The organism is Pseudomonas sp. NPDC089547 (assembly GCF_050280665.1).
Lineage (GTDB): Bacteria > Pseudomonadota > Gammaproteobacteria > Pseudomonadales > Pseudomonadaceae > Aquipseudomonas.
Window position 1 is genome coordinate 1 of the sequence record NZ_JBNNVS010000004.1, and the last position, 114,402, is coordinate 114,402.

Consider the following 114,402-nt stretch of genomic DNA (forward strand, 5'->3'; position numbering starts at 1 on the left):
CCGCGCAAGGCTCGATAGAGTCGGGGCCGCTTTGCGGCCCATCGCGACACACGGCCGCTCCTACAAGGGTACGCGATCCCCTGTAGGAGCGGCCTTGTGTCGCGATGGGGTGCGAAGCACCCCCAAGGGCCATATCAGTAGTGCAAAAAAATTGCAGTTCAGGCGCATTTTTTTGAATTAGCCCAATCCTGCCCCACCCGGCAGAATCCCCCCCACGAAACCCTGCGGTTTCCATCTCTCCACGGAAGGAGCCCCTTGTGGTATTGCACGCGCAATACAAGGCCCAGGCCACCTCGGCTGGGCTTTCTTTTTAACCAGAAAAACTACAGATCCCGATTACTTAAATGTCTGCCTCGCGTTCCGAAAGTCGTCTGCAGCGGCTGTTGCCGGCGCCCCTGAATATCCCCCCCAAAGAGTGGCTGCGTGCCGGTATCGGTGCGTTGCTCGGTCTTTTCCTTGCCGGTTGGCTGACCAGCCTGGCCTATGGCCCCGGCATCGCCCTGCATCTGCTGGGCCCGTTGGCCGCATCGGCCGTGCTGGTGTTCGCCGTGCATTCCGGCCCATTGGCCCAACCCTGGCCAGTGCTGGGCAGCTATGCCCTGGCCGGCGCGGTCGGCCTGGCCATGCGCGAAGGCTTTGGCCCCGAGCTGTGGGTGGCCGCCGCCGCCCTGGGCATCTCGCTACTGGTGATGTGCCTGCTGCGTTGCCTGCACCCGCCGGGCGGCGGGGTAGCGGTGAGTGCTGTGCTGGCCGACTCGGGGCTGACCGCGCTGGGCGATCACTTGTTGGAGCCGGTATTGCTCAATGCGTTGATCCTGGTGGCGGTGGCGGTTGTCTACAACCGCCTGACGGGGGTGCGTTACCCGAAAGGCGCGGCCCCGCGCAAAGACCTGCACCACACCCATGACCCGTTGCCCGGCGAGCGAGTGGGCATCCGCAGTGAAGACCTGGACCAGGCACTGGAAGAGCTGGGCGAGTTCGTCGACGTGACCCGTGACGAACTGGAACGCATCATCCTGGCCACCGAGCAGCATGCTTTGCAACGTAGCCTGGGCGGTATTACCGCAGCCTCGGTGATGTCCCGCGATGTGCAGTTTGCCACGCCCGATACCACGCTGGAGCAGGCCTGGAAAATGCTCGCCAGCCACCACCTGAAAACCCTGCCAGTGTTGCGACAGGGCAAGCTGGTGGGCATCGTCAGCCTCAGTGACCTGGTCGGCCCGGCCATGCAGCGTGGCCGGTTCAGCTGGCGCGGGCTGTTCGGCCGCAAGGCAGTGCGCATGGAGCAGGTAATGAGCCAGCGGGTAGTCAGTGTCAGTAGTCAGCACCCGCTGGAGCGCCTGCTGCCGTTGCTGTGCGAACAAGGCCTGCATTGCCTGCCGGTACTCGATGGCGACCAGCTGGTGGGGGTTATCACCCAGACTGACCTGATTGCCGGCCTCAAGCGTCAAATGCTCAACAGGGCCGACGCTTCAGATAAGCGGGTCCCAGCGTTGTGACCAGTCGCTGGCGCCGGCAGCCACCAGCCGGCGCAAGATAGCGAAGGCCTGTTGCAGGGCTTCGCTGTCGCGCTTGCGCGGGTACACCAGGTAAGTCGGGTAGGTAAACTCCGGCGCCTGCGGCACCCGTTCGAACAGGCCGCTGTCCAGATAGGCCTGTACCACCCGTGTGCGGAAGTAGCCACTGCCGCCCTGGTCGAGGATGAACTGCAACGCCAGCGGGCCCAGGTTGAAGCTGAGTGCCGCACGTGCGCAGTCGGGCAGGGCGGCATCGTGCTGGCGGCGGAAGGCCTCACCCCAGTCGATGTAGATGTATGGCTCTGGCTGGGAGACCCGGCGCACGCGGATCAGTTTTTCTTCCATCAACTGTTCCACCTGCAGCCCCGGGCCGTAGGTCGGCTGGTACACCAGCGCAGCGTCCAGCAAGCCCATATCCAGCTTGCGCAGCAGCGACTCGCCGTCGCTCACCTCGCTGCGGATGGCGTGGCTGGGCAGCTCACGGTGCAGGGCTGTGACCCAGTCGAGCAGCATCGGGTTGCCCAGGCTCACTTCACCCCCCACATGCAGCACTTGCTGGCAGCCCTCGGGTAGCGGCAGGTCGCGCCGCGCCGCTTCCCAGGTTTGCACCAGCTGGTTGGCATAACTGACGAATGCCTCGCCGTCGCTGGTCAGGCTGGCACCGTTGCGGCTGCGCACGAACAGCTGGCAGCCCAGTTGCTGCTCCAGGCGCTGTACCCGGGCGGTAATGGCTGTTTGTGACACGAACAGGCGTTCGGCAGCGGCGACCAGGCTGCCGCAACGCACGATTTCCAGAAAGGTTCGGGCCTGTTCGATATCCATGGGTTGCTCGGTGGCTGGAGGGGTGCCCTATTCTAGAGGCTTTGCACCGTTATGGGGCGCTTTTGCGTTGTCTGCAAATTTGCAGGTCGGTTGTGACTTTAGTCCCATGGCGACGCGGGTGTAGCGGTCCATACTCAGGTTTCGCCCTTCAATAACAACAAGTACCGGGTTCCCTTCGATATGAGCTACCAGCACAGCTACGCCCATTCCATTTCCGACCCTGCCGCTTTCTGGGCGGAACAGGCCGCGCACCTGGCCTGGCACCGCAAGCCTGCCCTCACCCTGCAAGACAACGCCGACGGTACCCACCGCTGGTTCGCCGATGGCCGCCTGAACAGCTGCTACCTGGCCCTCGATCACCAGATCGGGCAGGGCCGTGGGGAGCAGTTGGCGCTGATCTACGATTCGCCAGTCACCGGCGTGCAGCAGGCCTACACCTACAACCAGTTGCGCGACGAAGTGGCACGCCTGGCCGGCTTGCTGCGCCAGCTAGGGGTGAAAAAGGGCGATGGCGTGATCATCTACATGCCCATGGTGCCGCAAGCGGCCATGGCCATGCTGGCCTGCGCCCGGATTGGCGCGGTGCATTCGGTGGTGTTCGGCGGCTTTGCCGCCAACGAGCTGGCCCTGCGCATTGATGACGCCCGGCCCACGCTGCTGCTGACAGCATCCTGCGGGCTGGAATTCGACAAGGTAATTGCCTACAAGCCGCTGGTCGACCGCGCCCTACAGCTGGCCCGGCACCAGCCGCGCAATGTGCTGGTGCTGCAACGCCCACAGGTTAAGGCTGAACTGCAGCCAGGTCGCGACCTGGACTGGCAGGCGGCACTGGCCAGCGCCAAGCCGGTGGCCCCGGTCGAGCTTGATGCCGGCGACCCGCTTTACATCATGTACACCTCAGGTACTACCGGCAAACCCAAGGGCATCGTTCGGGAAAACGGCGGCAATGCCGTGGCGCTGTGCTATGCGATGCGCCATATCTACGGCATGCAGGCGGGCGATGTGTGGTGGGGCATTTCCGATGTGGGGTGGGTAGTTGGCCATTCGCTGATCGTTTATGGGCCGCTGATGAGCGGCTGCACCACGGTGTTCTACGAGGGCAAGCCGATCCGCACCCCGGACGCCTCGGCCTACTGGCGGGTGGTGGAGCAATACAAGGTCAACGCGTTGTTCTGTGCGCCCACCGCCATGCGTGCCATCCGCAAGGAAGACCCGGAGGGCGAGCTGATTCGCAAGCACGACCTCGGCTCGTTGCGTCAGCTGTTCCTGGCGGGAGAGAAGCTTGATTCGAGCACCCATGAGTGGCTGGAGCGGGTCAGTGGCAAGCCGGTACACGATCACTGGTGGCAGACCGAGACCGGCTGGCCGGTCACCGCGCCTTGTGTGGGGCTGGAAGGGAGTGCGGCGAAGCCGGGCTCCAGCAACCGTGCGGTACCGGGCTATCACGTGCGTGTGGTGGATGATGAGGGGCACTTGCTGGGCCACAATCAACAGGGCTCGATCGTGATTGCCTTGCCATTGCCGCCCGGGTGCAGCCAGACCTTGTGGGGCGACCACGAGCGTTACTTGCAGGCTTACCTGCGCACCTACCCCGGGTATTACCACACGGGCGACGGCGGCTTCCTGGATGATGAAGGTTTCGTCTACATCATGGGGCGCACGGATGATGTGATCAACGTGTCCGGGCACCGGCTGTCTACCGGTGAAATGGAGGACCTGGTGGCCTGCCACCCGGCAGTGGCCGAGTGTGCGGTGATTGGTGTGCATGATGAGATCAAGGGGCAGGTACCCTTGGCGCTTGTTGTGCTCAAGGACGGCGAGGGCATTGCCGAGGCGCAGCTGCTGGTGGACTTGGTGGGGAGCGTGCGCGAGGCGATTGGCCCGCTGGCCTGTTTCAACCGGGTTCGGCTGGTGAAGCGACTGCCCAAAACCCGCTCGGGGAAAATCTTGCGGGCGGTGTTGCGCAAGATTGCCGATGGGCAGGACTATGTGCCGCCTTCGACCTTGGATGACCCAGCGGTGTTGGGGGAGATCGAGGCAGTGCTGGCGGATTTGCCCCGGGCCGGGTGATGTATTGACTTTACTGGCCTCTTCGCGGGCATGCCCGCTCCCACAGGTACACCACAGGCCCTGAAACCTGCGCCGTACCTGTGGGAGCGGGCGAGCCCGCGAAGAGGCCGGTTCAGGCAGTGCAGTTCTATGAGGCTATCTGATGCAATTGCCCCAACCTGCTGCGGGTTCGCATCAGGTCGGCAAGTGGCCCGTCCAGGCTCTGTTCCAGCGGCCTCTTGCCGATCACCGTCACCTGCCGGTCCTGGTCATACAGCACATCCACCAGGTTGACGAAGCGTTGTTGTGCCGCCAGCGAACACTCCGCCAAGTCATCCAGCCCGTCGATAATCCATTCATCGTAGGCCTGGGCCAGCACCAGGTAGTCGATCACCGCCGTGGCCTTCTCGCACAAATCGTCAAAGCCAAGCACCACGCGCCGGCCATCGACGGCCAGTGCGCGCAGCGGGCGCTTGTTCACTTCCAGCATCAACGGCTGTTCGACAGGTACGTTCAGCGCCCGGCGCTGTTCGGCATTGCCCGGCCATACATAGTGGCCCTGGGTAAACCGCTGATGCTCGCGGTTGGCCGGCAGGCTGCGAAAATCCGTATCGCCGCCCACCTCCAGCACTTCCATCGAGCTGTTGATCAGCCGGATCACCGGCAGGAAGCGCTCGTGGTACAGCGGGTTGGGCAGCAACCCTTCGGGTGCATAGTTGGAGGTCACCAGCAGGAACACCCCGCGTGCGAACAGGGCGCTGAACAGGCGGGTGAGCAGCATGGCATCGCCAATGTCATGCACGTGGAATTCGTCGAAGCACAGCACCCGGCAATCGCCCACCAGCTCGTTGAGCGTCGCGCCTAGCGCATCGTCCAGCGCCCGGTGGCGGTGCATGCCTTGGTGCAGGCGGGCAAAAAAGTCATGAAAGTGCAGGCGTCGCTTGGCCTCGACCGGCACCGCCTGGAAAAAGCCGTCCAGCAGCCAGCTTTTTCCACGGCCCACCGAACCATACAGGTACAGGCTGCGCGGCTGCCCTTGTTCCAGCTGCGCCAGCTGGTCGGCCATGCAGTGGATCACCCGTCGCTGGCCGTCACTCAGCTGGTAGCCCCGGCTGTGGGCTTTGTCCTCGAACCAGTCGAGCAGTTCGCTCTGGCTGGCGGCAGCGCCGCGCAGGCGCTGGCCAAGCTGGCGCAGTGGGGCAGGGATCCAGGCAGACAAAAGCAAAGCTCCTTGGGGGATAGGCGGGGCAGCGTGCAGCTTGCCCGAGGGCGGCCATTTTGACTAATACAGAAAGTGACCGGCAATGATCGCTTCACGCGATAGGTCAGCCACCCGCGCGGGTGAAAATGACTAACTCGCTGTTTTATGGCAATTTTTTTTCATCAGGGGGTTCACAGATCGAAACTTTGTTGTTAAAGTGCCGCGCATTCCAAGACAACAACCCAGTTGTCACTCAGTTGGAATTGTCAGGGCAGCAAATGCTGCATCCGATACAGGGGCGTCGCCAAGCGGTAAGGCAGCAGGTTTTGATCCTGCCATGCGTTGGTTCGAATCCAGCCGCCCCTGCCATTTTTCAGGTTGCAACGTATTCAACCCAGTGCTTATAAGCGCTGGGTTTTGTCGTTTCCGTGGTTTTAGTTGCGCACGCAATTCTCTGTAGGAGCGGCCTTGTGTCGCGATGGGCTGCACAGCAGCCCCGGCAATCTGTGGTGTGTCTGCAATCCTGGGGCTGCTGTGCAGCCCATCGCGACACAAGGCCGCTCCTACACGGGATCGGGCCGTCCCGGGTTATGCGGAAATTCCCAGCATCTCATTCAGCACCCTCGCCAGCTCATCCGCCTGCACCGGCTTCTGGATCACCACGCTGCCCGGTAGTTCAAGCCCCTGCAAGTCCGCATAGCCCGTCAGGAATACCACTGGCAAGTGCGGGTAGCGTTCACGGGCTGCCAGCGCCAATTGCGCGCCATTGAACTCGGGCATGGCGAAGTCGGTGAGCAGCAGGTCGATCTGCTCGTCCAGCAAGGCCAGGCCCTGTTCGCCGCTGTGCGCCTGGCGCACCTGGTAGCCGTACTGGCGCAACACGTCACCCAGCATGTCGCGTACCAGGTGGTCATCATCCACCAGCAGCACGGTGCGGTTGTGGCCGCTGTCGCTGATAGCCTGGCTGCGCAACGGTGCCACCGGTTCGCTGACCGCCTGGTCCTTGACTGCCGGCAGGTACACCGCCACCTGCGTGCCCAGGCCTGGCGTGGTGTCGATACGCACTCCGCCGCCAGACTGCTTGGCGAAGCCGAACACCTGGGCCAGGCCCAGCCCCGAACCTTTGCCGATGTCCTTGGTGGTAAAGAACGGCTCGAACACCTTGGCCAGTACGTCTTCGCTCATGCCGCAGCCGGTATCGCAGATGCTCAGCATCACGTACTCGCCCGGGTCCGGGTCTTCCGGGCGTTGCGGGTGGGCGTTGATGCGGGTGTTGCGGGTGGTCAGGGTCAGCTGGCCACCTTCGGGCATGGCATCGCGGGCATTGATGGCCAGGTTGAGGATGATCATCTCGGTCTGGGTGGGGTCGGTCAGTGCCTGCCACAGGGCCTGGTCCAGGTCCAGGCGCACCGAGACGTTGCCACCCAGGGTGCGACGTAGCAGCTCTTCCAGGCCGGCCAAGGTCTGGTTGAGGTTGAGCGGCACCGGCTCCAGGCGCTGGCGGCGGGAGAACGCCAGCAGCTGCGAGGTAAGCTTGGCGCCGCGCTCGCCGGCTTCGCGAATGTGCGTGAGGCGCGTGCGGGCCTTGTCCAGGTCGGCCTTGGCCAGGTCGCGCTCCAGAAAGCTGGCGCCCGTGAGGATTACCGTGAGCAGGTTGTTGAAGTCGTGGGCCACGCCGGCCGTGAGCTGGCCGACTGCTTCCAGCCGTTGCATCTGTTGCAGTGCAGCCTCGATGCGTTCGCGCTCGTTGATCTGCTCGCGCAGGCGGGTGTTGGCTTCGGCCAGGCCCAGGGCGGATTCGCGCTCACTGGTAATGTCCCGTGCTACCACGTACAGCAGGGTGTCTTCCGGCACCACAATCCACGACAGCCAGCGCTGCTGGCCACCGGCATGCAGGATGCGCCCGACGAAGCGGGCACTGGTGCGGCCATGGGCGAGGGCGGCCAGTTCGGTGAGGAGCAGTTCCTGATCGGTCTCGGGCAGCAGGTGCAGCAGGGACGACTGGCTCAGGCGTTCGCGCGAAAAGCCCAGGCTGGCTTCCCAGGCGGGGTTGAGTGCGACCGGGGTCAGGTCCTTGTTCAGCACGGCCAGCAAGTCCTGCGACAGCTCCCAGGCGCGGTCGCGTTCGCGGGTGCGGCGCTCTACACGTTCACCGAGCATCTCGTTGAGCTGGCGCAGCGCCTGGGTGGCCAGGCGCTGTGTGTGGATGTCCTGCAGCACCCCGGAAAAGCGCACGCACTGGTCGCCGACGAACTGGCACTGGCCGCTGCTGAGCAACCAGCGCGGCTCCAGCCCGTTGGGTTGGGCAATGCGGAATTCGACCCGGTAGTGGCCGCCGCTTTCCGGGCGCATGGCGTGTTCCACCGCCTGGCGCACCAATGGGCGGTCGTCGGGGTAGATGCCAGCGTAGAAAACGTCAAGGTTCATCTCGGTGCTGGTGGGCAGGCCGAACAGGGTCTTGCAGCGGTCGTCCCACAGCAGCAGGCCTTCTTGCGGGCGCAAGTCCCAGGTGCCCATGCCGGCGGCATCGATGGCAATGCGCGCACGCGCTTCAACGTCTGCCAGGGCCTCTTCGGCGCGGCGCCGGCGCTGGCGCTCCTGCACCTCGGTCAGCGCCCGGCGCACGGCCTTGGGCAGCAGCGGGAGGTTCTTCTTCAATACATAGTCGGTGGCGCCCAGGCGGATCATCTCCACCGCGTGCTCTTCGCCGTAAATGCCAGACAGGAAGATGAACGGCGTGTCTGGCGCCAGGCGCTGGGCAATGGCCAGTACCTCGGTGCCGGACGAGCCAGGCAGCACGCAGTCGCACAGGATCAGGTCGTAACGGGCCTCGCGCAGGGCATGCTCGACGCCAACATGGTCGAACACTAGCTGCGAATGCACGAGCAGCCCGCTACGTTCCAGGCGCATCAGGGTCAGCTCGGCGTCCATCGAGCTGTCTTCGACCATCAGTAGTTTCAGCGGCGTTTGCTGCATCGTCGCGGCGGCCTCAGTTGCTACCGCGACGGTTCAGCCGCAGTGAGCCGGGTGGGGGTTCGTTCAGCACTGCCCAGAATACCCCGAGGTCGGAAATGGCGGCGACGAATTCCTTGAACTCCACCGGTTTTACCACGTAGGCGTTGACCCCCAGTTCATAGGCGCGCAGCAGGTCGGGCTCTTCGCGCGAGGAGGTCAGCATCACCGTGGGGATGCTGCGCAGTTCGGCGGTGGCGCGTACGGCCTTGAGCACTTCCAGGCCGTCGACCTTGGGCAGCTTCAGGTCCAGCAGCAAGACGGCGGGGTTGCCGTCGTCGCGTTCGGCGTAGGCATTGCGGCGCAGCAGGTAATCCAGTGCATCGGCACCATCACGTAGCACGATGACTTCGTTGGCCAACTGGCTGCGCTCCAGGGCCAGCAGCGTCAGCTCCAGGTCCCTTGGGTTGTCTTCGACCAGCAGGATGGGTTTGAGCATGGTGATAGCGGTACCTCAGGTGGTCGCGGGGTGGCGCGGAAGGGTGAAGTGGAAACTGGCGCCCTGGTCGATCTGACCCGTGGCCCAGACCCGGCCGTCATGGCGCTCGATGATGCGGCGTACGCTCGCCAGGCCAATCCCGGTGCCCTCGAAGTCCTCCATGCGGTGCAGGCGCTGGAACACGCCGAACAGTTTGTTGGCATAGGCCATGTCGAAGCCCACACCGTTGTCGCGGATGCAGATTTCGGTTTCGCCTGGGTGCTGCGCGGCGCTGATGCCGATGTGTGCCGGGTTGCGGCCACGGGTGTACTTGATGGCATTGGCGATCAGGTTGTGCAAGGCCATGTTGATGAATGCCGGGTCGCCGATCACCTTGGGCAGTGCCGCGATGTCCCAAACGATTGCGCGCCCCTCGTAATCCGGCGCCAGTTCGCTGCGAATGGCATCGACCAGTGCATTGAGGTCGACATCCGACAGGCGCAACGCCGAACGGCCCATCTGCGAGAAGTTGAGCAGGTTGTCGACCAGGCTGCCGGCGAAGTGCGCGGCCTCCCCGATATGCTGCAGGTAGCGCTTGCCGCGCTCGCTCAGCCCCTGGCTTTCGATTTCGCCAAGCAGTTCGGTGTAGCCGGCGATGTGCCGCAGGGGGGCTCGCAGATCGTGGGACACACTGTAGGAAAACGCTTCAAGTTCCTTGTTCGAACGGCGCAACTCGCCCGCCAGTTGCGCCAGCTCTTCGGCCTTGCGCAGGACAATGCCAAGCACTGCGCTGCGCAGTTCCATCACGCCCTCGATCACCAGCGGGTCCCAGGGCTCGCAGTAGTTGCGCAGTTCTTCCTGCCAGCGTTCGAAGCTGTGCCGCGGGTCGAGGTTGCCCTGTGGCCCCACTTGCTTGCTCGGTTGGCCAGCCCAGTTCACCGTGCGTACTTGCTCGGGGCGGAACCATAGCAAATAGTGCGAATGGATCTGCGAGATGGCCACGGCCAGCACGCCGCCGGCATGGGCGGCCAGCTCGGGCAGGTCGGTAATGTCGCGGCGCAGGTTATCACTTTGGAACACGCTGTCCCCGGCGCGCAGGGCAAGCCAGTGCACCAGCGCGGTTACCTGGGCTTCAGGCGGGGTTTTGCCGATCAGGTCGCAGCGTTCGGCCGAGATCACCGCGGCGCCCTGGGCACCGGCAAACGCCAGCAACACGTGGGGCAGGTCGCGCAGGCCGTCGCTGACGCTGTCGTGGTCGGCCATGGACGAGATCATGCGCACAATGTGTTGGCGCAACGCGAGCAGCTTGCGCGTGCTGGCATGCGCCTCGCGAGACTCGATCTGCAACGACAGCACACTGGCCAGCAGCTCGCAGGCCGTGCGGGTGCGCAGGTCCACCGCACGCGGCTGTTGGTGGTGGCAGGACACCAGCCCCCACAGCTCGCCATCGACCACGATCGACAGCGACATCGAGGCCAGCGTGCCCATGTTGCGCATGTATTGCAGGTGTACCGGTGACACGCTGCGCAGCGCAGAGAAACTCATGTCCAGTGCCTTGCCGGTGCGCGGGTTGGTGGCCGGCAGCAGGGGTGAAGGCTGGTAGTTGGCATCCTCTATCACGCGGATGCGGTTGACCCGGTACAGGTCGCGCGCCTGGCGCGGGATGTCTGCCGCAGGGAAGCACAGGCCGAGGTAACTGGGGTAGCCCGGGTCGGCCACCTCGGCCAGCACCTGGCCGTTGCCATCTGCATCGAAACGGTACGCCTTGACCCGGCCAAAGCCGGTGATGCGCTTTAGCTGCAACACCGTCTGTTGCAGCAGGTCTTCAAGGCTGCTGGCCAGTTGCAGGCCACCGACGAAACTGCGCACCAGCGGGTAATAGTCACCTTGCCCGACCAGGTCTGGCGGCAAGCGTGGGGGCTCGAATTCGGCAATCAGCACCTCATCGTGACTGTGTACCAGCAGGTGCAGCGGGGCGCTGTAAGGCGCGCCTTGGCGCAAACGTACGTCGCCGATGTGGAAGGGGAAGATTTCATCTTCGGGCAGCCGCGCCAGCTGCGTGCGCAGGTCAAAGCCCTCGTTGACCAGGTTGGCGAAATTGCACCCGATCAGTTCCCGGGCCGGCAAGCCCAGCCAGTGCTCGACGTTCTCGCTGGCCTGCAGCACGCAAAGCTCGGCGGCGTCCAGCACCAGCAGGAAACCGTGGGGCTGGATACTGCTCGGCAGGTGGATCGGTTCGCGCGCACAGCGTTCCATGGCTTCTGCCAGCGTGTTGTCTGCAGTCATCAATGAAAACGCTCCTGTCATGTCCGTCCATGTATGGCCAATATGCCTGGCGCAGGATGAGACTTTTTCACCCTAACAGAAACCAAGCACATTTACCGGCTCTTGGCCATTGGAGGCACAGGTGCGGCTTGGGGTTCTGCACCGTGACGGCTTTTTTTTACGGGGCGTTATCGCTTTATTGCTAATACAAAAAAATGGCTTGATGCCACCACCGTTGCGCTACCTCGCTGCTACGCTCAAGTCAGGACGTAACGACAAGGATAACAAGGTGACGGAGCGCTTGGTGGCCGTGCTGTTGGGCCTGTTGTTCAGCGGCAGTACCGTGGCAGTGGATTTTCTCGTGGAAGTGCGGGTACTGGTGCAGCGTGGCTGCATGCTGGTCAATCAGACACGCGATGCGGGAGCCCAGGCCCTGGGGCAAATCGACCTGGGTGCGACGGCGCGCCTGGACAGCCCGGATGCACCGCTGAGCGGCGTATTGCTGAACCAGCGCCCGCCGCGCCTGGAGTGCAACCCCGACACCCCTTACCAGGTACGCGTCGACGGCGGCCAGCATGGTGGCGTCGGCGAACTGCGCTACCTGGCCAGCAGTGACCGTACGGCCCGGCCAATTCCCTACCGCTTGTACCGCGACGCGGCCTGGCGCGAGCCGCTGGTGGTGGACGTGGCCCAGTCGGCGCGGGTGCCAGGCAGCGGTTCGGTCGAACTGCCGTTGTTCGCACGCATCGACAAACTGGCCTGGGTACCGAATGCAGGGCTTTACGCCGACCTGCTCAAAGTCACGGTCACCTGGTAGGGACGCCGCCATGCACAAGGACGCCATGCCATGAACCGCACTTCGATCCTGTTGCTCACCCTCGGCCCGCTACTGGTGCCCGGTGGTACTGCGCATGGCAGCACCACCGGCTTCATCCAGGCGCGGCTGGTGATCAGCGCAGCCTGCCAGATCAGCAGCAACGATACGCAACCTGCGGTACTGGGTAACCCGGGCATGCTGGACTTTGGCGAGCGTGGCCCGAACTGGGACCAGCCGCTGCGCAGCCGGGTTGACGAGGCCAGCGGCGAGGGCAGCCTGCAGATCAGCTGCACGCCTGAAGTACGGGCCTTCAACGTGCGGATCAATGGTGGCCTGAATGGCGACGACGGTGTACGCCGCCTGAGCAATGGCCGTGAACTTATCCCCTATCAGCTGGCGGTCGACCCCGGTGGCAACAGCCGCTACGTCATCGGCCAGGCGCGTGCCTTCACCGTCAACAGCGCCCAGCAGATTCCGATTCCCATCTACGGTGTGGTAGTGGCGCAACCCCGCGCACTGCCGGCCGGGCTGTACCGCGACACCCTCAGAGTGACCCTGGACTGGTAGACACGCAAGGAGACTCCGATGCGAACGACCCTTTCATGCTGCATGCTCGCAGGCCTTGGCCTGGCACTGGCTTCCCAGGCTCAGGCCGCCACGGTGACCGGGACCATCAACTCGACGTTGACCCTGATTGCGGCGTGCCAGGTCAACGGCAGCTCAGGCACCTCTGGGCTCAACTTTGGTGCCCTGAACTTCGGTACCCAGGATGCCCTGTTCACGACGGTGAACGGCCAGGTGCTGGGCGGCGGCGGTGGTGCCATGAGCATTCTCTGCTCGGCCGGCACCGTACCGGCGATCCGCGTGCGGGCGGGCGCCCATGACGGGCAGTCGTCCGGAGGAACGCGGGCACTGGCTGATGGTGCGGGTAACTTCGTGCCTTACGATTTCTACACCGATGCCGGGCGCACGCAGCTGCTGGCCATTGATGGCACCATCACTCTGCCGACCAGTACCGGCGTGGCCCAGACCGTCAACCTGTACGGCCAGGCACGGGGCAAGGCGGGCCTGCCTGCCGGGGTATACACCGACACGGTGGCAGTCGAGCTGTCGTTCTGAACCATGCGCCGCTGGTTGACGTGGGGCCTTGCGGGCACCGGTTTGCTGCTGGCTACACCGTTGAATGCGGTGACTACCAGTACCTTCACCGTGACGGCACAAATCGTTGCCGGTTGTCTGGTGGTGGGGGGCGTCACCAGCTACGGGACGCTGGACTATGGTACGCAGTCAGCGCTGTCCACCGGCATCCTCAGCACCTCGCTGGGCGGCAGCACGGTCACGTTCCAGTGCACGCCGGGCGTGGCCATGAGCATGAGCGTGGATGGTGGGCAGAACAGCGCCAGTGGCACACGTAACCTGAAGCGCACGAGCGGCACGCAAGTGCTGGCCTACCAGCTGTACCGGGATGCGGCCTACAGCCAGAGCCTGGGAATAGGCACCAGCGTGGCCGTGAGTTATACCGACCCGACGGCGATCAAGCTGCCGGTGTACGGGCGGGTCCAGCTGACCGGCACGCTGCCGGCAGGGACCTACACCGATGTGGTGCAAGTGACGGTGACCTGGTGAACGCCAGCGTTGCCAACGACAAGTGTCTAAGGAGAGTTGCATGCGGGAAGGCGCGAAGTGGGCGCACGGATTGATCGGATTGTTGTGGCTGGCAAGCTTGCCGGCCGGGGCGGCGACTTCGGTGCTGATCTGGCCAATCGACCCGGTGCTGGAGGCTGACCAGAAGGCCGGTGCCCTGTGGCTGGAAAACCGCGGTAGCGCGCCGGCCAACTTGCAGGTACGGGTATTCGCCTGGCGCCAGGGTGATTACCAGGAGCAGTTCCAGGCGCAGCGCGAAATCATCGGCAGCCCGCCGGTGGCCAATATTGCCCCCGGGCAAAAGCAGCTCATTCGCCTGACCCGCACCGGCACCTCGCCAGCCGGCCAGGAGCAGGCCTACCGCATCATCATCGACGAGATCCCGCCCGCCATCCCCGTGGAGAAGGCCGAGCCTGGCGCTACTGCGGCAATCCGCCTGCAGATGCGTTATTCGGTGCCTTTGTTCGTGTATGGCGAGGGCCTGTGGGGCAAGGCCGACCCCGAGGGCAAGCGCAATGCCGAGGGCGTGGGCAAGCCGCAGCTCAGCTGGCGCCCGGTGACCGTGCAGGGCAAACCCTACGTTGAACTGCGCAACACGGGGCCTGTGCATGCGCGCCTGACCGATGTGGTGGTGCAGCAAGGCAGCCAGAGCAAGCCACTGGCCGAGGGCCTGCTGGGCTATGTGCTGCCAGGTGCCAGCATGCGTTGGCCGGCGCCGGTGGTGCCGGGAAGTACCAGCGTGCTGAAGGGCAGGGTCAACGGCCAAGGCGCAGCAGACGCCATTCGCCAAGGCCAATGAGCCAGCAACTGAATGCAATGCAGGGGCCAGGGAGGACCCGGCAATGGTTGGAAACCGTGTGTGAAGTGGCTGAAGGCGACGACCCGCCATTGGTGCCTGGGGCTGGCTATGATCGGCCCCTGCCTGGTGCTGGCCGACGACCTGCCCCCACCGCCTACAGATCTTTCAGCCATTTCCGATGCCACGCTGTACCTCGACCTGCTGGTGAACCAGATGCCCAGGGCTGAACTGGTACCGGTGCAGCAGCGGGCCGGGCAGTTGTACCTGGACAGCGAGGTACTGCGCGCGGCCGGTATCGCGCTACCGGGCAACCCACAGGGTGAACTGGCACTGGAAAGCATTGCAGGGTTGCACACCGACTACGACACGCAGAACCAGCGCTTGCTGTTGCAGGTGCCGCCGGCCTGGTTGCCTGACCAGCAAGTGGGCGACCGCAACCTGTACCCGGCCAGTGACGCCCGCAGCAGCTTCGGCGCCTTGTTCAACTACGACCTGTACCTGAACGACACGGATGACGGCGGCACCTACCTGGCCGCCTGGAACGAGCTGCGCCTGTTCGACAACTGGGGCACCTTCTCCAGCACTGGACAATGGCGCCAGTCGTTCAATGGTGCTCAGGCGGACGATATGCGCCAAGGCTTCATGCGATACGACACCACCTGGCGCTTCACCGACGAGCAGCGCCTGCTGACCTATGAAGCGGGTGATTTCGTGACCGGCGCCTTGCCCTGGAGCAGTTCGGTGCGCGTCGGCGGCCTGCAGTTGTCGCGTGACTTCGCTGCGCGTCCCGACCTGGTCACTTACCCGTTGCCTGCGTTCGCGGGCGAAGCCGCGGTGCCGACGTCGCTGGACCTGTTCATCAACGGCTACAAGTCCAGCACCACCGAGCTGCAGCCTGGCCCTTATACCTTGACCAACGTTCCGTTCATCAATGGTGCAGGCGAGGCGGTGGTAGTCACTACCGATTCGTTAGGCCGCCAGGTGTCGACGACATTGCCGTTCTACGTTACCAGCAGCCTGCTGCAAAAGGGCCTGTCTGATTATTCGGTGGCAGCAGGTAGCCTGCGACGTGATTACGCCGTACGCGATTTTGCCTACGGCCCAGGTGTTGCTTCGGGCAGCCTGCGCTACGGGGTCAGCGACACCTTCACCCTGGAAACGCACGCCGAAACCTCCGAATCGCTGATGCTGGGTGGCCTGGGCGGCAACATGCGGCTGGGCAACTACGGCGTGCTGAACGCCGCGCTGGCGCAAAGCCGCTTCGACGGTGAGAAGGGGCACCAGGTAGCCCTGGGGTACCAGTACAACAGCCAGCGCATCGGCTTCAGCTACCAGCGCCTGCAACGCCACGGCGACTATGCCGACCTGACCCGTGTCGATTCCCCGGACATGCAACTGAGCAAAAGCAGTGAACAGGTCACCCTCAGCCTCAACCTGAACGAGTACGGCAGCATCGGCGCCGGCTACTTCGACGTGCGCGCCGGTGACGGCACCCGCACCCGGTTGATCAACCTGAGCTACAGCAGGCCGTTGTGGGGTAGCAGCAGCGTGTACCTGTCGGCCAACCGCGAAGTGGGTGACAGCCAGTGGGCTGTGCAGGCTCAGTTGGTTATCCCGTTCGACCTGCATGGCACCTTGGCGCTGGGCATGGAACGCAGCAAGGAGGGCGAGAGCCTGCAACGGGTCAACTACAGCCGTGCGGTGCCTGCGGGCGTCGGCGTTGGCTACAACCTGGGCTATGCCGCAGGCAGTGACCGCGATGCCTACCGCCAGGCCGACGTTACCTGGCGCCTGCAATCGGTGCAGTTGCAGGCCGGGGTGTATGGCAGCAGCGGCGAGATGACCCGGTGGGCCGACGCCAGTGGCTCGCTGGTGTGGATGGATGCCGGCGTGTTCGCCGCCAACCGTATTGACGATGCCTTCGTGGTGGTCAGTACCACAGGTTACGCCGATGTACCGGTGCGCTACGAAAACCAGGAGGTCGGCCGCACCGACTCCAACGGCCACCTGCTGGTGCCTTACAGCAGCGGCTATTACCGCGGCAAGTACGAAATCGACCCCATGGACCTGCCGCCGGACGTCCTTGCTGCACAGGTGGAACAGCGCGTGGCTGTACGCCGGGGCAGCGGCTACTTGCTGGAGTTCCCGCTCAAGCGGGTGATGGCGGCCAGTGTCGAGCTGGTGGACGGCAACCAGCAGGTGCTCAAGCTGGGCAGCCGCGTTACCCACGAGCAAAGTGGCAGCCAGGCCGTGGTGGGCTGGGACGGCCTGGTGTACATGGAGAACCTGTCGCCGCACAACCGCTTGCAGGTGGACATTGAGGGCGGCGGGCATTGCCAGGTGGAGTTCGACCTGCCTGAAGCGCAGGGCACGGTGCCTTTGATTGGCCCATTGGTGTGCCGATGAATGCCTGGCAGCGAGGCTTGTGGGTGGGCATGCTTTGCCTGCCGGCGGGCTCGGTGTGGGCGCTATGTTCTTCGGTGGCAACGTCGCCGGCAGCATTTGGCAGCCTGAATTCGACGCAGGTGCGTAACACCGTCCAGAGTGCGTCAAGCCTGAATTCGGGCTTGCAGTGCACAGGTTCACTGCTGAGCCTGCTCAGTAGCAATGACCATTTCTACGCCACGATCACGCCTGCTTCAGGCGGGTTGGTTGGCCCGACTGGCGATGTCATTGCCTACACACTGTATGCCGACAGCAGCACCAGCTACCCGATCACCCGGGGCGTGGCCTACGACTTTGCCCGCAACGGTATCCTCGACTTGCTTGGCTTGCTCGGCGGCACCACGCCCAAGGCCGTACCGATCTACATGCGGACCATCACGGGCAGTAACGTTGCCGCCGGGGTGTATCGAGAGAACCTGACCGTGGCCTGGAGCTGGAATTACTGCTCGGGGATTGGTGCGTTAGGGATATGCCTGGGGCGTGACATCGGTTCAGGCACCCAGACCTTGAGCGTGAGCCTGACGGTGACCAACGATTGCCAGATCACTACCCCCAACATCAACTTCAACAGCGCGCCGGTGGTGGCGGGCTTTGGCACCGTAAACCAGAGCCTGAGTGTGTCGTGCACCAAGGGCAGTAGCTACACGGTGGGGCTGGATGACGGGCAGAATGTGTCCGGTGGACGGCGGCGGATGAAGTCGTCGGCCAACAACTACCTGGCTTATGACATTTTCAAAAGTGCAGGGGCGGTACGCTGGGGATCATCAGGGGCAGCAAGGCGTGCCAGTACCGATGCGGATGTGAACCCCGGCGCCGGTACCGGCACCGGTAGCCAGGTGTTCAACTACAACGCCAAGGTCTACACCGACCAGGCAACGCCGCCGGCTGCGACCTATTCCGACAGTGTGATTCTGGATGTGCAGTTCTGACAGCCTTCACCGTCGCACCCCTGACAGCGGGTGCAATCCCTGTGGGAGCGGGCGTGCCCGCGAAGAATCCAACGTGGTGCATGGCACCGGCTGCGCCGGTGTTCGCGGCGGTTCGACGCATCGACTCGCCCGCTCCCACAGGGTGTGGCGTCCGTCTGCCTATTAGCGCAAATCGCCGACCATCTTCGCCAATGTTTCCAGCACCGCCCCGGCCAGTGCCTTCGACCGCGCCCCCGACCAACCGGTAACGGCATCGGGCGCATCGTCATGGTCCTTGAACGGCATTTCCAGTGTCAGTGACAGGCAGTCATGGGCCACCCCCACCGCATTGCAGGCCAGCGTGGCGTTGGCCTGCCCGGGCTCATCGCGGGTGTACCCGTGTACGGTCTGGAAGTCCCGGGTCAGGCTGCACAAGGTGCTGCGGAACTGCTCCTCCAGCTTTGCCAGCCGCGGCGTGTAGCCCGGGTTGCCCTCGCAGGCGGCGGTAAACACGTGGGGGATCTCTTCGTCGCCATGCACATCGACGAAAGCATCCACCCCGTACTGCTTCATCTGCGCCTGGGCGAAGAACACCTCTGGAGTCAGCTCGACGCTGGCATCCTGCCAGGCGCGGTTGAGGTCTTTGCCCTTGAAATTGGTACGCAGGTGGCCGAGGAAGGCGCCGTCCGGGTTCATGTTGGGGATCAGGTACAGGTCGGCCTTGGCCAGCAAGCCCTGGATTACCGCATCGTTGGCCTGCAAGCGGTCGATCACGCCTTCCATGAACCATTCGGCCATGTGCTCGCCAGGGTGTTGCTGGGCAATCAACCACAGCTTGCGCTTGCCCTCGGCACCGTCACCGGCACGCAGCAGGGGAATGTCGCGGCCCTGCACGCTGCGGCCGCTGGCCAGCAACGCGACCCCCGGCAACTGCTGCGCGCGTTCGATCAACTGGTTGTGACGTGCGCGCGGGTAGGGCTCGAAGTAGGCGAACCAGATCTGCTCCTGCTCAGCCTTTACTTCGAACGACAGCGCCGTGCCGTCGAACTGGCTGGGCACGCGGAACCAGGTTTGCTGGTCGTAACTGGCCACCGCGTTGTAGCCGCTCCAGGCGTTCTTGTACGAGGAACCCGAGGCGTTGTCGAGGCTGAAGCGATGGACCTGGCCCGGGGTCAGCCCGCTGACCTTGAAGTGGAACCACTGGTAGTGGCCGCTGTGGGTATCCGGGCGGATGGCCAGGTGCACCTGGGCCGGGTTGCTGGCGTCCAGCACCTGGATGTTGCCGGAATCGAATGTGCAGTCGATCTGCAGGGGGGACAGCGTCACGGTCATGGGCCGGGCTCCTTTGCGGGCGTTGTTGTGGGGTTACTGTACACGGCTTGGCCGGGTTGCTGCGCACGTTTGGGCAGCGAGCGCCAGATCTGGCAGCCGATGTGCGCGTTTCAAACTGCTTTGCGGGCCGGGCCGAATGCGCCATCACGCAGTTGTCATCAGGGCATGGCAGCATTCGGGTCCCCCTTCGTAGGTACAGGTGAGCGCCACGGTGCAGTCCGGCATGACCCGCAAGCCCTTCATTCTTCGCTCCACGGACATGCGCAGCGAGGATTTCGGTGCACTGTTCAGCCAGATGTTCGGCAGCCTGTATGCCGACATGCCGCCACTGGGCGAAGGCATCAGCATTGGCGGCGTGTATGGTCGCTTTGAAGGCATGAGTGTGCGGCGCATGCAGTATGGTGGGGACTTCAGCATCGCCTTGCCCACGCCGCAGGACGAGATCACCTTCGTGTTGCCAACTGCCGGCAAGATCATCTTCGACCACCGGGGCGAATCGATTGGCGGTGCGCGGGTGGGGCTGGCGGTCGACAAGCGCGATATCCGCACGGTGCGCTTTGCCGAAAACCATGCCCAGTGCGGCATGTCGATCCGCCGCGAGTTGTTGGCCGAGCGGCTGTCGCTGTTGCTGGGGCGAGGCCTGGCCGAGCCGGTGCGTTTTGCTCCGGTGGTGGATTTGGCGGTGCCGGTGTTCCAGGGCATACGCGCATTGCTGGAGTTGGCCACCGGCACCCAGTTCGACCCGTTGATCAACAGCGGCGTGCTGATGCCGGCGCGCTTGCAGGAAATGCTGGTGGACGCGGTGCTGGAGGCGTGGCCGCACAACTACACTGAAGCCCTGCGCCGGCCCACGCCGGTACTGGCGCCGCGTCATGTGAAACTGGCGATGGCGTACCTGCGGGAGCACCCGAACGGCCCGGTCAGTGGTACTGAGCTGGCAGGGTTGGCGAATGTCAGCTTGCGGGCGTTGCAGGAAGGCTTTCGCCGCTTTGCCGGCACCTCGATTGTCGGGTATCAGCGGCAGGTGCGGCTGGAAAGTGCGCGCCAGGTGTTGGCGCGCGGGGAGGGCGGGTCAGTGGCTGAAGTGGCCTTGCGGCATGGGTTCAGCAACCCGGGGCGTTTCGCCCAGTACTTTCAGCGGGCGTTCGGGGTAAGCCCGGCTGAGTTGCGGCGCGGCAGGTAAGCCTTGCTGCCAGTCAGTCAAGCCAACCGGGGCCGGCTTGCGGCCCCAAAGCCAAGGATCAGAAGGCGTAGCCGACTTTGAGGCTGCCACTTACCCCATGGCTGTCGCCACCGCCCATCGCTGCTATTTCGGCACCGACACTCAGCGCACCCAGGTTGGCCGTCAGGGTCACCCCACCCGTGAGCTGGTCGCGGTTGTCGAACGCAGCACGTTGCTCCACATCCAGCCCCAACAGGTGCCCCTGGCTGTCCACTTGATGTTCACCCAAGGCATGCTCGTAACCCACTTCCACCCCCGGTACCAACTGCCAGTTACCGGCAGGAATCGGCGCGAATGACGCCTTGAGGCTGGCCACGGCACTGCGACGGGTTTCTTTCAAATCGTCGACTTGCAGCGCCAGTTCACTGCCTTTCTCGTTGAAGCCGTTCAGGTCGACATGGCTGACACGCACGCCAAGGCTCGGCTCCAGCACCAGACCATTGGCGGGGAGGCGATAACCCAACGCCAGGCTGGCGCCGGCCAGGGTGCCGTGGCTGTCGCCCTTGGCCGTACCCAGGCCGCCGCCCAGTTCCCGCTTGCTGGAGTAGTCGAGCCAGCCGCCGCTGATGTCGGCATCAGCGAACCACCCTCGGTCCAGGCTGTCGAGGGCAAAGCGTGCACCCAGGTTGAGGAAAGTCAGGTCGGTATCAGCCTCGCCGCCAGCACTGCCTACATTGCCACGGTTGTAGCCAAACCCGGCATGGCCGCTGAGTTGCTCGGTGAAGCGCTGGGTAACGCCCACCAGCAGCCCTTGGCTGTGCTCGTTGCTGCTGGCCGCGTGGGCCGAGCCGTCATTGCCCAGGTAGCCGGCAAGTGCGGTGCTCCACAGGCGTGCCTGGCCAACGTTGAGACCGCTGCCGTCGGCGAACGGCGAAGCCGCACGCTCGATCATGGCGCCTTGGCGCAGCAGGTAGCTTGCGGCATCCGCGTGCAGCTGGCCGCCCACGGTCGAGGTAACGTCGCCCAGGGTGCCAGCATCGATGGCCGATTGCAGGTAATAGTTGTAGGCGCTGTAGCTGCCCGACAGCGAAGTGTCCTGAAGCTCGCGCAGCAGTTGCGCACCGGCAGCAGCGTTGCCCAGCAGGCCCGCCTCGCCGGGCAGGGAGCCATAGCGCACCATCTTGCCGCGCAGTACGTAGATCGTTTCCTGGCTCAGGCCCAGCCCCTGCTTGAGGTAGTTGTCCATGCTGCCGTAGTTCGCGCTGATCTCATCGAGGCCCGCCTGCAGGTAGCTGGCTTCGACCCCCAGTAGCGGTGCATAGATTTCGGCCATGCTCGCCGGCATTGCCGCCAGCGTGGCCGCCACGCGCGCGGCGGTGTAGTCATTGGTGGCGAGGTAGTTGCTCATGATGGTGGCTTCATCCACCCCTGCGATGCTCAGCAGCACCGCTGCCGTCCAGCCGGTGCGGTCTTTGCCTGCAGTGCAATGGAACAGGGCTGCACCGTCGGCGGCCGCCAGTTCGTTGAACAACAGGGCAAACTGACTACGCATGCCGGCGTCGTTGACGAAGGCGCGGTTGGTCTGTTGCATCATTGCTCGCGCCTGTTCGGCGCTGCTGAAGGAAATGTTGGTGATGTTTGAACCGGATGTGGTGCTGCCGATGATGTCGATGTTGGTGTAGCTGGCGCCGTCGGGCAGGGTGTCTGGCGTACTGGCAATTTCGCTTGGGGTGCGCAGGTCGTAGACATCGCTGATGCCCAGGCCATTGAGGATGGCCAGATCGGCGGCGGTAGGGGTGAGGGCGTTGGCGCGGTAGAACACCCCGGCGCGCATCGTGCCATCGTGAGTGGTGGTGTAGGCACTGGTAGTGCCAGCGATGTCGCGGAAATTATCCATGCCGGCCAGGCGTGGGGTATCGAGCGCCTCGGCGGCGTGGGCCGTGGAAATGGCAAGGGTCAGCAGGGACAGGGAGCAGAGCACACGTTGCAACACGGATAGGGCCTCGGTCAGTGGTTTGGGCTGGCTACTCTCCGTTGGCAATGTGAAATCGAATGTTACAAAGTGTGGTGTCGTGCAAAACGGTGCAGGATCTGTCCCGGGCGTGCGCTTTTTGTCTGGCGTCTGCTCGCCGGCAGATTGGGCTATCCGGAGATGCCGGTGGCGGCACTGGCAGGCATAACTACCACCGCAGGCATGCGCGTTCGGTTGAGATGAGGCTTTTCCACCAAGGAGAGCCCAGCATGCCAACCCCCGCACCTATCGACGATTCCATCGATACCTTGATCGCCAGCCGCCTGCCCGGCTGGCTGGCGCCGCCCCCAGCCAACCGGTTGATGGAACTGCATGACTGTTTGCACGCGCAGCAGGCCGTGCAGCAACGCGTGAGTGCCTTGTTCAGCAGCATCGAGCCCCTGGATGAATTTGCTGCCCCCTTGCTACACAACGCGCTTGCGCAGCCGCTTGCGCAATCAGTGGACGTGCGCAGGGCCACCTTGCGCATGCACCTCATCGAGCATTACCCCAGTTCACGCCCGGAAGCATCGAGCGGCGCCCGCAGGCGTACGTTGCAGCACAGCTTGCTGGCAGCAGCGCTGCACAATTTCAGTGACAGTGAATCCAGGTCATTGGGAGTGATAGACCAATCCATGCTGCTGGATGACCAAGGCGAAGCGCTGCCCATGACGGCCAGGGCCTTTGCCGAATGCTGCCGTACAGTCGACATCGGCGGGCAATACCAGGCTTATCTGCAAGCGCGGCTGACTGCGCCGGGGGATGCAGGGGCTGGTGTTGCAACCCTGCTTGAACAAGGCCAGCGTCTTGCGTTGGAAGCGGCCCTGCGCCTGGCAGCACTGCAGGCCGACATCGATGAAACTGCGCTGGTGCAATGCCTGGCGGCGATCACGCCTGCGCCCGCGGCGGCAACGCGGATGCGCCCGGCGGCGCTGCGTGCCCTTGGCCAGCGGGTGCGAGGGGCCGTTGCATTTGAGTTGCACCGTGACGGGCTGGGCGAGGGGCCGCTGGAAGGCGTGTTGTGCTGGTTGCCTGATGACCCGCACTGTGCGGTGAGCTGGCACACATCATGGGACAAGCTGTTTCAGGACCTTGGCAAGCGCTTCCGGTTGCCGGGCTACCCGGAGTATTTCCAGCGCTTCATCAGCGAACGTGACCGTGAGCGCTACACGCCGGCGTTGGCCCACGCCATGGCGCAGGGGGAGCAGCACGCACCCGTTGAACTTGACGGGCGTTACGAGGTTATCAGCGAGCCGTTGTTCCAGCACCTGCGCAAGGCTCAGCTTGCAACGCTGTTCGACGATGCCCGGATACTGGCTGTGCCTACCGCGGTTCAGGATAGCGCCGAGCGGAATCGGCGCCTGCACTTCTATGCAAACCTGGGCCTCGACCTGCTTGGGCTGGCCAGTTTCTATGTGCCGGGCCTGGGCTTGCCGCTGCTGGGCATTGCCGCGCTGCAGGTGGTGGATGACGTGTATGAGGGCTATGAAGACTGGCAACTGGGGGATCGCCAAGGCGCGCTGGAACATGCCTTCAGCGTGGCCGTGAACGTTGTGCAGACGGGGGTGGCTGCTGGTACAGGGGTAGCGTCGGAGCGTTTGCTGCGACGCGCTGCGTTCGTCGATACGCTGATGCCAGTGCAAACCGCAGGCGGCCAGTACAAATTGTTCGACCCGCGCCTGGAGGCGTATGCGTTGGGCAACGACCATACCGCCATCGGCCAGTATGCAGTGGAAGACGGCAAGCCCCGCTTGCGCACGCATCAGGCCGCCTATCAGGTGGCCGGTGACCCACTCGAGGGCGAGCTGCGTATCCAGCACCCACAGCGTCAGGGCGCCTACGCGCCGACGTTGCGGCACATGGGGGGTGGTGCCTGGCGCCATGAACTGGACACCCCGCAAACATGGCAGGGGGGCGAGTTGCTGCGCCGCCTGGGCAGTGGCCTGGCCGAGGTGGATGAGCAGGCGGCTCACGACGCGCTTCAGGTCACCGGTTACGACGAGGACCGCCTGCGGCGCTTGCACCTGGAGGAGGGCCAGGCGCCGGCGCGCCTGCTCGATGCCCTGCAGCGCCGCCAGTTGCACCAGCAGCACCCGAGGTTGCGAGGGGCTGCCTTCGAACAACACTTCGCCGAAAGGCAGTGGGCGCCGTCAGCTGCCGAAACGCTTTTGCAACGTGATTTCCCGGGGCTGACAGCCCGAGCTGCCAAGGCCATTGTGGGGCAGGCCGACGAGCTGCTGGTCGAGCGCATGGTCGACCGGCAACGGGTGCCGCTGGCCTTGGCCGAGCAGGCCCGTTGGATGCTCAGGGACATCCGCCTGGACCGGGCGTGTGCGGGGTTCTACCAGGCTGAGGCCGTGAATGCTGACACCGAGCGCCTGGCATTCGGCTTGCTGGAGCAGTGGTTGAGCTGGCCTGATGCGCTACGGATCGAACTGCGCGAAGCCAATCCAGGGGCATTGCCGCTGGTGCAGATGGGCTCCCCGTCCGCCACCGATGTACGCGTGATCGTCAAGGGGCGCCAGGGGTATCAGGCATTGGATGGAGAGGGGGCGCCGCTACAGGGGGCGAGCACCCATGACAGCCTGATGCAGGGAATGTTGCGGCAACTCAGCGATAGGCAGCGTCAGGCGCTGGGTAGCGGCGGGGATTCAGCGGATCAATTGGCTCAGGCGCTGGCGCAGCGCGCATGCATGCAACGTGATGGCCTGCCTGCTTTGCTCGGCATGGCGCCGGATGGCGGCAGGGTGCGCCCGCCGGTGCGACTGGGGGATGGCCGGCTCGGTTACCCGCTCAGTGGGCGCGGAGAAAGCAGCGCAGGGGCATTGCGCCAGGCAATCAGGCGGTTATTTCCGACGTTCTCGGATGTTCAGGCCGAGGCGTTCATCGCCTCGGCGGGTCACCAAGGCATGACACCGTGGCACTTCTACTTCCACCATCACAACCAGTTGCGCATTCTGGTAGATACCTTGGGCAGCTGGCGACGCGCGTCAGCCAGCCCGGTCCAGGCGCTGCGCCGCGCCTGGGTGGCGCGGACCATTCGCCGAGCCTGGCAGCGGCAGAGTGTCGATACGCATGGCAACTTGCAGCTGTTTATCCATGGCTGGCGGGTAGGGGAATTACCAAACCTGCCCGAGGAGGTGGATTTCAGCCATGTCACGCGCTTGAGCCTGCGCAACATGAGCCTGCTGGACATTGAGCCCGGCTTCTTGCAGCGCTTTGGCCAGGTCCGCAGCCTGGATCTGCGTGGCAACCTGCTGACAGCTGTGCCTGCCAGCATCGAGCATATGGTCGAGCTTGTGGAGCTGAACCTAGCCGATAACCACATTGGCCTGACCAGCGAAGGGAGCCAGCGTATCGCTGCGCTGCACCGCCTGGTGTCTCTGGACCTTCACGACAACCTCCTGGGAAGAACCCCGGATGTAAGTGCGCTGTTCCGTTTGCGCAGCCTGAACCTGCGCAGGGCAGGGCTCCGGGAGTTGCCTGTGGCGCTGCTCGAATCGCCCTCGCTGACGCTGATCGACCTGCGTGAAAACGCGATCAGCGAGCTGCCCGAGGCGGTGTTGCAGCTGCTTGCCCGCGACCCTGAGCGGGTGTTTCTGCATGGCAACCCCCTTTCGCCCCAGGTCATGGGTCAACTACGGGAACTGTTGCAGAGCAGGGCAGCAGATGTGGTGCCTGTTCGTGAACATGACCAATCGCTGGAAGACGAGCGCTTGCGCTGGCTTGAGGGGGTAGCGCCTACTGACCAGGCCCGACGCCTGAGGCAGTGGGACCGCCTTGCTGCGGAAGCCGGGGCACAGGACCTGTTCCGTTTCTTTGCCGATTTTTCGCGGTCCGCAGATTTCTTGCGCCAGCCACAGGAGATGTGCCGCCGGGTGTGGGGCATCATCGAGGCGTGCGAGCTGAATGGTGAAGTCCGCGAGGCCGTGTTTCATCAGGCTGCGGGCCCGCGTAGTTGTGCCGACCAGATGCTGCTGATCCTCAGCGCCCTGGAGGTGCGTACCCTGGTGGCACAGCGTACCGCGGGGCTGGAAGGGCGCTATGCCATGCACGCGATGTTGCGTTTGGGGCGTGAGCTATTCCGCCTGGACCAGGTCGACCGGATCGCCATCCGGCACATTCAGCAGCAGCGCTTACGCGACCCTTACGCACCGATCGATCCTGTGGAGGTGCACCTGGCCTACCGGGTCGGCCTGGCAGGCGCTCTTGACTTGCCGGGGCAGCCTTCGAGCATGAACTATGCCTATACCAGTGGTGTCGGCAGCGCCGACCTTACCTTGGCCGCGCGTGAAGTGCTGGGCGCCGAGAACCTCGATGCACTCAGCCTCTCGCTGGTTGAGCGGGAGTTCTGGCAGCAGTATCTGCAGCGTCTGTATGCCAATCGCTTCGAAGCCATGAATGCGCCATTTCATGAGCGGCTGGAGGTCCTGTTCGATCTGCGCGAGCAGCTGAGCGACCAGGCGTTTCGCGAAGCGGCAGAAACAGTTCAGGCCGACCGCAGGCTCGCCGAGCGGGCATTGCTGCTTCAACTGACCCGGCAGGCCTATGACCAGCACCCGAGCTGATCCTGAGATTCAAGAGGGAGACAGGTTTTAATTTTGCATATTAGCTTAGCTCTAAAATCAATTTCATTTATTTGAATGAAGTCGCTACATTCGCAGTTCCACCACTTGCAAGGAACTGCGGATGTCCATTCGATCTCGCCTGCTGCTGTTCGCCGCTGCCACACTGTTGGCTACCCAGGCCTTCGCCAGCGAACGCCTGACCCTGCGCATCGGTGACCAGAAAGGCAACATGCGTGCCCAGCTTGAAGCGGCCGATGCCTTGCGCGACCTGCCTTACGACATCCACTGGGCCGAGTTCCCCGCCGCCGCACCGCTGGCCGAGGCACTGAATGCCGGGGCGATCGATGCCGGCATCATTGGCGATGCGCCGCTGCTGTTCGTGCTGGCCTCTGGGGCACCGGTCAAAGCCATTGCCGTGGACAAGTCCGACCCGTTTGGCACGGCGCTGCTGGTGCGCCCTGATGCCCCCCTGCAAAACGCCGCCGAGCTGAGGGGCAAACGCATTGCTACCGGGCGGGGTTCAATCGGTCATCACCTGGCGCTGAAGGCACTGGACCAGGCCGGCCTGAGTGAAAAAGATGTGGAGTTCCGCTTCCTTGGCCCGGTCGACGCCAAGATTGCCTTGGCCAATGGCTCGGTGGATGCCTGGTCGACCTGGGAACCTTACACCGCACTGGCCGAGCTGAGCGGCCAGGGCAGGGTGCTGGTCAACGGTCGTGGGCTGTCTTCCGGCAACAGCTTTCTGGCCGCCACCGACAAGGCGCTGGATGACCCGGCCCGGCATGCGGCGCTGCAGGACTACCTGGCACGTCTGGCCGGCGCCCAGGTATGGGCCTACCAGCACCTGGACAGCTACTCGAAAACCCTGGCAACCATCATTGGCTTCCCGCAAGACGCCGCGCGGCTGCAGTTCGAGCGCCGCCAGTTGCGCTGGCAGGCCATCGATGCCAAGACCGTCGCCGAGCAACAGGAAACCGCCGACTTCTACCACGCCCATGGCCTGATGAACCAGCGCCTGGACGTGGCGCCTACCTTCGCTGGTGGTTTTAACGTGCCCACCCATGACTCACTGGCCCAACACTGACCTGGAGACACTCCATGCTGCACCGTAAACGCCTGCGCCACCTGGCCCTGGGCCTGCTGCTTGGCGGCCTGCTGCCGTCGCTTGCCAGTGCCGAACAAACCCTGCGCATCGGTTACCAGAAGTCCTCGACCTTGCTGACCTTGCTCAAGGCCCGTGGAACGCTTGAGCAGCGCTTGCAGGCCGAGGGTATTCGCGTCAGCTGGCATGAGTTCCCCAGTGGCCTGCCACTGCTGGAAGCGCTGAACCTGGGCAATGTCGACCTGTCGGCAGATGTGGCCGACACCGTGCCGGTGTTCACCCAGGCGGCCGGTGCCAAACTCACCTATTTTGCGCGCGAAGCGCCATCGCCGACAGCCCAGGCGATCCTGGTGCCAGCTAGCTCGCCGCTCAAGACCCTGGCCGACCTCAAGGGCAAGCGGGTGGCGGTGACCAAGGCGGCCGGCAGCCATTACCTGTTGATCCAGGCCCTGGCCAAAGCCGGCCTGACCTTCAAGGACATTACCCCGGCGTACCTGATCCCTGCCGATGGCCGGGCGGCGTTCGAGAATGGCAAGGTTGATGCCTGGGTTACCTGGGACCCATACGTGGCCAGTGCCCAGCGCCAGCAGAACGCGCGCATCCTCGCCGATGGCAACGAGCTGGCGAGTTACCAGCGTTACTACCTGGCCGGCAGCGATTACGCCAAGGCCCACCCTGAAGTGCTGCAGCAGGTGTATCAGGCGTTGCGCGAGATCGGTGCGTGGACCAAGGCCAACCCCGAAGCGGCCGCTCGGGTGCTGGGGCCGCTGTGGGGCAACCTGGACAGCGCCACAGTGCAGCAGGCCAATGGCCGGCGCAGCTATGACGTGCAGCCAGTGAAACTGGACAACCTCGGCGAGCAGCAGCGCATTGCCGATGCCTTCTACCGCGAAGGGCTGCTGCCCAAGCCGGTGGATGCGCGTGCAGTGACTGTGTTCGAGCCAAAGGCTGTCAATTGAGGATGTCTGTGCCGGCCTCTTCGCGGCTAAAGCCGCTCCCACAGGTACGGCGCGTGCCTTGAGGTAAGCACTGACCCTGTGGGAGATTGCCCAGCCCATTGGGCTGCGCTGTCGCGCAGAGAACTGATGCCGGGCACATCGCGTACCCTGTGGGAGCGGGCGCGCCCGCGAACACCGGCGCAGCCGGTGCCATGCACCGCGTTGGATTCTTCGCGGGCACGCCCGCTCCCACAGAGTCCCTGCTAAATCAGTAAGTGATGCGCAGTTCTATGAGAGCGGGTTCACCCGCGAAGAGGCCGGCACAAGCAGCACAAGACAGTTGCTCCCACTGTCTGATGCCTCGCCCGTTGGCGCAATCAATCGAGCTTGGCTAGGGTCACTGGGTTGACCTGCGAGGCATCAAGCATGAACAGGACGTTTTTTGCAGTGATCGCGCTGCTGGCCGTGAGCCTGGCTGCGAGCGCAGAGGAGCGCGAGGGGGATTACTGGTATGTGCAGACCAGCGCCTACACCAAGCACTGGACCCACGACCCCGACCACAACAACCACCAGGAGTTGGTCGGTATCGAGCGCATCTACACCGACGGCTTGCTGTGGGGTGCGGCTACCTTCAAGAACTCGTTCTACCAGCGTTCCTACTATGCCTACCTGGGCAAGGTCTGGGAGAACGAGCGCTATCCCGTTTACGTCAAGTTGAGCGCGGGGTTGATCGAGGGCTACAAGGGCGAGTACGACGACAAGATCCCGCTCAACCACCTGGGTGTCGCGCCAGTGATCATCCCGTCGTTTGGTGCGCACTGGGGGCCGCTGGGGGCGGAATTCGTGGTGCTGGGGGCGGCGGCCGGCATGGTCAATGTGGGGCTCAGGTTTTGATGCCGCGCTTGAACGCCCAACGCAGGCATGCCGGCGTTGGGCGGTTTTGGCTCACGATGGGCGCTTAGTCCCAGGCCGGTGCCAGGCCGTCAGGGCTGACTTCCCGGCCGTTGCGTTCCAGCGAGGCAATGCGTGCCATGTCGTCGGTGTCCAGCTTCAGGTCGCGGGCAAGCAGGTTGCTGGCCAGGTTTTCGCGCTTGGTCGATGACGGGATGACCGCGTAGCCCAGTTGCAGCGCCCACGCCAGGGCGACCTGGGCAACGGTGGCCTTGTGCTTGGCTGCGATTTCGGCCAGGACCGGGTCTTGCAACACCTTGCCATAGGCCAAGGTCATGTAGGACGTGACGGTGATTCCTTGCGCGTTGAGAAACGCGGCGAGCTTGCTGTTTTGCAGGTACGGGCTGAGTTCGATCTGGTTGGTGGCGATTGCGCCTTTGCCAACCACGTCGATGGCTTGTTGGGTCAGCTCGATGTTGAAGTTGGAAATGCCGATCTGGCGGGTCAGGCCCAACTGTTTGGCCTCGGCCAAGGCCGCCATGTACTCGGGCAGTTCCACGCCATTGCCCGGGGCTGGCCAGTGGATCAGCAGCAGGTCGACGTAGTCGGTGCGCAGCTTGTTCAGGCTCTCACGCAGGCTGGGCACCAGCTTGTCGGCCGCGTAATTGTCGACCCAGATCTTGGTGGTGATGAACAGTTCGTTGCGTGGCACGCCGCTTTCGGCGATGGCTTGGCCGACTTCGGCTTCGTTCTTGTAGATCTGTGCGGTGTCGATGACCCGATAGCCCAGCGCCAGTGCGGACTTGACCGAGTCGATCACGGCCTGGCCGGTGAGGCGGAAGGTGCCGAGGCCGAAAGACGGAATGCTCATGGGAATACTCCTGAAAAGTGCGGTGACGATCATGTGAAGGCCAGTTTGCCGCGTGCGAAGGCATTGAGTAAGCCGCTGTAGCGTCAAAGTCATTTGACGTACAGGCACGAATCACTTTTCAAACGAAACAGCCCGCCAAAAGGCGGGCTGTCTGGAAGCGCGAAACGATCAGCGGCGGCGGAACAGCGGCAGCGGCTCGTCGGTGGCGGCCTGGTAGGTCACCGAGAAGTCCTTCAGGCTTTGCAGCGCGTCTTCCGGGTCCTTGTCGGCACGGATGGCGAACGCGTCGAAGCCGCAACGGGCCATGAAGAACAGCTGGTCACGCAGTACGTCACCAATGGCGCGCAGCTCGCCCTTGAACTTGTAGCGGTCACGCAGCAGGCGCGCGTTGGAGTAGCTGCGCCCATCGGTGAATGCCGGGAAGTTCAGTGCGATGACCTGGAAGTACTGCACGTCTTCGCCGATTTCTTCGGCTTCTTCGTCGCTGTCCAGCCACACGCCCAGGCCGCCGTCGCGGGCCTTGAGCACGTGGGCATGGTCGCGCCACAGCTGCAGCGGAACGATGTAGTCGTCGCAGTTGGTCAGTTCGTCGAAGGGCGTTTCCTTGGGCAGCAGGTGCCAGGTTTCGTCGACGATCTGGTTGTTCTTAATGATTCGCTGCATAGACGCGTTCCTTGAAGGGGTCGATGCCGATACGCTGGTAGGTGTCGATGAAACGCTCTTCCTCGGTGCGTTGCTCGACGTACACGGCGATCAGCTTCTCGATCACATCGGCCATGGCCTCCTGGGCGAACGATGGGCCGAGGATCTTGCCCAGGCTCGCGCCGCGTGCGGCGTTGCCACCCAGCGACACCTGGTAGAACTCCTCACCCTTCTTGTCCACGCCGAGGATGCCGATGTGGCCCACGTGGTGGTGGCCGCAGGCGTTCATGCAGCCGGAGATGTTCAGGTCGATTTCACCGATGTCGAACAGGTAGTCCAGGTCGTCGAAACGGCGCTGGATGGATTCGGCGATAGGGATCGACTTGGCGTTGGCCAGCGAGCAGTAGTCACCACCCGGGCAGCAGATGATGTCGGTCAGCAGGCCGATGTTCGGGGTGGCAAAGCCGCCTTCGCGCAGCTCCAGCCACAGCGCGTGCAACTGGCGCTGCTCGACGTCGGCGAGGATGATGTTCTGCTCGTGCGAGGTGCGCAGGAAGCCGAAGCTGTAGCGCTCGGCCAGGTCGGCCACGGCGTCCAGCTGCTTGTCGGTCAGGTCGCCTGGAGCAACGCCAGTAGGCTTGAGCGACAGGGTCACGGCCACGTAGCCAGGGCGCTTGTGGGCGCGGGTGTTGCGCGAGCGCCAGCGGGCAAAGCCTGGATACTCGGCGTCGTGGGCGGCGTAGTCGACGTTGTCGAGGGCCAGGTACTCGGGGTCGACGAAGTGGCGCGACACGCGCTGTACTTCATCTTCGGTCAGGGTGGTGTTGCCGCCGCGCAGGTGGACCATTTCGGCCTCGACCTTCTCGGCGAACACTTCTGGCGTGAGTGCCTTGACCAGGATCTTGATCCGCGCCTTGTACTTGTTGTCACGGCGACCGTAACGGTTGTACACGCGCAGGATGGCGTCCAGGTAGCTGATCAGGTCCTGCCATGGCAGGAACTCGTTGATGAACGAGCCCACCACCGGCGTACGGCCCAGGCCACCGCCGACCAGTACACGGAAGCCCAGCTCGCCTGCCGCGTTGCGCACCGGCTCCAGGCCGATGTCGTGCACTTCGATGGCAGCGCGGTCTTCTTGCGAACCGTTGATGGCAATCTTGAACTTGCGCGGCAGGTAGGCGAATTCCGGGTGGAACGTGGTCCACTGGCGGACGATTTCGCACCATGGGCGCGGGTCGATGATCTCGTCTGCGGCCACACCGGCAAACTGGTCGGTCGTGGTATTGCGCAGGCAGTTGCCGCTGGTCTGGATCGCGTGCATCTGCACGGTGGCCAGCTCGGCGAGGATGTCGGGGATGTCTTCCAGCGCGGGCCAGTTGTACTGCACGTTCTGGCGGGTGGAAATGTGGGCATAGCCCTTGTCGTAGTCGCGAGCGATCTTGGCCAGGGTGCGGACCTGGGTGGCGTTCAGCTGGCCGTACGGCACGGCGACACGCAGCATCGGCGCGAAACGTTGGATGTAAAGGCCGTTCTGCAGGCGCAGAGGGCGGAATTCTTCTTCGCTCAGCTCACCGGCCAGGTAGCGGCGGGTCTGATCACGGAACTGCTTGACGCGGTCCTCGATGATCCGCTGATCGTACTCGTCGTATACGTACATAAAAGTCCTGTCTCAGGCATGCAGCTATTCGCGCGCACGGCCGCGCACTCCGGTACGGAGCCGTGGAAAGATAGCAGGTTGGGTTTATGCGCTAAAGTGATGTTTTTGCATATGAAAAGAACCAAATGGACTATGTGAGACTGACTGCCATTTGTGCGCTGGTCGTAGCCAGGCGTTTATAATCCGAGGTTTGCTTCGCAGAGATGTATCCCCATGCTCAAGGCCCTGTGCCAAAGCTTGTGTCTTGCCCTGCCGCTGGCGGCAAACGCGCAGCCGGCGTCGGTGGTGTTCCTGAACCCGGGGCTGTCCACAGAAACGTTCTGGGCCAGCTATACCCGCTTCATGCAGGCCGCCGCAGACGAGTTGGGCATGACCCTGCGGGTGGCGTACAGCGAGCGCCGCGCCGATCTGGCACTGAGCCAGGCCAGGTCGATTCTGAGTGGGCCGCAGCGGCCGGATTACCTTGTGCTGGTCAATGAACAGTACGTGGCACCGGAGATCATGCGCCTGTCGCGGGGTACCGGGGTCAAGCTGTTACTGGTCAACAACGGCCTGACTGCCAGCCAGGCCCGCAGCATCGAGGCCCAGCCCGAAAAGTACGCCGAACCCTTGGGCACCTTGACGACCAACGACGACGAGGCGGGCTTCCAGATGTTGCACCAGATGGTCGCGCAGTTGCCTCGGGACAGCTTCCCGGTGGACTTGGTGGCCTTCGCCGGGCTCAAGACCACACCCGCTTCGCAGCGGCGCGAAGAGGGTATGCGTCGCGCCTTGGCCGACTTCCCCCAGGTACGCCTGCGCCAGGTGGTGTACGGGGGCTGGAACCGCCAGCGAGCCTACGAGCAGGCGCAAGTGTTGCTGGAGCGCTACCCGGATACCCGCCTTGTATGGTCGGCCAATGACGAGATGGCCTTTGGGGCCATGCAGGCGTTCGAGGAAGCAGGGCGCAAGCCGGGCCGCGATGTGTTGTTCGGCGCCGTCAACAGCTCGCCCGAGGCCTTGCGTGCGCGTATTGACGGGCGCCTGAGCGTGCTGATGGGCGGGCATTTCAGCCTGGGCGGTTGGGCCATGGTCATGTTGCACGACGACGCCCAAGGGCTGGCGTTGAACCGCGATGGCTTGCGCGAGCACCGTGTGCCGTTGCTGCAATCCATTGACAAGGCCAAGGCGCAGCGTTGGCTGAAGCTGCTGGGGCGTGCCGACTATGGCGTGGATTTTCTGCAATACAGCGCCGAAGGGCGGCCGGCCAGCTACAAGTACCCGTTTTTGACGTCACCGGTCGACTATTGAAAGACCCTGCTTGAGGGAAGGGCATTGCTCGTCTTAACTGCTGGTTGTGAAGTGCATTCCCATAACCACTACAAGAGGCAATGCAATGGGAAACTCAACCAAGGTCCGCAAAGCTGACAGCAGTGTCGATGCCTGGGCGATCCTCTGCCTGATCGTCCTGGTGGTGGTCACTGCCGTGTATTGGGTCAGCCACCAGTAGACTTGTCTTCAAGACCGTGATGCAGCCAGAGCGCCTGCGGGAGGGAATCCCGCAGGCGTTTGCATGTCTAGCGGGCGGTAAGGTGCAGGGCCAGTTGCACCAGGCCGATCAGCACGGCAATGAACACCAGGGTGAACAGCGTGCCCAGCGCGATGAAATGGCTGGCCTTGCCGTGGGTGAAGTCGCGGGTACGGTTCTTGCCGCTTTGTACGCCGAAGGCGGCGGCAAGGATGCTGTGCAGCATCTGCCAGAAGGTCGGGGGTTTGCCCTGGCTGGAATCGTCCATGGTGGCTCCTGGGGAATCAGAGGCAATCAGGGACAGTGTAGGTGGCCATCGGGGCTGCTGCGCAGCCCATCGCGACACAAGGCCGCTCCTACAAGGGAATGCAGTCCCCTGTAGGAGCGGCCTTGTGTCGCGATGGGCCGCACAGCGGCCCCAACAGTCTTAGCTGTCGTACCCCAGGTTAGGCGCCAGCCAGCGCTCGCTCACGCTCACATCCTGGCCTTTACGAGTGCTGTAACGCTCGATCTGGTCCTTGTCGACCTTGCCCACGGCAAAGTACTGCGCCTGCGGGTGGGCAAAGTACCAGCCGCTGACGGCCGCCGCCGGGAACATCGCAAAGTGCTCGGTCAGGAACACGCCACTCGGCCCGGTTTCGCCGATGGCGGTGCCATCGAGCAGGCGGAACAGGGTTTCCTTCTCGGTGTGGTCGGGGCAGGCCGGGTAGCCCGGGGCCGGGCGAATACCGCTGTACTGCTCCTTGATCAGCGCCTCGTTATCCAACTGCTCGTCGCGGGCATAGCCCCAGTGCTCTTTACGCACCTGCTCGTGCAGCCACTCGGCGCAGGCTTCGGCCAGGCGGTCAGCCAGCGCCTTGACCATGATCGAGCTGTAGTCGTCGCCTTTGTCCTGGTAAGCCTTGGCCACTTCCTCGGCACCGATGCCGGCGGTGGTGATGAACCCGCCTACATAGTCAGTGACGCCGCTGGCCTTTGGTGCGACGAAGTCGGCCAGCGACCAGTTGGGCTTGCCGTCCGGCTTGATGGTTTGCTGGCGCAGGTGGTGCAGGGTGGCCAGGGCCTGGCCGTCCTCGCCGTACACTTCGATGTCGTCATCAGCCACCTGGTTGGCAGGCCAGAAGCCGAACACGGCGCGGGCGCTGATCAGCTTCTCGTTGATCAGCTTGTCGAGCATCTCGCGGGCATCCTTGTACAGCGCCGTGGCGGCTTCGCCGACCACTTCGTCGGTGAGGATACGCGGGAACTTGCCAGCCAGGTCCCAGGAGATGAAGAACGGGGTCCAGTCGATGTATTCGGCCAGGGTGCGCAAGTCGATGTCTTCCAGCACCTTGACGCCAGTGAAGGAAGGCACTGCCGGTTGGTAACCGGCCCAGTCGTACTGCGGCTTGGCAGCGATGGCCTGGCTGTAGCTCAGGCGCTCGGTGCGGGCAGTGCGGTTGGCGGTGCGCTCACGCACGTCCACGTACTCCGCGCGAGTCTTCTCGACGAAGCCTGGCTTGAGTTCCCTGGACAGCAATTGGGTGGCAACGCCTACCGCACGCGAGGCGTCGGTAACGTAGATGACCGCATCGTTGCTGTACTTTGGCTCGATCTTGACCGCAGTGTGCGCCTTGGAGGTGGTGGCCCCGCCGATCATCAGTGGCAGTTCGAAGCCCTGGCGCTGCATTTCGCGGGCAACGTGGACCATCTCGTCCAGCGATGGGGTGATCAGGCCCGACAACCCGATGATGTCGCACTTCTGTTCGCGGGCGGTTTGCAGGATTTTCTCGGCCGGCACCATCACGCCAAGGTCGACGATGTCGTAGCCGTTACAGCCAAGTACCACGCCGACGATGTTCTTGCCGATGTCGTGCACGTCGCCTTTTACCGTGGCCATCAGGATCCTGCCTTTGGCTTCCGGCTTATCGCCTTTTTCGGCTTCGATGAACGGGATCAGGTGCGCCACCGCCTGCTTCATCACGCGGGCCGACTTGACCACCTGGGGCAGGAACATCTTGCCCGCACCAAACAGGTCGCCGACCACGTTCATGCCGTTCATCAGCGGGCCTTCGATCACTTCGATCGGGCGTGCGCACTGCTGGCGGCATTCCTCGGTGTCTTCGACGATGAACGCGGTGATGCCTTTGACCAGCGCATGCTCCAAGCGTTTTTCCACCGGCAGCGAGCGCCATTCTTCGTTTTCCACTTCCTTGGTGGCGCCGCCGCCCTTGTAGTCGTCGGCAATGGCCAGCAGTGCGTCGGTGCCGTGCGGGGTGCGGTTGAGCACCACGTCCTCGACCTTCTCGCGCAGCTCGGCCGGAATTTCGTCGTAGATTTCCAGCTGGCCGGCGTTGACGATACCCATGGTCAGGCCGTTCTGGATCGCGTGGAACAGGAACACCGAGTGGATTGCCTCACGCACCGGGTTGTTGCCACGGAACGAGAACGACACGTTGGACACGCCGCCCGAACTCAGCGCGTGCGGCAGGTGGTCACGGATGTAGGCACAGGCCTCGATGAAATCGACGGCGTAGTTGTTGTGCTCTTCGATACCGGTGGCGACGGCAAAGATGTTCGGGTCGAAGATGATGTCTTCCGGCGGGAAGCCCACTTCGTTGACCAGGATGTCGTAGCTGCGCTGGCAGATTTCCTTCTTGCGTGCGGCGGTGTCGGCCTGGCCGACCTCGTCGAAGGCCATGACCACCACGGCAGCGCCGTAGCGCTTGCACAGGCGGGCGTGGTGCTTGAACTGCTCGACGCCTTCCTTCATGGAAATGGAGTTGACGATGCCCTTGCCCTGGATGCACTTGAGGCCCGCCTCGATCACTTCCCACTTGGATGAGTCGATCATGATCGGCACGCGCGAGATGTCTGGCTCACCGGCAATCAGGTTGAGGAAGCGGACCATGGCGGCCTGGGAGTCGAGCATCCCTTCGTCCATGTTGATGTCGATCACCTGGGCGCCGGCCTCGACCTGCTGCAGGGCGACTTCCAGTGCTTCGGTGTAGTTCTCTTCACGGATCAGCCGGGCGAACTTGGCGGAACCGGTGATGTTGGTGCGCTCGCCGACGTTGACGAACAACGACTGGCGGTCGATGGTGAACGGTTCCAGGCCCGACAGGCGGCAGGCCTTGGGGATTTCAGGGATCTCGCGCGGCTTGTACTTGGCCACCGCTTCGGCAATGGCCTGGATGTGGCCCGGGGTGGTACCGCAGCAACCGCCGATGATGTTCAGGAAGCCGCTGGCGGCGAATTCCTCGACCACTGCGGCCATTTCGGCCGGGGTTTCGTCGTATTCACCGAAGGCGTTTGGCAGGCCGGCGTTCGGGTGGGCGGATACGTGGGTATCGGCCTTGGTCGACAATTCTTCCAGGTACGGGCGCAGGTCCTTGGCACCGAGGGCGCAGTTCAGGCCCACGGAAATCGGCTTGGCGTGGCGCACCGAGTTCCAGAAAGCCTCGGTGGTCTGGCCCGACAGGGTGCGGCCGGAGGCGTCGGTGATGGTGCCGGAAATCATGATCGGCAGTTCGACGTTGTCGTCCTCGAACACCTGCTGCACGGCAAAGATTGCCGCCTTGGCGTTCAGGGTGTCGAAAATGGTTTCGATCAGGATCAGGTCGGCGCCGCCCTCGATCAGGCCGCGGGTGGCCTCGATGTAGTTTTCTACCAACTCATCGAAGGTGACGTTGCGGTAGCCGGGGTCGTTGACGTCCGGGGAAATCGAGCAGGTACGGCTGGTAGGGCCGAGCACCCCGGCAACGAAGCGCGGCTTGTCGGGGGTTTCCAGGGTCTTGGCATCCGCTACCTGGCGGGCAATGCGCGCACCTTCTACGTTCAGCTCGTAGACCAGCGACTCCATGCCGTAGTCGGCCTGGGAAATCTGCGTGGCGTTGAAGGTGTTGGTTTCGAGGATATCGGCGCCGGCATCCAGGTAGGCCTTTTCGATGGCAGCGATCACATCCGGGCGGCTGAGCAGCAACAGGTCGTTGTTGCCTTTTACATCGCTTGGCCAATCGGCGAAACGCGTGCCACGATAGTCGTGTTCCTCCAGGCGGTAGCTTTGGATCATAGTACCCATGCCGCCGTCGAGGATCAGGATGCGCTCTTTGAGTGCGTTCTGGAGTGCTTGGAGACGAGCGCTGCGGTCGGACATAGGAACTACCTGGTCGGGCAAATATCAGAAGGTGCGGAATAATAACAAAGCTGCGCGGTTTTTAGGCGTATCGCCCATTTGCATGAAAACTGCTCATGTTGATGGCGCGGTTACCAGCACCCAAGGACGATCAGGCAAACTCGTGATGGCTTTCAAGAACCAGGACTTTTCGCACATGGTGCATCGTATCCTTGCCGGCGCCTTCGCCCTGCTCATCAGCGGCGCGGTGTTCGGGCAAGCCCCCCAGTCGAGCCCGGCTATTTCCTACACCCGGGATATTCAACCGATCTTCACCGAGAAGTGCGTGGCCTGCCACGCCTGCAATGACGCTGCCTGCCAGCTTAAGCTGGAAAGCCCGGAGGGTGCGGTGCGCGGGGCCAGCAAGGTCCCGGTGTACCAGGGCGAGCGCAGCAAGGCGGTGCCCACTACGCGGCTGTTCTACGACGCCCACAGTGAAGAGCAGTGGCGCAAGAAGGGCTTCTACTCGGTGCTCGACAACCAGGGCAGCCAGGCCGCGCTGATGGCGCGCATGCTGGAACTGGGGCACAAGACGCCGCTCACGCCCAACGCCAAGCTACCCGAGGAGATTGTGCTGGGCCTGAGCCGCAACAACATGTGCCCCTTGCCCCATGAGTTCGACGCCTATGCCGGCGCCCACCCCAAGGAGGGCATGCCGCTGGCGGTGACCGGGCTGACCGACAAGGAGTACGACACCATGCGCCGCTGGCTGGCGGCGGGTGCGCCGGTGGAATACCAACCGGTCAAGCCAAGTGCCACGGAATCCTCGCAGATAGCAGACTGGGAAGAGCTGCTCAACCGCCCGGGTTCCACCGAGGCGCTGGTCGGCCGCTGGCTGTACGAGCACCTGTTCCTGGCGCACATCTACTTCGTGGGGGGTGAGCAGGGGCACTTCTTCCAGTGGGTGCGTTCGCGCACGCCGAGCGGCAAGCCGGTCGACATCATTGCCACGCGCCGCCCCAATGACCCGCCGGGTACCGACTTCTATTACCGGCTGATCCCGGTGCAGGGCGTGATCGTGCACAAGACGCACATCACCTACCCGATGGGGCCGCAGAAGCTCAAGCGGGTCAAGCAGCTGTTCTACGCTGGCGACTGGCACGCCACTTCGTTGCCAGGTTACGGCCCGCGCCACCGGGCCAACCCGTTCGAAACCTTCGAGGCGATCCCGGCGGTTGCGCGCTACCAGTTCATGCTGGATAACGCCGAGTACTTCGTGCGGACCTTCATCCGTGGCCCGGTGTGCCGCGGCCAGATCGCCACCGACGTGATCCGCGACAACTTCTGGGCGCTGTTCCAGGAGCCGGCCTTCGACCGCTACATCACCGATGCCAAGTACCGTGGCGAGGCCACGCCATTGCTGGCGATGCCGGGGCAGATCGATGACGTGGGCAGTGTGCTGAGCCTGTGGCATGCCTACCGTGACAAGCGCAACGAATACGAGAAGCTGCGCCGCGACGCCTACGCCGAGATGCCGGCGCCGGGCTGGTCCACGCTGTGGGCCGGTAACGACAATGCCTTGCTGAGCATTTTCCGCCACTTCGACAGCGCTTCGGTAACCAAGGGCCTGATCGGTGACGTGCCGTTGACCATGTGGCTGTTCGACTACCCGCTGTTCGAGCGCACCTACTACCAACTGGCGGTCAACTTCGATGTGTACGGCAACGTGTCGCACCAGTTGCAGACGCGCCTGTATTTCGACCTGATCCGCAATGGCGCCGAGGTCAATTTCCTGCGCCTGATGCCGGCCGACCAGCGCAAGGCGATCCTGGGCGACTGGTACCAGAACAGTGGCAAGGTGAAGATGTGGATGGATTATGAAGACATCGACACCGACACCCCGAGCGGCATCCAGCTCGACCCGCGCCACGCCAAGCGCGACTTCGGCCTGAAACTGTTGCAGCGCACCGGCAGCCTGAATGCATCGCCCGACCCGATCAACCGCTGCCAGGGCGCATTCTGCTCACGGCCGCAGATGAACGAAGAGTTCCGCAATGCCGAGCAATCACTGAGCCGACTGGTGTCGCGCCCGGCTGCCGGGCTGAAGGTGATCAATCAGCTGCCCGAGGCAACCATGCTGCGCATCGAAGGGCAGGGCGGCCAGCGCCAGGTGTACAGCCTGCTGCGCAACCGCGCGCACAGCAACGTGGCGTTCCTGTTGGGTGAGGCGTACCGCTACCAGCCGGGGCTGGATACCCTGACCCTGTACCCGGGCGTGCTCAGCAGCTACCCCAACTTCATCTTCAACGTCCCGACCCAGGATGTGGCTGAGTTCGTCGAGGACATGGAGTATGCGAAAGACGATGCGGCCAAGTTCGAGCGCATCGTCATGCGCTGGGGCGTGCGCCGTAGTCACCCTGAGTTCTGGCGGTACTTCCATGACCTGAACAGCTTCATCAAGGAGACCCAGCCGGTGGAGGCAGGGGTGCTGGACATGAACCGCTACGAGAACCTCTGATCGGGTGGGCTGACCTTTCCGGGTACCCTGCGGTCGGAAAAGGTGGGTGGTCTTGATCGATTGCAAGGGGCTGCTTTGCAGCCCTTCGCGGGTGAACCCGCTCCCACAAGGTACTGCGCCGGTTTGAAGCATGCACTATCCCTGTGGGAGCGGGTTAACCCGCGAACGAGCGCGAAGCGCTCGCCTCTGCAACTGATGCAGGCCTCAATGCACCGGTAAGCGCAGGGTATTTCATGCTGTATTCGCTTCAGGCACTGCGGGCGTTCGCCGCCTGGGTGGTGGTCTGCCACCACTTCATGCAGATCTTCTTCGACTTCCACGCCACCGGCCCCATCGGCCAACTGCTCACCGACCGTGGCGCAGTAGGCGTGGACATTTTCTTCGTCATCAGCGGGCTGGTCATCTACCTGTCGACCCGCGACAAAGCTGTCGAGCCGCGCCAGTTCCTGCTTAACCGGGCACTGCGCATCGTCCCGGCCTACTGGTTCTATACCGCGCTCATGGCCACGTTGCTGCTGGCCTTCAGCCAATGGATGCCGCATCAGGAATTCGATTGGCACCACCTGCTGCTCTCGCTGCTGTTCATTCCAGCGGAAAACCCCGGTGGCTATGGCCTGTACCCAACGCTGAACGTAGGCTGGACGCTGAATTTCGAGATGTTCTTCTACCTGTTGTTCGGTCTGGCATTTCTCGTCCGCCATCGCCAATTGCAGCTGTTGATGACAGCGGCGCTGCTGTTGGCAAGCGAGGTGCTGGGCCGTTTTGGCTTGCTCAGCCACTTCTACAACAACGGCATCATCTACGAGTTCCTGCTGGGTATCGGCCTGGGTGTGATCTACCGTCGCGGCCTGATTCGGGAGGGCTTGTGGATCCCACTGGCGCTGTTGGCGGTGGCGAGCTATGCGTTGTATCACCTGGATGCTTCCCAACGCCTGCTGCACTGGGGGCTGCCAAGCGCCATGATCGTGCTGGCTTTTGTGTCCATGGAACCCTGGTTCAAAGGCAACCGGGTGCTCAAGGCATTGGGCGACTGTTCGTATTCGGTCTACCTGATTCACGTGCTGGTGCTTTATGCCGGCTGGTTCGCCAGCGAACGGCTGGGCTTGAATCCGTACCTGGTGTTTGCCCTGTGCGTGCCGTCCATTGGACTAATGTCGTGGTTCAGCTACCAGTGGCTGGAGCGCGGCCTGTATCGGCGCATGCAAGCCTGGCTGGCGGCGCCACGGGGGCGGGCACCTGAATATGCGCTTTCCCGAGTCAAATACTAGGACTTTGTTCAATGGGCGGGTTGGCGTACACTTGGCGGCAAGTCTGTGAGGAACCTACATGAGCGCTATAACCATTACCGACGCCGCCCATGACTACCTGGCCGATCTGCTCTCCAAGCAGAATACGCCTGGCATCGGCATTCGTATTTTCATCACCCAGCCGGGCACCCAGTACGCAGAGACGTGCATTGCCTATTGCAAGCCGGGCGAAGAGAAGCCTGACGACACCGCTGTGGGTCTGAAGAGCTTCACCGCTTACCTGGACGCGGTCAGCGTACCGTTCCTGGAAGACGCACTGGTCGACTATGCCACCGACCGCATGGGTGGCCAGCTGACCATCAAGGCGCCGAACGCCAAGGTGCCGATGGTCAACGAAGACAGCCCGATCAACGAGCGCATCAACTACTACCTGCAGACCGAGATCAACCCCGGCCTGGCCAGCCACGGCGGCCAGGTCAGCCTGGTGGACGTGGTCGATGACGGCATCGCCGTGCTGCAGTTTGGTGGCGGTTGCCAAGGCTGCGGCCAGGCCGACGTGACCCTGAAGGAAGGCATCGAGCGCACCCTGCTCGAGCGTATTCCCGAGTTGAAAGGCGTGCGTGACGTGACTGACCACACGCAGAAAGAGAACGCCTACTACTAAGGCTTACGCGGTCGCTGTAGGAGCGGCCTTGTGTCGCGATGGGGCGCGAAGCGGCCCTACGGTTTCAGCTTCGCAACGAACATTGCCGGGGCCGCTTTGCGGCCCTTTCGCGACACAAGGCCGCTCCTACATTGATCGCATCAAGGCGGCTCTCTTAGCAACAAACTGTTACTGTTTCAACCCCTGCGACAACAGGCCGCAGCCCGTATTCAAAGGGCTGCAGGCCTTCCCCGCCTTGGTCGGGTAGAACCCCTTGGGGTGTCATGCCAGAATGCCCCGGTTTTTCAGCCAGCCCGTCCCGAGGGCCGGCACCTTCCCTGTAAAGGATGGTTTCATGAATGATCTATATACCCGGCGCGCAGTTGTCGCCGGGATGGGCGTTCTCGGGCTTGGCCTGCTGGCAGGCTGTAGCCCGGCCCGGGGGCTCGAGTTCAAGTACGGCAAGAACATGAGCAACGAAATCCTCGGTCGCAAGTTCAGCCTCAAAGACCCGCAAGGTAACGTGCGCACCCTGTCGAGCTTCTACGGCAGCATGCCGATGGTGTTCTTCGGCTTTACCCAGTGCCCGGCCGTTTGCCCGACCACCCTGGCGCGTGCGGCCCAGATCCGCAAACTGCTCAAAGGCCGTGACCGTGACCTGTTCCAGGTGGTGTTCATCACCCTGGACCCGGAGCGCGACACGCCCGAAGTGCTCGATGCCTACGTCAAGGCCTTCGACCCCACGTTCACCGCACTCACAGGTACCCCCGAGGAAATCGCGGCGGTGGCCAAGGAGTTCAAGGTGTTCTACGAAAAGGTTCCGGCCGGCGATACCTACACCATCTCTCACTCGTCCACCAGCTACGTCTACGATACACGTGGCACCCTGCGCCTGAGCCTGGGCCATTCCCTGAACGCCAAGGAATGTGCCGAAGACCTGGTCACCCTGATGGAGATCTGCTGAATGTCGATGCAACCGATCAAACGCGGCCTGGCTGCCCTGGTACTGATGGGCCTGGCCCTGCCAGCCCTGGCCCAGACCACCGTGAGCGATGCCTGGGTGCGTGCCAGCGTGCCGCACCAGCAGTCCACCGGTGCTTTCATGACCCTGACCGCCAGCAGCGACAGCAAGCTGGTGAGCGTGGCTTCGCCGGTGGCCAAGAGCGTGCAGGTGCACGAGATGACCATGAACGGCGACGTGATGGGCATGCGTGAGGTCAAGGCCGTCGAGTTGCCGGCCGGCAAAGCCGTGACCCTGGACCCGAATGGCCTGCATGTGATGTTGATGGGCCTGAACAATCAGGTGAAGGAAGGCGAGAAAGTACCGCTGACCCTGACCATCGAGGATGCCAAAGGGGCCAAGGAAACCCTCGACGTGCAGGCTGAAGTACGTGCGCTCAACGCCGAAGCCGGCGGTGGGCATGACCACATGCACATGAAACACTGACAGACCAAGGGGCCGCATGTAGCGGCCCTTTGCTTTGTCAGCTGCGGCTTTCAGCTACGAAAGCGCGGCAGCGGCCTGTCGAGGGTCAGCGAGGTGAGGGTCTTTCGCACCTGGGCCTCATCGGCCTCCAGCGCCTTCAGGCTTGCGCGAATCTTGCCGGCAGCGGGCACATCGCCCTGCCGGTCGATCCAGTCGGCAATCTCCTTGCAGGCACTGCTCAGGCAGGCCTGGCGCTGGTTCATCAGCGACAGAAGGGTGGTGAGCTCTCTTTCGGACATGGCAGGATCCTCCATTTCAGCCTTGTCAGTGTAGCAGAGGGTTGGCGGGGCTCTTGCTGGGTTTGCAGGAGGCGCTGATCAGGTAAAAGCTAGCACCTCAAGTAATAAAAAGTTACTTGATGCCTGATCTGAGAGTGTCGGCATTGTTACAACTTTGGTGTTGAGTTTAGTTGTGGCTAGGTTTTAGATTGAATGGATCTATTCACGCTGACTGAAGGTAATAACGCCCAATGCAAGCGTTACTTCTCAAATCCGGAACGCGCTCGCTTTCGTTGAGCTATTGGTTTTCCAAGTGCGGTGAGTTTGCCTTTGAAGCGGCATTCGCCGTGAGCATCGTTTTACTGACCGATGCGGATTTGCTGATGATTGGCATCGCTTATTTTTTTCGTTACTTGCCGTGTATGGTGTTTTCGCCTGTAGGCGGCTGGCTGGCAGATAATGCCGATAAAAAACGAACACTGTTTGTGGTCGAGTTGGCTAAATGCATCATGGCGCTGGCGTTCTTTGCCCTGTTCAGTTTGTTCACGCCAGCGTTTCCCGTGTTGGTGGGCTTTGCAATGGTCATGACCGCGCTTGAGTGCCTTTATGTGCCTACGTTTCGCGCGTACTTTCCGGACCTTGTAGAAAAGGACCAGTTGGCTTCGGTCAACAGCGGTATTCAGGTGATCGAAGATGTTGCCTCGATTTTGGGACCGCTGGTGTTCTCGGCCTGCGCGCTGCTGTTGTCTCGCGATGCAACCTTCTTGTTCTTTGCAATATGCCTGGGGTTGTCTGTCATTTTCATTTCGACCCTGGGGCCTGCCCGGCGAGCCGCTAGACAGCCATTCGATGGGGGCGCCCTTGTTTGCGAAACGGTGCGCAGTGTAGGTCAGCTCAGGGCCGGCAATGCACCGCTGTTTGCGGTAATTGGCTGTACTACACTATGCGCGATGTTCGCCACGTCCGTGATTCGTTTCATTCTTCCGGCTTCGGTGCTGGAAAACTTCGACTCAGAGGCGGCGGTGGGTTACGTATTCTCGCTGCTGGCAGCAGGTACCGTGATGGGAGGGGTGCTCTATACACGCTTCAATCCGCGCACGACCGCCCGTTTGGTACTGCGTTACTGGGTGCTGTATGGCGCACTGTTTTTTGCAGCAGCAGTGGCGTTGCAGTTCAACAATTGGCTTTTTTTGCTAGTGCTGTTCCTGGTCGGCTTTATTGGCGCGTTTGTAGATATTGCCATCGTGACTAATATTCAGTACTTGTCAAATGAGGATGAGGTTGGCCGAAACTTCTCCCTTTATTACTTCACCGCCGTCCTTGGGGATGCCGTTTCAGGGTTGGTTGCCAGCCTGGTCTTCGTCCTTGCCGGGCCGGCCACCTTGATATGGATGACGCTCATGTTGTTTATCGCGCCGGTGCGCTGGAACTTGAGAGGGCGTGACCTGGATACAGACAACCGTGCATAGCGCGTCGTTGTTGGCGGGCTAAACAGATTGAACGCATGCCTGCCGATACGCCCCCGGGGTCACCCCGTAGGCTTGCTTGAACTGCCGGCTCAAATGGCTCTGGTCGGCAAAACCAAGGTCGAAGGCCACCTCCGAAGCAACCAGGCCGCTCTTCAGCATCTCTCGTGCGCGGGCCAGGCGACGTTGCTTCAGCCAGGCGTGCGGCGGCAGGCCGGTGGCCTGGCGGAACACCCGGGCGAAGTGGAACGGCGACAGGTTGACGGCTGCCGCCAGCGCTTCGAGCGAGGGCGGGTCGGCCAGCTGGCTTTCCAGCAGTTCGCGGGCGCGGGCCACGGCCAGGGGTTCGTGGCCGGGGGCCAAGGGTTCGGCGCATTGCCCGTGCCGTTGCACCAGGGCCAGTACCGCATGGCGCCAGGCAGTTTGCTGCTGTAGCGCGCTGGCGCCGGCTTCGGACAGCTGGTGCAGCTGGCTGAAGGCGAGGGCCAGGGCAGGGTCGTGGATTACGCTGTCCTTGAAGCTGGGCATGCCGTGGCGGCCCAGTTCCAGTTCGTCCAGCACGCCGGTTACCCGCTCGTGCTTGGGGTAGAAGCCGCGATAGCGCCAGCCCGCTTCATGGGCGGTGGCACCAGTATGCAGCTCGTCGGGGTTGATCAGCACCATGCTGCCGACCGGCGCCAGGTGCTCGCTGCCGCGGTGCCAAAAACGTTGTGCGCCGGACTCGATCACGGTGAACACGTAGCCTTCGTGCACATGCGGGGCGAAACGCTGCTGGAAATAACGCGCATGCAGCATCTCGACGTCGCCAAGGGCCGGCGCCTGCCAGAGGTGTGTCTGCTCGCGCAGGGGCGTGGTCATGCCAGCCAGCTGCGCAGGAAGAAGAAGATCAACATGCTCACCAGCATGCTCAGCAATACGCTGCGGGTCAACAGCACCAGGGCGATGGCCACCAGTGAACCCAGCAGGTAAGGGTTGAGCAGGCTCAGGTTCAACTGGTGGTCGGGCATGAAGATGATCGGGCCGCAGATGGCGGTGAGCATGCCGGGCACGGCAAAGCCAAGAAACTGCCGGGCGTTGGAGCTAAGGCGCAGGGGCAGGCGCGGCTCCAGGAATGCATAGCGGTTGAGAAACACGATGGCGCCCATGGCGAAAATCAGGATCCAGGTCATGCTCGGGCTCCGGCAAATTTCTGGCAGATGAACCCGGCGCTCATGCCCAGCAGGCCTGCGGCCACCAGGGCGGTTTCCCAGTGCCAGTGGCTGAACAGCACCGAGCAGAACAGCGACACGGCTACGCAGACAACCGTGGGCAGGTTGCGCACCAGCGGTGCGATCAGGGCGACGAAGGTGGCGACGATGGAAAAGTCCAGGCCGAACTGGTCCAGGTGGGGAATGTTCTGGCCCAGCAGGATGCCGGCCAGGGTGAACAGGTTCCAGGCGACGTAGAACGTCAGGCCCACCCCCAAAGCGTACCAGCGGTTGAACTGCTGCTGGTCGTACTGGCTGGTCAGGGCAAAGAACTCGTCGGTGAGCAGAAAGCCCAGGCCCAGGCGCCAGCGCAGCGGCTGGCTGGACAACACCGGGCGCATCGACAGGCCATAAAGCAGGTGCTGCGAGGTCAGCAAAAGGGTGGTGAGCAGGATCGACGCCAGGTTGGCGCCGCCCTTGAGCATGCCGATCGCGACCAGCTGCGCGGCACCGGCGAAGACGATGGCCGATAGGCCTTGCCCCTGCCAGGCACTGAGGTTGGCCTCGATGGCCATGGAACCGGCCAGCAGGCCCCATGGGGCCACGGCGAGGGACAACGGCATGATGGCGATGGCGCCGTGGAGGAAGGCTTGGCGAGCAATGTGGGGCATGATGGCTGCAATGCGTGTACGAGGCAGAGCAGCATGCCAGACGGGGCAGGGGGATGGCTTGAACGATCTTGCTGACCAGCTTCGATTTCAGCCCTGTAGGAGCAGCCTTGTGCTGCGAAAAGGCCGGTGCAGGCGAAGATAATCTTCAGCCTTACCGGCCTCTTCGCAGCACAAGGCTGCTCCTACGACGATCGTGCGGATTTCAAGGTTTGAGCAAGACATTTGCCCCACTGGGACCGCGTCTGGCCGAGGATTATGGATGACTGCTCAGGCGCTGTTGCGCCGTCACGCAGCCGTTGATCTCCACGGCTTTCTGCAACAGGCTGGGGCGGTGCTGTGGGTCCAGGTCGCCGAGCAGGCGGTAGACCTCGGCCTGGTAGTCGCGCTGGCGCCCCCACAGCATGTCCAGGCCTTGCGGTCGGCTGCGACTGCAGGCCAGGCGGGTTGCGGGTTGCGGGTAATAGGGGGCGTACACGGTGGCCATGCTGGGGATGGCCTCCAGCGCTGCGCGGTACTCGCTGCTGGTGTTATACGGTCGGCACCAGGTGGCGATGGCGGGCGCGGGTGCGGCAAAGCCCTGCTTGAGGCTGGCTTCGAGCAATGGGCAGGCAGCATCTGGAATTTGCGCGGCAGGCAGATACGTCATGTAATACAGCGCCAATCGGTACTGCGCGACCGGGTGGCCCAGTTCTACCGATTTTTTCAGCAGGGCGACCGCTGTTGGCAGGGTGTGGGCCATGGCCTGCCCCTGGCGATTAAGCTCGGGGTCGCTGCCCACAACGGTGCGCAGCATGCCGGCATCGTCGCCCTGGTTATCGGCTTGCTCCAGCAGGGGCAAGGCCTGGCGGTAGAGCAGGTCGGCATGAGGGTCGATACGCACCTCAAGCGCGTGCGCAGCCAGCGGCATCAAGGCGACCAACAGCGTGGGCAGGCGTCGCATGCGGCTCACAGCCAGGCCCCTTGGGCGGCCAGGCAAGAATGGACGGCTTCGATGTGAATGGCGGTCAAGCGTACGCCTCGGGAAAATCGGAACGACTGCCTATTCTAGCCACCCAAGGCGCTTGCCGGAAGACCACCTGGCAACTGTCAGACGAGCTTGATCGGCGTGACCTTGCGCTGGGCGTGTTTTTCCTGGGCCAGGCCAAGCTTGGCTGTTATGACTTTGGCCAAGGCATTGTTACCCAGGTCATTCAGATGCAGCCGGTCGATGAACAGGTCGGCGCCAAATACCGGCGAACTGCTGAGCATGCCGTTCATGTCGTAGCAGGGTACCGGGTCGGCCTGGCTCTTGATGCGGCGGAAAAACGCCGAATGCAACTGGCTGTCGAAGGTGCCCTCCAGCAGCCGGTCGAAGTGCGCCGGTTGCTGCTGCAGCGCAGTCAGCATGGCCTGCTCGCCGGCGGGCAGGGTATCCCGGCACCATGGCAACAACGGTTGCAGGATGAAGGTGAGGGTGGCGTGGCTGTCCGCCAGCAGCCGGTCCCATTGGCGCAAGGTACGGCCTATGGTGTCGGCAGCGCGGGCCAGGCGCTTTTCCGGGGGGGACAGCGGCCAATTGGCCGGGGGCTCGACCGCGGGCGCGGCAAGGGCCTTGCCGATGCGCCGCCACAGCGATTGCCGTCGGGGTGGCGCGGCAGGCTGCATGCCTTCGCTGAAACTGTTGAGAAAATCCTGATAGGCCTTGGCCTGCTGCGGATCGTTGGGGCTGGCAAGCACCTCGCACAGGGCTTCGTGGGCCAGGCTGTTGAGGCCGCTGAGCACTACCACGTGACCGAGTTGGCCAAGGCGGTGCTGGTGGGTCAGGAACATCAGCAGCTCCTGGCTGGCATTGAGCCCGCAACCGGCCAGGCTCAGCCAGACCTCGCCGGTGAGCATCGACAGGTGCGAGGCCACCGTGTGTTCATCGGAACTGGCGCCGATACCCAGGGCCGTGGAGCCGCCGACCAGCAAGTTGATACGTGAGGCGCCGCCGCGTTCAGCCGCCGAAAAGCGTTTGCCGGCGCAATGGCTGTAGCGCAAGCCCAGGGCATCGGTGTTGATGGTGCCGGACCGGTAGCCGGTTTCATGCACGCGCAGGGTGTGGGGGGCACGCCGGCTGCCTAGCAGCAGAAAGCGCTGGTAGTCCTGTTGCAACGGCGAAGGAGACGGGCTCGTGTCAATCGCGGTCATGCTCTCTCCTTCGGTTGCGCTTCACGTTCAGGCCGCCAGTTCCTTGAGGTTGTACAGCAGGCCACCGGCAGCGATCAGTATCAGGGCAACGCCCGAGGCAAGGCTGATGACGCGGTTGCTGCGCTGCGAGGCGATCTTGCCGATGGCAAAGATGTACAGGCTGAGCACGGCGAAATCAATGGCTACCCACAGCAGCGACAGCACCACCATGCTTTTGCCGAACGACTCGGTGATCTGGATGAACTGCGGGAAGAAGGCGATGAAGAAAATGATGTCCTTGGGGTTGGATATGCCCACCATGAAGCCTTGCATCAGCCCGCCGCGGCCAGCCTTGGGGGCGTCGTTCGCGGCTTGCGGGGCAGGCGCCTTGAGGGCGTCCCTGAGCGTGCCCACGGCGATGTAGCCGATGAACAGGCACCCGAGCAGGCTCATGGCGCTGAGCCAGGCCTTGTCGATGGCGGCGCTGGTGAGGATGATCCAGGCTGCAGCGCCGATCAGCACCAGTGACGCCCAGTTGGTACCAACGGCGGTGAACATGGCCTTGCGCGAGCCGGAGGCGGCCGCGGTGTTGACGATCAGCGCCACCACCGGGCCGGGGGTGGCGATGAGCAGCAGGACGGTGAGGGCATAGGTGGCGGTGAGTGCGGTATTCACGGTCAGTTCTCGATCAGTAAGTCGGGTGTCGGCTGGTGTGCGGTATGGGCGTGGAACGGGCAGCGTGACGGGTTGAGCGAGCCTGCCTCCTGCAGTTGGTACTGCTTCCATTCGTAGTTGTCGGTATCGCCGAAAAAGCCAAGGGTGTCGGGTACGACGCCGTCGTTGTAGTGGTGCACGCGCTCGCGGATGCGCTCGCGGATCCGCTTGCCACTCTCGGTGTTGGCGTTGGCCACTTCGTCGAAGTTCTCCCGCGGGTTGATAACGAACGTGATGTGGTGCCCCAGGTTGCGGCTTTTCATCTGCTGGTGGCCGGGGAAGTTCATGTTGATGAACAGCGGCATGCCGGCGTAGCAGAACGACCAGCCATTGTCGTCGGGGTCGGTCGGGATGCCCTGCGGCCATGGATGCGGGTCGCGTGCATGCACGCCACGCAGCACTTTCCAGGCCAGTGCCTGCTGTTCGGCCAAGGTGTAATCGGCGGCGGTTTCGAGGAACACCACCAGCGGGCTGCCGATGCGCTGCTTGGGAGCGATCGGGGCGATGGTGCGCACGTAGTCGGCCAGGCCCTGGGCGATGTCATCGGCCAGTTGCTCGGCGCGGGCGAAAAGTATGTGGCAGGTTTGGCCGTTGACTGCCTTGCGGCCGAACAGGCAGGGGAAGTCGGGGTTGGCAAGGATACTGCGAAAATGTTCTATGGTTGTGTAAGCCCAGTGTTGCATGTTGCGATCATGTTCAGCAGTTAGCTCCAGCGCATCCAGGCGATAGCAATTTCCATATCCCGTAAACATGATTTCCCCAGGCGTTAATTAAGTGAACGTTCCAGTCACATGCAGGCAGGATCTTGGTTATGTTTGATATTTACCTGCATTTTCCGAAACGCTCCCGACGTTGTAAAACGCGTGGAACTATGACCTACTATTAGTCTTACTCATGCTCGGGACGCCGCCATGTCGGAACGGATTCAGGCCTTGCACGCCCTGCGTGCCTTCGAGGTGGCCTCTCGCTATGGCTCTTTTACCCGTGCGGCAGAGGAACTGGCCCTGACCCAAGGGGCCGTCAGCCATCACATCAAGACGCTTGAGGCCATGTTCGGCTGTGACCTGTTCGAACGCCGTGGGCCCAAGCTCAGCCTGACCGAGCACGGCCGGCTACTGGCGCAAGAGCTCAAGGTTGGCTTCAAGATCATCGAAAATGCCTGCGCATTGCTGCGTCAGGACCGCTATGGCCTGCGCCTGAAAGCCCCGTCCACGCTCACGGTGCGCTGGCTGCTGCGGGCGCTGGATGCGTTCAAGAAGGCCGATGACAACTGCAGCGTGCAACTGTCCAGCGTGTGGATGGACATCGACACCGTGGACTTCTATTCCGAGCCCTACGACTGCGCCATCCTGTTGGCCAACGGGCGTTTCCCTGCTGATATCGAGAGCTTCAAGCTGTTCGATGAATGGCTGATCCCGGTGTGCCACCCCGATTACATGCCGCAAGTGCAACCCGAACTGGCCGACCTGACCCAATGCGAGTTCCTGCACCCGTCCCCCGACCGGCGTGACTGGCGGCGCTGGCTGGCACGCATGGACGCGCTGGACATCAGCATCGACCAGGGGCAGGTGTTCGACACCCTCGACCAGGGCATTTCTGCTGCCCAGCAAGGCTTGGGTATTTCAGTGGTCGACCTGGTGCTGGCCAGTGCCGACCTGGCGGCCGGGCGGCTGGTGACGCCGTTCAAGCACGCGGTGGCCACCGGCGACGGCTACTACATGACCTGGCTCAAGGCCAGCCCCAAGGCGCGGCAGATGCACAAGCTGCGCGACTTCCTGCTTGGCCAGGTACCACCGCTGGCCTACAAGGACATCAACTACCTGTACGGTTGAATACCCGTTCGAGCATGAAGTCGATGAACACCCGCAACTTCGGCGGCATCTGCCGCCCGGACGGCCACAGCAGATAGAAGCTGCCGCGCCGCTCCATGAAACTGTCGAGTACGGTGACCAGCGCGCCATTGCCCAGTTCGCGGCGCACGGTGAAGTCGGGCAGGCAGGTGATGCCGCGGTGGTTGACGGCAAAGCAGACGCGCGTCTCGACATGGTTGCATACCATCGAAATGGGGATGTCGTAGGCTTGATCGGGGTGCTCCTGGCGCAGCGGCCAGGTTTCCAGCTTGCCGTTGCTGGGGAAGCGGTAATGGAGGCAGGTGTGTGCCGCCAGGTCGCGCGGGTGCAGGGGCGTGCCGCGTTCGCGCAGGTACTCTGGCGAGGCCACCAGGCGGTGCTGGAAGTGCCCCAGAAACTTGGCGTTGAGCCGCGAATCCACCGGCTGCCCGCCGCGCATCACCACATCAAAGCCTTCGCCGACGATATCCACAATACGGTCGGAAAAGTCCAGGTCCAGCTCCACCTGCGGGTACCGCGCCATGAACTCGGCCAGCGCCGGCATCACCAACCCGGTGACTTGCGGCATGCTCACGCGCAGGCGGCCGCGCGGGGTTTCGCTAGCCTGCGACAGTTCCTGCTCGGTGGCCTCGATTTCCGCCAGGATGCGCCTGCTGCGCTCAAGGAACAGCGTGCCCTCGGCAGTGAGGGTGATGCTGCGTGTGCTGCGGTGGAACAGGCGCACACCCAGGCGGTTTTCCAGCCGTGCCACGCGTTTGCCCACGGCCGAGGCACTGATGCCCAGCGATTGGCCAGCGGCGACGAAGCTGCGGGTCTCGGCTACCCGGTTGAAGACCACGAAGCCGCTGAGACTGTCCATGCTGCATTCCCGATTGCGGACATGAATGTCCGAGGTGACCGGCATTGTAACCGTCTTTTTCCGCAATGGCCGTAACTTGCAGACTGATCGCCTCGTTTCCTACTCAAGGCATTTGCAATGTCCCAGACATCATCCGCACCGTTGCTGAGCGCCAGCAGCGAACGCCTGCCTCTCAGCGGGCTACTGGCGCTGGCCATGACCGGCTTCATCGCCATCCTCAGCGAAACCCTGCCGGCGGGCCTACTCGACCAGATCGCCGACGGCATGCAAATCAGCCAGGCGATGGCGGGGCAATGGGTCACGGCCTATGCGCTGGGCTCTTTGTTGACGGCAATCCCGCTGGTGACCCTGACCCAGGGTTGGTATCGCCGCAAGGCGCTGTTGCTGGCGATCGTCGGCTTCGTGCTGTTCAACGGGCTGACGGCCTTGTCGACCTCCAACGGCCTGACCCTGGTGCTGCGCTTTTTCACCGGCGCGGCAGCCGGGCTGGCTTGGGGCCTGATCGCCGGGCACGCCCGACGCATGGTGCCGGTAGCCCAGCAGGGCCGGGCCATGGCGTTGGCCATGCTTGGCCAGCCGATTGCCTTGTCGCTCGGGCTGCCCATCGCCACCTGGCTGGGTGCAGGGCTGGGCTGGCGTGCAACGTTTGTGGTGGTCACTTTGGTGGCGGTGCTGCTGGTGGTGTGGGTGCTGCGCTCGGTGCCGGACTACCCGGGGCATGCTGCCGGCAAGCGCCCGGCGGCCATGCAGGTGCTGCGCACGCCGGGGGTGTTGGTGGTGTTGCTGGTGATCCTGAGCTGGATTCTTGGCCACAACATTCTCTACACCTACATTGTGCCGTTGCTGGCGGCGGCTGGCATGGCTGCGGACATTGGTCCGGTGTTGATGGTATTTGGCCTGTCGGCGCTGGCCGGCATCGGTCTGGTGGGGGCGCTGGTCGACCGCCATTTGCGCAAGCTGGTGTTGCTGAGCCTGGCCGGTTTTGCCCTGGCCACACTGGCATTGGGGCAGGCATCTTCGTGGTGGATGTATGTGAGCATTGCCTTGTGGGGGTTGACCTACGGTGGTGCACCGACCCTGCTGCAGACGGCTTGTGCCGATGCAGCGGGCGAGGGCGGGGATGTGGCGCAATCGATGCTGGTCACTGTATGGAACAGCGCTATTGCCCTGGGCGGGATCGTGGGGGGCGTGTTGCTCGTGCGGGGCGGGACCGAGGCCTTTGGCGGGGTGGTGTTGGCATTGATCGCGGTGGCCTTGTTGATGGCCTGGGCTGCGCGCAGAAGTGGCTTCGTGGCGGGGGCACGGTAGCGTAGAATTGCGGTTTTCAGCAGAGGTCGACGCAGTGGAGTTGCAGCAGGGGTTTGTGCTGACCCGTCATTGGCATGACACGCCCGAAGGCACCTGCGTGGAGTTCTGGCTGGCAACCGATCAGGGGCCACGGCTACTACGCCTGGCGCCGCAGGTTTCGGTGGCGTTCATCCCGCAGGCGCATGAGGCGCATGCGCGGGTGTTACTGGCCAACGAGCCCGGCGTCGAGCTGCGGCCACTGCGCCTGAAGGACTTCGACCAGCGCCCGGTGCTGGGGTTGTACTGCCGGCAGCACCGGCAATTGATGCAGGTGGAGCAGCGCATGCGCAGTGCCGGCATCGATGTATTCGAAGCCGATATCCGCCCGCCCGAACGCTACCTGATGGAGCGCTTCATCACGGCCCCGGTACAGTTCGCCGGCCAGCCCGATGCTCAGGGCGTGCTCTGCGATGCCCAGCTCAAGCCTTCGCCAGGTTATCGCCCGCCGCTGCGCCTGGTGTCGCTGGACATCGAAACCAGCGAGCGGGGCGAGCTGTACAGCATCGCCCTTGAAGGCTGTGGCCAGCGCCAGGTGTATATGCTTGGCCCGGCCAACGGTTCCGCCGACGGCGTCGATTTCGACCTGCACTACTGCGCCGACCGCGCGGCACTGCTGGCGTGTCTCAACCAGTGGATGGCCGAGCATGATCCCGATGCAATCATCGGCTGGAACCTGATCCAGTTCGACCTGCGCCTGTTGCATGAACACGCCAAAGCGCTGCAGGTGCCGCTGGCGCTGGGGCGTAAGGGTGCCCCGATGACCTTGCGCAGCCATGCCGGCGGTGGCCACGTGTTCGCCGATGCCCCGGGGCGGCTGTTGATTGATGGTATCGAGGCGCTGCGCTCGGCCACCTGGAGTTTCCCGTCGTTCAGCCTGGAGAGTGTTGCCCAGACCTTGCTGGGTGAAGGCAAGGCCATCGACACCCCCTACCAGCGCATGGACGAAATCAACCGGCGCTTTGCCGAGGACAAACCGGCCCTTGCACGTTACAACCTCAAGGACTGCGAGCTGGTCACCCGCATCTTTGCCCACACCCGGCTGCTCGAGTTCCTGCTGGAGCGCTCTTCGGTCACCGGCCTGGCGGTAGACCGCAGCGGTGGGTCGGTCGCCGCCTTTTGCCATTTGTACATGCCGCAGATGCACCGTATGGGCTTTGTTGCCCCCAACCTTGGCAGCCGCCCGGAAGAAGCCAGCCCCGGTGGCTTCGTCATGGACTCGCGCCCTGGCCTGTACGACTCGGTACTGGTGCTGGACTACAAAAGCCTGTACCCGTCGATCATTCGTACCTTTCTGATCGACCCGGTGGGCTTGGTGGAAGGCTTGCGTGTTCCCGATGAGGAGCATTCGGTGGAAGGTTTTCGGGGCGGGCGCTTTTCGCGAAGCCAGCATTGCCTGCCGGCCATCGTCGAGCGTGTGTGGCAGGGCAGGGAAGCCGCCAAACGTGACGGTAATGCGGCGTTGTCGCAGGCGCTGAAGATCATCATGAACGCATTCTATGGTGTGCTGGGCTCCAGTGGTTGTCGCTTTTTCGACCCGCGCCTGGCCTCGTCCATCACCATGCGTGGGCACCAGATCATGCGCCAGACCAGGGCGCTGATCGAGGCCCGCGGTTTTGACGTGATCTATGGCGACACCGACTCCACTTTCGTCTGGCTCAAGGGGGCGCATGCCGAGGAAGACGCGACGCGCATCGGCCGCGAGCTGGTGGCCGAGGTCAATCAATGGTGGCAAAGGCATCTGCGCGAAACCCTGAACCTGCAATGCGCCCTCGAACTGCAGTTCGAGGTGCATTACCGGCGGTTCCTGATGCCCACCATCCGTGGCACCGACGAAGGCAGCAAAAAGCGCTATGCAGGGCTGGTACAACGCGCAGACGGCGCTGAAGAAATGGTCTACAAGGGCCTGGAGTCGGTGCGCACCGACTGGTCACCGCTGGCCCGGCAGTTCCAGCAGGAGCTTTACGGCCGGGTATTTCGTGGTGAGCCTTACCGCGATTATCTGTGCGAGTACGTGCGGCGTACATTGGCGGGCGAGCAGGACGAGTTGCTGGTGTATCGCAAGCGCTTGCGCCGACCGCTGGCCGACTACCAGCGCAATGTACCGCCACATGTGCGCGCCGCACGCCTTGCCGACGCGTACAACAGGCAGCTGGAGCGCCCGTTGCAATACCAGCGCGGGGGCTGGATCAGCTACGTGATCACCACGGCCGGCCCGGAACCGCTGGAAAACCTGCAAGCACCTATCGACTATGACCATTACATCAGCCGTCAGCTGCAACCGGTGGCAGATGCCATCCTGCCTTTCGTGGGTGATGACTTCACACGCCTGATCGACCAGCAATTGATGCTGTTCTGAACGGGTAGTAGATAGCTAGGCGTCGGCATGACGTGACAATGCGCAAACTCGCGCCTTCACGCCATCGCGGAGGCAGAGATGCAGGGTAATTCCACTTCACAACCGACTGCGGTCGATGCCCTTGCCGTCGCGCAAGCATGCCAGGACCACTACATTGCACAGCGCTTGCCAGCCTGGATGGCGAGGCTGAGCGTGGCCGAATACACGCTCCTGAGCCAGGCCCTGCCGCAGTTGCTGGCCTGCCGTGAAAGCCTGGCGGCAGCGCTGGCGCGGCTACGTAACCTGGATGAGTTTACCCGGCCCTTGCTGCAGCAAGCGCTCGGTGCCAGTGACAGCCCCGACGTCGATCGCCTGTACCTTCGTCAGTGGTACTACTACACCTCGCCTACCGTCAGCTATGTGACCGGTCGGCTTCCTGTTGCCGACAGCGATTACTACGACATCCCTCTGCTCGAAGCGGCGTTGGGCAATTTCACCGAAGAGCAGCAGCGTGAGCAGCCGCGCAGGAATTGCCTGGTCGATGAATTTGGCGCCACGCGTCCCGAGCTATCCGCACCGGGTTTTGTCAGTTTGTGCCGGGCGCTGGATCTGGGCCAGAAGTACCAGGCGCATCTTGATTCCGTCCTCCAGCCAACAGTCAGGGCAATAATGGCTCGACGGCAACGCTACAGCATGCTGGTCGACGCCCTTCAGGCCAGGGCGCAGGGCGTGCTGGGCACAGCCCAGCTGCAGTGGGTGGTGGAACTCTGCCTTCAAGACAGGCATGGCAAGCTTGAGGGGGCGCCGGTGAGGGTGCGGCAACTGGAGCTGTTCGGTTGCCGCATGCAACAGATTGTGGTGCTGGATGTGGTTGATAAAGGCGTGTTGTACAACACCAGCAAACGCGTGTTGGTCTATGTGCCGGGTGACCCGCTGGGCGCCTGGAGCGAGAGCAGCGACCTGGAGGGTTACGCCCGCCGGGTGCTTGGTAAACGCCTGCGCAACGATGACTACCGGCGTTTCTTCACCCGCTTCGTGCGCCGTCGCGATAGCCAGCGGTTCTTCTCGGCTGTCAGTGAACGGCTGGATGACGTCGCCGACTGGGCAACCAGGGACCTTGATGAGCAGACTTCTGCCTATAACCTGCCGCTGTTCGAGCGCCTTGCTGATGACTGGGTCGCCCGTATCAAGGACGATGCGGCGACCATCGCCCCACCGGTAGCCCTGCTTGATCGCGAGGTCCAGGCTGAGCATGGCCGCCGCTTGCGTGCTGAAGGCTGGACGCTGCTGGGTATTGCAGGGATGTTTGTGCCAGGCATCGGCGCGGTATTGCTGGGTGTAATGGCCTGGGAGCTGCTTGAGCAAACGTTCCAGGCGGTCGGTGACTGGCAACACAACGAGCGCAATGCAGCGCTGGCGCATCTGCTGAATGTAGGCAAAGGGCTGCTGGCTGTCGGTGCAACCGTGGCGGTAGTCGCTACGGCCCGACGTGCCTGGAGCGCGGTGGACAATCTGGTGCCGGCACAACTGCAAAGTGGTGAGGAAAAACTGTGGAACACAGACCTTGTGCCCTACCGCAGCGTAAGCCCGCCGAACACCACGGCGATGGATGAGCAGGGCGTGCATCGCCTTGGCGAGCGCTGCTGGATCAGCATGGACGGCCACTGGTATGAAGTGACCTGGCGTAGCGCTGATGAACAGTGGCAATTGCTCCCTTATCAGGGCTACGCCCCACTGCTGCGCCACAATGGTGCCGGTGCGTGGCGGCTGTGGAGCGAGCAGCCTGCCGAATGGGCTGACACACGCCAGCTGTTCCGCCGCCTGGGCAGGCCATACAGCGACCTCGATGATGTGCAGGTCGAACAGGCGCTGGCAATCCACGGCCTTGACGAGCAGCACTTGCGGGCATGGCATGTGTATGGTCGGCCGCCGGAAGCCGTGCTGGCGGACACCGTCGACCGCCTGTTGCTCGCCGGTCGGATCCGCACGCTGGTCAGCCAGTTGCATGAAGGGGCAGCCACCGCCGACCCCCAGTTGCTGGCGCGGGTCATGAGCCTCCCCGATGCGGCCGGCGAAGGTGGGCCGGCGCTGGCCGATGTGGCCTGGGCGCGGCGACGAGAGTTGTTGCAAGCGCTGTACGAAGAACAGCATCCGGCCACGGAAACTGCGCGCCCGTTACGCCGGGACTTCGCCAGCTTGCACCGCTTGGCGGCGCAGGAGGTGATGCGCAATGCCAGCGAGGATGACCTGGAGTTGATGCGTGAGACCGGGCGCGTGCCATTGTTCATGGCCGAGGCGGCCAGGTTGCAGGTTGCACGGATTCGAGTGGCGCGGGTGTATGAAGCGCTGCACATCGACACACCACAAAATCTCGACCTGGCGCGGGTGGTGCTGAGCCTGCTGGCGCACGTGCCAGGGGCTGACGGCCGCGGCTGGCGATTGTTCGACGGTGATGCCAGCGAACCGCTGCTGACGATCGAGGGTGCTGGGCCAACGTTTGACTTGCTTCACCAGCAAGGGATGTTCCGCTTGCGTGAGCATGGGCACGCATCTGCCGGTGGTGCGGGCGAGCTGTTCGAGACCCTGGCGGCAGCCTATGACGCCGAATCACAAGCGGTCATCGGCCAGGACCACGCTTTTGTGCCCGCACTGCGTCAGGCGTTGGCAACCGTTGCCAATGGCCAACGGCAGGCCGTGGTGGAAGTGCTGAGTGTGGACCGGCCGCGTGGGTCGTTTCTGGCGCCGCAACGGCTCGATGACGGCCGGGTTGGCTACCCCATGGCTGGTGGCAGGTTATGGGCTGCGCTGGGGCGGCTCAGGCCAAGGGCGCTTCAGGCACGGCTTCGAGACCTGTACCCGGCCTTTAGCGATGAGCAGATCGGCCATTGGCTGGCGTCTGGCGACGCAACGGCCAGATTGCACATGCTGGAGCAGCAATATGCACTGCTCAACACGCACCTTGACAGGTGGGTGCGTGACGCCTTTCCGACACCGGAACTGGTCGCCCGGCGTGAGTTCAGGAAGGGCCTGATCGACTGCTGGCGCTGGCTTGTTCCGGAGCTTCAAGAGAATGTGGCTGTGGAAGAGGGGCGCTTCATGCTGACTCAGACCCGCAGCCGTTTACGGTTACTGCCTGCCCTGCCGGCGCAAGTGAGCTTCCCGCACGTGTCGATACTGGCCTTGCGCTCCATGCGCCTGGAGCAGGTTCCTGACGAATTTCTGCGGGCGTTTCCAAACTTGCGCAACCTTGAAATCACCAGCTGCCGACTCAAGCGTTTGCCTGTGCCTCTGTTGCTTGCCCAAAGGCTGGAAGTGCTTGATCTGTCGAGCAACCAACTGGTTCTTGACGCAAGCCAGGCATTGATCCTGGCCGGTTGCCGCGCCCTGGTGTACCTGAACCTTTCAGAAAACCCATTGCGCAGTGCATTTTCGATTTTTGCCATGACCGAGCTCAATGCCCTGCACCTGTCCCGCACTCAGTTGCCTGAGTTTCCCTACGGAGTGATGGACGCGCCGCACCTGCATACGCTCGACCTGAGCGGTAACAATATTTCGACGCTGCCTGACGATTTTCATCGGTCGCAACTGTGGCGCTCGGGCAGGGTCGACCTTTCCGGTAATTTGCTGGCGGCTGCGCCGCACGCGCTGTCTGCCTGGCATTGGCTTGAAGCGAGTCGCGTGCCATACCGGTTGCGTTTTCTGGATGTGGTGGCGCCCGAGCGTCGCGACGTAATGGCAGCGCTTTGGGTGCATCTGGAGGCCGAGCAACAATCCGCCGACTTCTTCAACACCCTGTCGGTGCTGACGGCATCCGGTGCCTTCAAGTTCTCCTCGACTGCATCTGCGCTGGCTGCCCGGGTGCTCGAAATGTTCGAAGCAATGGATGAAGACAGTGTCCTGAGGCGTGAGCTGTTCGAACATGCAGCGGCGACCGACTGCCAGGACAACGCCACTGCCCGATTCGCTGACCTGGAACTGCGGGTGATGATATGGCGAACGCGCCACGGTCGGTTCGAGCGGCGGCCTGAACAGGCTTTGTTGTGGCTCGGGGGGCGTTTGTGGCGCTTGGCGCTGCTCGACCAGGTTGCCGTTGAACATGCCCGACGGGTGGGGGCGGGTAATGAGTCGGTCGAGTTCGCCCTGGCTTACCGGATCGCCTTGCGTACGTCGCTGGATTTGCCGGCCCAGCCAGGGGAAATGTTGTATGCCGGTATCCCCGGTCTGCAAGCGCAAGACATTCGCTCGGCGCGTGAGTTCGTGCTGGCGGCACAAACCCGGGAAGGCATTGCGCAATACCTCGCGAGGCAGCGGTTCTGGCAGGACTACCTGCGGGAGCAGTTCCCTGCTCGCCTGCAAGTGCCGCAACACATGCATGATGAGTTGGAGCGGCTGATGGCACTGGGTAATCAAGAGGAGCAGATCGCACGGCTGCAGATCAGCAATCAGCAACGGGAGCATGCGGTGCTGCTGCAGTTGACCTTTGAGGCGCTGGATAGAAATACGCCTTAGCGTCAGCGCAACTCGTTGATCGGCCATTGGGCCCTGCTGCTGGTCAGCGGCTTTGCGCTATGCTCAGACTATCCGGCGATATTGGCGCAGATGTCGCCGGCCGGTCATGGAAATCGGAAGTTACTTTTGTGCCGAGCACGCTGCGGGCCGTTGGTTTAGGCTCCCGCGTCGGATCTTTCTCCATGATCTGTAGTCTTTGGTTTATCGAGAGAATAAGGAGATACGCATGCTCGTCCGGTCATTGACCCTCGCCACCTTGCTCGCCCTGGCGGGCCCTTTGTATGCCGCCGACAGTGATGCGCCCCTGGCCAAGGAACTGGGCAAGGCCAGGCCGCTGGTCATCATTGCCCCGAGCACGGCCGACCCGACCTTGCGCGGCTTGAACAAGGCGCTGGAAGACCCGGCCACCCAGGCGGCGTTCAAGGAGCGCAACCTGGTGCTCTACAGCGTCGCCAACATGATGGGCAAGCGCGAGGACAAGAACCTTGAACAGCAGACTACCATGGCCTTGATTCGTGAGCTGAAGCTGGGCGCGAGCAAGGGTACCAAGGTGATTCTGGTGGGCAAGGACGGCGAGCGGCATATGCTCAAGGATGATGAAAGCGGTGAGGCCATCGACCCGCAGGCAATTCTCAAGGCCGTCGATGAGTTGCCCGCCAGCGAAAAAGCCGTGACGGCGCCCGAGCCGGTGGCGGCGGCAGCATCGGAACCCAAGGCCAAGGATGCCAAACCGGCCAAGCCCGCCAAACCCGCTGCACCGCCCAAACCGCTGGAAGACTGATCATCCGTACTGGCCCCGGTCTACCCGGGGCCGTGTATCTCACTGTATCTGGCCCCACTGCAGAACCATTGCCATACAAATCCGTGTGCTGCGCGATACAACCACGACATAGCGCAGCGGCTTAATGGCTCCACTTTCCAACGACAGTGGAGCAACACCATGACTCAAGTACGAAATACCCTTGGCCTGCTTGGCGCCGCCCTGATCGGCAGCATGGCCTTGAGCAGCAGCGCGTTTGCCGTTGAGCCGTTGGCCCAGGGCTACCAGCTGGCTTCGGCCAAGGTGGCAGGCGAGGGCAAGTGTGGTGAGGGCAAGTGCGGCGGTAGCGGCAAGGCCACCCAGAGCGAAGGAAAATGCGGCGAGGGCAAGTGCGGTGCCAGCGCCAAAGCCGGGGCCGAGGGCAAATGTGGCGAAGGCAAGTGTGGCGACGCCTCGTTCGCCAAGACCGACAGCAACCACGACGGCAAAGTCTCGCGGGATGAGTTTTTGGCGGTGGCCAAGGACCGTGCCGGCGATTTCGACAAGATTGACAGCAACCACGATGGCTTCATCTCTGAACAGGAAGCGGCGGATCACCTGAAGGCGATCTACCAGGCCAATGGCAAGGCCATGCCCGAAGGGCTGTTCAGCCACCTGGCCGGTAAATCCTGACCGTTACCCCGTGAAACGACACAACGCCCCTCCTGCTGGTCAGGTGGGGCGTTGTGCCTGTTGGAGACTTGATAATGCTTGCTGCGATATTGAATACAGGGCTTGGCCTGCGCCGCGGTCTGTTGCCCGAATTGCTGGCCATGGACGCCGGTGCAGTGGACTTTCTTGAATGCGCGCCGGAAAACTGGATAGCGGTTGGCGGTGCCTACGGCAAGGGCCTGGCCCAGTTGGCCGAGCGTTTTCCCATCACCTGCCACGGGCTGTCGTTGTCGCTGGGTGGCAGCGCACCGCTGGACCGGCATTTCCTTGACCAGACCCGCCAGTTTCTCGATCGCCACCAGGTGCGCTTGTACAGCGAGCACTTGAGCTATTGCAGCGATGACGGGCACCTGTACGACCTGATGCCCATCCCGTTCACCGACGAGGCCGTGCACCATGTAGCCGCGCGCATACGGCAGGCACAGGCACACCTGGAACGGCGTATTGCCGTGGAGAACATCAGCTACTACGCCGCGCCTTACCAGGCCATGAGCGAGCTTGAGTTCATCCAGGCGGTACTGGACGAAGCGGATTGCGACCTGCTGCTGGACGTCAACAACGTGTTCGTCAATGCCTGCAACCACGGCTATGACGCCAAGGCTTTTCTTGAGGGCTTGCCCACGGCGAGGGTTACCGGCATGCACGTGGCCGGGCATTACGACGAAGCACCCGACCTGAAGGTGGATACCCATGGGGCGCCGGTCAGGGAAGATGTGTGGGCGTTGTACGCCGTCGCCTGTGCGCGCTTTGGCGTGCAGCCGACGGTGCTTGAACGTGACTTCAACTACCCGCCGCTGGCCGAGCTTTTGGCCGAGACGGCGCGTATCCGCAGCGTACAGCTGGCTTCGGGAGGGCAAGTGCATGAATGAGACCCTGCGTGAGCAGCAATACACCTTGGCTCGTCACCTGCGCGACCCACACCGCAATGCCCCGCCGCCCGGCGTGGAAGCGCGGCGCCTGACGGTTTACCGTGAGTTGTTCTATGGCGCCATCGAAGGCTTGCTGGCCGGCAGCTTCCCGGTGATGCGCCAGGCCTTGGGCGAACAGCGTTGGCATGCCCGTGTGCGTGACTTCTATGCCAACTACCGCAGCCACACCCCTTTGTTTACCGAGATAGCCGAAGCGTTTGTCGATTATCTGCAAACTGTCGAACTGGATGCGCCTTGGCAGCTGGAACTGGCGCACTACGAGTGGGTCGAGGCGCAGTTGTACCTGAGCGATGCCGAGGACCCCGCCCATGATCCTGCCGGCGATTTGCTGGAGGGGGTACCGCTGTTGTCCTGTGTGGCACGGGTGCTGGCTTACGCGTGGCCGGTGGAGCGCATCGGGGTGGATTATCAGCCCACAGATGCACCCGCGTCGCCGACCTTGCTGCTGGTATATCGTGATGCCGCGTTGACGGTGCGCTTTGCGCGACTGGCGCCGATGGCTTATCGGTTGCTGGCGCTGGAACAGGGCAGTGGGCGGGCGAGGCTGGAGGTGTTGGGAGGGGATGTACAGCAGGGCCTGGCATTGCTGGAGGAGTTGCGCCGGCAAGGCATCATTGTGGGTACAGTTTGAGGGGGTTTGGGGGGCTCCGCGCCCCGTTCGCGGCACAAGGCCGCTCCTACAAGGGATTGCGTTTCCTTGTAGGAGCGGCCTTGTGTCGCGAAAGGGCTGCAAAGCAGCCCCATTGGCATTACCTGCTGAACCGCACCCTCAGCCATTGATCGAGGCTCAACCGCCCAGCCCCTTTGAGCAGCAGTGGCAACAACGCCACCAGGTAGATCAGCGGCAACTTGAAGTTGCCAAAGCCTTGGTCGGTAATGGCATACCCTTGGGCCAGCTCGGCCAGGCTTGACCAGTGTGCCGGCCAGTGCACTGCGGCAATCGCCACCACGGTCACCACCATCAGGCCCAGTGATGCCAGCCGGGTTCCCAGCCCCAGCAACAGCAACAGTGGCAGCACCAGTTCCGCCCACATCGACAGCTGCCAGTTCAGCTCCGCAGGCAGGTGGTTGAAGGGGAATGGAAAGCTGCCTTGCAGGTCGGCGAACCAGTTGTTGCCGTTCAGCTTCTCAAGGCCGGATTCGAAAAACTCCCAGGCCAGGAACAGCCGCAGTGGCAAGTCGGCGCTCCAGGTGCCGACGTGGTCGAAGGTAGTCAGGGTGCGGGTCAAGGTGGTCATGTCGGTGTTCTCTCTCAGGGCAGGATTTCAGGTAAGTGCACGGGCGCCGCGGCGTTGCTGGCGGGCCAGCTTGGCGGTGAGCTTGACGGTGATGGCGCTGAACATCAGGGCGAACGCCAACGGGTACCAGCCGCCCATGGGGATGCGCTTGTAGAACGACAGGCAGAACACGGCCGCCAACACCCACATGCCGGTGCTGTGCAGGGCTTGCCAGGTGCGGCCACCCAACAACCGCATGGGGGCCTTGAACGAGGTGGCGGTGAGCAGCAGGAGGAACAGATAGCCGATGCTGCCGGGCAGGCTGGAGGTGAGCGTGCGGCCGGCCCAGAACAGTTCGGGGAATTGCTGGGCGTAGCGGTAGATCAGCAGGCCATGCACAGTGTGGGAGAAGGCGAACGCCAGGCCCAGGTAGCGCCGTTGCTGAAGGACATGGCGGGTGGCGGTGCCAGGCAGCAGGGTGACCAGTGATGAAGCCAGGAAGGCCAACAGGAAGAGTGCGAAGGAACTGCGCGCGGTGGCGCGGATGGCGCTGCGCAGGCCGTCAGGGTCAGGCTGGGCGGCCAGGACCACGGCAGTCATGGCCAAGGTCAGGCCGGCGAGGGTGGCGAACAGCTTCCAGCCGCTGGGCAGAGTGAGGGCTTTCATCAAGGGGGCTCCCGGTGTTTGAAGGTGTGACCGGGAGTGTGGGGGGGAGGGGTATCTGCAGTGTGTCGGGGGGGGTGGGGTTGTGTATCGGTTTGTAGTGACTGCTGTTTAGGGGCAACAGCCGTGGCTGTCACTGGAGTTCGATCTGGGCGCACAGGCCGCCGCTTTCGCGGTTGCTCAGGGTCAGCCGGCCGCCCATGGCGTGGATCAGTTGGTGGGCAATGGCTAGCCCCAGCCCGGTACCGCCAGTGCTGCGGTTACGCGAGCCTTCTACCCGGTAGAACGGCTTGAGCACTTCGTCCAGCTCGGCACCGGGGATACCAGGCCCGTTATCGAGCACGCGGATCACGGTCATGCCAGCTTCGCTGCACACCTGCAGTTCAGCGGCGCCGGCAAACTTGAGGGCGTTGTCCACCAAGTTCACCAGCACCCGGCGCAGGGCATGCGGGCGGGTTTCCAGCAGGCTGGCGGTGCTACCATGGCGCTCCACCTGGGCGCCGCTGTCCTGGTAGTCGAACACCAGGCTGTCGAGGAATGCATCCAGGTTGATCCGGCAGGGGGCTTCGGTGCTGGTGTCCATGCTGCGGGCATAGGCTACGCCTTCGCGCACCAGGTGCTCCATTTCACCCAGGTCGCTCCACAGCTTGTCCTTCTCGACCCCGTCGTCCATCACTTCGACCCGCAGTTTCATGCGCGTGATCGGCGTTTGCAGGTCGTGGGAAATGGCCGCCAGCAATTGCATACGTTCCTTGAGGTGGGCAGCGATGCGCGCTTGCAGGGCGTTGAAGGCCACCGCCGCGTAGCGCACCTCGCGCGGGCCGCTTTCATCCAGCTGCACGCCCGGTTTGTCCGGGTCGAGGTTGTCCACTGCCTGCGCCAGGCGGGTGAGGGGGCCAATGGCCAGGCGCACCGCCAGCCAGGTGCACAGCAACAGCACGGCCAGCTGGATCAGCAGCACCACGGGCAGCCAACGGGCCACCGGCACAGGCGACGGGGTTACGTCGATGGTCAGCGGCGCGCCGTCGGCCAGGCTCAGGTGCGCCTGGAAGTGGGCGTTCGGGCCGGGAATGTCCTGGAAGGTCAGGCGGTAATCGCTGCCGATGGCCTTGACGATGGATTCGGCCGCCATGGGCGGGTCACTGCTGGGCATGGCTGCGCCTGCCAGGCCTTGGTCCAGGCGGTAGCGGTAGGTGCGCCGTTCCAGGCGCGGCAGCCAGGCGGCGCGTTCGGCCGCGGGCAGGCGGTCGAGGATGGCTACCGAGGTGGCCACGTCCTGCTCCAGGTTGCTGAGCATCATCGAGCGGCTGCTGATATAGCGCTCGTAGGCCTGCAGGCCGAACGACAGGCCGTACGCCAGCACCAGGCCGGTGAAAAAGATCAGTGCCAGTCGCGAGGCCAGGGTACGTGGCCACTTCATGATGGCGACTCCAGCAGTTGTACCGGCAACGAGAACACATAGCCCTCGCTGCGCACTGTCTTGATGCAACTGGGTTCGCGGGCATCGTCACCCAGGCGTTGGCGCAGGCGGCTGACCAGCAGGTCGATGGAGCGGTCGAAGATGTCGGCTTCGCGGCCTTGGGTCAGGTTGAGCAACTGCTCCCGGCTGAGCACCCGTTGCGGGTGGTCGAGAAACACCCGCAACAGGCGGTACTCGGCGCCGCTCAGCGCCACCAGGGTGCCTTCGCTGTCGAGCAGGTGGCGTGCGGTGGTGTCCAGCCGCCATTGGCCGAAGCGGAGCAGGCGGCTGCTTTCGCTGATGGTGAGGTTGGGGGGCAACATGCGCGTGCGGCGCAGCACGGCATTGATACGGGCGAGCAGTTCGCGTGCCGAGAACGGCTTGGTGAGGTAGTCGTCGGCGCCCATTTCCAGGCCGATGATACGGTCGGTTTCATCGTTGCGGGCGGTCAGCATCAACACGGGCGTGTTGCGGTGCTTGCCAGCACGCAGTTCGCGGCACAGCAGCAGGCCATCGTCGCCGGGCATCATGATGTCGAGGACGATCAGGTCGACGCTGTTGGCTTCGAGGAAGGCACGCATCTGCCGGCCGTCGGCGACGATGCTGGTGCGCAGGCCGTTCTTCTTCAGGTAATTGCCGACCAGCTCGCGGATTTCGCGGTCGTCGTCGACGATCAGGATGTGATCGACGTGTTCCATGCGCAGCGTTCCTGTGTAAGTGGGGTTGGCGCAGTGTACCGAGCGCGTTGGCGCTTGCCTGCGGGGTTTTGTATTGCAGTGTATCTGGCGCAGGCCGAGATACAGCAGGAAGCACATCACAGTGTCGGGCGACACATGCGCGATACCTGGCAGGCGTGAAATGGCTCTCGACCGGGGAGCACGACTTCCCACACCCAAGTGTTACTCAGGAGAGATGCCATGAACGTTAAAACCTTCGCCAATGCCAGCCTGTTCGCCGTACTCAGCTTCGGCGCCATTGCCGCTCAGGCCGCCACCGCACCCATGGCGGGTGCTGGTGCCATGCAGTACCACTATGGTGAACACCTGGATGTGAAGAAAGTATTGTCGGTACAGGATGACCAGAGCAACGCGTGCGGCCTGGTAAACACCCGCATGGATTACCTGGATTCCAACGGCCAACCGCAGAGTGTGCAGTACCGCACTTACGCCACCGGCGGTTGCCATGAGAATTGATCGGCGCTTGCTGTTGAAGGTAGGTGGCATTGCCCTGGCCCTCACCGGCCTGGGCCTGGCCGGCCACCTGATGGCCCGTGACAGCTATGGCGCCATGCCGTCGCTGGCAGGTGCAACCCAGTGGCTGAATTCCGCGCCACTGGATGCCCCGGGGCTCAAGGGCAAAGTGGTGCTGGTGGACTTCTGGACCTGGGACTGCATCAACTGCCAGCGCAGCCTGCCGCATGTGAACGATTGGGCGCGGCGTTATGCCGACCAGGGGCTGGTGGTGGTCGGGGTGCATACGCCGGAGTACGACTACGAGCACGATGTGGGTACCTTGCGGGACAAGGTGGCCAGGTTAGGGATTGCATACCCGGTGGCGGTGGACAACGACCATGAGGTGTGGAATGCCTGGGGCAACCAGTTCTGGCCGGCGCATTACTTTGTCGACCGCAAGGGTCAGGTGCGCCATGTGCATTTTGGCGAGGGGGACTATGGGGGGCAGGAAAAGGTGATTCAGGCGTTGCTGGATGAAAAAGGGTGATGCCTTGTGCCGGCCTCTTCGCGGGCAAGCCCGCTCCCACACAGACAGTGCAATCAGTGAAGTTTGCGCTGTACCTGTGGGAGCGGGCATGCCCGCGAAGAAGCCAACATTCGTCTATCAGGTAAAGCTGGCAAAATGCGCTTGCATCCGCGCCGCATCCGCCTGCCGCCCGCTGAACAGCTCGAACGCCTTGACCGCCTGGAACACCGCCATGTTGCTGCCATCCAGCGTGCGGCAACCCAGTGCCCGGGCCGCCCGCAGCAGTTCGGTCTCCAGCGGGAAGTAAATGATCTCGGCCACCCACAAGCGCGCATGCAACAGTTCCACCGGCAGCGGTGTACCCGGCAGCTTGGCCATGCCCACTGGCGTAGTGTTCACCAGCCCGTCGGCCTCGGCCAAGGCTGTGGCCAGGTCGGTGCCGACAACCGCACGCCCGGCACCGAAATGGGTGTTCAGGTTATCGACCAAAGCCTGCGCCCGGGCTGCGTCCACTTCAAACAGCACCAGTCGCTCGACGCCCTCAGCCAGCAGGGCATGAGCCACGGCCGAACCTGCTCCACCAGCCCCCATCTGCACAACCTGGCGCCGTGCTACGTCGGGCAGGCCACGGCGCAAGCCTTCGGCAAAGCCCAGGCAGTCGGTGTTGTGGCCGACCCGCTTGCCGTCCTTGAGCACAACGGTATTTACCGCGCCGATGCCGCGTGCTTCGTCCGACAGCTCGTCGAGCAACGGCAGGATCGCCTGCTTGAACGGGTAGGTGATATTAAGGCCGGTGAAACCGGTGTGCTGCGCGGCATCGAGCAGCCCGGGCAAGGCGCTGTCTTCGAGTTGCAGCGCGTCGGCGTCGATCAACCGGTACAGGTAGCGAAGGGCCTGGGCATCACCTTCATGCTCATGCAGGGCAGGGGTGCGCGACAGCTGGATGCCACGGCCAATCAGGCCGGCAAGGATGGCTTGCTGGCTCATGCAAGGCGCTCCTGGAACAGTTCGGCAAAGTGGCTGAGGGCCATGCGGTAGCCATGGCTGCCCAGGCCGCAGATCACGCCCACGGCGATGGACGATACGAATGACAGGTGGCGGAACGGTTCGCGCTTGTGCACGTTGGACAAGTGCACCTCGATGACGGGCAGTTCGCTGGCCACCAGGGCGTCGCGAATGGCCACCGAGGTGTGGGTCCAGGCGCCGGGGTTGATCACGATACCGGCGCAGCGGTTGCGGGCGGCGTGGATCCAGTCGATCAGTTCGCCTTCGTGGTTGGTCTGGCGGAATTCGATTTCCAGGCCGTGGGAATGGGCAGTGTCGGCACAGCTTCGGGCCAGGTCCGCAAGGGTTTCGTGGCCATATTGTGCAGGCTCGCGGGTGCCCAGCATGTTCAGGTTGGGGCCGTTGAGCACGAGAATAAGGGGCTTCATGACGGGCATCACTTTGTTGTTGTTGGATGCGCGTAGTTTTGTACTGACTGGTTAGTTTCGTCAATTGGACTAGATCGTCGCACCGGGAAAGTGGGCGATTATCGAACGCAGTCAAACCTTACAAAATTGTAATTTTCCCGACACCGCCCCGATAAGCACGGCTTTCTACAGTGCCTCGCCTACATGCGTCGACGAGGATTTGTTCGTGCCCATCCCCCGCAAGATCGCCTTGCTCTGCCTGTTGCTGGCCAGCGCCACCAGCGCCCAGGCCAGCCAGAGCCTGAGCCTGCCCCAGGCGCTCGCCGCCGCCTTTGCCCAGAACCCGGAGCTGGCCGCCGCGGGTCGTGAGCTGGGCATCGCCGACGGCGAGCGGCGCCAGGCCGGCTTGATCCCCAACCCTGAGCTGTCCTGGGAGGTCGAGGACACCCGCCGCAGCACCAGCACCACCACCGTTACCCTTAGCCAGCCGCTGGAGCTAGGCGGCAAGCGCGGCGCACGTATCGCGGTGGCCGGCAGCGGTCAGGCGATTGCCCAGCTCGACCTGGAGCGCCAGCGCAATGGCCTGCGTGCCGATGTGGTGCAGGCCTTCCACGCTGCCCTGCGCGCGCAGACCGCGCTGGAACTGGCGCAGCAGTCGCAGGCCCTGACCGAGCGCGGGCTGCGGGTGGTACAGGGGCGTGTCACTGCTGGTCAGTCATCGCCTGTCGAGGCCACCCGTGCCCACGTACAACTGGCCCAGGCCCAGGCCGAAGTGCGGCGGGCGCAAACCCAACGCAGCGTGGCCTATCAGGCCTTGGCGCGCTTGACCGGCAGCCCGCTGGCAGCGTTCGACCAGTTGCAGGCGGCCAACCTTTCACCAGGCGTCGCGCCCAGTGCCGACAGCTTGCTCGGCCAGGTCGAACAAACGGCCGAATGGCGCCTGGCCGCCGCCCAGGTCGAGCGCGGCGATGCCACGTTGGGCTCGGAAAAGGCCCAGCGCATTCCCAACCTCACCGTCAGCCTTGGTAGCCAGTACAGCCGCGAAGACCGGGAGCGGGTCAATGTGGTTGGCCTGTCGATGCCCTTGCCGTTGTTCGACCGCAACCAGGGCAATGTGCTGGCCGCCGCACGCCGTGCCGACCAGGCGCGTGACCTGCGCAACGCCGTGGACCTGCGCCTGCGCAGCGACACCCGTAGCGCCGTCAGCCAATGGCAGACAGCGATGCAGGAGGTGGACGCCTACGACCGCACCATCCTGCCGTCTGCACAGCAGGCCGTGGACACCGCCACCCGTGGTTTCGAAATGGGCAAGTTCGCTTTCCTCGATGTACTCGACGCCCAGCGCACGCTGATCGAGGCCCGAGGGCTGTATCTGGACGCGCTGGCTTCGGCGACCGACGCGCGGGCGCAGGTCGAGCGGATTTACGGCGACCTCGATGGCCTGAGCAACCAATTGAACAGCAGGAGCAACAATGACTAACCCACGCAAAATAGCCCTTCTGGTCGCCGCCATGGCTGCGCTTGGCCTCGGTGGCCTGGCCTTTACCGGCAACCTGGGCCAGGCGTCGAAGGCTGAAGCCCGGCACGACGATCACGGCGAAGACAGCCATGGCCATGGCGCCGAGAAAACCGCCGAAGGCCACGAAGAAGAGGGGCATGGCGAAGAAGAGGGCCAGCTGCACCTGTCCATTGCCCAGATCGAAGCTGCCGGTGTGCAGCTGACTGCCGCCGGCCCGCGTGAACTGGGTACCGCCATCAGCTTCCCGGGGGAAATCCGCTTCGACGAAGACCGCACTGCCCATGTCGTGCCCCGTGTGCCCGGCGTGGTAGAAGCCGTGCAGGCTGAGCTGGGCCAGGCGGTCAAGCGTGGCCAGGTACTGGCGGTGATCGCCAGCCAGCAGATCTCGGACCTGCGCAGCGAACAGCAGGCCGCCCAGCGCCGCCTGGAACTGGCACGCCTGACGTTCCAGCGCGAACAGCAGCTGTGGCAGGAACGCATCAGCGCCGAACAGGATTACCTGCAGGCGCGCCAGGCGTTGCAGGAGGCCGAAATTGCCTTGGCCAACGCCCGGCAGAAAGTCGCCGCCGTGGGCCCGGCCGGTGCCGGCAATCGCTACGAGTTGCGGGCGCCCTTTGATGCCGTAGTGGTGGAGAAGCACTTGACGGTGGGCGAGGTGGTCGACGAGACCAGCAATGCGTTCACCCTGTCGGACCTGAGCCGGGTCTGGGCCACCTTTGCTGTCGCCCCGCGTGACCTAGACAAGGTGGTGACCGGCCGCAAGGTCACCGTCAGCGCCCCGGACCTGGGCGCCCAGGTCGAGGGCAAGGTCAACTACGTTGGCAGCCTGCTCGGCGAGCAGAACCGGGCCGCCACCGTGCGTGCCACCCTGGCCAACCCCAACGGCGCCTGGCGCCCCGGGCTGTTCGTCAATGTTGCAGTCAGTGTCGAGCGCTTCAATGCCGCCGTGGTGGTGCCGGAAAGCGCCCTGCAAACCTGGGAGGAACAGACGGTGGTGTTTGCCCGCACCGAGCAAGGCTTCGAGGCACGCCCGGTAAAGGCCGGCCGCCGCGATGCCGGCCAGGTGGAAATCATCAGCGGCCTGGCCGCCGGTACCCAGGTGGCCGCCGCTGGCAGCTTTGTCCTCAAGTCGGAACTGGGCAAGGGCTCGGCCGAGCACAGCCATTGATCACGGGGACTCCTGCATGTTCGAACGCCTGATCCAATTTGCCATCGAGCAGCGCCTGGTGGTGATGCTGGCCGTGGTCCTGATGGCCGCGGTGGGTATCCACAGCTACCAGAAACTGCCGATCGACGCTGTACCGGACATCACCAACGTCCAGGTGCAGATCAACACCGCCGCGCCCGGCTACTCGCCGCTGGAGACCGAGCAGCGCATCACCTTCGCCATCGAGACGGCCATGGCCGGCCTGCCTGGGCTGAAGCAGACCCGTTCGCTGTCGCGCTCGGGCCTGTCGCAGGTCACGGTCATTTTCGATGATGGCACCGACCTGTTCTTCGCGCGTCAGCTGGTCAACGAGCGCCTGCAAGTGGCCCGCGAGCAATTGCCCGAAGGGATCGAAGCAGGCATGGGGCCGATTTCCACCGGCCTGGGCGAGATCTTCCTGTGGACCGTGGAAGCCGAACAGGGCGCCCTGAAGGAGGACGGCACGCCGTACACGCCGACCGACCTGCGGGTGATCCAGGACTGGATCATCAAGCCGCAGTTGCGCAATGTGCCAGGGGTGGCCGAAGTGAACAGCATCGGTGGCCACGCCAAGCAATACCTGATTGCACCAGAGCCCAAGCGACTGGCGGCCTACAAGATTACCCTCAACGACCTGATCGCGGCGCTGGAGCGCAACAACGCCAACGTGGGTGCCGGTTACATCGAGCGCAACGGCGAGCAGTTGCTGATCCGGGCACCCGGCCAGGTAGCCTCGGCCGCAGACATCGCCAATATCGTCATTTCCAGCGTCGACGGCACACCGATTCGCGTCAGCCATGTGGCCGAGGTTGGCCTGGGCGAAGAGCTGCGCTCGGGTGCGGCCACCGAGAATGGCCGGGAAGTGGTGCTGGGCACGGTGTTCATGCTGATTGGCGAGAACAGCCGTACGGTGTCCCAGGCAGTTGCCGCCAAACTGGTCGAGATCAACCGCAACCTGCCCAAGGGCGTGGTGGCGGTGACGGTGTACGACCGCACCAACCTGGTGGAAAAAGCCATCGCCACGGTAAAGAAGAACCTGGTCGAAGGCGCCATCCTGGTCATCGCCGTGCTGTTCCTGTTCCTGGGTAACATCCGTGCCGCGCTGATCACCGCCATGGTCATCCCGTTGTCGATGCTGTTCACCTTTACCGGCATGTTCAGCAACAAGGTCAGTGCCAACCTGATGAGCCTGGGGGCGCTGGACTTCGGCATCATTGTCGACGGTGCCGTGGTCATCGTGGAAAACGCCATCCGCCGCCTGGCCCACGCCCAGCAACGGCATGGCCGCATGCTCACCCGCAGCGAGCGCTTCCATGAAGTGTTTGCCGCAGCCCGCGAGGCGCGCCGGCCGCTGATCTACGGGCAGCTGATCATCATGGTGGTGTACCTGCCGATCTTTGCCCTGACCGGGGTCGAGGGCAAGATGTTCCACCCCATGGCCTTTACCGTGGTCATGGCCCTGCTGGGTGCGATGATTCTCTCGGTCACCTTCGTGCCGGCAGCCATTGCCCTGTTCGTTACCGGCAAGGTCAAGGAAGAAGAAGGCCTGGTGATGCGCACGGCGCGCCAGCGCTATGCCCCGGTGCTGGCCTGGGTGCTGGGCCGGCGCAAGCTGGCGTTTGCCGCGGCGGCCACTTTGGTGCTGCTGTCCGGAGTAATGGCCAGCCGCATGGGCAGCGAGTTCATCCCCAGCCTCAGCGAGGGTGACTTTGCCTTGCAGGCGTTGCGCGTGCCGGGTACCAGCCTGTCGCAGTCGGTGGACATGCAACAGCGCCTGGAGCGGGCGATCATCGCCCAGGTGCCGGAAGTGGAGCGGGTGTTTGCGCGTACCGGCACCGCCGAGATCGCCTCCGACCCGATGCCGCCGAACATTTCCGACGCCTATGTGATGTTGCGCCCGCGCGAGCAGTGGGTAGACCCGGGCAAACCGCGTGACGAACTGATCGCCGAGGTTCAACGTGCGGCCGCCAGCGTACCGGGCAGCAACCACGAACTGTCGCAGCCTATCCAGTTGCGTTTCAACGAGCTGATTTCCGGGGTGCGCAGCGATGTGGCGGTTAAGCTGTTCGGTGATGACATGGACGTGCTCAACCGCACCGCCGCGCAGATCGCCAGCAGCTTGCAAGGGGTGCCGGGTGCATCCGAGGTGAAGGTTGAGCAGACCACCGGCCTGCCGGTGCTGACCATCGACATCGACCGCGACAAGGCGGCCCGTCACGGCCTGAACGTGGGTGATGTGCAGGATGCCATCGCGATTGCAGTGGGGGGCCGCACGGCGGGCACGCTGTATGAAGGCGATCGCCGTTTCGACATGGTGGTGCGCCTGCCCGAAACCTTGCGTACCGATGTGGACGGCTTGGGCAGCCTGCTGATTCCGGTACCGGCCAGTGCCGCTGCGGGCGCTGCGCAAATTGGCTTCATCCCGTTGTCGCAGGTGGCCACGTTGAACCTGCAACTGGGGCCTAACCAGGTCAGCCGCGAAGATGGCAAGCGGGTGGTGGTGGTCAGTGCCAATGTGCGAGGGCGTGACCTGGGCTCGTTCGTGAAGGATGCCGAACAGACGCTGATACAGCAGGTGCAGATTCCACCGGGTTACTGGACGCGCTGGGGGGGGCAGTTCGAGCAGTTGCAGTCGGCGGCCGAGCGTTTGCAGGTGGTGGTGCCGGTGGCCCTGCTGCTGGTCATGGCGCTGTTGCTGATGATGTTCAACAACCTCAAGGATGGCCTGCTGGTGTTCACCGGTATTCCGTTTGCCCTGACCGGCGGGGTGCTGGCGCTGTGGTTGCGGGATATTCCGCTGTCCATTTCTGCGGGGGTGGGGTTTATTGCCTTGTCGGGGGTGGCGGTACTCAACGGGCTGGTGATGATCGCCTTTATCCGCAGCCTGCGCGAAGAAGGGCGCCCGCTGCGGGTAGCGGTTGAGGAAGGTGCGCTGACGCGCTTGCGGCCGGTGCTGATGACGGCGCTGGTGGCTTCGCTGGGGTTCATTCCGATGGCGTTGGCGACCGGCACCGGGGCTGAGGTGCAGCGGCCGCTGGCGACGGTGGTGATTGGCGGGATCTTGTCTTCTACCGCGTTGACGTTGCTGGTGTTGCCGGCGTTGTACCAGTGGGCTTATCGGCGCGAAGAGCAGCAGGAGGGCTGACATCCTGGGGCCGCTTTGCGGCCCATCGCGACACAAGGCCGCTCCTACAGGACATGCGATCCCCTGTAGGAGCGGCCTTGTGTCGCGATGGGCTGCGCAGCAGCCCCACGATTTCAGATACTGCGACGAATCCCAGGGTGTACACCGTCCGACCCCACCTCATCATGCAACGATATCCGCGAAGTCTCCGGCAACGCCAACCCGCCCACCAACGCCACCAGCGCAATCACCACCAGGTAGAACGCCGGTGCCAGGCTGCTGCCGGTCTGCCCGATCAGCCATGTTGCCACCAGCGGCGCGGTACCGCCAAACAGCGTATAGGCCACGTTGTAGGTAATCGCCGACGCGGTATAGCGGGTTCGGGTAGGGAAACTTTCCGACAGCAACGCCGCGGTCACCACGCCACTGCACAGCGCCCCCACCGCCAGCAGGATCACCCCGATCAGCGCGCCGGACATCGAGCCCGAGCTGGCCAACCAGTACGCCGGGAACACGCACAGCATCACCCACAGGCAGGTAAAGCCGATGGTCTTGCGCCGCCCCACGCGGTCCGAGAACGCCCCGGCCAGCGGGCAGCCAACGGCGGCGAACAACAGCGCCACGGTGGTCACCAGCAGCGATTGCGCGCGGGTCAGGTTGCCCACCAGTTGCAGGTAGGTGGCGAAGTAGGTGGTGAACATGTAGAACGACAGCGCGGTCAGCGAGATGAACGCCCCCAGGTTGCGAATGACCCGGCCATGGTTGCGCAGGGTTTCCTTGAGCGGTGAGTGCTCGTGCTCCTTGCCCTGGGCGACGGCTTGGCGAAATGCCGGGGTTTCTTCCATGCGCCAGCGCAGGTACAAGCCAACCAGCCCCAGCGGTGCGGCGATCAGGAACGGCACGCGCCAACCCCAGGCATTCATCGCTTCGGCCGACAGGCTGGCCTCCAGGCCATAGGCAATTACGGCGGCGCAGGCAAAGGCGGAAAAGGTCGAGACCGGCACGAAGCTGCCATAGAAGGCCCGCTTGTCGCTGGGCGCGTGCTCCATCAGGTAGGCGCAGGCCCCGGCGTACTCGCCACCGGCAGAAAAGCCTTGCAGGCAACGCGCCAGGGTTAGCAGCGCAGGGGCGGCCAGGCCGATGCTGGCGTAGGTGGGCAGCAAGCCGATCAGGGTGGTGGAGCCTGCCATCAAGAGGATGGTCAGCGACAGGATGCGCTTGCGCCCCAGGCGGTCGCCCAGCGCACCGAACACGATCCCGCCCAGCGGGCGCAGGGCAAAGGCCACGGCGAACACCGCAAAGGTCTTGAGCAAGGCCACGCTGGTGTCTTCGCTGGCAAAGAACTGGCTGGCGATCAGCGTGGCGAGAAAACCATAGACGGCAAAGTCGAACCATTCGACGAAGTTGCCGATTGCCGAGGCGGCGATCACCCGGCGCAAGGTGGCGGGGGATACCTCATGAGGTGCAGACATGCGGGAGCTCTCCGGTTCCATTGGCAGCCATGATGAACGTGGCGCGGTCGGGCCGCGCCATCATTTGTTGTGCTTGCCAGTAGATCGCCGGGCGCCGTAGGGCGCTTTGTCGAGGGCGACCTCGGGATACCTGATTCAACCGCTGTGGCGGTTTACAGCCGGCCCACTTTCCAGGGGGCGTACTCCAGTTCACTGTAACCCTTGGCCTGGCCGTGCGCGTCGGTGCTGAAGCCAGGCAGCTGGCTCAGGTTCAGCGCCATGCAGCGGCTGTTCAGTTCGGCCTGCAGTTTGCCATCGAGGCGGAAATCATCTGGCCGGTTCGGGTGGGGGTAAATCTGTACCAGGCAGCCCTGGACGTTGCCCTGTGCGTTTGCTTCGTAGTAGAGCGAGGCCCTGCCAATGCTGTCTACCGGCTGGTCGCGGAACAGGTGCTGCCAGAAGAATTCGCGCTGTGCATTGGCCTGGCGCCTTGCGGTGTCGGGTGCCTGGGCGTATGAAGGCAGCACCACGAACATCGGCGCCCGTACTTCCACCGTGCCGTCCTCATCGCGCATCGACTTGGGCACCACGGGGTAGATGGTCTTCCAGCACTGCGCCTCGACCATGCTTGCCAACGCGTTGAAGTCCGAGCGGACAAGGTCGGCAGGCAATACCGTTTCGTATTTCATCGGTGGCTTGCTGGCTTTGCAACTGGTGGGCGCGGAGTTCCGGTCGAGTTTGACATCCAGCATGACCACGCCGATCTGCTTGCCTGTATCGGCTGTGGCAATGCCCAGCCTCAGGACGTTTTGCATGTCGCTGACGAATGCCTGGCGCGCCTGTTTGTCTTCCTCGGAGGCAGGCCGGTTCTGGCAACCTGCCAAGGCGATGAGTGCGGCAGCCATGATTGCCGGAGACAACGATCTGAACACAGAAACTTCCTTGATGTGATGGAGCCGGCCTACATGCCGGCGTTGTTGAGAACCAATATTATCACTCAAACTGCCCGATACTTTTGTGTAGTTGTTGTGGAGAATCGGGGGAGCCTGAAACCTGCAAGGTACCTGTGGGAGCGGGCGTGCCCGCTCCACAGGGAACCACGCTTGCGCTTAGAAACGCATGTCCACCGCCAGCTCGAAGGTGCGCGGTGGCCCCATGTAGTACTGGCTGTTGTAGGCCTGCTTGGCATACACCTCGTCGGTCAGGTTGCGCACCCGCCCGGTCAGCGTGGTGTGTTCATCCAGCCGGTAGCGGGCGAACGCGCCGAACAGGGTGTAGGCCGGGGCCTTGAGGCTGTTGGCGTTGTCGGCATACACCGAGCCCACGTAGCGCCCATCCGCGCCCACCGACCAGGCCGGTGACAAGCTGTAGGTCAGCCACAGGTTGGCGACATTGGCCGGTACGTTGGTCGGTGCATTGCCCTTGCGTGACACCGACACGCCGTTGACCGCTTCGTTGAACTCATCGTATTGCGCGTCGACGTAGGCGTAGTTGGCTTCGGCCAGCAACTTCGGGGTGACTTGCAGGCGCCCGGACAGTTCGACCCCGCGCGAGGTCTGCTGCCCGGCCTGCACCGTCAGGTTGGCGTCGTTCGAGTCACGCACGGCAAAGTCCTTGCGCACGATCTGGTACAGCGCCAGCGTGGCCGCACCGCGCCCGTCGAGGAAGTCGAACTTGCTGCCCACTTCCCATTGCTCGCCCTTGGACAGGTCGAACAGCCCGACATTGGAGTAGGTCGCCGCCGCCAGCGAACCGGCGGGCAGGTCGGCGGAGGTGCTGTACTGCGCATACAGGCTGGCCGAAGGCGTCAGCGCATAGGTCAGGCCGATGCGCCCGGACAGCGGTTCCCAGCGCCGCTCGAAGTAGGCCGGTGAGGTGGGTGTCACTGCGCCGTAGTTGGTGACTTCCATGTCCAGGTAGTCGTAGCGCAAGGCGGTCAGCAGCGCCAGGCGCTCGGTGAGTTGCAGGCGGTTCTCGGCAAACACCGCACGGTTGGTCACCTCGTGGCGGCGTTGCTTGGTCAGGCCGGCGTTCACGCCCGGGATGTCATTGAAGCTGCCGGGGTCGAAGTGATCGGCATCGACCACATCGCTCCAGCTACCCGAGGTGGGGTACAGGGTCTGGCGCATGCGCGAGTATTCCAGCCCCAGCGACCATTGGCTGGCCAGGCCGAACAACTGGTTGTCGTGGCGCAGCTCGATGCGGTCGCCCAGCAGGTTCTGGTCGTGGCGTTGCAGGTAAGGGCTGCTGCGTTGCACCTGGCCATCGCGGGTGTAGGCGTAGCGTTCAAGGTTGCGGTAGTCGCGCTGGGCGTTGTAGTGGTAAAGCGTGTTCTGCACGCTGGTGCTGTCGCTGACCTGGTAGTCGAGGATCGAGCGTAGCCAGCGTACCCGTTGCTCATAGCGGCCGTCAGCGACGTTGTAGTTTTCGAAGCGGCGGCTGTTGTCGATCTTCATGGTGCTGCGCCCGGGCAGGATCGGCGAGCCCCAGTAGGGGCTGTCTTCGCGGTCTTCTTGGTACTCCAGCGCCAGGGTGTGGGTGAGGTTGGGGGCCAGGTCGCTGAGCAGCGAAAAAGCCAGGCTGTCGGTGTGCCGTTCGTTGCGGTCGACGTAGCCGTTGCCATGCCCACGGCTGAAGTCCAGGCGCATGAAGTGGCGGGCATCGGCGGGGTTGCTGGCCAGTGCCTGGTTGATACCGAACGCCACCTCGCTTTCGTCGAAACTGCCATAGCGTATGCGCCCGTCAATGATCTGCTGGTCGCGGCTGGCGAGCTTGGTGATGTAGTTGATCGAACCGCCCACTGCGCCTGCGCCATGCAGGAACGAAGATGGCCCGCCAATCAGCTCGACGCGGTCGAGCACCCAGGCATCCACGGGCCGGGTAGCACTGCTGTAGCCCAGGTTGATGCCGTTGTACAACTGGGTGACCTGGTTCTGGGTGAAGCCGCGGTAGGCGACGAAGCCGCCAAAACCCGGGTTGGCCGAGGCATTCACCCCGGTCATGGCGTTGACCACGTCCTGGCTGTCCTTGGCACCGCGTTCTTCGATCAGGCGGCGGTCCGAGACGCTGACCGAGGCAGGTGTTTCTCGCGCAGTCAGGCCCAGGCGCGAGCCGGTGCGGATCGGCTCGTCCAGTTGTACGCCGGTGGCGGCGTCGCGCTCGCCGTCGATGGTGGTGGCGCCCAGTTCCACGGGGGCGTTTTCAGCGCAGGCAAAGCTGCAGGTGCCCATCAGGAGCACCAGGGAGGTTTTGCGAAGCATGTTGGTGTGTCTTCCACGCAAAGGTCATGGCTGACGGCGAGCGCGCACGCAGGCGCGCCCGGCTGAGGTCAGGCGAAATGAAGTACGGCTGCGGGAAAGACGCTGGGGGAGGCGCGGGGGTTGAGGGCGGGGCGTTGATAGCGCGGTGGCGGCTGCGCCCAACTGCGCACGACAATGGGCGAGGTGGCCACGGCCTGCGACGGGGCGAACGACCAGCCGCCGCTGCTGAGTGGTACGGCCAGGCCGAACGAGGAGCACACCGGGCAGTCGAGTTGGGCCATGTGCTGGTCACCACCCGCGCCGTCCAGGTCGATGGCCACGCCGTGCTCGCTGTTGACCGAGCAGAAGCCACCTTCCAGGCCAGCCAGACGCAGGCCGCCCATCTGGCCATGGTGCAGGCCGCACAGCAACAGGCTGAACAGGACGCTGGCATAGAGCGTCCAGGCCGTCAGTGCGCGTGTATGGCGGGTGGTTTTCATGGCGGGGAATCTACCATTCGGATGAACGGTCGGGTAGCTCTTTTGCGTCGGGATTTTGGGGCTGCGTTGCAGCCCGTCGCGACACAAGGCCGCTCCTACAGGATCGCGTCACATTGCGGCTGTCGCGATCCTTTGTAGGAGCGGCCTTGTGTCGCGAAAGGGGCGCAAAGCGCCCCCAAGGTCTGTCAGGCCGCCCGCTCCAGCACATCCAGCAAATCGACAAACTCCATCGCCAGCTTGTGCCGTGGCGCCAGGTGCACCAATGGCACCGACGCCTGGTGCGATTCACGCATCTTGATCGAACTGCTCAGGTACACCGGCAGCACGGGCAAACCTTCGCCGCGCAACTGGTCGACCAGGGTCTGGTGCAGGGCAGTGCGCCCGGCAAACTGGTTGACCACTACGCCCTCCACTTGCAGCGCCGGGTTGTGGTCCTGGCGCAGTTCTTCGACCTCGGCCATGACACTGTGCAGGGCCTGGCGCGAGAAGCTGTCGCAGTCAAACGGGATAAGCAGGCGCTCGGCCGCCACCAGCGCGCTGAAGGTGTAGAAATTGAGCGCCGGCGGGGTGTCGATGTAGATCCGTTCGTAGTCCTCGCCAAGCTCCACCAGCAGCTTGCGCAGTTTGTTGATCTTGAACTTGCTCTCCAGCTTGCTTTGCAGGTCGCTGAGATCGGGGCTCGCGGTAACCAGGTGCAGGTTGCTGTAGCGGGTTTCGGTGATTGCCACGCGGTGCTTCTTGCCAGCGGCGGTGACCGGCGACAAGGTCTGGCGGAAGAAATCGGCGATGCCGGCAGGTATGGCGTCGTTGACCAGGCCGGTCAGGTAGTAGGTGGCATTGGCCTGCGGGTCGAGGTCGACCAGCAAGGTGCGGTAGCCCTCGGCGGCACTGGCGGCGGCGAGGTTGCAGGCGATGCTGGATTTACCGACGCCACCTTTCTGATTGAAAACCACACGACGCATGAGATGCTCATCCATGAAGAGAAAATGTCAGGTTGGGGTCAATCCTATGACGGCAACACGACAGTTTTATGACAAGCATTGTTACAACTGCAGGTTTCGTACTTGCCTGTGCCGGCCTCTTCGCGGGCTTGCCCGCTCCCAAAGGTACTACACAAGTTTCAAACCCTGAGCAGAACCCTGTGGGAGCGGGCAAGCCCGCGAAAGGGCCGGCACAGAAGAAACAAGAAACTCAGCCAACCACCAGCCGATTGCGCCCCTCCTGCTTGGCCCGGTAAAGCGCCCGGTCAGCCTCGCCCAATGCCTGCACAGGCTCACCACCAGCCTCGCCGTCCCAGCGCGCCACCCCCAGCGAAATGGTGACCCCACCCACAGGCTCCACCGGCGTATCCTGAACCGTGACGCGCAGCCGTTCTGCCACTGCCGCCGCCGCCTCCAGGCTGGCCCCCGGCAACAGCATCAAGAACTCCTCGCCGCCGGTGCGGCACAGCAGGTCACCCTCGCGGCAACAACGGCGCATCAGCTCTGCCAGCTTTCGCAGCACCTGGTCACCGACGTCGTGCCCATGGTTGTCGTTGACCCGCTTGAAATGGTCGATGTCCAGCGCAATGGCCGCAAATGCCCGCCCTTCGGCCTCCAGCAACGACAGGCTGAGCTCCATGCTGCGGCGGTTGCCGAGACCGGTCAGCGGGTCTGTCTGGGCGTCGCGGTTGAGCCGGCCGATGCGTTCCTGCAGCAGGTTCAGCCCGAACAGCAGGGCGCGCTTGAGTTCGGCGGCCTCGAAGTACCAGGCCCGCACGCGATGCAAGCGCTCGGCGGTGCCTGCGTGGTCCATCGAGCGGGCGCCGGCCGCCAGCTGCCACAGTGGCCGGGCGATGGTCATGGCCAGCCACCACAGCAGCAGGCAGCCCACCAGCGCCAGGGGCGCAGACGTGCCCACCACGTTGAGCACCAGGTGGCTCAGTGGCGTTACTGTCTGTGCCAGCGGTTGCTGCGCCACTACACCCCAGCCGGCGCTGGGTACGGTGGCGAAGCCAGCAAGCATTTCAACACCTTGGCTGTTGATCAGCTTTCGGGTACCGCTGTCCAGGGTCGCCAGCTGGTCGACCAGCGTATTGCCGGTCACTACCGTGCCCACCCGCTGGCTGTCGGGGTGGTACAGCAGGCGGCGGTTGCGGTCGACCACATACAGGTACGAACCGTCCTTGTAGAAGTGCTCGCCCAGCAGGCTGTTGAGGATGTTGCGCTCACGCAGGTACAGGCTGCCGCCGACATACCCCAGGTAGCGGCCACTGCTATCAAGAATGGGTTGTGACAGCGCCACCACCAGGTTGTCGGCAGCGGACACGTAGGGTGTGGACACCAACCGACGCCGTTCGCGCAGCGCCTCCTGAACGCCGGGTGACTGCATGCGGCTGCCAACCAGGTGCCTCAGTGGGGCGGGGGAAATTGCCAGCAGCACGCCGTCGGCATCGAGTACGAACGTGGAGTTGAAAGCCATGCTCTGGCCCAGTACACGGTCAGTCTCTGCCTGCATGGCCTGGGCATCAGCCAGTTGCCGACCCTGTACACCCGCGCTAAACGAAAGTTGTTGAAGCGCGTTACCGATAAAGGTTTCGGTGATGGCTGCGAGCTTCGCTGCGTATACCCGGTTGGCTTCCAGCGCGTGGTCGATCAGCAACTGGCGCTGCACCCGGTAGCTGGCAAAATAGCTGGCGCACAGCATGACCAACGCAGTGAGGGCGCAGAGCACCAGAATGAGTGTGCGCAGATCCAGGCGCAGTCCGTGCTTGGCGTGTGGCAATCCTGACCTCGAGGTATCGGGTAAAGGCTACGAAATGGCAATGACCTTGCGTGCCGCGTTCAAGAACCTGCCTTTTCCAGCGCATCCAGTTCGTCTTCCACCTGTTGCATACGCTGCTCGACCAAGGCCTGCACCTTTGCATCGCGTGCTGTTTCGCGCATCAGGGCCGTGAGTTTTTCGCTCAGGTGCTTGCCGGCTTCGGTGTTTTCCAGGGCGCGCGCCTTGGCCGGGTCCTGGGTGGCAGCAACGATGGTGGCGAACTCGGCGTCGCTGAAGTTCTTTTCGCTGTACAGCCGGAACAGGTCCTGGCGCTGGTCCTCGACGGTGAGGTGCTTGCGCAGTACATCCTGGATGGTGGCTTGTGACAGCTGCGGGTGGGTACGGCCAAGCAACGCGGCCATGCGCTCGATGTTGTGCGTATAGGCGTCCTGCAGCGGAAGCTGGGCAAGGATCTGCTCTTCACGGGAGGGCTTCTGGTCACAGGCGGTGAGGGCGGCAGTCAGCAGCAGGGGCAACAGCAACTTCTGGAAGCGAGGCATGGCGTGGCCTGGTCGGGCAGTGAAGACGGCCGATTATACCGATCTGCGCCTGGCCAGGCGCGCTTTGTGATTTGCCTTGTGCGGCGTGCTGGGGTAGAACCGTGGCCTCCAACCATTGCCAGCAGCCCCATGCCGAACTGGACCTTGCAACCTGTGGCGCGCACCGCCATTGCCGAAGTCGTCGCATTTGTCGACAGCGCTCGCCGCGAGCTGTTCCCGATGCTTGCCCAGGCGCCATTACCGCGCGACCTTGCGCACTTTGCAGACGCCTACCTGGACGGTGCGGGATGCTTTCTTGAAGCCCGTGATGAAGGGCGGCTGGTCGCGGTGATCGGTTACCTGCCCTATGACCACCGTTTTGCCCAGCTTGATTACCATGCTGAGCGGGTTGTCGAGGTGGTCCGCCTGTTCGTGCTGCCGGCCTACCGCAGGCATGGCCTGGCTGGCGCGTTGTTCGCTGCCTTGCGCGCGCGGGCGGAACAGGCGGGTATCGGCTGCCTGTACCTGCATACGCATCCGTTTCTGCCGGGTGCGATTGCGTTCTGGGAGCGGCAAGGGTTTGCGGTGGTGGATGTGGAACAAGACCCGGTCTGGCAGACCACGCACATGCAACTGCAATTACGCTGACTTGTGGGAAAGTGCCTACAACGGCGCCTTGGACGTGACCAACGCGTTCATTTCAAAAGCGGCCCGGCTTGCTTACCTTCCTGTGTGCACCGCTGACTCATTGCACCCAAGGGAGATTCTTGATGCCATACATGGCCCTGTACAAACTCAAGCTGCTGGACGAATTCGAAGACCGCGCTGACCCGTGGACCTTCGGTGATTTCGAGAACAGGCTGGCGGAACTGTGGCGTGGCGCGTCACGTCACGACGCCAAAGGCATCATCAACATGGCCCACAAGGAGGGGCGCTGGCCAAAGGCTGTGAAACGCTACTTGCTGACCAATTATCGGGTGTTTGGCAATGTCAGTTCCGAGCTGGCGCGGACGTTTGCCGAGGTGGTGGTGATGATGAGTGAGCAGGAGAGGGCGGAGTGGGGGCTGCTGCCTGTTGGCAGTTCGGTTGCGTGAAAGATCCTGGGGCCGCTTCGCGGCCCTTTCGCGACACAAGGCCGCTCCTACAGGGATCGCGCAACCCGGTCTATCAGAACCCACCCGACAACGGCCACTCCACCGCCAACCGTATCTGGTCGCCGTCCAGTTCCGCCTGCGCCGTGTTCCCCCGGTGTACGTTATGCCGCACCGAGAACGTCGTCCCCTTGGCCTTGCCACTCTGCACCACGTAGCGCGCCTCCAGGTCTCGCTCCCAATGCTTGCCGCCCTTGCCATACTCCAGGTACGCATACCCACCATTGGGGTCGACATGTGTGCCGTCGATATCGAACCCGCGCACGTACAACGCCGTCAGGTTCAACCCCGGTACCCCATAAGCCCCCATGTTCAGGTCATAACGTGCCTGCCATGACTTCTCGTTCGGTGCGTTGAAGTCCGACATCTGCACGGCGTTGGCAATGAAAATTGCCCCACGCGTCACGTAGTCGAACGGGGTGTTGCCGTCTACCTGCTGCCAGCCCAGGCTGAAACCGTGCGGCCCCTGGTTGTAGCGCGAGACCAGGCTCCAGGTGGTGTTGTCGATGCGCCCGGACAGCGCCTTGCCGGTATCGGTGGTGCGGTACAGGTTAAGGTCCAGGCTGACGCTGCGGCGGTCATCCAGTGCATGGCTGAGGGTGCTGCCCAGGTAGTGCTGGTTCCAGCTGTCCTCGTAGCGCGAGGTGTACAGGCTGCCGCTGAAGGCGGCGCCGGGGTTCCAGACCACACCGGCCAGGTCGAAGGTGTTGCCCTGCTTGGCGTTGGAATAGTTCACCGCGAAGCCCTGGTCGTGGCTGGAGGCGTTGCGGTCGGCGTTTTCGTTGAAGTGCCCGGCCACCAGCTTGAGCGTGTCGAATTCGTTGCTGGTGAGGAAGAAACCGGTGGCGGTCTCGGGCAGCAGGCGGCTGTCGGAAGAGCTGAACACCGGCGTCTTGACCCGTTGCTCGCCATAAGAGAGAACGGTATTGGACACCCGAAGCTTCAGCGCCGCGCCCGCGCGGCTGTATTCGTTTTTCGGGTGCCCGTTGTTATCCACCCCCAGCAGCCGTGCTTTGCCCACGCGCCCGCCGCCACTGTCGAGTTGTACGCCCAGATAGGCATGGGCATCGACGCCGACACCGATCAGGCCCTGGGTGAAGCCGGACTGAAAAGTCCCCATCAGGCCGTAGGCCCATTCCTCAGCCTTGCCGCTGCGTTCACTGCGCGGTTTGTAGGCGTTGCGCCCGGCACTGTTGCGCCCACCGTGTTTGTAGTCGCGCTGGTCGAATACGCTGCGGTTGAGGATGTTCCAACTGCTACCTTCGACAAAACCGGGGCTTTGCGACTGCGCGGAGTCGGCCAAGGCAATGGGTGCCAGCCCCAGTAGTGGCAGTGCCCAGAAAAGCCGGGTCATTGGCCGCCCCCAAGCTTCTGCAACTGCTCAGCGAAGCGGGCCTTGGCCCGTGCGGGCAGGCTGGACGGCAGCTCGGCAGCCGGCGCATCACCCACCTGGATCACCATCACCATGCCCATTGCCAGGTGCGGAATGCACTGGATGCCGTACACGCCTGGTACGCTGAAGGTCTGCTCGAACGGCTGATTCAGTTTGCTCTTGAATGGCTCGGCCCCGCTGGGCAGCAGGCCGCTCACGCTGGCCGCATTGTGCCCGCTCTGGGTGGGCAGAAAGCGCACGGTGTCGCCGGGGGCAATGCGCAGGTGGTCCGGCTCGTACACCATCGCACCCGCGCTGCCGCGGTTGAGCATTTTCACTTCATGCACCTCGGCGAGTGCGGCAGGGGTAAGCAGGGCGCTGGCAAGCAGCAAGGCGACAGGGCGCAACAGCATCAGCAGAACTTCCTGGTTCAGGGGGCGCGAAAGCGCAGGATGCGCGCGCCGTCGAAAGGGTCGGTGAGGTAGTGCGCATGCACGCCGAAAGTGCTCAGCAGGCGCTCGGGGGTGAGGACGTCAATCGGTTTGCCCAGGGCCACCAGGCGGCCCTTGTCGAGCACTGCAAGGCGGTCGCAGGTGAGCGCCTGGTTGAGGTCGTGCAGGGCCACCAGGGTGGTCACAGGTAGCGTTTGAACCTGTTGCAGCAGGCTGAGCTGGTGCTGGATGTCCAGGTGGTTGGTCGGCTCGTCCAGCAGCAGTACCTGCGGGCGCTGCGCCAAGGCACGGGCGATGTGCACGCGCTGGCGCTCGCCACCCGACAGCGAACCCCACAGGCGTGTGCGCAGGTGCAGGGCGTCGAGGTCGGCGAGCGCTTGCTCGACGATGGCGCGGTCTTGCACGCCGAACGGCGTCAACGCTGAAAGCCAGGGCGTACGGCCCAGGGCAACGGCGTCAAACACGCTGATCGCATCGAGTGTATCGGCTTGCTGCTCGACCAGCGCCAGGGCCTGGGCAATGCGGCGGCGGGGCATTTTCGCCAGCGGTTCGCCAAGCAGGTGCACACTGCCACTGGCTGGCTTGCGCAACCCGGCCAGCACCTTGAGCAAGGACGATTTACCCGACCCGTTGGGGCCGACGATGCCCAGTGTTTCACCCGCAACAACGCTCAACTCGATGTCACTGAGCACGGTACTGTCGGCCAGTTTCAAGCCCAGGCCCTGGCAACTCAGGGGCGGCAATTGCAATGCCGTCATGACGGTCATGGGCGCCCCCGGCGGCTGACCAGGATCAGCGCGAACACTGGCGCACCGATCAGCGCGGTGACCACGCCCACAGGGATCACCTGGCCGGTGATCAAGGTGCGCGAAAGCATGTCGGCGGCAATCAGGAACAGCGCGCCGCCCAATGCGCTGGCGGGCAGCAGGCGGCTGTGGCCGGGGCCCAGCAGCAGGCGCAGGGCATGGGGAATCACCAGCCCGACAAAACCGATGGCGCCCACGATCGAGACCATCACGGCCGTCACCAGCGCCGCGCAGCTGATCAGCAGTAGCTGGGTGCGCCGCACCGCAATGCCCAGCGACGCAGCCGAATCGGCGCCGAAAGTAAACGCATCCAGCGCACGGCGGTGCAACAGGCACACCACCAGCCCGAACAGTGCCACCGGCACGGCCAGCCACACCGACGGCCAGCGCACGCCGCTGAGGTTGCCCATCAGCCAGAACAGGATGCCGCGGGCCTGCTCGGCGGTGGCCGACTTGGTGATGAGAAAGGCGGTAAGCGCGTTGAACAGTTGCGAGCCGGCGATGCCGGCGAGGATCACCTGGGCGTTGTTGCTGCCTGGCCCGGCTGCGCGCGCCAGCACCAGCACCAGCGCGAATGCACCCAAGGCCCCGATGAAGGCCCCGGCAGACATGCTCAACGTCAGGCTGCCCAGCCCCAGCAGGCCGACCAGCACGGCGCCGGTGGAGGCGCCGGCGGATAGCCCCAGCAAGTACGGCTCGGCCAGCGGGTTGCGCAGCAGCGCCTGAAGGATCACCCCGCAAGTGGCCAGCCCGGCACCGCAAGCGGCGGCGACCAAAGTGCGGGTAAGGCGGTAGTTCCAGACGATGCCGGCGTCGATCGGGTCGACCGGGTAGCCAGCCTGCCACAGGTGATTGGCCAGCACCTGGCCGACCACGCTGGGCGAGATGTTGGTTTCGCCGATGGCAGTGCCGGCCAGCAGGGCAACCAGAAGTGCCACCAGGGCGAGTGCCATGTAAGGTAACAGGCGAATCATCACTGGGCCGCTTTACCGCTGGCGAAGGCCGCGGACAATGTTTGCAGGCCGCTGAACAGGCGGATGCCGGCCTGCATGGCGTCGGCGTCGAGGATGATGATGCGGTTGTGCTTTACCGCGTCCATGTTGCGGGTTACCGGGTCACTGCGCAGGAATTCCAGCTTCTTCTGGTAGTCGTCGGCGGGGAAGCGGCGGCGGTCCATGCGGGCGATGATCAGCCAGGTAGGGTTGGCCTTGGCCAGGGTTTCCCAGCCTACGGTGGGCCATTCCTCGGTGGATTCGACCACGTTGCGCACGCCCAGGGTGCGCAGCATGAAGTCGGCAACGCCCTGGCGGCCGGCCACGTAAGGATCGATGTCCAGGTCGGCGCTGGAGAACCAGAACAGCGCCGATGTGGCGGCCAGGTCTTTGCCGGCAAGCTGTGCCTTGGCACCGTCCAGGCGGCCTTTGAGCTCGGCATTCAGGGCAGTGCCGCGGTCCTGCACATCGAAGATCTCGGCCAGCTGGCTGACGCTTTTGTAGATGCTGCCTACCTGGAATGCTTGCAAGCGCGTACCGTCGGCGCCGACCAGGTTGTCCTTGCCTTCGCAGTCCGACGGCAGCAGGTAGGTGGGTATTTTCAGTTCGTCGAACTGCTCGCGGGTAGCGACCACGCCCTGTGCGCCAACCATCCACTCGAACTGCACCGTCACCAGTTGCGGTCGCTTGCCGACTACGGCCTCGAAGCTGGGGTCGTTGTCGGCCAGGCGCGGCACCTTGTCGTTTTGTGCCTTGTATTCGGGCAATACGTTGTTGAACCACAACGAGGTGCCCGCCAGTTTGTCGCCCAGGCCCAGCGCGTAGAGCATTTCAGTGCCGGCCTGCCCGATGGTGACCGCGCGTTGCGGCGCCTGGGCGAAGGTTTGCGGCCTGCCGCAGTTTTCGACCGTCAGCGGGTAGTGGGTGGCAGCGGCCTGGGCCATGCCAGTGAGGCCAAGGCCGGCGAGAAGGGTGGCGAAACGGGGTAGCATGCTGGCGATCTCCTATCGGACAGTTCGGGTGAGGAACGCACGGACAGGCATCGCCGCGCCCCGCCGTTGGCAGGGGCAACACTGATGGCCAATCCCGGACACCCCGCCGGTTGGTGAATGTTGGCCGGCAGGTCTCCTGACTGGTGCGTCATGGCCCGGCTCCAGCCTTCCCGGGCAATTACGCCCAGTGGCATTGATGGAGCAGGCTCGGCACCTACAGTTGCGGGGGCAGTTCCGTTTGGCCCGTGTTGGCGGGCCTGGGATTCCCTATTAATTCCGTGGTGGAAACCGGCGGCCCGCATGGTAGACCATCGCGCCGCCGGGTGAAAACGCTTTTCAGAAGTACTTCAGCCAGGTGATGTCGCGGCGGCGCGCCTTGAGGCGGGCGAACCAGCGCACTGGCAGGTACAGCGAAAAGGCCAGCAGAAGGGCGCCCAGCCACACCGAGGCGATGCTGTCGAAGCCGAAATAGTCACCCTGGTTGAGGCCAAACAGCGCCACGCTGGCCAGGTACAGCAGCTTCAGCACATACAGGTGCAGCAGGTAGAAGAACATAGGTGCTGCACCAAACACCGCCAGTGCGCTGATCCAGCGTGCCTGGCCGGCGCGCTCGAAGGCGCGTAGCAACAGCAGGCCGCAGCCGAGGGTAAGGGCGAGGAACAGCAGGGATGGCGGGTATTTGGTGATGTTGAAGAAGCTCATCAGGGTTTGCGTGAAGGTTGGGTAGCCACTCCACGGCGCCTCGCCATAGCCGTTGAACAGGCGCAGCACGACAAAGCCCAGCAATGCAATCAGCCCGGCCAGCAGCAAGCGATGCTGGCGTTGGCCGGCCTCGCTGCCACGGGCGAACCAGGGGCCAAGGCCGTAGCCCAGGGCGATGACGCCGATCCACGGCAGCACCGGGTAGGACGTGCGCAGGCGCAGGGTGTCGGAAAATTCCAGCCAGCCACGGTCATGCAGGATCGCCCACGGCACGTGCAAGGCCGATTCCACGCCAAAATGCAGGCCATCCAGCAGGTTGTGGCCGGCAACGATGGCGGCACCCAGGGCAAGCAGGGCGGCGTGTGGCAGCCATACCAGCAGCGACAGGGCGACCATGCTGATGCCGATGGCCCAGATGACTTGCAGGTAGATCACGCTGGGCGGCAGCTGGAAGGTCCAGGCGAAGTTGACCAGGGTGAACTCCAGGGCCACCAGAAACAGCCCGCGCTTGAACAGGAACGCCGACACATCGCCACGGCCCTGATACTTCTCGCCGTACAGCCAGGCCGACAGGCCGGTCAGCAGGACGAACACCGGTGCGCACAAATGGGCCAGGGTGCGACTGACGAACAGCGACGGCTCGGTGGTGTCGATGCTCATCGGGTCGCTGACCTGGCGGTGCAGGAAGAACGTTTCGCGGACGTGGTCCAGAAGCATGAACAGGATCACCAGGCCGCGCAAGGCGTCGATGCTCTGCAAGCGTTGGGTGAGCAGGGTAGGGGTGGCACTGGCGCTTGTCATGGAGGGTCGCTGATAGGAATGAGTGTCAAGTGAAACGTTATCTTATAACTAATTAGTTATGTGTTGGTAGAGGTTTTTGTGTTGCCTGAGCGGGCCTCTTCGCGGGCACGCCCGCTCCCACAGGTACACCACAGTTTTCAATGGCTGCGATATCCCTGTGGGAGCGGGCGAGCCCGCGAAGAGGCCGTGCAGGCAGGCTCAGATCAGAAGCTGTAATCCACCGTCGCAAAATAAGACCGGGGCATCCCCATCAACCACTGCTGCCCACTGAACGCCGACTGCACATACTCACGGTCGAACAGGTTGTTCAACTGCAACCCCAGCCGCACATCCGGCAACACCTGCCAGGCAATATTGGCATCCACCACGGTGTACCCGGGCGCGCTCTGGGTATTGGCAGTATCGGCAAAACGCTCATCCACATAGCGCGCACCAATCCCGGCCTCCACCTGCTGCCCAAAGCCTTTGCTCAGCCACAGGTTGGCAGTGCGCCGTGGCACATTGGCCGGCCGATTCCCCGCGCGGTCCTGGGCCACGCCGCCGACCATTTCGTCGAAGTCGTCATACCGGGCGCGCACCAGCGATGCGTTGGCCGACACCTGCCATTGGTGCGCCAACGCCAGTTCCAGGGTCGTCTCCAGGCCGTCGGAGGTCTGCTGCCCAGCCTGCTGTTTCTCGTGGGTGAGCGGGTCGTCCACCAACAGCTTCTTCTTGACGATGTGGTAGGCCGCCAACGTCCATTCCCCGCGGCCTTCCCAGAAGCGTTGCTTCAGGCCTGCCTCGGTCTGCTTCGCTTCGGTCAGGTCGTAGTGCATCTGGCTCGGGCTGAGGCTGATGAGGTTGTTTACCCCGTCCTCGCTGGTGGAGTACTGGCCGTACAGCGACAGGTCGTCGCTAAGCGCATACACCAGCCCGACGCGCCAGTTGCCGCCTTGCAGGCTGTGGTCGCTGCGGCTGCCGTCGATCAGGTTGTCGCGGTCGATGTGGTTCTGGTCGCGGCGCACGCCTGTGACCAATGACAGCTTGTCGCTCAGCTGCAGGCGGTTTTCGGCGAACAAGGCGAAGGTGTGGGTGGTAGACAAGGTCTGCGGGCGCAGTGGCGAGGCACTGTGGAATCCGACGGGTTGCGGTTGCCACGGGTCGATGTAGTCGCCGCCCACATCGTTGTAGGGTGCGTTGCTGTCGACGTTGAAACGCACCTTGTTGTACTCGGCGCCGACCAAGGTCTTGCTGGCCAGGCCGAGCAGCGTGTGGTCGAAAGTGAAGGTCTGGCGGTCGCCGACCTGTTCCTGGTTGTGCTTGATTTCCAGGTAGCTGCCGCGCAGCAACTGCTGGCGCTCGGCGTCCCAGTCATAGTTCTCGGCGTTGCGCCAGTGGCGGCGGCTCTTGATGTAGTACAGCTGGTTGCTGGCGCTGAGGTGGTCGTTCAGCGTCCAGTCGGTGTTCAGCCGGGTCCACTCATCGACGTAGTGCTGCACGTCGTTCTGCACGTTGTAGTTTTTCTTGCGCAGGCTGCTGCGGTAGTGGCCGTCGATCAGCGGGGTGCCGTAGTAGTTGGCAGGGTCCGCATCGCCACGGTCGTGGGCAAGGGTGAAACTGAGGTCGTCACTGGCATCGAAGCGCAGCGCGGCGCTCAGGGCAAGGCTGCGCGAAGGGGTGCGGTCGACCCAGCCGTTACCCGTCTGCTGGTTCAGGGTCAGGCGGTAGCTCAGGCGCTCGCTGAGGCTACCGCCGCTGTCCAGGCCCAGCTGCTGGCGGTCCCACGAGCCGTAGCCCAGGCGCAGGTGGTTACGCACTTCACCCGCTAACGGTTTTTTCGGGATTACGTTGACCACCGCACCGGTAGCGCCTTCGCCATGCAGCACCGACGCCGGGCCACGTATGACATCGATGCGCTCGACCATCCACGGGTCGACCGGGAAGGTCTGGGTGCCGGCACCGGTGTACAGGCGTGCGCCGTCGAATAGCGTCATCACCGAGCTGTGCCCGGCAAAACCGCGCGCAGAGAGGCCCGTGCCGCCGTCGCCCGGGGAGCCGACGAAGGTGATACCCGGCGAGCGGGTTACTGCATCCTGCACCGTGAGGTTGTTGCGTTGCTGGATCTGTTCGGCGCTGATGCTGCTGGTACTGGCTGGCGTTTCCAGGGCACTCAGGCCAAGCCGCGAGCCCGCCTGGGTTGGCGTGGCCAGGTCGATGGCGCGGCTGTCGAGGGTGTCGGTGATGGCCGTGGAGGGCAGGGCCAGGGGCTGCGGGGCCTGGTCATCGGCCAAGGCCGGCAGGGCGACGGCCAGGCAGGCCGCCAGGGGATGAAGCTTGAACATACGGGACATGTCGTTCCATTGCTGCAGGAATGAATGGATCCCGGTGGAAAACACGCAAAGGAGTACCGTACAGGCAAGCGCGTGCACGGATACCGGCCTGCGCCCGCCCACCGCGGGTTGCCAAGTGAAGCCTCAGGCCGGTCTCCGGGCTTGCGAGGGGCATGAAACCTTCACCTTCCCATGCACGTGCACAGTGGTATCTCGAAGGGTTCGCTCGCTTACCGTTGCGGGGGCAGCGCCGGACTTGTCGTGGGCAACACGACGCACCGTCTTCCCGTTTCACCTTGCGCACGGCGGCGCAGGGCACCTGAAACTGGCGCGCATCAGACCATTGAAACAGTGGGGCGTCAAATGCGCAGTAGAGCAGGCCAGGCCCTTTCGCGGGCTTGCCCGCTCCCACAGGTTTCTGCACAGACTTCGAAATCTGTGCTGTACCTGTGGGAGCGGGCAAGCCCGCGAAGAGGCCGAACCTGCCTTGGAGGGCTAGCGCCCTCGCCGACGCGACACCCGCGCTTCGATATTCTTGCGCCCGATCAGCAGTGGTGGTTTCTCCACCACCGGCTCATCCGCCAGCCATTTGTACATCACCAGGCAGTCCACCAGCCCCAGGCGCGCATGGCGATACGCCTTGGGCAAGCGGCCGACCGTCTCGAAACCCAGCTTGTGCCACAGTGCCACCGCCACTTCATTGCTGGCCACCACCGAGTTGAACTGCAGGGCCAGAAAGCCCTCCTGGCGTGCCAGCTTTTGCGAGTGCTCGCACATCAGCCGCGCCACGCCTCGGCCACGTGCCTGTTCGCAGACCATGTAGCCGCAATTGCCCACGTGCGCACCAGGCCCGGCGGCATTGGCCTTGAGGTAATACGAACCCAGCAACGCGCCATCCTCTTCGGCCACCAGCGTGTGCAATGGCAGCTCCAGCCACAACTGGCGCGCTTGTTCGAAGTTCAGGGCGGGGTCGAACGCGTAGGTTTCGCGGGCCTGGACGACGCCCTGGAAAGTGGGCCAGAAGCGTTCAAAGTCATCGGGCACCATGTGGCGAATATGGATCATGCGGGTTCCTGCAAGGGCTGGGCCGCCCAGTCTGTGGTGCACGGCGCCGTCGCGCAAGGGCGGCGACGCCGTTTGTGCTCAGCCGTTGGCCTTGCCCACAGCGTCCATGGCCCGTGCCGAGTACACCAGCGAGGCACCGGCGTTCATCGCGACGGCTACACCGAGTGCCTCGGCAATTTCCTCGCGGCTGGCGCCGTGTTTCACCGCCTGCTGCGAATGCACGGCGATGCAGCCGTCGCAGCGGGTGGTCACGGCTACGGCCAGTGAGATCAGCTCACGGGTCTTGGCGTCCAGGTGGTTGGTCTTGGCCCCTGCACCGCTGGCAGTCATGTAGCCGGCAACGGTGTCGGGGGAGAGTTGCTTGAGATCGCCGATTCCGGCCATCAACTGCTTACGGTAGGCGTCCCAGTCCATCATGCTCATCGTCTTCACCTTGGGGTGGTTGCGAGTGGAGCTATCAGGCTAGTCGAAGAGTGGCCAGTGCGAGGCTTGTACTTTGGTGGGTATGCAGCTGTACTTGTAGGAGCGGCCTTGCCGGGGCGCCGGACCGGTCGGAAAGGGCCGCAAAGCGGCCCCGGCTATATGTGCGGCGAAGCTGCAATCGTGGGGCCGCTACGCGGCCCTTTCGCGACACAAGGCCGCTCCTACAACGGGGGGCATTGAAGGTTCAGATGTAGATGAACACCAGCATCAGCGCTGCAACCACCGCCCACTTTTCCAGGTAGTAGCGCATGCGGTTGCGCTTTTTCATCGCTTTGCCACGCTCGCGGATCTTGTAGATGCGGGTAAACAGCCGGTTGATGCCGCCGGTCTTGTCGCCGGCATCGTTTGGTGCGGCAGCGGCGGCCATGACGTTGCGGCTGAACCAGCGGTTGAAGGCGGTTGCCCAGCGGTACTTGAGCGGGCGCTCGACGTCACAGAACAGGATGATGCGGTTGTGTTCGGTGGTGTTGGCGGCGTAGTGGATGTAGGTTTCGTCGAAGATCACACCCTCGCCATCGCGCCACGAATACTTCTCGCCGTCCACGTCGATGTAGCAACCGTCGTCGTTTGGCGTGTCCAGCCCAAGGTGATAGCGGTACGAGCCGGCATAGGGGTCGCGGTGACGCACCAGCTTGGCGCCCGGTGGCAGGGTGGCGAACATGGCGGCCTTGACCGTGCCGATGCCTTGCAGCAATTCGGTGGTGCGTGGGCACAGGGCCATCGCCGACGGGTGGCTTTCGCCGTACCACTTCAGGTAAAAGCGCTTCCACCCGGTCTTGAAGAACGAGTTGAAACCGACGTCGTCGTAGTTGTCGGACTTCTTGATTTCGCCCACGTGCAGCAGTTGGCGGCCTTCCTCGCGGATTTCCTGCCAGTGGTCCTGCAGCGGCTTCAGTTCGGGGAAGGCGTCGACCGGCAGGTAAGGCTTGGCCGGGAGCCTGGAAAACAGGTACAGGAAGCTGTTGACCGGGGCCAGGAAGCTGGAATGGTCACCCAGCTGGCGGGACAGCTTGTGACGAACCCGACCGCGTAGGTGAACATAGGCGATCGAGAGGGCGAAAATAAGTACGAGTGCAATTTTCATGGACGTTTACTTGTCGAAAAATGGCCATGCGCCATGGCATAAGCCCGCCAGCATAAACAATCATGGGGGTACTTTGTACTTATTGTTACGAAACGGTGGGGCGACATTGGTGTAATGCCCTACAGTCATGCGCAAACGTTTCATGTCAGGGAAATTGTATGGTTCAGGATACACGCCCCAGCGGTAGCCCGTTCAAACGGCTGTTCTTCGCCTTGCCAGTCAGCGATGCCCAGCGGCGTGCCCTGGCCCAGTGGCGACGGGGCCTGAACCTGCGCAGCGGCAAGCCGGTGCCGGCAGCCAACTTCCATGTCACGCTGCTGTTCCTCGGCGATGTGGATGCCGCCCAGGTACCGGCCATCTGCGCGGCGGTCGACCAATTGGCGCTGCCGGCCACGGCACCAAGGCTGTTGCTCGACCGTTTGCAGGTGTGGCAGCGCGCCAGCGCCCTGGTGCTGGAGGCACAGCAGGTGCCGCCGGCCCTGTTGCACCTGGTCTACGGGTTGCAGCAGGTATTGCTGCCGTTGGGGGTGGAAGCGGCCAACCGTGAGTATCGGCCGCATCTGACGCTGTCCAGGGATTACCGCGGGCAACCGCCCGAGGCCAGTAGCGCGCCGGACTTCTACCTCACTGCGCGCCACTTCACGCTCTACGAGTCGCGCAAGGGCGCTTACTGGCCCTTGGCGCAGTGGCCACTGGCAGACTGACCGTCAGAATGTCGGGGTGTACTTGACCGTCAGCATGAAGTTGCGTGGGTCGCCATAGTTGTTGCTGCCATTGAGCTGGTTGAAGCCGGCGACCCAGTACTTCTTGTCGAACAGGTTGTTGGCGTTGACGGCAACGTTCACTTCCGGGGTCAACTGATAGGCCAGGCGTGCGCTCCACACGGTGTAGCCAGGCACGGTGTAAGTGCGTTCGTAACCCAGCGTGTGGCTCTGGGTGGTAAAGCCGAGGCCTGTGCTCCAGCGCTGGCCGTCCAGCGGCAGGGTGTAATCGGCCCATGCGCGCAGCATGTGCTTGGGTGTCCACTGGCTGAATGTACGGCCTTTGTTATCGGGGTCATCGAGGAACTTGGTGGTGTTGTAGGTGTAGCCTGCGAACAGTTGCAGGCCACTGAGCACTTCGCCGCTGATTTCGGCTTCGACACCCTGGCTGCGCACCTTGCCCGCTGCGGTAGAGCAATACCAGTCATCGCAGGCGAAGCCCGAGGCCACATCGGTGACGGCACGGTTTTCCTGGTCATAGCGGAACAGGGCAATCGAGGCGTTGACCCGGCCGTCGAGCAGCTCACCCTTCAGGCCGGTTTCATAGTTGCTGCCGATGACCGGTTTGAGCGGCGTGTTACCCACCGCGCGTTCTGTTTGTGGCACGAACACATCGGTATAGCTGGCGTACCAGGCCCATTCGCGGGTCAAATCATAGATGAAGCCGGCATAAGGGGTGACTTCGCCCGATTCAGTCATGCGGCTGGTTGGATAGCGGGTACCCGGGTCGGTCAGGCTGTTGAAGTCGATCGAGTCCCAGCGGTAGTCGAACCAACTGACACGCGAACCAAGGATCAACGTCAGGTCCTGGGTAGGTTTGACGCGCCAGGCGCCGTACAGGCCTTTTTGGCGAATGTCGTAGCTGGCCCGGTTGGAGCGCGCCAGGTTGCCGTCGAACACACTGTCACGGCTGGGCTCTGGGCGGTCATGGTCGATGTCGAAGATGTTGCCGCCCGCGTCGAAATTGCGCCAGTAGGCGTCATCCGATGTCAGCTTGGCATAGTTGCCGCCCACGGTGATTTCATGGGCCAGCGGGCCCGTGTCGAAGTGGCCCACCACGTTCATGTCCAGGCCCAGTTTGGTCGAGTGAAAATCGGTAAGCCAGTCGGCGTAGGTGATGCCGCTGCCGTCTGGTTGAACCCCGACCCCGGTGCTCTGGACGCGCTGGTGAGTGGACGTGTTAACTTCATCCATGCGAACGGCTGCGGCCTTGAACGTCCAGTCATCGTTGAAGCGGTGTTCAAGGTCCAGATAGTAAGTAGTGACATCGTTTTCTGCGCGGCTCCAGCGTGCGCCGGTGTAGGTCGAACGTGGCAGGTCCACTGCCTGGCCGGTGGCATAGCGCGGGATGCCGCGCAGCATCGGCCGGGACTGCTGACGGCTGTAGCTGATACCGCCGCCTACTGTGGTTGCATCGTTCAGGTCGATGTCGAGCGCACCATACAACGAATGGTTTTTTGTCCAGACGTAGTCGATGAAGCTGTCACTCTGGTCTTCGTCAGCGACTACCCGCCCGCGCACCCGGCCGTCGCTCGTCAGCGGGCCGCCAGCATCGAGTTGCAGACCATAGTGGTCCCAGGAACCAGCCTTGCCTGTCAGCGTAACGGTCGGCGCCGCCTGGCCACGCTTGCGCACCAGGTTGATCGCCCCACCCGGGCTGCCGGTGCCTTGTAGCAGGCCAGAGGCACCGCGCAGCACCTCCACGCGGTCGAAGAACACCAGGTCCTGGGTTGCCCAGTTGCCCAGCGAATAATTGCTTCGCTGAATCGGCACACCGTCGTACTGCCAGTCATCAATCTGGAAACCACGCGAGGTCACCACCACGCCCGGGCCAATGCCCTGTGCACCCACAATACCGGTGGTGTGGTTGAGCGCGTCCTGCAAGTCGGTAATGCCCTGGTCATCCAGTTGCTTGCGGGTGATGACGGTGACCGACTGCGGTATCTCCTTGAGCGTGTGTCTGCCTTTGCCCAGGGTAACGGCGCGCGCGGCATACGAGCCCGTGCCTTCGCTGGTCGCACCCATATAGTTGTCGGTGATGTTGGTGCTGCCCAGCTCCATGACGTCGCTGCCCAGGTTGCCGGGAGCCACACTGAAATGGCCTTCGGCAGAAACCCGCAACTGCAAGCCGCTACCGGCCAGTGCGGCTTGCATGGCCTGCTCGGCACTCATCTGGCCGACCACGGCAGGCGCCTGCTTGCCGCGCACCAGTTCAGGCTCCAGCGCAATGATGTGGCCGCTCTGGCTGGCGATGCGGTTGAGCGTGTGGGCCAGGCTGGCGGGTGGCAGGTCGAACATCTGGGTCTGCGCCTGGGCAAGTACGTTGAAGCTGGCCAGGGCAACGACCAGCGGCAGGGCGCGGGGCAAGGGGTTGTACACGGATTACTCCCGAATGAAGTGGCTGTCAGGAGGTATGTGGGACGAACCCGAAAAACTTGCCACGACTGCGAATGATGTTGATAAATATTTTGATCAAGCGGTTTTCAGGTCGATCAGCATCAGCCACGGGCCATAGCGCTCAACGCTGATTGGCAGGGCTTCGGCCAACGCCTTCAACGCTTGATGTGGCTGGTCCAGGGGGAACACGCCTTGTACCCGCAGGTCGCGGACTGCGGGGGCTAGCCGAATGTAGCCACGCTGGTAGGGGCGCAGCGCGTCCACCACCACATGCAGGGGCTCGTCGAGCACCTCCAGGCGGCCCTCCAGCCAGGCAGCACGTTGCTGTTGCTCGCCCGTCAGCCGCTCAATGGCATTACTGCGCAGCAGGGCAGCCTGGCCTTGTTGCAGCTCGGCCCACTGCCCATCGGCGAGGCTGGCGCGGACACTGTGCTCCAGCACCACCACCCGGGTGGCGTCCTGCTCCTGGCTGACCAGAAAACGTGTCCCCAATGCCTGGACCTGCCCTTGCGCGGTGCGAACGCGCAAGGGGCGTAGTGGATCGCGCGCCACCTGGATCAGCAACTCGCCATGGCGAAGCACCAGCAGCCGCTGCCCGGCATCGAACTGCACGTCGACAGCACTGGCACTGTTCAGGCTCAAGCGGCTGCCGTCTGCCAAGGTAAAGGTGCGTCGCTCGCCACGGCCTGTGTGCAAGTCGGCCAGCCAGCCTTGGGTGGTGTCGCTGCGCCACCCACCCCACAACGCTGCGCCGAACAGCCCGAGGCTGGCCATGGCGCCCAGTACGTCACGCCGTGAGCGGGTAGGTTGCATCAGCAATCGGCGTGCCTCTGCGGCTTGGCCGGGGGCCCGCTGATCCAGCGCGTGCAACGCGGCGAACGGCTGGCCAAGGCGTTGTTCCAGGCGGCTCCAGGCCTGTTGGTGAGCAGGGTCCTGCTGCAACCACAGCCTGACCCGTTGCAGCAGCGCTGGGTCGGGCGTGGCGGACCTGAGCTCGACCATCCAGTCGATGGCCTGCTCGCTGACCCGGTCGAGGGCTGGCCTGCTCATGCCTGCACTTCGCACAGGTAGCATTGGCCCAGCGCCTGTTTCATGTAGCGGCTTACAGAACGCTCGCTGATCTTCAGCTTTGCGGCAATGTCGGCGTAGTGCATGCCGTCGAGCTGGCTATAGAGGAAGGTGGCTTTGACCACGGCTGGCAAGCCGTCCAGAGCCTGATCGATGGTCACCAGGGCCTCGATCAGCAGCAGTTGCTCCTCTGCCGAGGGCGCTACGGCCTCCGGCAGCCGCGCCAGGTGTTCCAGATAGGCTTGCTCCAGCTGGCGGCGGCGATAGCGGTCGAAGATCAGCCGGCGAGCGATGATGGTGAGGTAGGCGCGCGGCTGCTGAATGCTGTCTGGGTCGACACGTGCACCGAGCATCTGGCAGAACGTTTCGGCGGCGGTGTCCTCGGCGTCTGCGTGGTTGCGCAGGCGTTTGTGGATGTGCTGGAGCAACCAGCGATGGTGGTCGCTGAAGAAAAAGCCCAGCTTACGGCTCGATATGCTGTCCAACGCCTGGCTTCCGGTTGTGAGTGTGAATCGTTCTCAATGGTAGCCGGGTCGTCTGATTTCCTGCAACGGGGCCACCCAATTAAACCGGCAGGCTCTGATACGGCAATTCATCCCCCGGGCTGCGCTCGAACTGGCGCTTGTACTCGCGGCTGAACTGCGATGTGCTCTGGTAGCCCACCCGGTGTGCAGCCTGTGCCACCCCCAGGCCTTCGCCGATCAGCATCTGCTGCGCCTTGAGTAGCCGCAAGCGCTTCAGGTACTGCATCGGCGCCATGTCGGTGCAGCGCTTGAAGTGCTCATGAAAGGTCGAAACGCTCATGTTGGCCCGCGCGGCCAGTGCTTCTACGCTCAGCGGCTCGGCGTAATGCGCACGCAGGTGGGCGAGGGCGGCGCCGATGCGGGCGAAGTGCCCCTGTTGTTCCACCAGTGCCAGCAACACGCCGGCCTGCGGGCCGCGTAGCGCGGTATACAGCACCTCGCGTACACGCGCCGGGCCCAGCACCTTGGCGTCCAGCGGGTGCTGCAAGCAGTGCAGCAGCCGTTCAACGCTGTCGCGCATGGGGGCATCCAGTGCTGCCGAGGTCATCGACTGCGGTGTTTGTGCCTGCACTGCAGCTTCTGGCGCCAGGTCCATGCTTTGCACCAGTTCAGCCAGCACGCCACGGTCGATGTCCACTGCCACGCCCAGCAATGGCGCGTCAGGGGTGGCGAAGGTTTCGCACATGAATGGCACCGACAAGGCCTGCACCAGGTAATGCCCGGCGCCGTACTCCAGGGTGCGCGGCCCCAGGCGCGCCAGTTTGCTGCCCTGGGCCAGGATCATCAGGCTGGGCTCGTAGATCTGCGGGCTGCTGGCTACATAGTGGTCCCAGCTCAGCACCTGTACCTGAGGCAGGTGCGTGGGTACGAAGCCTGGGCGCGTGGCAAGGCTGCGGATTAGCGCGCAAAGCGGCGCATTGGCGTCGACGTGGCGGGTCAGTTGCATGGCGGACCAGGTGGCAGAGAATCAGACAGCTTAATCATCGCAGATTGGCGGCTGGGTGCCAGGCGCTGGGTGGCATGTTCGGAGAATCAGGCATGGATGCCGGAGAATCAGCCGTGGGCGTAACGCAGTTGGGCGCGCAGAATGCGCCGCCTGAATCGTTTCACTTCACAGCGAGGCCCTGCATGTACACCGCGATCGGTTACGCCGCCCAAACCCCCACCAGCCCCTTGGCCCCCATGACCTTCGAGCGCCGCAGCCCGCGCCCGGACGATGTCGCCATCGAGATCCTCTACTGCGGCGTGTGCCACTCCGACATCCACCAGGCACGCAACGAATGGGGCATTGCCGTGTATCCGCTGATGCCTGGCCACGAGATCATCGGCCGGGTTACGGCGGTGGGCGACCAGGTCACCGGGCACAAGGTCGGTGACCTGGTCGGTGTCGGCTGCATGGTCGATTCATGCCGCCACTGCGAGGCCTGCGCCAAGGACCTTGAGCAGTACTGCCTGGAAGGCCCGACCATGACCTACGCCACCCCGGACCGGGTCGACGGCAGCAACACCATGGGCGGTTACTCCAGCAGCATCGTGGTCAGCGAGCACTTCGTGCTGCGCATCCCGGCCGGCATGGACCTGCCCAGCGCCGCGCCTATCCTGTGCGCCGGCATTACCACCTATTCGCCACTCAAGCACCACGGCGTGGGCCCGGGCCACAAGGTCGGCATCCTCGGCATGGGCGGGCTGGGTCACATGGGCATCAAGCTGGCCAAGGCCTTGGGTGCCGAAGTGACCTTGTTCACCCGCTCGCAGGCCAAGGCCGAAGAAGCCCGCCGCCAGGGGGCTGACCATGTGATCGTGTCCACCGATGCCGAACAGATGCGCGCTGCTGCCGGCCGCTTCGATTTCCTGCTCGACACCATCCCGGTGCAGCACGACCTTAACCCGTACCTGGAAACGCTGAAGTTCGATGGCGTGCACATCCTGGTCGGCCTGATCGAACCGATTGATCCGCCAGTGCATGCGGCCAACCTGGTGATGAAGCGCCGGGTGCTGGCGGGGTCGTTGATCGGGGGCATTGCCGAGACCCAGGAAGTGCTGGACTTCTGTGCCGAGCACGGCATCCGTTGCGATATCGAACTGCTGGACATTCGCAATATCAACCAGGCCTATGAGCGGATGATTGCCGGTGATGTGAAGTACCGGTTCGTGATCGACATGGCCACGCTACAAGGCTGATTGGTCGGTTGCCTGCACTGGCCTCTTCGCGGGCTTGCCCGCTCCCACAGTTACTGCACCGCTTTCGAAGTTGCTGCGGTCCCTGTGGGAGCGGGCAAGCCCGCGAAGAGGCCGGTACAGACAACAAAGTTGCTGGACCTTTTACCAGGCCATCGCCTTGTCCCAGCCCTTCCAGAACAACCACCGCCGCACCTCGCCATGCGCCCCGGTGCCGATCTGCCACTCCGGCCGCCCGCTCCCCAGTGCAATCACCGACACAATCCCTGCATGGCTCGCCGCTATCAGCGTTTGCCCGTCGGCGCTGATGTCCATGGCACTGATGGTCGACCCCAGATAATGCTGCCAATGCTCGGTGCCGTCCTCGCCAAACGCCCTCAGGTAGCCGTAGGCGTCACCCACAATGTACTCGCCATCGCGCGCCACACCGGCATACACCCGAGCGCCATCCTGCACCAGCGGAGTGCGCGGGTCCTGGCTGTAGTAGTCGGTGTACAACCCGGGCAAGTCCGCCACGCTTACCGCCAGCGTGGCCCCGCCGTAGAAGTGGCAGGCATTGAGGATCAATTGGTCACCGGCACTGTTGAACAGCGCAAAGTGGGGGTACTCGCTGCCGGGACCGATTTCAGCCACCAGCCTGTACTGGTCGTCCAGTACCAGGTGCCGGCTGCCTTGCTCACCCACCACGATCAGGCGGCCGTCCGCCGACACTGCACCATGCTCCATGCTCAGCCCCAGGCTGATGTCTTCCGGCTCGGTACCTTCGGCCAGCTCATCGAGCACCCGCGTTTGATGCGGCAGAAGGCGAATTGCGCCCTCAGCGGTCAGTACAAAAATACCCTCCGCACTGACCAGCAGCACCCGCTGGCCGTCCGGGAAGGGGATCAGCGCGGTCGGCGTGGGCGGCAGGTCGAATGGCTCGAACGGGTACCCCGCTGGCAACCCTTCCAGCCCGGTGGGCCAAGCCAGGCGCTGCACCTGCGGGCCGCCCCAGCCATCGGTCACCCGCACGCCCTCGGCATTGGCCAGGGCAAAGTAGCGGCGCGCCGGGCAACGGCCAAAGTGCTCGATGCCGATGACCGGGGTTACCCCATGGTGGTCGATACGCACGACCTGGCCCTTGTCGCCGGGCATGCCGATGCGGGCCAGCAGGCTGCCATCGTCCAGCAGCAGGATTTTGCCGATTCCCTGGCCGTGGTCATCGAGCAACGGTATCAAGGGGTGATGTGCAGGTGGCCAGGCCTCGCGGAAGGCTTGGCGCTGCTGTTCGTCGGCGCCAGGGCGATTGGCTGCCTGCAGGGCTGCCAGCCAGGCGTCGAGCAGGTGCCCGGTGGCGGGTACTTGCGGCTCTTCGAGGTTGTCCCAGCCTTGCGCACGGCTCTGCGCGACATAGTCGTTGACGGCCTGGGCATAGGCGGTTACCGCCTGCCGCCACTGTTGCTGGGGGTGCTGCTTGTCCATGAGCGAATCGGGCTCCTTGTTGCACACGCGTTTCAAGCAAAGCGCGCATGGTACTCCTTCTGCCTGCCTCGCGGTTGTGAGGCTCTGGCTTGACGCGTACCATGCCGGGCATTCCTATCAATAACAAAGCGCACATCGGCAGCCCTGCAAGCGGGTGGCTGGCGTGCGACCTGTTGCCTTGCCTGCGGAGAAGCAGTTTCCAGCCATGAACGGACCCATACCCACCCATGTACCACCCACCACGGGCACTGGTAGCTGGCTGAGCGTCATCGCCCTGGCCCTGGCGGCTTTTATCTTCAATACCACCGAGTTCGTTCCGGTGGCGTTATTGAGTGATATTGGCCGCAGCTTCGACATGACCACCGCCCAGGTCGGCCTGATGCTGACTATCTATGCCTGGGTCGTGGCGCTGGCTTCGCTGCCGATGATGCTGCTGACCCGCAACATTGAACGGCGGCGGCTGCTGTTGTTCGTGTTCCTGGTGTTCATTGTCAGCCACGTGCTGTCGTGGCTGTCGCAGAGCTTTGCCATGTTGCTGGTCAGCCGTATCGGCATTGCCTTGTCGCATGCGGTGTTCTGGGCGATCACCGCCTCGCTGGCGGTGCGTGTGGCGCCACCCGGGCAGCAGGCCAAGGCGTTGGGCTTGCTGGCCACCGGCACCACCCTGGCCATGGTCTTGGGCATTCCGCTGGGGCGTGTGGTGGGCGAAGCGCTGGGCTGGCGCATCACGTTCCTGAGTATTGCCGGCGTGGCGTTGGCCACCATGCTGTGCCTGATGAAGTCGCTGCCACTGCTACCCAGCCAGAACTCCGGCTCGCTGCGCAGCCTGCCGATCCTGTTCAAGCGCCCGGCGCTGGTCATCACCTATGTGCTGGTGACGCTGGTGATTACCGCGCAGTTCACCGCCTACAGCTACATCGAACCGTTCGCCCTGCATGTGGCGCAGATCGGCGGTGAGCGCACCACGCTGCTCTTGTTGCTGTTTGGTGGCGCCGGGGTATTCGGTTCGTTGCTGTTCAGCCGCTACAGCGACCGCTTCCCCCATGGGTTCCTGGTGGGTTCGATTGGCCTGTTGGCGCTGTGCCTGCTGTTGCTGCTGCCGCTGTCGGGCAACTTCTATGCGTTCGCGGTGCTGAGCATGTTCTGGGGCGTGGCGATTCTCAGCTTCAGCCTGTCGCTGCAGTCCAAGACCTTGAAGCTGGCATCCGATGCCACCGACGTGGCCATGGCGTTGTTCTCGGGCATCTACAACATTGGGATTGGCGGTGGTGCGCTGCTGGGCAGTATCGTCAGCAGCCAGATGGACGTGGCGGATATCGGCCTGGTGGGCGGTAGCGTGGCGGTGGTCGGGTTGGTGCTGGCGGTGGCCAGCACCCGGCGCTTCCGTGAGGCACTGGGGGGCGGCCTCAAGGCCTCTGAATGACAGTGCCGGCCTCTTCGCGGGCAAGCCCGCTCCCACAGGTCATGCATCGCTCTTGAGGGTGATGCAGTACCTGTGGGAGCGGGCTTGCCCGCGAAGAGGCCGGTATTGGCAACTAAAGGCTCAAGCCAGCACGGCAGCCCAAGCAGACACCAGCAACACCCCCGCCAACACCTGGTTGAACACCTGCAACCGCCTCGGCGTCTGTAACCACCGGGCGCTACCCACCCCCAGCATCGCCCAAGCCGTCATGCTCGGCAGGGCAATCAGCAAGAACACCAGCGCCAGCTGCCACACCGGCAGCGTCGGTGCGGCAAACACCCCGACCACCGCCACGGCCATCAGCCACACCTTGGGGTTCACTACCTGCAACGAGGCTGCGCTGACCGCACTGAACCCTTGCGCGGTAGCCGCCTGCAGCGGTGCGGCAGCACTGCGCAGCATTTTCCACGCCAGCCAGCTCAGCCATAACACCCCGGCCCAGCTCATCAACTGTTGAGCCATGGGGTGGCGCAACAGCAGCTCACCCAGCCCCAGGCCGACCACCAGCACAATCCCCGCCGCCGCGCCACAGGCCGCCACGATCGGTGCCAGGCTCGCACGTAGCCCCACGCGTGCACCATGGGCCAGGACCAACAGGTTGGTCGGCCCCGGGCTTATGCTGGACACCAGGGCGAACAGAATGAAGGGTAACAACGACTGCGACATGGTTCAGGGCTCCGGGATATCGAAGCACCATGCTCGCCCCTGGCAGGCGTTCAGTCTGGAAGGTTTGAGCAGCGCCTGCGGTAGTCGGCCGGCGTCAGCTGATAGGCGCGGCGGAACCAGCGCCCCAGGTGGCTTTGATCGGCAAAGCCCAAGGTCATGGCCACTTCGGCAGGTGTCTGGCCCCGGGCGAGCAGGCGCCGGGCCCGCGCCAGGCGCAGCTGGATCAGGTAGGCATGCGGCGCCAGGCCGAACGCGGCCTTGAAGGCGCGGGTCAGGCGGAAGCGGTCGATGCCACACGCCTGTGCCAGGTCTTCCAGGCCAATGTCGCGCTCCAGGTTGGCGTGCAGGTAGTCACGTGCCCGCTGCGCGGTCAGCGGCAGGCGCGGGTCGGGGTTGACGCGGCGGCGCCAGTGCAGGTGGCGGGTCAGGCAGGCCAGCAGGTCGTCCATGGCCGTTTGCCGGACGATACGCAAGTCCTGGCTGTGCACGGCCTGGAAGGAGAGGGCGGTGGCCCGCGCCAGGCGTTCGTCGTGGCACAGGGTATCGGCAAAGCTGGGCAGGCTGTCGCCCGGTGCATGTTCGAAAAGTGCCCGCAGTTGGCTGTCTACCCAGGCCGGTTCCAGGTAAAGGGTGGAATAGGTGAAACCGTCCTCGGTGGGGGCATGGCCGTTGTGTATTTCGCCAGGTTCCAGCAGGAATACGTGCCCCGGCGTGCTGCGGTGGCGTACGCGCCGGCAATCGAACTGCTGCACGCCCTGTTCGGTCACGCCAACCAGAAAGCTGTCGTGCCAGTGCGGGTCGTAGGCATGCCCGACGAAATGTGCACGGACCGACTCGATGCCGGTGTCGGCGTCTTGCTTGAGGTCGATCCAGTTGCTCATGAACGTGTACCGTAGGCGCAAATGCCTACCTTAGCGTAACGGCCCGGCTCAGTCTGGAACGATTGTGCAGCCGTTGGTCAGCGCCCGGCTGTGCAGGCCCTCGAAGCGCTCGCGCAGCCACAGATGCAGTTGCGATACCGCAGGCGAGAGTTGCTTGCGGTGTGGGCACACCAACGTAACCGGCACGGATTCGCCGAGGTATTCGGGCAGGATGATCTCCAGTTCGCCAGCGGCAATGTTGGCGCTGACGTCCAGCCAGGATTTGTAGACGATGCCTTCACCTTGCAGGGCCAGGCGGCGGATTACATCGGCATCGTCGCTGATCAGGGGCCCGCTGACCTGTACGGTACGGTTGCCCACCTGCCATTTGTCGTACACCCGGTTGTGCTGCATGTACAGCAGGCAGGCATGCTGTTGCAGGGCTTCGGGCGTGAGCGGGTGGCCGTGGCGGGCCAGGTAGTCGGGGGAGGCCACCAGCACCCGGCGGTTCCAGCTGGCCAGGGGCAGGGCGATGTAGTTGGCGTCCTGGTTGAGGCCATAGCGAATCGCCACATCCACGGGGTCGCGGTTCAGGTCGGCAATCTGGTCGGACAGAAAGAAGCGCAGGTGCAGTGCCGGGTGCTCGCGGCGGAAGGCGCTAAGCCAGGGCAGCAGCATGTTGCGGCCCATGTCGGAGGGTGCCGATACCTGCAAAGTACCCCGCAGTTTGCCTGGGTTGCCATGCAGGTCTTCATGGCCCTGACGCAAGCTCTCCAGCACATTCAGTGCGGTGGGCAAATAGCGCTCGCCTTCGGCGGTCAGGCGCAAGCTGCGGGTGGTGCGGGCAAACAGGCGCACGTCCAGGTCACGCTCCAGGCGCTTGATCGCGGCGGCTACCTGGCCAGGCAGCAGGCCTGCTTCATGGGCCGCAGCGGTAAAGCTGCCCAGCACGCTGCTGCGGGCGAACAGTTCAAGGTCGGTGATGCGCAGCATCTTCACTCCAGATGTGAAAGTGTTGCTGAATCTTCCCACTTTTTCTTTTCTGCGGGAAAGATAAGATGCCCGGCAAATCCCCTGTTCAATGCTGGAGTTGTTGCATGGATACCGTCTCCCTGGCCAAGCGCCGCTACACCACCAAAGCCTACGATGCCTCGCGCCGTATTCCCCAGGCCACTGTCGACGCCCTGCTGGAACAACTGCGCCACAGCCCGTCCTCGGTCAACTCCCAGCCTTGGCACTTCATTGTTGCCGACAGTGCCGAAGGCAAGGCTCGCCTGGCCAAGAGCACCACGGATGGCTACGCCTACAACACGCCGAAGCTGCTTGATGCCTCGCACGTGATCGTATTCTGCACTCGCACCGAAATGACCGAGGCGCACTTGAACGCAGTGCTCGACCAGGAAGCTGCCGATGGCCGGTTCCGTGATGAGCAGGCGCGTGCCGGGCAGAACCAGAGCCGCCGCCACTACGTCAACCTGCACCGCCATGACCACAAGGACGTGCAGCACTGGATGGAAAAGCAGACGTATCTTGCCTTGGGAACGGCGTTGCTGGGCGCAGCGGCCCATGGCCTGGATGCCACGCCGATCGAAGGCTTCGATAGCAAGGTCCTCGACGCCGACCTGGGGCTGCGTGAGCGTGGCTTTACCAGTGTGGTGATCCTCTGCCTCGGCTATCGCGCCGAAACGGACTTCAACGCCGGGCTTAACAAGTCGCGCCTGCCGGCCTCGCAGGTGTTCACGTTCCTGTAAGGTCGCCGGCTTGCACAAGCCAGTGCAAGCGCCCCTTACTGTTGAACCTCCTGCTTGAAGCGCAGCCGCCAGCCATGTAACAGCGGCTCGGTATAGCCACTTGGCTGCTCACGGCCCTTGAGCACCAGCTCACGGGCTGCACGGAACGCATGCGATGCCTCGAAGCCGGCCGCCATCGGCCGGTACGCGGGATCCCCGGCGTTCTGCTGGTCCACCACCCGCGCCATTCGCTGCAACGTCGCCTCGACCTGCCCGGCATCCACCACACCATGGTGCAGCCAGTTTGCAATGTGCTGGGCCGAGATTCGCAGGGTGGCGCGGTCCTCCATCAGGCCGACATCGTGGATGTCCGGCACCTTGGAGCAGCCCACGCCTTGCTCGACCCAGCGCACCACGTAACCGAGGATGCCCTGGCAATTGTTGTCCAGCTCGGCCTGTATGTCGTCGGCGCTCCAGGGCCGCTGCGCACTCACCGGCACGCTGAGCAGGTCGTGCAGCAACGCCTGGCGCTGGGCATTCAGGTCGACCTGTTCCAGCGCCTGCTGCACGGCTGCCACGTCCACCTGGTGGTAATGCAGCGCATGCAGCGTTGCGGCAGTGGGCGAGGGCACCCAGGCGGTGTTGGCACCTGCCCTGGGTTGGGCGACTTTCTGCTCGAGCATGGCTGCCATCAGGTCGGGCATGGCCCACATGCCCTTGCCGATCTGCGCCTTGCCACGCATGCCGCAGGCCAGCCCCACGAGCACGTTGCTGCGTTCGTAAGCCTGAATCCACGCACTGCCTTTCATGTCGCCCTTGCGCAACATGGCGCCGGCCTCCATGGCGGTGTGCATTTCGTCACCGGTGCGGTCGAGGAAACCGGTGTTGATGAACACCACCCTTGATGCTGCGCTGGCGATACAGGCCTGGAGGTTGACGCTGGTGCGCCGCTCCTCGTCCATGATGCCCATCTTCAGGGTATGCGCAGGCAGGCCAAGCAAGGCTTCGACGCGGCCGAACAGCTGGTCGGCGAAGGCCACTTCGGCCGGCCCGTGCATCTTCGGCTTGACGATGTACAGGCTACCCTCGCGGGAGTTGCCGCGGCGTTTGAGGTCGTGCAGGCCGATCAGGCTGGTGACTACGGCATCGAGGATACCTTCGGGGATTTCCCGGCCATCGCGGTCGTGGATGGCGGGGTTGGTCATCAGGTGGCCGACGTTGCGGATGAACAGCAGCGAGCGGCCTGGCAGGGTCAAGGGCTGGCCGTCTGCGCCGAGGTAGTGGCGGTCTGCGGCCAGGGTGCGGCTGAAGGTTTTACTGCCCTTGCTGACCTGTTCGCTGAGGTCACCCTTCATCAGCCCCAGCCAGTTGCGGTAGACATTGACCTTGTCGTTGGCATCCACGGCGGCTACCGAGTCTTCGCAGTCGATGATGGTGGTCAGTGCGGCCTCCAGGAGAATGTCCTTGACCCCGGCCGGGTCTTGCTGGCCGATCGGGCTGGCCGGGTCGATCTGGATTTCGAAATGCAGGTGGTGATGCTCAAGCAGGATCGCGGTTGGCGTGCCAGCGTCGCCCTGGTGGCCCCGTAATTGCCCGGGGTTCTGCAACCCGACCTGGCTGCCATCGGCAAGGGTGACCTGTAGTGTGCCGTTCTTGATTGCATAGGCCCTGGCGTCGCGGTGCGAGGCACCGTCGAGGGGCGTGCTGGCGTCGAGGAACTGGCGGCCAAAGGCAATGACCTTGGCACCGCGCACCGGGTTGTAGCCCTGGCCGCGCTCGGCACCGTCGGTTTCGGCGATGGCATCGGTGCCGTACAACGCGTCGTACAGTGAACCCCAGCGGGCATTGGCGGCGTTGAGTGCGTACCGGGCGTTGCTTAACGGTACGACCAGTTGCGGGCCTGCCTGGACGGCGATTTCGCGGTCGACGTTACGGGTGCTGATTTGCACGTTTGCGGGGGTGTCGACCAGGTAGCCGATGCCTTGCAGGAAGTGCTGGTAGGCGGCCATGTCGTGGATCGGGCCGGGGTGCTGGCGGTGCCAGCTGTCCAGCTCGGTCTGCAGGCGCTCGCGTTCGGCGAGCAGGGCGCGGTTTTGCGGGGCGAGGTCGTGGACCAGGGTGCTGAAACCTTGCCAGAAGGGGGTGGCTTCGATGCCGGTGCCGGGGAGGACCTCGTCTTCGATGAAGCGCTGGAGAATGGGGGCGATCTGAAGTTCGTTTGGCATTGTCTGTACGCTCGGTGTTCAGTCTGCTGGGTAGGTGTTGCCTGTGCTGGCCTCTTCGCGGGCAAGCCCGCTCCCACACGTACTGCGTGGGATTCGGAACCTGTGGGAGCGGGCAAGCCCGCGAAGAAGCCAACACAGGATTTACAGGGCAGCCGCCCCGGCCTTCGCCACCTGGGCATCCTGCTCGGACTTGACCCCGGACACGCCAATGGCGCCCACCACCTGGCCTTCCACTCGCAGGGGTACACCGCCCTCCAGGCTGGTCAGCAGCGGAGCGGTCACGAATGCAGTACGGCCACCATTGACCATCTCTTCGTAATCCCGTGTTTCCTTGCGGCCTAGCGCAGAGGTACGCGCTTTTTCCACGGCAATGTAAGCACTGGCCGGCGCACAGCCATCCATGCGTTCCAGGGCCAAGGGGTGGCCGCCGTCGTCGACCACGGCGATGGTCACGTTCCATTGCCGGGCCAGGGCTTCCTGGCGGGCGGCGGCCAATACGCGGGCCACTTCGGCCTGGCCGATCACGAACTTGCTATGCATGGGTGTTCTCCGGGTTCAGGGCTGCTTCGACAATTTCTATCCAGTGCCGTACCGGCGTGCGTCCGGCCCCGTCTAGGTGGGCCTGGCAGCCAATGTTGGCGGTAGCGATGACGTGCGGTTTTCCGCTTTCCAGCGCGTTCAGGCGGTTGTCACGCAGTTGCAGCGACAGTTCAGGCTGGGTCAGCGAATAAGTGCCCGCCGAGCCGCAGCACAGGTGGCCGTCCGGCACCGAGGTCAGGGTAAAGCCCAGGCGCGTCAGCAGCGCTTCCACGGCGCCGCCCAGCTTCAGGGCATGTTGCAGGGTGCACGGGCAATGGAAGGCCAGGCGTTGTTCGGCGCACAGGCCCAGTTGCTCGACGGGCTCATCGCCCAGTACTTCTACCAGATCGCGGGACAGGGCGCTGACCCGTGCGGCCTTGGCTGCGTACAGCGGATCTTTTTCCAGCAGGTGGCCGTAGTCCTTCACGAACGCGCCACAGCCGCTGGCCGTTTGCACGAGCGCCTCGGCACCTGCCTCGATGGCCGGCCACCAGGCGTCGATATTGCGCCGGGCACGTTGCAGGCCTTGTTCCTGGGCATTGAGGTGGTAGTCCACCGCGCCACAGCAGCCGGCCTGATGGGCCGGCTCGACGCTGATGCCCAGGCGGTCAAGCAGGCGCGCAGCGGCGGCATTGGTATTGGGTGAAAGGGCCGGCTGTACGCAGCCTTCCAGCATCAGTACCCGACGTGCATGGCGGGGCGCCGGACGCTGGCCGGGCGCGTTCACCCGCGCCGGCAGCTTGCGTTTGAGCGTGGCCGGCAGCAGCGGGCGCAGGGCCTGGCCGCTGCGGGTCAGGGCCTTGAACAGCGCCGGGCGCGGCACCACGGCGCGCAGCCCCTGGCGCAGCAGGCGCTGGCCGAGCGGGCGCGGCACCTGCTGTTCAACCACGGCGCGGCCGATGTCCAGCAGGTCGTGGTACTTCACCCCGGAAGGGCAGGTGGTTTCGCAGTTGCGGCAGGTCAGGCAGCGGTCCAGGTGCAGTTGGGTGCTGGCGGTGACGGGTTCGCCTTCGAGCAGTTGCTTGATCAGGTAGATGCGCCCCCGCGGGCCGTCCAGTTCGTCACCCAGCAACTGGTAGGTGGGGCAGGTGGCGGTGCAGAAGCCACAGTGCACGCAGGACCGCAGGATGCTTTCGGCTTCGTCGGCGCGGGGCAGACGCCTGGAGGTTTCGCTCAGGTTGGTTTGCATGGTCTGGCCTCACAGGTCCGGGTACAGGCGGCCAGGGTTGAATATGCCCTGGGGGTCGAGCTGCTGCTTGAGGGC

General features: G+C 63.6%; 96 protein-coding genes, 1 tRNA gene and 2 riboswitches (1 of these 99 only partly in view). Of the genes, 41 read left to right on the forward strand and 56 right to left on the reverse strand.

Going from position 1 to position 114,402, the window contains the following annotated elements; genetic code table 11:
- The first annotated feature begins 344 nt into the window (after positions 1–344).
- The gene (locus ACQKPZ_RS03855; RefSeq protein WP_427535628.1) at positions 345–1,499 is read left to right on the forward strand and encodes an HPP family protein; all 1,155 of its coding nucleotides are present in this window, start codon (positions 345–347) and stop codon (positions 1,497–1,499) included.
- On the opposite strand, the gene ACQKPZ_RS03860 is transcribed toward ACQKPZ_RS03855, so the two are convergent.
- Positions 1,473–2,339, reverse strand: coding sequence for a LysR family transcriptional regulator (locus tag ACQKPZ_RS03860; RefSeq protein ID WP_427535630.1), 867 nt, complete (start codon positions 2,337–2,339; stop codon positions 1,473–1,475). The two genes, ACQKPZ_RS03855 and ACQKPZ_RS03860, sit on opposite strands and share 27 nt — an antisense overlap.
- A gap of 180 nt (positions 2,340–2,519) precedes the next feature.
- On the opposite strand from ACQKPZ_RS03860, the gene ACQKPZ_RS03865 reads away from it, so the two are divergent.
- Positions 2,520–4,409 carry a propionyl-CoA synthetase gene (locus ACQKPZ_RS03865; RefSeq protein ID WP_427535631.1) on the forward strand — a complete coding sequence of 630 codons (1,890 nt, stop codon included), beginning with the start codon at positions 2,520–2,522 and terminating at the stop codon, positions 4,407–4,409.
- A 127-nt stretch (positions 4,410–4,536) separates the two neighbouring features.
- Here the strand turns inward: ACQKPZ_RS03865 and zapE are convergent, their stop codons facing one another.
- Complete coding sequence (zapE, locus tag ACQKPZ_RS03870) at positions 4,537–5,607, reverse strand: cell division protein ZapE (protein WP_427535632.1); 1,071 nt, start codon at positions 5,605–5,607, stop codon at positions 4,537–4,539.
- Positions 5,608–5,883: 276 nt separating this feature from the next.
- Here zapE and ACQKPZ_RS03875 point away from each other — a divergent pair.
- A tRNA-Gln gene (locus ACQKPZ_RS03875) sits at positions 5,884–5,958 on the forward strand.
- A gap of 219 nt (positions 5,959–6,177) precedes the next feature.
- Here the strand turns inward: ACQKPZ_RS03875 and ACQKPZ_RS03880 are convergent.
- From ACQKPZ_RS03880 to ACQKPZ_RS03890, 3 genes are read right to left on the reverse strand one after another with little or no spacing between them, the layout of a single operon-like run.
- A complete protein-coding gene (locus ACQKPZ_RS03880; RefSeq protein WP_427535633.1) occupies positions 6,178–8,565 on the reverse strand; it encodes a response regulator in 2,388 nt (795 codons plus the stop codon).
- A gap of 13 nt (positions 8,566–8,578) precedes the next feature.
- On the reverse strand, positions 8,579–9,040 hold the full coding sequence (locus ACQKPZ_RS03885; protein WP_012271611.1) for a response regulator: 462 nt from the start codon (positions 9,038–9,040) through the stop codon (positions 8,579–8,581).
- Between the two features lie 15 nt (positions 9,041–9,055).
- Positions 9,056–11,305: an ATP-binding protein gene (locus ACQKPZ_RS03890; RefSeq protein WP_427535634.1), complete on the reverse strand. Its 2,250-nt coding sequence runs from the start codon at positions 11,303–11,305 to the stop codon at positions 9,056–9,058.
- A 268-nt stretch (positions 11,306–11,573) separates the two neighbouring features.
- On the opposite strand from ACQKPZ_RS03890, the gene ACQKPZ_RS03895 reads away from it, so the two are divergent.
- The 7 genes from ACQKPZ_RS03895 (at position 11,574) to ACQKPZ_RS03925 (ending at position 17,918) form a co-directional block, all read left to right on the forward strand.
- On the forward strand, positions 11,574–12,101 hold the full coding sequence (locus ACQKPZ_RS03895) for a Csu type fimbrial protein (RefSeq protein WP_427535861.1): 528 nt from the start codon (positions 11,574–11,576) through the stop codon (positions 12,099–12,101).
- A 30-nt stretch (positions 12,102–12,131) separates the two neighbouring features.
- Positions 12,132–12,668, forward strand: coding sequence for a Csu type fimbrial protein (locus tag ACQKPZ_RS03900; protein ID WP_391133047.1), 537 nt, complete (start codon positions 12,132–12,134; stop codon positions 12,666–12,668).
- An 18-nt stretch (positions 12,669–12,686) separates the two neighbouring features.
- Positions 12,687–13,220 carry a Csu type fimbrial protein gene (locus tag ACQKPZ_RS03905; RefSeq protein ID WP_391133050.1) on the forward strand — a complete coding sequence of 178 codons (534 nt, stop codon included), beginning with the start codon at positions 12,687–12,689 and terminating at the stop codon, positions 13,218–13,220.
- A 3-nt stretch (positions 13,221–13,223) separates the two neighbouring features.
- Positions 13,224–13,727 carry a Csu type fimbrial protein gene (locus ACQKPZ_RS03910; protein ID WP_427535636.1) on the forward strand — a complete coding sequence of 168 codons (504 nt, stop codon included), beginning with the start codon at positions 13,224–13,226 and terminating at the stop codon, positions 13,725–13,727.
- Between the two features lie 40 nt (positions 13,728–13,767).
- A complete protein-coding gene (locus ACQKPZ_RS03915; RefSeq protein ID WP_427535637.1) occupies positions 13,768–14,544 on the forward strand; it encodes a fimbrial biogenesis chaperone in 777 nt (258 codons plus the stop codon).
- 108 nt (positions 14,545–14,652) lie between these two features.
- Positions 14,653–16,950 (forward strand): fimbria/pilus outer membrane usher protein, encoded by a 2,298-nt coding sequence (locus tag ACQKPZ_RS03920; RefSeq protein ID WP_427535638.1) that lies wholly within the window; start codon positions 14,653–14,655, stop codon positions 16,948–16,950.
- Positions 16,947–17,918, forward strand: a complete 972-nt coding sequence (locus ACQKPZ_RS03925; RefSeq protein ID WP_427535639.1) for a Csu type fimbrial protein — start codon at positions 16,947–16,949, stop codon at positions 17,916–17,918. Before ACQKPZ_RS03920 ends, ACQKPZ_RS03925 begins: the two co-directional genes overlap by 4 nt.
- 162 nt (positions 17,919–18,080) lie before the next feature.
- On the opposite strand, the gene ACQKPZ_RS03930 is transcribed toward ACQKPZ_RS03925, so the two are convergent.
- A complete protein-coding gene (locus ACQKPZ_RS03930) occupies positions 18,081–19,229 on the reverse strand; it encodes a M14 family metallopeptidase (RefSeq protein ID WP_427535640.1) in 1,149 nt (382 codons plus the stop codon).
- A 223-nt stretch (positions 19,230–19,452) separates the two neighbouring features.
- Between ACQKPZ_RS03930 and ACQKPZ_RS03935 the strand changes: the two genes are divergently transcribed.
- Complete coding sequence (locus ACQKPZ_RS03935; RefSeq protein ID WP_427535642.1) at positions 19,453–20,412, forward strand: helix-turn-helix transcriptional regulator; 960 nt, start codon at positions 19,453–19,455, stop codon at positions 20,410–20,412.
- Between the two features lie 58 nt (positions 20,413–20,470).
- Here the strand turns inward: ACQKPZ_RS03935 and ACQKPZ_RS03940 are convergent, their stop codons facing one another.
- Positions 20,471–22,384, reverse strand: coding sequence for a tyrosine-protein phosphatase (locus ACQKPZ_RS03940; RefSeq protein WP_427535644.1), 1,914 nt, complete (start codon positions 22,382–22,384; stop codon positions 20,471–20,473).
- 248 nt (positions 22,385–22,632) lie between these two features.
- On the opposite strand from ACQKPZ_RS03940, the gene ACQKPZ_RS03945 reads away from it, so the two are divergent.
- The 4 genes from ACQKPZ_RS03945 to ACQKPZ_RS03960 all read left to right on the forward strand — a co-directional run bounded on the left by ACQKPZ_RS03945 (position 22,633) and on the right by ACQKPZ_RS03960 (position 29,904).
- A complete protein-coding gene (locus ACQKPZ_RS03945; protein WP_427535646.1) occupies positions 22,633–26,970 on the forward strand; it encodes an NEL-type E3 ubiquitin ligase domain-containing protein in 4,338 nt (1,445 codons plus the stop codon).
- A gap of 121 nt (positions 26,971–27,091) precedes the next feature.
- The gene (locus tag ACQKPZ_RS03950; protein WP_427535648.1) at positions 27,092–28,054 is read left to right on the forward strand and encodes an ABC transporter substrate-binding protein; all 963 of its coding nucleotides are present in this window, start codon (positions 27,092–27,094) and stop codon (positions 28,052–28,054) included.
- Positions 28,055–28,068: 14 nt separating this feature from the next.
- On the forward strand, positions 28,069–29,031 hold the full coding sequence (locus ACQKPZ_RS03955) for an aliphatic sulfonate ABC transporter substrate-binding protein (protein WP_391136692.1): 963 nt from the start codon (positions 28,069–28,071) through the stop codon (positions 29,029–29,031).
- 405 nt (positions 29,032–29,436) lie between these two features.
- Positions 29,437–29,904 carry a sn-glycerol-3-phosphate transporter gene (locus ACQKPZ_RS03960; RefSeq protein WP_391136695.1) on the forward strand — a complete coding sequence of 156 codons (468 nt, stop codon included), beginning with the start codon at positions 29,437–29,439 and terminating at the stop codon, positions 29,902–29,904.
- Positions 29,905–29,968: 64 nt separating this feature from the next.
- Here ACQKPZ_RS03960 and dkgB read toward each other — a convergent pair whose 3' ends face one another.
- The 3 genes from dkgB to ACQKPZ_RS03975 form a co-directional block, all read right to left on the reverse strand.
- On the reverse strand, positions 29,969–30,772 hold the full coding sequence (gene dkgB / locus ACQKPZ_RS03965; RefSeq protein WP_427535650.1) for a 2,5-didehydrogluconate reductase DkgB: 804 nt from the start codon (positions 30,770–30,772) through the stop codon (positions 29,969–29,971).
- Between the two features lie 168 nt (positions 30,773–30,940).
- Positions 30,941–31,435, reverse strand: a complete 495-nt coding sequence (locus ACQKPZ_RS03970) for a DUF934 domain-containing protein (RefSeq protein WP_427535652.1) — start codon at positions 31,433–31,435, stop codon at positions 30,941–30,943.
- Complete coding sequence (locus ACQKPZ_RS03975; protein WP_403201005.1) at positions 31,419–33,071, reverse strand: nitrite/sulfite reductase; 1,653 nt, start codon at positions 33,069–33,071, stop codon at positions 31,419–31,421. The genes ACQKPZ_RS03970 and ACQKPZ_RS03975 overlap by 17 nt, the downstream gene beginning before the upstream one ends.
- Before the next feature lie 213 nt (positions 33,072–33,284).
- On the opposite strand from ACQKPZ_RS03975, the gene ACQKPZ_RS03980 reads away from it, so the two are divergent.
- Positions 33,285–34,361, forward strand: coding sequence for an ABC transporter substrate-binding protein (locus ACQKPZ_RS03980; protein WP_427535654.1), 1,077 nt, complete (start codon positions 33,285–33,287; stop codon positions 34,359–34,361).
- Positions 34,362–34,627: 266 nt separating this feature from the next.
- Here the strand turns inward: ACQKPZ_RS03980 and ACQKPZ_RS03985 are convergent, their stop codons facing one another.
- Complete coding sequence (locus ACQKPZ_RS03985) at positions 34,628–34,846, reverse strand: DUF2970 domain-containing protein (protein ID WP_391136709.1); 219 nt, start codon at positions 34,844–34,846, stop codon at positions 34,628–34,630.
- Positions 34,847–35,005: 159 nt separating this feature from the next.
- The gene (gene metH, locus ACQKPZ_RS03990; RefSeq protein WP_427535656.1) at positions 35,006–38,713 is read right to left on the reverse strand and encodes a methionine synthase; all 3,708 of its coding nucleotides are present in this window, start codon (positions 38,711–38,713) and stop codon (positions 35,006–35,008) included.
- A gap of 175 nt (positions 38,714–38,888) precedes the next feature.
- On the opposite strand from metH, the gene ACQKPZ_RS03995 reads away from it, so the two are divergent.
- The 5 genes from ACQKPZ_RS03995 (at position 38,889) to ACQKPZ_RS04015 (ending at position 44,526) form a co-directional block, all read left to right on the forward strand.
- On the forward strand, positions 38,889–41,189 hold the full coding sequence (locus ACQKPZ_RS03995; RefSeq protein WP_427535862.1) for a fatty acid cis/trans isomerase: 2,301 nt from the start codon (positions 38,889–38,891) through the stop codon (positions 41,187–41,189).
- A gap of 233 nt (positions 41,190–41,422) precedes the next feature.
- Positions 41,423–42,457, forward strand: a complete 1,035-nt coding sequence (locus tag ACQKPZ_RS04000) for an acyltransferase family protein (protein WP_427535658.1) — start codon at positions 41,423–41,425, stop codon at positions 42,455–42,457.
- A gap of 58 nt (positions 42,458–42,515) precedes the next feature.
- Positions 42,516–43,100: a Fe-S biogenesis protein NfuA gene (nfuA, locus tag ACQKPZ_RS04005; RefSeq protein ID WP_012271640.1), complete on the forward strand. Its 585-nt coding sequence runs from the start codon at positions 42,516–42,518 to the stop codon at positions 43,098–43,100.
- 334 nt (positions 43,101–43,434) lie between these two features.
- Positions 43,435–44,043 (forward strand): SCO family protein, encoded by a 609-nt coding sequence (locus ACQKPZ_RS04010; protein WP_391136719.1) that lies wholly within the window; start codon positions 43,435–43,437, stop codon positions 44,041–44,043.
- Positions 44,044–44,526 (forward strand): copper chaperone PCu(A)C, encoded by a 483-nt coding sequence (locus ACQKPZ_RS04015; protein ID WP_427535660.1) that lies wholly within the window; start codon positions 44,044–44,046, stop codon positions 44,524–44,526. It begins immediately after the preceding gene.
- Positions 44,527–44,576: 50 nt separating this feature from the next.
- Here the strand turns inward: ACQKPZ_RS04015 and ACQKPZ_RS04020 are convergent, their stop codons facing one another.
- Entirely contained in the window at positions 44,577–44,804 is a 228-nt protein-coding gene (locus ACQKPZ_RS04020) for a hypothetical protein (RefSeq protein ID WP_003250422.1), read from the reverse strand.
- A gap of 230 nt (positions 44,805–45,034) precedes the next feature.
- Here ACQKPZ_RS04020 and ACQKPZ_RS04025 point away from each other — a divergent pair, with 230 nt between their 5' ends.
- Complete coding sequence (locus ACQKPZ_RS04025; RefSeq protein ID WP_427535662.1) at positions 45,035–46,252, forward strand: MFS transporter; 1,218 nt, start codon at positions 45,035–45,037, stop codon at positions 46,250–46,252.
- 18 nt (positions 46,253–46,270) lie between these two features.
- On the opposite strand, the gene ACQKPZ_RS04030 is transcribed toward ACQKPZ_RS04025, so the two are convergent.
- The 7 genes from ACQKPZ_RS04030 to ACQKPZ_RS04060 all read right to left on the reverse strand — a co-directional run bounded on the left by ACQKPZ_RS04030 (position 46,271) and on the right by ACQKPZ_RS04060 (position 51,721).
- Positions 46,271–47,107 carry an AraC family ligand binding domain-containing protein gene (locus ACQKPZ_RS04030; RefSeq protein ID WP_427535664.1) on the reverse strand — a complete coding sequence of 279 codons (837 nt, stop codon included), beginning with the start codon at positions 47,105–47,107 and terminating at the stop codon, positions 46,271–46,273.
- Positions 47,104–47,418, reverse strand: coding sequence for an AzlD domain-containing protein (locus ACQKPZ_RS04035; protein ID WP_016714697.1), 315 nt, complete (start codon positions 47,416–47,418; stop codon positions 47,104–47,106). The genes ACQKPZ_RS04030 and ACQKPZ_RS04035 overlap by 4 nt, the downstream gene beginning before the upstream one ends.
- Positions 47,415–48,107 (reverse strand): AzlC family ABC transporter permease, encoded by a 693-nt coding sequence (locus ACQKPZ_RS04040; RefSeq protein ID WP_403201031.1) that lies wholly within the window; start codon positions 48,105–48,107, stop codon positions 47,415–47,417. The genes ACQKPZ_RS04035 and ACQKPZ_RS04040 overlap by 4 nt, the downstream gene beginning before the upstream one ends.
- 253 nt (positions 48,108–48,360) lie before the next feature.
- On the reverse strand, positions 48,361–49,056 hold the full coding sequence (locus ACQKPZ_RS04045) for a sel1 repeat family protein (protein ID WP_391136735.1): 696 nt from the start codon (positions 49,054–49,056) through the stop codon (positions 48,361–48,363).
- A gap of 137 nt (positions 49,057–49,193) precedes the next feature.
- Positions 49,194–50,276: a hypothetical protein gene (locus tag ACQKPZ_RS04050; protein WP_427535666.1), complete on the reverse strand. Its 1,083-nt coding sequence runs from the start codon at positions 50,274–50,276 to the stop codon at positions 49,194–49,196.
- Positions 50,277–50,303: 27 nt separating this feature from the next.
- On the reverse strand, positions 50,304–50,930 hold the full coding sequence (locus tag ACQKPZ_RS04055; protein ID WP_427535668.1) for a LysE family translocator: 627 nt from the start codon (positions 50,928–50,930) through the stop codon (positions 50,304–50,306).
- A gap of 2 nt (positions 50,931–50,932) precedes the next feature.
- Positions 50,933–51,721, reverse strand: a complete 789-nt coding sequence (locus ACQKPZ_RS04060; RefSeq protein ID WP_427535670.1) for a YqcI/YcgG family protein — start codon at positions 51,719–51,721, stop codon at positions 50,933–50,935.
- A gap of 159 nt (positions 51,722–51,880) precedes the next feature.
- On the opposite strand from ACQKPZ_RS04060, the gene ACQKPZ_RS04065 reads away from it, so the two are divergent.
- Positions 51,881–52,801, forward strand: a complete 921-nt coding sequence (locus tag ACQKPZ_RS04065; protein ID WP_427535672.1) for a LysR substrate-binding domain-containing protein — start codon at positions 51,881–51,883, stop codon at positions 52,799–52,801.
- On the opposite strand, the gene ACQKPZ_RS04070 is transcribed toward ACQKPZ_RS04065, so the two are convergent.
- Positions 52,782–53,678: a LysR family transcriptional regulator gene (locus tag ACQKPZ_RS04070; protein ID WP_427535674.1), complete on the reverse strand. Its 897-nt coding sequence runs from the start codon at positions 53,676–53,678 to the stop codon at positions 52,782–52,784. The two genes, ACQKPZ_RS04065 and ACQKPZ_RS04070, sit on opposite strands and share 20 nt — an antisense overlap.
- Before the next feature lie 117 nt (positions 53,679–53,795).
- On the opposite strand from ACQKPZ_RS04070, the gene ACQKPZ_RS04075 reads away from it, so the two are divergent.
- From ACQKPZ_RS04075 to ACQKPZ_RS04105, 7 genes are all read left to right on the forward strand, one after another.
- Positions 53,796–54,986: an MFS transporter gene (locus ACQKPZ_RS04075; protein ID WP_427535676.1), complete on the forward strand. Its 1,191-nt coding sequence runs from the start codon at positions 53,796–53,798 to the stop codon at positions 54,984–54,986.
- A gap of 34 nt (positions 54,987–55,020) precedes the next feature.
- Entirely contained in the window at positions 55,021–57,381 is a 2,361-nt protein-coding gene (locus ACQKPZ_RS04080) for a DNA polymerase II (protein ID WP_427535863.1), read from the forward strand.
- A 78-nt stretch (positions 57,382–57,459) separates the two neighbouring features.
- Positions 57,460–61,869, forward strand: coding sequence for an NEL-type E3 ubiquitin ligase domain-containing protein (locus ACQKPZ_RS04085; RefSeq protein WP_427535679.1), 4,410 nt, complete (start codon positions 57,460–57,462; stop codon positions 61,867–61,869).
- 226 nt (positions 61,870–62,095) lie between these two features.
- Complete coding sequence (locus tag ACQKPZ_RS04090) at positions 62,096–62,650, forward strand: DUF4174 domain-containing protein (protein ID WP_427535681.1); 555 nt, start codon at positions 62,096–62,098, stop codon at positions 62,648–62,650.
- A gap of 159 nt (positions 62,651–62,809) precedes the next feature.
- The gene (locus ACQKPZ_RS04095) at positions 62,810–63,301 is read left to right on the forward strand and encodes an EF-hand domain-containing protein (RefSeq protein ID WP_427535683.1); all 492 of its coding nucleotides are present in this window, start codon (positions 62,810–62,812) and stop codon (positions 63,299–63,301) included.
- Between the two features lie 74 nt (positions 63,302–63,375).
- A complete protein-coding gene (locus ACQKPZ_RS04100; RefSeq protein WP_427535685.1) occupies positions 63,376–64,209 on the forward strand; it encodes a DUF692 domain-containing protein in 834 nt (277 codons plus the stop codon).
- The gene (locus ACQKPZ_RS04105; protein WP_427535687.1) at positions 64,202–64,900 is read left to right on the forward strand and encodes a DNA-binding domain-containing protein; all 699 of its coding nucleotides are present in this window, start codon (positions 64,202–64,204) and stop codon (positions 64,898–64,900) included. Before ACQKPZ_RS04100 ends, ACQKPZ_RS04105 begins: the two co-directional genes overlap by 8 nt.
- Positions 64,901–65,018: 118 nt before the next feature.
- On the opposite strand, the gene ACQKPZ_RS04110 is transcribed toward ACQKPZ_RS04105, so the two are convergent.
- The 4 genes from ACQKPZ_RS04110 to ACQKPZ_RS04125 all read right to left on the reverse strand — a co-directional run bounded on the left by ACQKPZ_RS04110 (position 65,019) and on the right by ACQKPZ_RS04125 (position 68,306).
- The gene (locus ACQKPZ_RS04110) at positions 65,019–65,507 is read right to left on the reverse strand and encodes a DoxX family protein (RefSeq protein WP_427535689.1); all 489 of its coding nucleotides are present in this window, start codon (positions 65,505–65,507) and stop codon (positions 65,019–65,021) included.
- 27 nt (positions 65,508–65,534) lie between these two features.
- Positions 65,535–66,152, reverse strand: a complete 618-nt coding sequence (locus tag ACQKPZ_RS04115) for a ferric reductase-like transmembrane domain-containing protein (protein ID WP_427535691.1) — start codon at positions 66,150–66,152, stop codon at positions 65,535–65,537.
- Positions 66,153–66,282: 130 nt separating this feature from the next.
- Positions 66,283–67,569 (reverse strand): sensor histidine kinase, encoded by a 1,287-nt coding sequence (locus tag ACQKPZ_RS04120; RefSeq protein WP_427535693.1) that lies wholly within the window; start codon positions 67,567–67,569, stop codon positions 66,283–66,285.
- Positions 67,566–68,306 carry a response regulator gene (locus ACQKPZ_RS04125; protein WP_391130031.1) on the reverse strand — a complete coding sequence of 247 codons (741 nt, stop codon included), beginning with the start codon at positions 68,304–68,306 and terminating at the stop codon, positions 67,566–67,568. The genes ACQKPZ_RS04120 and ACQKPZ_RS04125 overlap by 4 nt, the downstream gene beginning before the upstream one ends.
- A gap of 219 nt (positions 68,307–68,525) precedes the next feature.
- Between ACQKPZ_RS04125 and ACQKPZ_RS04130 the strand changes: the two genes are divergently transcribed.
- Entirely contained in the window at positions 68,526–68,801 is a 276-nt protein-coding gene (locus tag ACQKPZ_RS04130) for a DUF2790 domain-containing protein (RefSeq protein WP_427535695.1), read from the forward strand.
- The gene (locus tag ACQKPZ_RS04135; RefSeq protein ID WP_427535697.1) at positions 68,791–69,327 is read left to right on the forward strand and encodes a thioredoxin family protein; all 537 of its coding nucleotides are present in this window, start codon (positions 68,791–68,793) and stop codon (positions 69,325–69,327) included. The genes ACQKPZ_RS04130 and ACQKPZ_RS04135 overlap by 11 nt, the downstream gene beginning before the upstream one ends.
- 117 nt (positions 69,328–69,444) lie before the next feature.
- Here the strand turns inward: ACQKPZ_RS04135 and ACQKPZ_RS04140 are convergent, their stop codons facing one another.
- Entirely contained in the window at positions 69,445–70,293 is an 849-nt protein-coding gene (locus ACQKPZ_RS04140) for a shikimate dehydrogenase (protein WP_427535698.1), read from the reverse strand.
- The gene (gene aroQ / locus ACQKPZ_RS04145; protein WP_427535699.1) at positions 70,290–70,739 is read right to left on the reverse strand and encodes a type II 3-dehydroquinate dehydratase; all 450 of its coding nucleotides are present in this window, start codon (positions 70,737–70,739) and stop codon (positions 70,290–70,292) included. Before aroQ ends, ACQKPZ_RS04140 begins: the two co-directional genes overlap by 4 nt.
- A 205-nt stretch (positions 70,740–70,944) precedes the next feature.
- On the opposite strand from aroQ, the gene ACQKPZ_RS04150 reads away from it, so the two are divergent.
- Genes ACQKPZ_RS04150 through ACQKPZ_RS04160 form a run of 3 tightly spaced genes read left to right on the forward strand, consistent with a single transcriptional unit; the run spans position 70,945 to position 76,568 of the window.
- Positions 70,945–72,198: a TolC family protein gene (locus ACQKPZ_RS04150; RefSeq protein WP_427535700.1), complete on the forward strand. Its 1,254-nt coding sequence runs from the start codon at positions 70,945–70,947 to the stop codon at positions 72,196–72,198.
- Positions 72,191–73,405 carry an efflux RND transporter periplasmic adaptor subunit gene (locus ACQKPZ_RS04155; RefSeq protein WP_427535702.1) on the forward strand — a complete coding sequence of 405 codons (1,215 nt, stop codon included), beginning with the start codon at positions 72,191–72,193 and terminating at the stop codon, positions 73,403–73,405. Before ACQKPZ_RS04150 ends, ACQKPZ_RS04155 begins: the two co-directional genes overlap by 8 nt.
- A gap of 16 nt (positions 73,406–73,421) precedes the next feature.
- Entirely contained in the window at positions 73,422–76,568 is a 3,147-nt protein-coding gene (locus tag ACQKPZ_RS04160; protein ID WP_427535704.1) for an efflux RND transporter permease subunit, read from the forward strand.
- Between the two features lie 113 nt (positions 76,569–76,681).
- On the opposite strand, the gene ACQKPZ_RS04165 is transcribed toward ACQKPZ_RS04160, so the two are convergent.
- The 7 genes from ACQKPZ_RS04165 to ACQKPZ_RS04195 all read right to left on the reverse strand — a co-directional run bounded on the left by ACQKPZ_RS04165 (position 76,682) and on the right by ACQKPZ_RS04195 (position 85,039).
- Positions 76,682–78,019, reverse strand: a complete 1,338-nt coding sequence (locus ACQKPZ_RS04165) for an MFS transporter (protein ID WP_427535705.1) — start codon at positions 78,017–78,019, stop codon at positions 76,682–76,684.
- A 152-nt stretch (positions 78,020–78,171) separates the two neighbouring features.
- The gene (locus ACQKPZ_RS04170) at positions 78,172–78,930 is read right to left on the reverse strand and encodes a hypothetical protein (protein ID WP_427535706.1); all 759 of its coding nucleotides are present in this window, start codon (positions 78,928–78,930) and stop codon (positions 78,172–78,174) included.
- Between the two features lie 177 nt (positions 78,931–79,107).
- Entirely contained in the window at positions 79,108–81,258 is a 2,151-nt protein-coding gene (locus ACQKPZ_RS04175; RefSeq protein WP_427535707.1) for a TonB-dependent receptor, read from the reverse strand.
- Between the two features lie 68 nt (positions 81,259–81,326).
- Positions 81,327–81,737, reverse strand: coding sequence for a DUF2946 family protein (locus tag ACQKPZ_RS04180; RefSeq protein WP_427535708.1), 411 nt, complete (start codon positions 81,735–81,737; stop codon positions 81,327–81,329).
- 185 nt (positions 81,738–81,922) lie between these two features.
- Complete coding sequence (locus ACQKPZ_RS04185) at positions 81,923–82,699, reverse strand: ParA family protein (protein WP_391129996.1); 777 nt, start codon at positions 82,697–82,699, stop codon at positions 81,923–81,925.
- Between the two features lie 229 nt (positions 82,700–82,928).
- On the reverse strand, positions 82,929–84,500 hold the full coding sequence (locus ACQKPZ_RS04190; RefSeq protein ID WP_427535710.1) for a sensor domain-containing diguanylate cyclase: 1,572 nt from the start codon (positions 84,498–84,500) through the stop codon (positions 82,929–82,931).
- A 59-nt stretch (positions 84,501–84,559) separates the two neighbouring features.
- On the reverse strand, positions 84,560–85,039 hold the full coding sequence (locus tag ACQKPZ_RS04195; RefSeq protein ID WP_427535712.1) for a hypothetical protein: 480 nt from the start codon (positions 85,037–85,039) through the stop codon (positions 84,560–84,562).
- 129 nt (positions 85,040–85,168) lie between these two features.
- Between ACQKPZ_RS04195 and ACQKPZ_RS04200 the strand changes: the two genes are divergently transcribed.
- Together ACQKPZ_RS04200 and ACQKPZ_RS04205 are read left to right on the forward strand one after the other, a co-directional pair.
- Entirely contained in the window at positions 85,169–85,666 is a 498-nt protein-coding gene (locus tag ACQKPZ_RS04200; RefSeq protein ID WP_427535713.1) for a GNAT family N-acetyltransferase, read from the forward strand.
- 122 nt (positions 85,667–85,788) lie between these two features.
- Entirely contained in the window at positions 85,789–86,112 is a 324-nt protein-coding gene (locus ACQKPZ_RS04205; protein WP_427535714.1) for a hypothetical protein, read from the forward strand.
- A gap of 73 nt (positions 86,113–86,185) precedes the next feature.
- On the opposite strand, the gene ACQKPZ_RS04210 is transcribed toward ACQKPZ_RS04205, so the two are convergent.
- From ACQKPZ_RS04210 to lpxO, 10 genes are all read right to left on the reverse strand, one after another.
- On the reverse strand, positions 86,186–87,523 hold the full coding sequence (locus ACQKPZ_RS04210) for an OprD family porin (protein WP_427535716.1): 1,338 nt from the start codon (positions 87,521–87,523) through the stop codon (positions 86,186–86,188).
- Complete coding sequence (locus ACQKPZ_RS04215) at positions 87,520–87,954, reverse strand: pseudoazurin (protein ID WP_300022720.1); 435 nt, start codon at positions 87,952–87,954, stop codon at positions 87,520–87,522. The genes ACQKPZ_RS04210 and ACQKPZ_RS04215 overlap by 4 nt, the downstream gene beginning before the upstream one ends.
- Positions 87,955–87,971: 17 nt before the next feature.
- Positions 87,972–88,760 carry an ABC transporter ATP-binding protein gene (locus tag ACQKPZ_RS04220; protein WP_427535718.1) on the reverse strand — a complete coding sequence of 263 codons (789 nt, stop codon included), beginning with the start codon at positions 88,758–88,760 and terminating at the stop codon, positions 87,972–87,974.
- On the reverse strand, positions 88,757–89,773 hold the full coding sequence (locus ACQKPZ_RS04225; RefSeq protein ID WP_427535720.1) for a FecCD family ABC transporter permease: 1,017 nt from the start codon (positions 89,771–89,773) through the stop codon (positions 88,757–88,759). Before ACQKPZ_RS04225 ends, ACQKPZ_RS04220 begins: the two co-directional genes overlap by 4 nt.
- Positions 89,773–90,783 (reverse strand): ABC transporter substrate-binding protein, encoded by a 1,011-nt coding sequence (locus tag ACQKPZ_RS04230; protein WP_427535722.1) that lies wholly within the window; start codon positions 90,781–90,783, stop codon positions 89,773–89,775. The genes ACQKPZ_RS04225 and ACQKPZ_RS04230 overlap by 1 nt, the downstream gene beginning before the upstream one ends.
- A gap of 109 nt (positions 90,784–90,892) precedes the next feature.
- Positions 90,893–91,091, reverse strand: a riboswitch (cobalamin riboswitch).
- A 28-nt stretch (positions 91,092–91,119) separates the two neighbouring features.
- The gene (locus ACQKPZ_RS04235) at positions 91,120–92,286 is read right to left on the reverse strand and encodes a DUF1624 domain-containing protein (protein WP_427535724.1); all 1,167 of its coding nucleotides are present in this window, start codon (positions 92,284–92,286) and stop codon (positions 91,120–91,122) included.
- Between the two features lie 203 nt (positions 92,287–92,489).
- Positions 92,490–94,616 (reverse strand): TonB-dependent receptor, encoded by a 2,127-nt coding sequence (locus ACQKPZ_RS04240; RefSeq protein ID WP_427535726.1) that lies wholly within the window; start codon positions 94,614–94,616, stop codon positions 92,490–92,492.
- 109 nt (positions 94,617–94,725) lie between these two features.
- A riboswitch (cobalamin riboswitch) is annotated at positions 94,726–94,933 on the reverse strand.
- Between the two features lie 157 nt (positions 94,934–95,090).
- The gene (locus tag ACQKPZ_RS04245; protein WP_427535728.1) at positions 95,091–95,660 is read right to left on the reverse strand and encodes an N-acetyltransferase family protein; all 570 of its coding nucleotides are present in this window, start codon (positions 95,658–95,660) and stop codon (positions 95,091–95,093) included.
- A 78-nt stretch (positions 95,661–95,738) separates the two neighbouring features.
- Positions 95,739–96,083, reverse strand: coding sequence for a carboxymuconolactone decarboxylase family protein (locus ACQKPZ_RS04250; protein WP_427535730.1), 345 nt, complete (start codon positions 96,081–96,083; stop codon positions 95,739–95,741).
- Between the two features lie 244 nt (positions 96,084–96,327).
- Positions 96,328–97,227: a lipid A hydroxylase LpxO gene (gene lpxO, locus ACQKPZ_RS04255; protein WP_427535732.1), complete on the reverse strand. Its 900-nt coding sequence runs from the start codon at positions 97,225–97,227 to the stop codon at positions 96,328–96,330.
- Between the two features lie 158 nt (positions 97,228–97,385).
- Here lpxO and thpR point away from each other — a divergent pair, with 158 nt between their 5' ends.
- Positions 97,386–97,931, forward strand: coding sequence for an RNA 2',3'-cyclic phosphodiesterase (thpR, locus tag ACQKPZ_RS04260; RefSeq protein WP_427535734.1), 546 nt, complete (start codon positions 97,386–97,388; stop codon positions 97,929–97,931).
- Positions 97,932–97,934: 3 nt separating this feature from the next.
- Here the strand turns inward: thpR and ACQKPZ_RS04265 are convergent, their stop codons facing one another.
- From ACQKPZ_RS04265 to ACQKPZ_RS04280, 4 genes are all read right to left on the reverse strand, one after another.
- Positions 97,935–100,367: a TonB-dependent siderophore receptor gene (locus ACQKPZ_RS04265; protein ID WP_427535736.1), complete on the reverse strand. Its 2,433-nt coding sequence runs from the start codon at positions 100,365–100,367 to the stop codon at positions 97,935–97,937.
- Positions 100,368–100,460: 93 nt separating this feature from the next.
- The gene (locus ACQKPZ_RS04270; protein ID WP_427535737.1) at positions 100,461–101,435 is read right to left on the reverse strand and encodes a FecR family protein; all 975 of its coding nucleotides are present in this window, start codon (positions 101,433–101,435) and stop codon (positions 100,461–100,463) included.
- On the reverse strand, positions 101,432–101,938 hold the full coding sequence (locus ACQKPZ_RS04275; RefSeq protein ID WP_427535739.1) for a sigma-70 family RNA polymerase sigma factor: 507 nt from the start codon (positions 101,936–101,938) through the stop codon (positions 101,432–101,434). The genes ACQKPZ_RS04270 and ACQKPZ_RS04275 overlap by 4 nt, the downstream gene beginning before the upstream one ends.
- A 79-nt stretch (positions 101,939–102,017) precedes the next feature.
- Positions 102,018–102,923, reverse strand: a complete 906-nt coding sequence (locus ACQKPZ_RS04280; RefSeq protein WP_427535740.1) for an AraC family transcriptional regulator N-terminal domain-containing protein — start codon at positions 102,921–102,923, stop codon at positions 102,018–102,020.
- A gap of 182 nt (positions 102,924–103,105) precedes the next feature.
- On the opposite strand from ACQKPZ_RS04280, the gene calA reads away from it, so the two are divergent.
- A complete protein-coding gene (gene calA / locus ACQKPZ_RS04285; RefSeq protein ID WP_427535742.1) occupies positions 103,106–104,158 on the forward strand; it encodes a vanillin reductase in 1,053 nt (350 codons plus the stop codon).
- A 141-nt stretch (positions 104,159–104,299) separates the two neighbouring features.
- Here the strand turns inward: calA and ACQKPZ_RS04290 are convergent, their stop codons facing one another.
- Positions 104,300–105,616, reverse strand: coding sequence for a hypothetical protein (locus tag ACQKPZ_RS04290; RefSeq protein ID WP_427535744.1), 1,317 nt, complete (start codon positions 105,614–105,616; stop codon positions 104,300–104,302).
- Between the two features lie 205 nt (positions 105,617–105,821).
- Between ACQKPZ_RS04290 and ACQKPZ_RS04295 the strand changes: the two genes are divergently transcribed.
- Positions 105,822–107,039, forward strand: a complete 1,218-nt coding sequence (locus tag ACQKPZ_RS04295) for a sugar transporter (protein WP_427535746.1) — start codon at positions 105,822–105,824, stop codon at positions 107,037–107,039.
- A gap of 120 nt (positions 107,040–107,159) precedes the next feature.
- Here ACQKPZ_RS04295 and ACQKPZ_RS04300 read toward each other — a convergent pair whose 3' ends face one another.
- Genes ACQKPZ_RS04300 through ACQKPZ_RS04310 form a run of 3 tightly spaced genes read right to left on the reverse strand, consistent with a single transcriptional unit; the run spans position 107,160 to position 109,597 of the window.
- Positions 107,160–107,744, reverse strand: coding sequence for a LysE family translocator (locus ACQKPZ_RS04300; protein WP_427535748.1), 585 nt, complete (start codon positions 107,742–107,744; stop codon positions 107,160–107,162).
- A gap of 50 nt (positions 107,745–107,794) precedes the next feature.
- Complete coding sequence (locus ACQKPZ_RS04305; RefSeq protein ID WP_427535750.1) at positions 107,795–108,625, reverse strand: AraC family transcriptional regulator; 831 nt, start codon at positions 108,623–108,625, stop codon at positions 107,795–107,797.
- A 48-nt stretch (positions 108,626–108,673) separates the two neighbouring features.
- The gene (locus ACQKPZ_RS04310; protein ID WP_427535752.1) at positions 108,674–109,597 is read right to left on the reverse strand and encodes a LysR family transcriptional regulator; all 924 of its coding nucleotides are present in this window, start codon (positions 109,595–109,597) and stop codon (positions 108,674–108,676) included.
- 104 nt (positions 109,598–109,701) lie between these two features.
- On the opposite strand from ACQKPZ_RS04310, the gene nfsB reads away from it, so the two are divergent.
- A complete protein-coding gene (gene nfsB / locus ACQKPZ_RS04315; protein ID WP_427535754.1) occupies positions 109,702–110,355 on the forward strand; it encodes an oxygen-insensitive NAD(P)H nitroreductase in 654 nt (217 codons plus the stop codon).
- 35 nt (positions 110,356–110,390) lie between these two features.
- On the opposite strand, the gene ACQKPZ_RS04320 is transcribed toward nfsB, so the two are convergent.
- The 4 genes from ACQKPZ_RS04320 to glcE all read right to left on the reverse strand — a co-directional run.
- Positions 110,391–112,559, reverse strand: coding sequence for a malate synthase G (locus tag ACQKPZ_RS04320; RefSeq protein ID WP_427535755.1), 2,169 nt, complete (start codon positions 112,557–112,559; stop codon positions 110,391–110,393).
- 141 nt (positions 112,560–112,700) lie between these two features.
- A complete protein-coding gene (locus ACQKPZ_RS04325) occupies positions 112,701–113,099 on the reverse strand; it encodes a heme-binding protein (RefSeq protein ID WP_427535757.1) in 399 nt (132 codons plus the stop codon).
- Complete coding sequence (glcF, locus tag ACQKPZ_RS04330; RefSeq protein WP_427535759.1) at positions 113,092–114,327, reverse strand: glycolate oxidase subunit GlcF; 1,236 nt, start codon at positions 114,325–114,327, stop codon at positions 113,092–113,094. The genes ACQKPZ_RS04325 and glcF overlap by 8 nt, the downstream gene beginning before the upstream one ends.
- Before the next feature lie 9 nt (positions 114,328–114,336).
- Positions 114,337–114,402, reverse strand: the 3' portion of a protein-coding gene (gene glcE, locus ACQKPZ_RS04335) for a glycolate oxidase subunit GlcE (protein WP_427535761.1). It continues 987 nt past the right edge of the window; only the last 66 of its 1,053 coding nucleotides appear in the window; the start codon falls outside the window, past its right edge; its stop codon occupies positions 114,337–114,339.

Coding starts and splice junctions, on each gene's coding strand:
- ACQKPZ_RS03905 (WP_391133050.1), top strand. CDS start 12,687: ATGCGAACGACCCTTTCATGCTGCATGCTCGCAGGCCTTGGCCTGGCA.
- ACQKPZ_RS04280 (WP_427535740.1), bottom strand. CDS start 102,923: ATGCAACTGACCCGCCACGTCGACGCCAATGCGCCGCTTTGCGCGCTA.
- ACQKPZ_RS04115 (WP_427535691.1), bottom strand. CDS start 66,152: ATGAAAGCCCTCACTCTGCCCAGCGGCTGGAAGCTGTTCGCCACCCTC.
- ACQKPZ_RS04010 (WP_391136719.1), top strand. CDS start 43,435: ATGAATGATCTATATACCCGGCGCGCAGTTGTCGCCGGGATGGGCGTT.
- ACQKPZ_RS03910 (WP_427535636.1), top strand. CDS start 13,224: ATGCGCCGCTGGTTGACGTGGGGCCTTGCGGGCACCGGTTTGCTGCTG.
- ACQKPZ_RS03995 (WP_427535862.1), top strand. CDS start 38,889: ATGGTGCATCGTATCCTTGCCGGCGCCTTCGCCCTGCTCATCAGCGGC.
- ACQKPZ_RS03925 (WP_427535639.1), top strand. CDS start 16,947: ATGAATGCCTGGCAGCGAGGCTTGTGGGTGGGCATGCTTTGCCTGCCG.
- ACQKPZ_RS04240 (WP_427535726.1), bottom strand. CDS start 94,616: ATGTCCCGTATGTTCAAGCTTCATCCCCTGGCGGCCTGCCTGGCCGTC.
- metH (WP_427535656.1), bottom strand. CDS start 38,713: ATGTCCGACCGCAGCGCTCGTCTCCAAGCACTCCAGAACGCACTCAAA.
- ACQKPZ_RS03885 (WP_012271611.1), bottom strand. CDS start 9,040: ATGCTCAAACCCATCCTGCTGGTCGAAGACAACCCAAGGGACCTGGAG.
- ACQKPZ_RS04325 (WP_427535757.1), bottom strand. CDS start 113,099: ATGCATAGCAAGTTCGTGATCGGCCAGGCCGAAGTGGCCCGCGTATTG.
- ACQKPZ_RS04135 (WP_427535697.1), top strand. CDS start 68,791: ATGAGAATTGATCGGCGCTTGCTGTTGAAGGTAGGTGGCATTGCCCTG.
- ACQKPZ_RS03935 (WP_427535642.1), top strand. CDS start 19,453: ATGACCCGCAAGCCCTTCATTCTTCGCTCCACGGACATGCGCAGCGAG.
- ACQKPZ_RS04290 (WP_427535744.1), bottom strand. CDS start 105,616: ATGGACAAGCAGCACCCCCAGCAACAGTGGCGGCAGGCGGTAACCGCC.
- ACQKPZ_RS04035 (WP_016714697.1), bottom strand. CDS start 47,418: ATGACCTGGATCCTGATTTTCGCCATGGGCGCCATCGTGTTTCTCAAC.
- ACQKPZ_RS04040 (WP_403201031.1), bottom strand. CDS start 48,107: ATGCCCCACATTGCTCGCCAAGCCTTCCTCCACGGCGCCATCGCCATC.
- ACQKPZ_RS04015 (WP_427535660.1), top strand. CDS start 44,044: ATGTCGATGCAACCGATCAAACGCGGCCTGGCTGCCCTGGTACTGATG.
- ACQKPZ_RS03900 (WP_391133047.1), top strand. CDS start 12,132: ATGAACCGCACTTCGATCCTGTTGCTCACCCTCGGCCCGCTACTGGTG.
- ACQKPZ_RS04220 (WP_427535718.1), bottom strand. CDS start 88,760: ATGACCGTCATGACGGCATTGCAATTGCCGCCCCTGAGTTGCCAGGGC.
- ACQKPZ_RS04130 (WP_427535695.1), top strand. CDS start 68,526: ATGAACGTTAAAACCTTCGCCAATGCCAGCCTGTTCGCCGTACTCAGC.
- ACQKPZ_RS04225 (WP_427535720.1), bottom strand. CDS start 89,773: ATGATTCGCCTGTTACCTTACATGGCACTCGCCCTGGTGGCACTTCTG.
- ACQKPZ_RS03985 (WP_391136709.1), bottom strand. CDS start 34,846: ATGGACGATTCCAGCCAGGGCAAACCCCCGACCTTCTGGCAGATGCTG.
- ACQKPZ_RS03915 (WP_427535637.1), top strand. CDS start 13,768: ATGCGGGAAGGCGCGAAGTGGGCGCACGGATTGATCGGATTGTTGTGG.
- ACQKPZ_RS03945 (WP_427535646.1), top strand. CDS start 22,633: ATGCCAACCCCCGCACCTATCGACGATTCCATCGATACCTTGATCGCC.
- ACQKPZ_RS03960 (WP_391136695.1), top strand. CDS start 29,437: ATGAACAGGACGTTTTTTGCAGTGATCGCGCTGCTGGCCGTGAGCCTG.
- ACQKPZ_RS04090 (WP_427535681.1), top strand. CDS start 62,096: ATGCTCGTCCGGTCATTGACCCTCGCCACCTTGCTCGCCCTGGCGGGC.
- ACQKPZ_RS04245 (WP_427535728.1), bottom strand. CDS start 95,660: ATGATCCATATTCGCCACATGGTGCCCGATGACTTTGAACGCTTCTGG.
- ACQKPZ_RS03975 (WP_403201005.1), bottom strand. CDS start 33,071: ATGTACGTATACGACGAGTACGATCAGCGGATCATCGAGGACCGCGTC.
- ACQKPZ_RS04140 (WP_427535698.1), bottom strand. CDS start 70,293: ATGAGCCAGCAAGCCATCCTTGCCGGCCTGATTGGCCGTGGCATCCAG.
- ACQKPZ_RS04060 (WP_427535670.1), bottom strand. CDS start 51,721: ATGTTTACGGGATATGGAAATTGCTATCGCCTGGATGCGCTGGAGCTA.
- ACQKPZ_RS04050 (WP_427535666.1), bottom strand. CDS start 50,276: ATGACCGCGATTGACACGAGCCCGTCTCCTTCGCCGTTGCAACAGGAC.
- ACQKPZ_RS04175 (WP_427535707.1), bottom strand. CDS start 81,258: ATGCTTCGCAAAACCTCCCTGGTGCTCCTGATGGGCACCTGCAGCTTT.
- ACQKPZ_RS04295 (WP_427535746.1), top strand. CDS start 105,822: ATGAACGGACCCATACCCACCCATGTACCACCCACCACGGGCACTGGT.
- ACQKPZ_RS04180 (WP_427535708.1), bottom strand. CDS start 81,737: ATGAAAACCACCCGCCATACACGCGCACTGACGGCCTGGACGCTCTAT.
- ACQKPZ_RS04270 (WP_427535737.1), bottom strand. CDS start 101,435: ATGAGCAGGCCAGCCCTCGACCGGGTCAGCGAGCAGGCCATCGACTGG.
- ACQKPZ_RS04100 (WP_427535685.1), top strand. CDS start 63,376: ATGCTTGCTGCGATATTGAATACAGGGCTTGGCCTGCGCCGCGGTCTG.
- ACQKPZ_RS04235 (WP_427535724.1), bottom strand. CDS start 92,286: ATGACAAGCGCCAGTGCCACCCCTACCCTGCTCACCCAACGCTTGCAG.
- dkgB (WP_427535650.1), bottom strand. CDS start 30,772: ATGAGCATTCCGTCTTTCGGCCTCGGCACCTTCCGCCTCACCGGCCAG.
- ACQKPZ_RS03950 (WP_427535648.1), top strand. CDS start 27,092: ATGTCCATTCGATCTCGCCTGCTGCTGTTCGCCGCTGCCACACTGTTG.
- ACQKPZ_RS03920 (WP_427535638.1), top strand. CDS start 14,653: ATGATCGGCCCCTGCCTGGTGCTGGCCGACGACCTGCCCCCACCGCCT.
- ACQKPZ_RS04030 (WP_427535664.1), bottom strand. CDS start 47,107: ATGACCACGCCCCTGCGCGAGCAGACACACCTCTGGCAGGCGCCGGCC.
- ACQKPZ_RS04205 (WP_427535714.1), top strand. CDS start 85,789: ATGCCATACATGGCCCTGTACAAACTCAAGCTGCTGGACGAATTCGAA.
- ACQKPZ_RS04200 (WP_427535713.1), top strand. CDS start 85,169: ATGCCGAACTGGACCTTGCAACCTGTGGCGCGCACCGCCATTGCCGAA.
- ACQKPZ_RS04320 (WP_427535755.1), bottom strand. CDS start 112,559: ATGCCAAACGAACTTCAGATCGCCCCCATTCTCCAGCGCTTCATCGAA.
- ACQKPZ_RS04160 (WP_427535704.1), top strand. CDS start 73,422: ATGTTCGAACGCCTGATCCAATTTGCCATCGAGCAGCGCCTGGTGGTG.
- ACQKPZ_RS03955 (WP_391136692.1), top strand. CDS start 28,069: ATGCTGCACCGTAAACGCCTGCGCCACCTGGCCCTGGGCCTGCTGCTT.
- ACQKPZ_RS04105 (WP_427535687.1), top strand. CDS start 64,202: ATGAATGAGACCCTGCGTGAGCAGCAATACACCTTGGCTCGTCACCTG.
- ACQKPZ_RS03855 (WP_427535628.1), top strand. CDS start 345: ATGTCTGCCTCGCGTTCCGAAAGTCGTCTGCAGCGGCTGTTGCCGGCG.
- glcF (WP_427535759.1), bottom strand. CDS start 114,327: ATGCAAACCAACCTGAGCGAAACCTCCAGGCGTCTGCCCCGCGCCGAC.
- ACQKPZ_RS04250 (WP_427535730.1), bottom strand. CDS start 96,083: ATGAGCATGATGGACTGGGACGCCTACCGTAAGCAGTTGATGGCCGGA.
- calA (WP_427535742.1), top strand. CDS start 103,106: ATGTACACCGCGATCGGTTACGCCGCCCAAACCCCCACCAGCCCCTTG.
- ACQKPZ_RS04000 (WP_427535658.1), top strand. CDS start 41,423: ATGCTGTATTCGCTTCAGGCACTGCGGGCGTTCGCCGCCTGGGTGGTG.
- ACQKPZ_RS04210 (WP_427535716.1), bottom strand. CDS start 87,523: ATGACCCGGCTTTTCTGGGCACTGCCACTACTGGGGCTGGCACCCATT.
- ACQKPZ_RS04095 (WP_427535683.1), top strand. CDS start 62,810: ATGACTCAAGTACGAAATACCCTTGGCCTGCTTGGCGCCGCCCTGATC.
- ACQKPZ_RS04185 (WP_391129996.1), bottom strand. CDS start 82,699: ATGCGTCGTGTGGTTTTCAATCAGAAAGGTGGCGTCGGTAAATCCAGC.
- ACQKPZ_RS03865 (WP_427535631.1), top strand. CDS start 2,520: ATGAGCTACCAGCACAGCTACGCCCATTCCATTTCCGACCCTGCCGCT.
- ACQKPZ_RS04075 (WP_427535676.1), top strand. CDS start 53,796: ATGTCCCAGACATCATCCGCACCGTTGCTGAGCGCCAGCAGCGAACGC.
- ACQKPZ_RS04025 (WP_427535662.1), top strand. CDS start 45,035: ATGCAAGCGTTACTTCTCAAATCCGGAACGCGCTCGCTTTCGTTGAGC.
- nfuA (WP_012271640.1), top strand. CDS start 42,516: ATGAGCGCTATAACCATTACCGACGCCGCCCATGACTACCTGGCCGAT.
- ACQKPZ_RS04125 (WP_391130031.1), bottom strand. CDS start 68,306: ATGGAACACGTCGATCACATCCTGATCGTCGACGACGACCGCGAAATC.
- thpR (WP_427535734.1), top strand. CDS start 97,386: ATGGTTCAGGATACACGCCCCAGCGGTAGCCCGTTCAAACGGCTGTTC.
- ACQKPZ_RS04070 (WP_427535674.1), bottom strand. CDS start 53,678: ATGGACAGTCTCAGCGGCTTCGTGGTCTTCAACCGGGTAGCCGAGACC.
- ACQKPZ_RS04120 (WP_427535693.1), bottom strand. CDS start 67,569: ATGAAGTGGCCACGTACCCTGGCCTCGCGACTGGCACTGATCTTTTTC.
- ACQKPZ_RS04305 (WP_427535750.1), bottom strand. CDS start 108,625: ATGAGCAACTGGATCGACCTCAAGCAAGACGCCGACACCGGCATCGAG.
- ACQKPZ_RS04215 (WP_300022720.1), bottom strand. CDS start 87,954: ATGCTGTTGCGCCCTGTCGCCTTGCTGCTTGCCAGCGCCCTGCTTACC.
- ACQKPZ_RS04065 (WP_427535672.1), top strand. CDS start 51,881: ATGTCGGAACGGATTCAGGCCTTGCACGCCCTGCGTGCCTTCGAGGTG.
- ACQKPZ_RS03880 (WP_427535633.1), bottom strand. CDS start 8,565: ATGCAGCAAACGCCGCTGAAACTACTGATGGTCGAAGACAGCTCGATG.
- ACQKPZ_RS04020 (WP_003250422.1), bottom strand. CDS start 44,804: ATGTCCGAAAGAGAGCTCACCACCCTTCTGTCGCTGATGAACCAGCGC.
- ACQKPZ_RS03970 (WP_427535652.1), bottom strand. CDS start 31,435: ATGCAGCGAATCATTAAGAACAACCAGATCGTCGACGAAACCTGGCAC.
- ACQKPZ_RS04165 (WP_427535705.1), bottom strand. CDS start 78,019: ATGTCTGCACCTCATGAGGTATCCCCCGCCACCTTGCGCCGGGTGATC.
- ACQKPZ_RS04155 (WP_427535702.1), top strand. CDS start 72,191: ATGACTAACCCACGCAAAATAGCCCTTCTGGTCGCCGCCATGGCTGCG.
- ACQKPZ_RS04195 (WP_427535712.1), bottom strand. CDS start 85,039: ATGCCTCGCTTCCAGAAGTTGCTGTTGCCCCTGCTGCTGACTGCCGCC.
- aroQ (WP_427535699.1), bottom strand. CDS start 70,739: ATGAAGCCCCTTATTCTCGTGCTCAACGGCCCCAACCTGAACATGCTG.
- ACQKPZ_RS03980 (WP_427535654.1), top strand. CDS start 33,285: ATGCTCAAGGCCCTGTGCCAAAGCTTGTGTCTTGCCCTGCCGCTGGCG.
- ACQKPZ_RS04300 (WP_427535748.1), bottom strand. CDS start 107,744: ATGTCGCAGTCGTTGTTACCCTTCATTCTGTTCGCCCTGGTGTCCAGC.
- lpxO (WP_427535732.1), bottom strand. CDS start 97,227: ATGAAAATTGCACTCGTACTTATTTTCGCCCTCTCGATCGCCTATGTT.
- nfsB (WP_427535754.1), top strand. CDS start 109,702: ATGGATACCGTCTCCCTGGCCAAGCGCCGCTACACCACCAAAGCCTAC.
- ACQKPZ_RS04230 (WP_427535722.1), bottom strand. CDS start 90,783: ATGCTACCCCGTTTCGCCACCCTTCTCGCCGGCCTTGGCCTCACTGGC.
- ACQKPZ_RS04110 (WP_427535689.1), bottom strand. CDS start 65,507: ATGACCACCTTGACCCGCACCCTGACTACCTTCGACCACGTCGGCACC.
- ACQKPZ_RS03890 (WP_427535634.1), bottom strand. CDS start 11,305: ATGACTGCAGACAACACGCTGGCAGAAGCCATGGAACGCTGTGCGCGC.
- ACQKPZ_RS03930 (WP_427535640.1), bottom strand. CDS start 19,229: ATGACCGTGACGCTGTCCCCCCTGCAGATCGACTGCACATTCGATTCC.
- ACQKPZ_RS04085 (WP_427535679.1), top strand. CDS start 57,460: ATGCAGGGTAATTCCACTTCACAACCGACTGCGGTCGATGCCCTTGCC.
- ACQKPZ_RS03860 (WP_427535630.1), bottom strand. CDS start 2,339: ATGGATATCGAACAGGCCCGAACCTTTCTGGAAATCGTGCGTTGCGGC.
- ACQKPZ_RS04310 (WP_427535752.1), bottom strand. CDS start 109,597: ATGCTGCGCATCACCGACCTTGAACTGTTCGCCCGCAGCAGCGTGCTG.